We start from the raw sequence: 89,565 nt of genomic DNA on the forward strand, positions 1-89,565 counted from the left end.
GGCGAGCCGCCAGCAAATGCCGCCCGGCCATGACCACGACAGCCATGAAGCCTACGAGTGGCCGGGTGGCTTCATCCGGCACGGCGACGGCGAGGACTACGCGCGCCTCCGCACGGAGGAGCAACTGAGCGAACGCCGCCGGGCCAGGGGCCGCTCCAACCTGCGCGAACTGGCGCCGGGCCACACCTTCCGCCTCGCCGGCCACCCGCGCGACGACCAGAACCGGCAGTACCTGCTGCTCGGTGTCGGCTATCACCTGCAAGAGACCATCCAGGCCAGTGAAGGACAGAACGGCGCCGAGGGCTCCGTGCAGCGCTTCACCTTCGATGCCCAGCCCACGAGCTTCGCCTGGCGCCCGCGGCGCACGACACCCAAGCCGTGGACCGAGGGACCGCAGACCGCGAAGGTGGTCGGCCCGGCCGGCGAAGAAATCTGGACCGACCGATACGGCCGCATCAAGGTCCAGTTCCACTGGGACCGCATCGGCGAGGACAACGGGCACGCCAGCTGCTGGGTACGCGTGTCGACGGCCTGGGCGGGCTCGACCTTCGGCATGGCCGCGCTGCCACGCATCGGGCAGGAGGTCATCGTCGACTTCCTCAATGGCGATCCGGACTGCCCCATCGTCACCGGGCGTGTGCACAACGCCGACGAGATGCCGGCCTGGCAGCTGCCCGGCCAGAAGCACCTCACCGGCCTCCGCAGCCGCGAACTCGGCGGCGGGCGCAGCAACCATGTGGTGCTCGACGACTTTGCGGGGAAGATCCAGGCCCAGCTCAAGAGCGACCATCAAAGCTCCAGCCTGAGCCTGGGGCACATCGCGCGCATCGAGGACGTGGCAGGCCGCAAGGACGACCGGGGCCAGGGCTTCGAACTGCGCACCGATGGGCACGGCGCGGTGCGCGCCGCGAACGGCCTGCTGCTGAGCACCGAGGCCCGCGCGAACGCCCAGGCCCACGTCGCGGACATGCGCGAGACCACCGCCAGGCTCACCCAGGCACGTGATCTGCACGAAGGATTGAGTCAGGCTGCGCAGGAAGCCAAGGCGCACCAGACGGGCGACCAGGATGCAGTGACCAAGGCGCTCAAGGAACAGAACGACGACATCAGGGGCCAGGGCAGCGACCCGGCCCACGGCACCTTCCCCGAATTCCAGGAGCCGCACCTGACGCTGGCCAGCCCTGCGGGCATCCAGGCCACGGCCGCCGGCAGCACGCACATCGTGAGTGGCGAGCACACGGCCATCACCAGCGGCGCGCATGCCAGCATCGGCGCCGGCAAGAGCCTGCTGGTCAGTGCGAAGGAGGCCGTGCGCCTGTTCGCCCACAGGGCGGGCATGAAACTCACCGCCGGCAGTTCCGACATCGACATCAGGGCGCTGAAGGCCAGCGTCAATGTGCTGGCCAAGATGAACATCAAGCTGGAGGCCAACCGCATCACGATCACCGCCAGGGACGAGGTGCTGATCAACGGCGGCTCGAGCTATACGCGGTGGAACGCGAATGGCATCGAGCACGGCACGATGGGCATCTGGCGCGAGCACGCGGCAACGCACAGCCTGGTCGGGCCTGCCAGCCTGCCGGTCAAGCCGCACAGCGAATCGGACTGCAAGCTCAGGGAAAACGGCGCGGCCAACGAAGGCGCGGGCTCATTGGCACGTTGACCCGATGACGCTTCCCGACAACACACCTTCGGACCCGCGCTGCGTTGCGCTGGTCCGACAACTGCGATCGGCCTTCAACGCATCGGCTCGAGTGCTCGACGCTGCCGGAGGGCGCCCCTTGCGCGCCTATCTCGTGCTCGAGAACTGGCACGCCGGCGCATTGACCGGCGCCCTCGAAGAACACTACCCCGGCATGGCCGAGGAACGCGTGGCCGTGCCCGACCGCCACTTCAAGCACCGCGAAGAGGACGCGCCCTGCCTACTTCAGTTGCCGGAGCATTGGGCCGATTCGTCCCCGCACCCGGCGCTCGCACGCCTGGTCGCCAACGATCTGCCCGGATGGCTCGCGCAAGCCTGGGTGCAGGCCGAACAGCGCCAGATGCGGCAACCGCTGTGCGGCGTCCTCTTCAGCGAATTTATCGCCGTGGCCATTGCCGATCATTGGGCGGTGCTGGGCGATCAGCTGTCGCCTGCCGATGGCAGCGCGCGCCTCTTGCGCTATCAGGACCCGCGCGTGCTGCAGCGCGCATGGCCCGTGCTGTCCGACGCGCAGCGGCAACGGTGGCTCGGCCCCGTGCAGCGCTGGTGGACGCTGGAGCAGCCCTGGGGACCATGGTCCTTGGCCGACTTGGTGCAGCAGAACGTCCTGGCCACCTCTCGCGAGCCCGAGTGGTTCCAGGCATCCGCCAGGCCCGACGGCAACGCCGAAGTGCTGTCGTCGTCATCCGTCGGCCGCCTGGGTTTCGACCTGCCCCAATGGCAGGCTGCGCATTCCGCGCCGGCGGGCCATCGCGTTTGGGCGCGCCTTGCGGGCAATGGCGTGCCCGTCGACCGGCAACCCGACGGCGCCGCAATGAGCCGCCTGCTGGCCCAAGGCCAGAGCCTCGGCCTGAGCGACGACAACCTGGAAGATTTCGTCGACCTCACCTGGCGAGCACATCCGACCCAAGGCGCGAACCGAGAGGCCTTCTGGCAGTCGCCAAGCGAAGCCGCCCTGCTCGCCCGGATCCTGGACGCGTTGCGCCGCCGGCCGGACCTGCGTTTTGGCACCGCATACGCCGATGCGGTTTCTGCGACATAAGAAAAGAAAGAAAGCCCCGATGCCCTGCGCCACACCTTGCAAGAACTGCGACCGCAAGGGCCTGCCCATTCTGTTTGTCCGCTATGCGGCGGCTTACAGCGCGCAGACCAAAGGCATGAATGCCCTCAAGCAACTGCAACCCATGGGCCAATTGCAGGCCCAACCCGGAGGTGTCGCCATGCAGGCCGCGCTGTACAACGTACGCCTGCTGCGCGCAGGCTACTTGTATGTACGCATCGAGCGCAAAGGTCTCGCCCCCGAGTGGCAGGGCTACGTCGTGCACCCGCATGGCTACCTGGGTGAGTTTCCGGTGGCTCTGCCGCAGGCGGCAGAGTCTCACCCGGCATGCGAGATGGAGTTCCGTGGAGCCAACAGCTCGATGGTGTGGGTGAGCGATGCAAAGAACGTCACCAAGCTCGACTACATGTTCAATCCCGACCCGATCGACTACGAACACCTGAAGAAGGAGATCGAGCCGAACCTGGACAAGTACACACAAGGCTTCGACGTTGCGGGATGGGCAGGCGGTAACACGAGCCAAAAGGACACGCTGCAGCCCGGACAACTCAACGGGCAGGTGGTGGAGTTCAGCGCGCTGAGCACGCCATCCGTGCGCGACGCCATCGAGCCGCAGATGTATGGGCTGATGGGAAGCAATGCGCAGGAGCGCGGTTGGGGCGACTATGACGAACAGGTTGAGGTGCAAAGTCCAGGCTATGACGTGATGGGAAACGCTACCGGCGTCACGGAGATCAGCACCGACACGAGGAAGCGCATCGGTCCAAGCTATGACAAAGCCCATGGAGCTCGCCTGGAGCGTATGCGCACTTTCCTGTTGAAGAACAAGGGGGCGGTGGTGGCATGCGACGATGCCGTGGGCATTGCCCAGGAGCTTGGGCACTTGCAAACAGAAGCTCAAACGCCCTACAGCCATTGGCAGATCGAGCAAGCCGGCGGGTTTTCCAAGGGCGTGACCAAGGAATGGGTTCTTCAAACGGCAGTGAGCGCCAAGAGCCTGCGAGACCTCGTCAAGAAAGGCGCGTTTCAAACGATTGGCAGCGGCTACAAAGAATCCAAGAGCTTCCGTGCGCCGTTGCCCAACGATCCTCAGGCACGCGCCCTGGAGCTTGCTGCACGAAATGCCAGCAGAGAGCGAAACAGAGCGCAGCAGGAAACGACCGCCACTCAAAAAATAGACGCGCAATTCATGCGGCTGTTCGATGAATCGACGGCCAAAAGCTTTGTCGATACCGTTCACAAGCCAGCGCATGACAAGGTCCAAGCCTCGCGCTCCAAGCTCGGAGAGGATCAGGGCCGCTGGCTGGGCAGCTCATCTCTCTTCAATGTGATGGGTCGCTACAGTGGCAAGGACGCTCGCGTAGATCGCCCCGGTGGTGGAGCAAACCTGAGTCTTCAACTGGCCCAATGCCTGGCAGGCACCGAAAGCAATGACTGGGGCCGCAAGTGGCTGGAGCAGTTGGATCTCTGGGGTGATAACGCCCTCTCTCGCACGATGTGCTTCAACAACTTGGCGCACCTGGCGTCGCTCCGACCCGCGGTGGAAGAGGAAGGACAAGCCGGACAAACGACGGCGTTGCCAGCGCCGGACCCCAGCGTTCGATTGCTGGAAAGCCTGGCAGTCAAGCTCAAACTGCTCGCTGGGCGCGTCGGCCTTGGCGACAAGGCCCTTGCATTCATGAGTGAGTTTCCCGCCCTCGGAGAAAGCGGCAGGTTGCGCAAACTGGCGTGGCCCGCGCATGTCATGACACTGATGAGTGTGAAGATGGTCGCGGGCCTTTCCGCATTGCCTGTGACCCGCAAGGAAGCGCAGTTGGTCCGCTATATGGCGTTGACCGGCATCACCACGCTAGGGCGAACGGTGGAGAATGAAGCCGAGCGTTTGCAGTTGCGCGCCAATGACGTAAGGCGCGCACAGATGCTGGGGCGTGCCGAGAAGTTGACCAAGCTTTCCACTGCTCAGAAGGGCAAGGCCGGCGAAGCGGCGATGGATCGAGCGAAAGGTGCAGCGCCTGGTTCACGCGCAGCGATGCTGGCCGGTGTCTTTGACTTCGGAACCAGCTTGTTGAAGGGTGGACAACTTATCGTCAACCCTGATGGGCGCACCGCGGTGGAAATGGCGGGCAACGTCTTGCAAAGTATCGGCTCGATTGCAGACTGGCGCGCCAAAGCGTACGAAGAGACGATCTTCAAGGGCATCAAAGGCGCCAACGTATACAAGGAGAAGGTCTTGGAGATCGGTTTGGACACGTTGAATGTCGCGCAGCTGAGGAATCTGCAAAAAATGGCATTCAAGTTCTTGCTGCCCGCGGCGATGGTTTCTGTTTGGTTTGATGGGATAGATGCCGCGCAGTCGATACGGAGAGAGCAAGATGCATTGGCACTGGCGCAGATCACGAGTGTCTTCGGTACCATTTTTACAATTACTGGAACAGCAGTGATTGCGTTCGACATTTCCATTCTTGGAATCACTTCGGCAAGCCTTGGTGCTGTGCTGGGATTAGTCGGAGCGGTGCTTGTCGTTGCTTCTGTCGTTGCAATCGCAATCTTTAAGGAAGATGAGTGGATTAACTGGTTGACTGACTGTCCTCTGAACAAGAGTAAAAAGCCAATTCATGGTGATCTGAAAGAAACTTTGCAGAAATTGTCGAACGTGCGAGCTGAGCTGCAGCCAGCACATTAGGGAGTAGAGAATGTTCCCAAACGAACACGTCTATCAACGTGCGCGCAGGCGTTCGATTGCTGAGGGACGCAGGTGTGTGCAAGCCGACGGCAGCAAGAGATTGCTGATGGTCGATGAGTGTCTCGATTCCGTTGGCACAACAATACCAGGTCGATCCCTCTACGCGCAGAACGAAACCTATCTGGAGTTTTGCAATTCGGGGTGGGAGCAACAGTGGAAAGCCGGCATCGGTTCGTTTTTTGTCTTGCTGCCTTGTTTGCTGGTTTTTTGGGGGCTCTACGGGTTTGCAATACACCCGTTCATCACCGGAAACATGCTCTTCCTTTGGTTTGGAGCATTTGAAGCACGGTCAAATTTTGTCTGGTTCGGCTGGCTGCTGCTTTTCCCTTTATCCCTCGGCTGCTGCGTCCTGTTGTGGCTGTGGTTCGACATCATGGGTGCGCGTACGTGCTTCTTCACCTATGCACGAGGCCGCATTCGCTTCAATCGGGTGACGCGCAAGGTCTATCTGCTGAGGCCACGAGGTTGTGGTGGCAACGCCGTGTTCGACTGGAACCGCCTGCGCGCCATCATCGACATGGACGGCTATGACCTGCTGGCCAGAAAGAATGGTGCGCCCGGCAAGGCTGCTTACTACTCGCTCATCCTCTACCACCCACCGCTTGATGCAGCCGACCCGCTTGCCAAGGGCGAAGACGCCGTCTTCGTTGGCCCCACACTGCCCATGCAGCAGGAGGCGGCCCCCCTGTGGGAGTACATCCGCCGCTTTATGGAATACGGTCCTGGCCAGGAGGGCATTCCTGAGCGGATAGGGCAGGAGCACACGACCTACTGCGGCAAACCCAGTTCCAGTCAGTACAAGCTGGAGCAACGCCCAGGGGTGATGGAAACCGCTTATCACATGCTCAGTCAAGTCACCTGCTCGTGGCCGGCATTTCCAAAGGAATGGCAAAGCGATTCGGGCATCGGCGAACCTGAAGACAAGCCGGTGCAAACGGGCGCCGTGATGACGGCGCTCGTCCATCGAGCACAAGGCAAGCTGAGCAAGGCCGATGAGATCGAGTTCTTGCAGCGATGGGGAGCAGCCCAGACAGTGCAAGAAGCAAGGTCACAAAAAGCATAAATGAGTACGACGACCGGTAGCCGAACATCTGTTGGGGGCTTGCAGGGCTCTAGCTTTGCAGGCGAACTGCGATCAGTCTGAAGAATCCATGTTCGTTCGCGAAAACAGCTACCGACTGGCCCAGCGCCGCTCCTCCGAAAAAGGCCGCACTCACATCAACCTGGATGGGCAAAAGCGCTGGCCGACATATCGCACCGGCGCACGTGGCATCGAGATCCCGGGCCGGGCCGCCTATGCCCAGAACGACGCGTACCTGGAACTGTGCAATCCGGGATGGGATTTGCAGTGGCGTGCAGGTATGGGGAATCTTTACGTCATCTTGCCCGCCGCCGTATTGATCTGGATTTGGTATGAATTTGCAGTCCATCCTCTTGTCTTCAAGACGATCATCTTTTTCTGGCCGACCATGGCCTACGGGAGCGAGGACTGGCCCTATCTCGTCTTCGGTTGGCTCCTGCTTTTCCCTCTCGCTTTGGCTAGCGCCTTCATGATCTTCGCGTGGTTCCACTGCATGGGCATGCGAACCTGCTTCTTTACTTACGCGCGCGGGCGTATTCGCTTCAATCGGCTCACTCGCAAGGTGTACGTGCTGCGCCCCCGCTATTGCGGCGGCAACGTGGTGCTGGACTGGGAGCGCCTGGCGGCGCTGTTCGAACCGGAAGGCTCAAGCGCGGGCGCCAAGCAGACCATCAAGGCGCTGGCGCTACATCACCCGCCCTTCGACCCAACCGATCCGAACGCGAAAGGCGAAGACTGCATCTTCGTCGGCCCCGCCCTGCCGGGTCCACAAGAAGCAGCGTATCTGTGGGAGTACATCCGCCAGTACATGGAGGTCGGCCCTACGACCGATCACATTCCGGCCGACGCATCTTCTACCTACAAGGGCATTGCCCGTTACCTGCAGCCTGACTACACCACCTATTGCGGCAAACCCGACTCGCGCCAGTACGGGCTGGAACAAAAACCGGGCTTCATGGAGACGAGCTTCCACATGATGAGCCAGATCACCTGCTCTTGGCCAGCATTCCCGAAAGAGTGGCAAAGCGATTCGGGCATTGGCGAACCAGAGGACAAGCCGGTGCAAACGGGCGCCGTGATGACAGCGCTCGTCTATCGGGCCCAAGGCAAGCTGAGCAAGGCCGATGAGATCGAGTTCCTGCAGCGATGGGGAACGGCCGAGGCGGTACAGGAAGCAATGTCGCGCGAGAAGTGAGCAGACTGCGGGCGCGAGCGGCAAGCCATCGGCACGACTCGCCCCACGCTTGCCCGTCATATGCTGTAAGAGACGCTGCAGAAGCGCGCCAACGCGCGAGCTGAATTGCAATCGGTCCACTAGGAATTCCAGGATGTTCCCAAATGAGCATGTCTATCAGCGTGCGCGCCAACGCTCAATCGATGAGGGCCGCAGGTGCGTGCAGGCCGACGGTAGCAAGAGACTGTTGAAGCCCGTTGAGCGTGTCGAACGCAGTGGTGCGACCCTACCAGCAGGACGAAGCATCTATGCGCAGAACGAAACTTACCTAGAGTTGTGCAACTCAGGGTGGGAGCGGCAATGGAAAGCAGGCATCGGAACGGTATTTGTTCTGCTCCCGTGCCTGTTGATTTTCTGGGGGTTCTATGGCTTTTCACTTCATCCCATCGCTTTTGATCATGTGCTGCTGTTTTGGGGTGCCAGCGAAAATACGGCCACTTCAGCCGATCTATGGTTCGGCTGGCTGCTGCTTTTCCCCTTGTCCCTCGGCTGCTGCATCCTGTTGTGGCTGTGGTTCGACGTCATGGGCGTGCGCACGTGCTTCTTCACCTATGCACGAGGCCGCATTCGCTTCAATCGGGTGACGCGCAAGGTCTATCTGCTGAGGCCACGAGGTTGTGGTGGCAACGCCGTGTTCGACTGGGACCGCCTGCGCGCCATCGTCGACATGGACGGCTATGACCTGCTGGCCAGAAAGAATGGTGCGCCCGGCAAGGCTGCTTACTACTCGCTCATCCTCTACCACCCACCGCTTGATGCAGCCGACCCGCTTGCCAAGGGCGAAGACGCCATCTTCGTTGGCCCGACACTGCCCATGCAGCAGGACGCGGCCCCGCTATGGGAGTACATCCGCTGCTACATGGAATACGGTCCTGGCCAGGAAGGCATCCCCGAACGGATAGAGCAGCAACACACTACTTATTGCGGCAAGCCCAGTCCCAACCAGTACAGGCTGGAGCAACGTCCCGGGGTGATGGAAACCATGTATCACATGCTCAGTCAGGTGACCTGCTCGTGGCCGGCATTCCCGAAAGAGTGGCAAAGCGATTCGGGCATCGGTGAGCCCGAAGAAAAGCCCGTGCAAACGGGCGCTGTGATGACGGCGCTCGTCCATCGAGCACAAGGCAAGTTGAGCAAAGCCGATGAGATCGAGTTCCTGCAGCGATGGGGAACGGCCGAAGCGGTACAGGAAGCAATGCCAAACAGGAAGTGAAGCAACTGCGAGCAGTTGCACATAGGCACGTCCTCGGTGCGAATCACCCTCGCTTGCTCACCACATGCTCCCGCCGAAAGTTGCGCGGCGTACTCCCCACCCACTGACGAAAGCGCCGGTTGAAATACGCCTCGTCGGTAAACCCGCACTGGTGCGCAATCTCCCGCACCAGCAGCGAGGTGGAGGACAGCAATTCTTTCGCCCGCTCGATGCGCCGCTCGGTAACCAGGTCGGTGAATGTGCGATCGGTTTCCTTGCGCAGCAGGTTGGCGAGGTAGTTGGGCGAGAGAAACGCAGCGGCCGCGGCATCGGTCAGCGACAGTGGCTTGTCGAGGTTGTCGCGCACGTAGCGCACCACGCGTTGCAACGCGTCCCGCTGCGAGGTTTTCCCGTTGTGCTGCAGCGAAAGGCGCATCAGCGCCTGCTCCTGCCGCATGCAGGCCAGGGCGATGATCTGCTGCACGATGCCACGCATCGCGATCTTGGCACCGAAGCTGCGGCCCGCGTTCAGCGCGTGCAGCTCGTCGAGCCAGCCGCGCACGCGGGCGAAGTCGGCCTCGTCGAAGGCGAAGTCGACGTACTCCTGGAACAGGAAGGGCGCGAGATCGGGGTAGCGCGCGAGCGACACGTCGTCGAGGTCGAGCGCGTCGACCTCGAGTTCGGGCCACAGGAAGCGCTGGTCGAAGTTGACGATGCAGTACAGCGCATCGGGCGGATGCGGAATCACGTGCACCCGGTACGGCAGCACGAAGCTCAGGTGGCGCGGGCCGAAGGGGCGCACCTCGCCGCCGATGGCCTGCTGCGAGCTGCCCTCGATGCCGATCTGGATCTGGAAGTACGCGTGCCGGTGCGGCAGCGTGAGCTCGTTGCGCGCACCCTGGAAGCGGATGTCGAAGTCGAGGTGGTCGGCACGCTCGTGCATGCCGTAGGTGCGGACGGACGTGGGGGGAGGAGAGGTGCGCATCGGAGAACGGGCGGGTCGGCAGGCGTCTGCCCGCGAGGGTACGCCAACTCGCGGCCCGGAAGGCCGGCCCGGCTCGATGCGCGGGCCGTCCTCAAGCTCAGACGACCGCGACTTCCAGCGCGCCCACGCCCGCCACCGTGCCGCGCATGCGGTCGCCCCGCTGCACGGCGGCGACGCCGGCCGGGGTGCCCGTGAAGATCAGGTCTCCGGGCTGCAGCGTGAACAGTGTCGACAGGTAGGCGATGGTGTCGGGCACGTTCCAGATCATGTCGGCAAGGTCGCCGGCCTGGCGTTGCGTGCCGTTGACTTCGAGGCGGATCTCGCCCGTCGCGGGGTGGCCGGCCTTGGCCACGGGCACGAGTTCGCCGCAGGGCGCGGAGCCGTCGAAGGCCTTGCCGGTGTCCCAGGGGCGGCCCATTTTCTTGGCCTCGCCCTGCAGGTCGCGGCGGGTCATGTCGAGGCCGACGGCGTAGCCATACACATGGCCGAGTGCGGCCGAGGCGGCGATGTTCGACCCGCCGGTCTTGAGCGCGACCACGAGTTCGATCTCGTGGTGCACGTCGTTGGACAGCGGCGGATAGGTGAACTCGCCGCCGTCGGCCACGATGGCGCTGGCCGGCTTCATGAAAAAGAACGGCGGTTCGCGGTCGGGGTTGTGGCCCATCTCGCGGGCGTGCTCGGAGTAGTTGCGGCCCACGCAGAAGATGCGGTTGACCGGGAAGCGCGCGCGTTCGCCCTGGATGGGCAGCGAATGAACGGGCGCGGGGGGAATGGCGTAAAGAGTGTCGGTAGTCATTCGACGACTCTAGCCATCACCGCCCTGCGCCTTGGGGACGTATCTATGCGAGTCTTGGACTTAGCTACGGTTTCATCTCGGTTTTTTCCGGGGTGCGTGCACAGGCCACGGGGTGCTCCCCGCAGCGAAATAAAGGAGGAGGCCGCAGGCCGGGGGACATTCGCGGAGCAAGGTGCCCCGTCGGCGGGACCGCGCCCTGAACAGCTACTGCACGAATTGCTACCCAGCCGCACCGAACCCCGTATCGAAGGTCCCCCTCACGTCGAGCGGCTGCTTGATAAGCCCGACCTGCCGGTAAAAGTCCGCCGTGCCCTGCTGGTCGGCGATGACCTGCGCGTCGATGGCCACCCACTTCTGCTGGCGGCGTTCGAACTGCAGCTTCGCCGCCTCGGGCGGAATGCCGATGATGCGCGCCAGCGCGGCCGAGTAGGCGTCGACGTTGCGGTACGACCAGAGCTGCGCCTTCACCACGCGCTGCAGAAAGTCCTGCAGCACGGGCCGCTTCGACGCGATGGCGCTGTCGGTGGCCGCGAGATAGCTGAGCCCCGGCAGCAGGCCGCGCCCGCTGACGAGCACGCGCGCATGATGGCTGACCTCGGCCAATGCGGTGTACGGCTCCCACGTGGCCCAGGCGTCGACCGAGCCCTGCGTCAGTGCGAGCTTGGCGTCGGCGGGCGCGAGGAACCGGATGTTCACGTCCTCGGGCTTGAGGCCGGCCGAGGTGATGGCCTTCAGCGTGACGTAGTGGCCGATGGAGCCGCGGTTCGTCGCGATGCTCTTGCCCTTGAGGTCGGCGGCGGTCTTCAGCGGTGAGTCGGGCCGCACCAGCACGGCCGTGCCGTAGGAGTCGGAGCGGTTCGCGCCTATGGCCTTGACGCGCGTGCCCGCCGCCAGCGCGAAGATCAGCGGCGCGTCGCCGATGGGGCCCGAATCGACCGCAGCGGCATTGAGTGCTTCGGCCAACGGCGCCGCGGCCGGGAACTCCGACCACTGGATGTCGTAACCGAGGCCTTCGAGCCCGCCCGCCGCTTCGAGCAGCGCGCGCAGGCCGCCCTTCTGGTCGCCGGCCTTGAGCACCGGACGACCCTGTGCGGCAACCGCTCCCGGCAGAGCGACAGCGGCGGCAATCGATGCCCCCTGGACGAGAAACCGGCGGCGGGAACCGCGGGCAATGGATGTGCTGAAGTTCATGGCATTGCCCGTCGTCACAGCAGGAGTTCGGGCTCGGCTTCGAGCAGGCCTTCGTAAAGGCTGTCGAAGGAATGGATCGCACCTTCGGGCCCGCCGATCTGGCTGTGCGTGTGGCGCGCGGTTTCTTCGTCGATGGGCTGCGGCTTGCCGGCGGCTTCGGCGAGAAGTTGCGTGTGGCAGGCATTGTCGAGCGCGATGTACCACCACGCAGCGGCTTCCACCGTAGGCCCGGCCGTCAGGATGCCGTGGTTCCTGAGGATGGCCCCCTTGCGGTCGCCCAGCGCCTGGGCGATGCGGTCGCCCTCGCTGGTGTCGACCACCATGCCGGTGAAATCGTCGAACAGCGCCACGTCATCGTGGAACACGCAGCTGTCCTGCGTGAGGGTGTCGAGCTTGCGGCCCAGCGTGGACCAGGCCTTGCCGTAGGTCGAATGCGTGTGGGCAGCCGCAACGATCTTCGGGTTGTGCTCGTGGATCGCGGCGTGGATGGCAAAGGCGGCCTTGTTGAGCGGCCTGTCGCCAATGACGGTCTCGCCCTTCGAATTGACGAGCAGCAGGTCGGACACCTTGATGCGCGAGAAATGAACGCCGAGCGGGTTGACCCAGAAGTGGTCGCTCAGCTCGGGGTCGCGCGCGGTGATGTGGCCGGCCAGGCCCTGCGCAAAGCCGAAGCGCGCGAACAGGCGGAAGGCGCCGGCCAGGCGCTCCTGCCGATGGCGGCGCTCGGCCTGGACGGTGGGGCGCGCAGGGATGGGGTCGAACCAGTATTTCTGCTGCGGGTTCGGGTTGAGCTTCAGCGACGCGTGGCGGTCGATGGAAAGAACGGCACTCATGGGAGATTCCTTGGTGTTCGGTTTTGCTCCTTCCCCCAGAAGGGGAGAGAGAAAGAAGGGTCAGGCGGCCTTGCGGGCGGAAGCCGAGCGCTGCGCCACCAACTCCCGCGTGCGCGGAATCAGCTCGCGCCCATAGTCCAGCGCATCCTCCAGCGGATCGAAGCCGCGGATCAGGAAGGTCGTCACGCCCAGGTCGTAGTAGTCGAGCAGCGCATTAGCCACCTGCTCCGGCGTGCCGACCAGCGCGGTGCTGTTCGAGCGGCCGCCGATCTCCTGTGCCACTGCGGTCCATAGCCGCTTGTCGAGCCGCGAGCCTTTCTCGGCCGCGGCCAGCAGGCGCTTCGCGCCTTCGCTCTGCTGCGGACCGCCTCGGTTGTAGCCCTGCACCACGCGCAGGCGCTTGGTCTCCGCCAGGATGTTCTCCGCGCGCGCCCACGCGGCCTCTTCGGTCTGCGCCAGGATCGGACGGAACGACACCGAAAAGCGCACGCCGCGCCCATGCTTCGCCGCCTCGGCGCGCACGCGCGTGGTGAGCTCGCGCGCCTGGTCGAGCGACTCGCCCCACAGCGCGTACACGTCGGCGTACTTGCCCGCGACCGGAATCGCGGCCTCGGAAGCCCCGCCGAAATACACCGGCACATGCGGCTTGCCGCTGCGCGTCTGCACCGGCTTGACTTCGGAGAAGGCGTTCTGGAAGCGGTAGTGCGCGCCCTCGTGATCGAAGGGCTTGTCGGCCGTCCATACCTTGTGCAGCACCTCGAGGTATTCGTCGGTGCGGGCGTAGCGCTGGTCGTGATCGAGCCAGTCGCCGTCGCGGCGCTGTTCCTCGTCGGAGCCGCCCGAGATGTAGTGCACGCCAAGCCGGCCGCCGCTGAACTGGTCGAGCGAGGCAAACTGCCGCGCGGCCAGCGTGGGCGCGACGAAGCCGGGGCGGTGCGCGAGCATGAAGTGGATGCGCTCGGTGACCGAGGCGGCGTAAGCCACCGTGAGCGTGGCGTCGGGGCTGGTCGAGTGGTGCGGCACGAGCACGCGGTCGAAGTCGGCCGTTTCGTGGGCCTGCGCGAAGGCGCGCACGTAGTCGCGGTCGAGCGACGGTCCGTTGGCGGCGTGGATCTCCGAGACCTTCTGTCCCTGGATCATGCCGATGAATTCGACGCCGTCCTGGTGTTGCTGGCTCATGGTTCTTGTCCTCGTGAATGGAAAGTGGATGTCAGGCGGCGGGCAGGCGCAGCACGTTCTCGAAGCTGCGGTCCCACAGCGGTTTGACGTCGGCCGGACCGTCGAGCACGCCGATCTTCAGGAAGGTGTCGGCCACGTCCTGGTGGCTGCGCACGACCGCATCGCTGACGGGGCCGAGGCTGTACTCACCGCTGCGGCGGTTGAAGAGCTCGACGATGTCGCCCACGGGCACGCGCGTTTCGGCCGACTGCGCGCGGGCGTAGGCCAGGAAGTTGCCGTTGATCCACGCGAACGAGCGTTGCAGTCGCTGCAGCAGGTCGCCCAGCGCGGCACGGTGCAATGCATCGTCGAGCGCGCGCGGATTGGCGTAGATGGGGAAGTTGCCCGAGAGATACCCCACGCCGGTCTTGATGACCCGCGCGCCGTACTGCGTGCGTGCCAACTGGCCGTTGTAGCCATAGATGGCCCAGGCATCGAGGTCACCGCGCGCGAAGGCCGAGAGGCCGTCCGACGGCGTGAGACTCACGGCCTGGATGTCGCTGAACGACAGGCCCGCTTCGGCCAGTTGCCTGGCGAGGTAGTAGTGCGAAGTGGTGGCGCGCACGTAGCCTACGCGCTTGCCCTTGAAGTCGGCGATGCTGCGGATGGGTGCATCCTTGCGCGCCAGCGTGGCCTGGTTGTTCAGGTCTTCGTGCGTCACGGCCACCAGCTTCACGCTGGACTTCTGCCGCGCCGCGAACACCGGCGGAATCTCGCTGCCCGAGCCCAGGTCGAGTGCATCGCCGTTGATGGCCTCGATGTGCAGCACGCCGTTGTTGAGCTCGCGCCAATCGATCTTGTAGGGCGTGTCGGCCTGGCCCGAAGCGGTGAGCAGCGGCCGCCAGAGGCCCTTGTAGGTGCCCACGCGCAGCGTGACGCCCGACAGGTCGCGCGACGGCGACGCAGCCTGGGCCAGGCCCGCTGCTCCGGCGGTTGCAGCCGTGCCCCACGCGGCGGCGGCTTGCAGCAGGCGGCGCCGGTCGAAAAGGAAGTCTGTTTTCATCCACCGAACCGTAACCAGGCGGGCAGCGGAAGCGAACGCAGAAAAACGAGTTTGCATATGCGGGATGCGTCGTTTCCCGGCGGCAGGCGGCCCGCTAACGTCTGGGCACCATGAGTGCACTCCCCTTGCGCCGCGCGCCGGCCACGCCTGAAGAACCATCGCCTCCCCCACCCGCCACCGTCGATGCCGCGGTCCTGGCGCGGCTGTCGGCGCAGTTCGCCGCCACCGCGGCCGACCATGATCGCAGTGGCGCCTTTCCGCGCGAGAACTTCGCGGCGCTGCAGGCGCAGGGGCTCATCGGGCTCGTCGCCCCCGCCGAACACGGCGGCGGCGGCGCCACGCTGGCAACGGCACGGCGGGTGATCGCGGCCGTGGCGCGCGGCGAGCCAGCCACGGCGCTGATCCTCACGATGACCTATCTGCAGCACCACGCGCTGACGCGCACCGACAGCCGTTGGCCGCCGCAGCTGCGCGAACGCGTGGCGCGCGATGCGGTGGCGCACGGCGCGCTGATCAATGCGCTGCGGGTTGAGCCCGTACTGGGTTCGCCCGCCCGCGGCGGCTTGCCGGCCACGGTCGCGCGGCGCGAGGGCAGCGGCTGGAAAATCGATGGCCACAAGCTCTATACGACAGGCATCGAGGGCCTGAGCTGGCTCGCGGTGTGGGCCCGCACCGACGAGGCCACGCCGCGCACCGGCGTGTTCCTGGTGCCGCGCGAAGCACCCGGCGTGCGCGTGATTCCCAGCTGGGACCACCTGGGCCTGCGCGCCTCGGGCAGCCACGAGGTGGTGTTCGAGAACGTCGCCATCGGTCTCGACCATGCAGCAGACCTGCGCGCGCCGGCCGACTGGGCGCCTGACGCGGGCAGCCAGACCGACATCGACGCCCATGCCACGCAACAGGCATGGATGACGGTGCTGCTCGGCAGCCTCTACGACGCGGTAGCGACGGCCGCGCGCGACTGGCTGGTGGGCTTCCTGAACCAGCGCGCGCCCGGCAGCCTCGGCGCGCCGCTGGCGAGCCTGCCGCGCGTGCAGGAGCACGTGGGCGAAATCGAGGCGCTGCTGCGAACCAACCGCCTGCTGCTCGACGACGCGGCCGCCGCTGTCGATCATGGCCATCCACCGCCGGCCGCCGACAGCGGCCTGCTCAAGTACACGGTGACGGGCAACGCGGTCCGCGCGGTCGAACTGGCCCTGCAGCTCAGCGGCAACCACGGCCTCACGCGGCAGAACCCGCTGGAGCGGCACCACCGCGACGTGCTGTGCAGCCGCATCCACACGCCGCAGAACGACGCAATCCTGGTCGCGGCGGGCAAGCGTGCGCTGCTGTCGCCGGGAGTCGCCGCATGACGTCCCTGCCCTTCCCGAAAGCTTCGCGCCGCGATTGGTTCAAGCAAGGCGCCGCCCTCTCATTGGCTGCAGCCGGTTCGCTGCGCGCCCTCGCACAACCACAGACCACGCTGGTGCTCGGCGACCAGGCCGGCGGCCTGCGCTCGCTGTTCGAGGCCTCGCGCACGCTCGAAGGCGCACCCTTCGCCTACCGCTGGGCCAACTTCCAGGGCGCGGCGCCGCTGTTCGAGGCGCAGCGCAGCGCGGCGGTCGACACGGCCATGGCCGGCGACCTGCCCGTGCTGGCCGCGGCCGTCGGAAAGACGCCGCTGAAGATCGTCGCCACGCGCGTCGGCAAGGCCGACTCGCTGGGCATCGTGGTGCAGCCTGATTCGCCGCTGCGCAGCGTGGCCGACTTGCGCGGCAAGACGGTGATCGTCTCCTCGGCGCGCGGCAGCATCTCGCAGTACCAGCTGTACGGTGCGCTCGAAGAAGCCGGCGTGCCGCGCAGCGAGGTGACGGTGAAGTTCGTGCTGCCGACCGATGCGGCATCCGCCTTCGCGTCGAAGCAGATCGATGCGTGGGCCATCTTCGATCCGTACTACACGATCGCCTTGCAGCAGGGCGGGCGCATCCTGCGCGACGGGCGCGGCATCAATACCGCCCTGGGCTTCATCACCGCGAGCGAACATTCGCTGGCAGACCCCGCCCGGCGCGCGGCCATCGTGCAGTTTCTGGACCGGCTGGCCCGCGCGGGCGACTGGGCGCTGGCCAACCCCGAGGCCTACGCGCAGGCCTACAGCCAGCTCACGCGGCTTCCGATCGAGTCCGCTCGCATCATCACGGCGCGGGCGTCCGTGGCGGGCCGGCCGGTGAGCGAGGCGGACATCGTCGCGCTGCAGGCTGTGGCCGACCGCTCGGCGCGCGACGGCATCCTGCCGGTGCGCGTCGACGTTCGCGCGATCACGGACACCAGCGTCTGGAAGCGCACGGCGTGATCGCGCCGCTGCGCAAATTCGTCGGTGCCTTCGGCCGGCTGCTCGACAGCGCGCCCGACGAGCCCCGCATTCTTTCGGAAGGCGGCGCGCTGCTGCGCACGCTGGTGGCGCGCGACGACTGGCTGCCCGAGGCCTTTGCACAACCTGACCCGCTGCGCTACCAGCAATTCCTGCTGCACGCGGACAGCACCGAGCGCTTCTCGGTCGTGAGTTTCGTGTGGGGACCAGGGCAGGCCACGCCGGTGCACGACCACACGGTGTGGGGACTGATCGGCATGCTGCGCGGCGCGGAGTACAGCCAGGGCCATGTGCTCGACGCGCAGGGCCGTGCGCAGCCGCAAGGCGAAGCGGTGCGGCTCGATGCCGGTGACGTGGAAGCCGTGTCGCCCACCGTCGGCGACCTGCACCGCGTTCACAACGCGCATGCGGACCGCGTATCGATCAGCATCCACGTCTACGGCGCGAACATCGGCGCCGTGCGGCGGCATACTTACCCGGCGCAGGGCGGCCGCAAGCCCTTCGTCTCCGGATACTCCAATGCGCTGCTGCCCAACCTGTGGGACCGCTGCGCCGAACTCGGATCTTCTTCGACAACCGCATGACGACTGCCTCCTTTCCCACCCTTCCCTTCGCCGCCGTGCGCGCGCGGCTCATCGCACGCGAAGAAACCGCCCTGCTCGACGTGCGCGAGGAAGATCCGTTCGCACAGGAACACCCGCTGTGGGCTGCGAACCTGCCGCTCTCGCGCGTCGAGATAGAGGCCTGGCGGCGCATTCCGCGGCTCGACACGCTGATCGTGCTGTACGGCGAGCACGGCGGCGCCGACCTTGCCCCGCCGGCCGCGAACACGCTGGCCGCGCTGGGCTACACGAACGTGCACCTACTCGAAGGCGGCCTCGAAGGCTGGCGCAAGGCGGGCGGCGAGCTGTTTCGCGACGTGAACGTGCCGAGCAAGTCATTCGGCGAGCTGGTCGAGCACGAGCGGCACACGCCCTCGCTCTCTGCGCCCGAGGTGAAAGCGCTGGTCGATGCGAAGGCCAACGTGGTGGTGCTCGACGCGCGCCGCTTCGACGAATACCGGACGATGAGCATTCCCTCGGCCACCAGCGTGCCGGGCGCGGAGCTGGTGCTGCGCGTGCGCGAGCTGGCACCCGATCCGGCCACGCAGGTGATCGTGAATTGCGCGGGGCGCACACGCAGCATCATCGGCACGCAATCGCTGGTGAATGCGGGCATTCCGAACCCGGTAGCGGCGCTTCGCAATGGCACGATCGGATGGAAACTCGCGGGACAGGTGCTGGACCATGGCGCGAACCGGCAGGCGCCCGTTGCGGTGTCACCGGCGCATCGCGCGCAGGCGCAGGCCGATGCAAGGCGCGTGGCCGATCTGGCCGGTGTGCGCCGCATTGCACTCGACGCCCTGCAAACGCTCGAAGCGCCCGGACGCACCGTGTACCGCTTCGACGTGCGCACGCCTGAGGAATATGCGGCGGGCCACCTGCCCGGCTTTGCCAGCGCACCCGGCGGACAACTGGTGCAGGAAACGGATCACCAGGTGCCAGTGCGCGGCGCGCGCATCGTACTGGCGGACGACGATGGCGTGCGCGCTTCGATGAGCGCCTCATGGCTCGCGCAGATGGGGTGGGAGGCCTACGTGCTGGAAGTGGTGCCGACGGCTGCGGCGTTCATCGAAACAGCGGCACCGGCGAGCGCCTATCCAGCTGTCGCCGCTGCCGTGGGCGAGATCGCACCGAAGGAACTCGCGGTGTTGCTGCAGCAGCAAACCGGCACGGCGGTGATCGACGTGACCACCAGCGCGAACTACGTGAAGCGCCACATTCCGGGCGCCTGGTACGCGATCCGCGCACAACTCGCGCAGGCGCTCGACGCCGTCATTCCACCCGCCCAGCGCTACGTGCTAACCTGCGGCAGCAGCCTGCTCGCCCGCTATGCCGCAGCCGACCTGCGCGCCCTGCTCGACGCGCGCGGCGAGGGCGACGTCGAGGTGCGTGTGTTGGAGGGTGGCAACGCGGCCTGGTTCGCAGCAGGCCTCGAAGCGGAGACCGGCGAGACGCGCCTCGCGACCGCACGCACCGACCGCTACCGCCGCCCCTATGAGGGCACTGACGCCTCCGCCGAAGCGATGCAGGCCTACCTCGATTGGGAGTACGGCCTGGTCGCACAGCTGGGACGCGATGGCTCGCATCACTTCAACGTGATCTGACCCGCGAAAGAAAGCATTTTGAAAGGATTTCGACACGCCGGTGACACTGTGTCGCCAGGGTAAAGGCCGTCATCCGGCCAAGCGGCAAGGCGTTGGAGATTCATATCGACAACAACTCGTCCCAGGAGCTTTGCCATGAGATTTCCTGTTCTTGCCCTGTCCGCTGCCGCGCTGGCAGCCACCCTGACCGGCTGCGTGGTTGCGCCGGCTCAACCCGTGTATGCGGCGCCTCCGGGCGTGGCCTACGTCGCTCCGACGTACGTGTCGCCCGGCGTCGGGTTCACATGGGCCTACCACCCGCGCTACGGCTGGGGCTGGCGCCACCCGCAATACGGCTGGCACCGCGGATGGCGCTGAGCTGCGGCGGCTGACGCCGCTGCGCAGCCAGGCCAGCTAGCTCGGCTCGGCGCTCTTGAACAGCGCCGCGACCTTGCGCTTGGACTTGATGTTGCTGGAGATGCCGCGCGCGGGCGTGGCTGCCTTGGCGGCAGCTTCCCAGGCGGGCGTGGCGTCCGGCTCGCCGGGCTCGTAGGGCTTGTCGAAGAACGGATCGCGCGGCGCCGACGGCGCGCGGTGCGGGCGTCCACCGCCGCGGCGGGCTTCGGCTTCGCGGCGTTCGCGCGGCTGGTCGAGCACATCTCGTGCGTCGCCGGCTTCGCCTTCTTCGCGCCAGTGGCGGCGTCCGTCGTTGATGCGGCCGCGCGGGCGGTCTTCCTCGAATTCGACCGGCTCGAGTTCGATCTTCTTCTTGATCAGTTTCTCGATGTCGGCCACCAGGCGCGCATCGTTGCCACCGCTGGCAAAGCTCACGGCGAGGCCCGAAGCGCCGGCGCGGCCGGTGCGGCCGATGCGGTGCACATAGTCTTCGGCGTTGAACGGCACATCGAAGTTGAAGACCGCCGGCACGTCCTTGATGTCGAGGCCGCGCGCCGCGACGTCGGTGCACACCAGCAGATCGACTTCGCCGGCCTTGAACGCGGCGAGGGCCTTCAGGCGTTCGTCCTGGCTCTTGTCGCCGTGCAGTGCGGTGGTGCGCAGGCCATCGCGCTCCAGCGAGCGTGCGAGGCGCGCGCAGCCGAGCTTGCTGTTGACGAACACGAAGGCCTGCGTGATGCCGCGCTGCTTCACGATCTGCTTGAGCGCACGGCGCTTGTCGTCGTCGCCCACGCTGTAGAAATGCTGCTCGACGGTGGAAGCCGTTTCGTTCGGCCGAGCCACTTCGATGGTGACGGGGTTCTGCAGGTAGCTGCTGGCGAGCCGCTTGATTTCAGGCGAGAACGTCGCCGAGAACAGCAGTGTGGTGCGCTGCTTGGGCAGGTAGCTCAGGATGCGCTGCAGGTCGGGCAGGAAGCCGATGTCGAGCATGCGGTCGGCTTCGTCGAGCACGACGTATTCGACCTGGTTGAGCACCGCGTTCTTGGCTTCGATGTGATCGAGCAGCCGGCCCGGCGTGGCCACCAGCACTTCGACGCCCTTCTTCAGTTCCAGCGTCTGCGGCTTCATGTCGATGCCGCCGAACACGACCGTGCTGCGCAGGTTGGTGTACTTGGCGTACAGCTTGACCTGTTGCGCGACCTGGTCCGCCAGTTCGCGCGTGGGCAGCAGCACGAGGGCCCGGACCGGGTGCCGCGCCGGAGAGGTCGAGGCGTTTTCATGCTTGAGCATGCGCTGCAGCAGCGGGAGCGAAAACGCCGCCGTCTTGCCGGTGCCTGTCTGGGCGGCGCCCATCACATCCTGGCCCGAGAGCACGACCGGAATGGCCTGCTCCTGGATCGGTGTCATGGTCTCGTAGCCCATTTCGGCCACGGCGCGCGCCAGCGGTTCCGCCAGCATCAAATTGGAGAAGGAGCTTGTCATTGAGCCCGCTATTGTCGCATTGCCGCAAAAAACGGCAGTGACTTCGGCATGACAACGCCCGCGCCCATGGATTTGCTATTTATTCAATAGCAATCCAGCCAGCATCGACGGGCTATTCGGGGGCATGCAACTCAAAGGCTGCGTGCATTGAAAGTGTCGCAGGCCTTGATGTCGCCGCTTTGATAGCCCGAGCCGAACCATCGTTGGCGCTGCGCGCTCGATCCGTGGGTGAAGCTGTCGGGCACCACCGCACGGCCCGCGGAACGCTGCAAAGCGTCGTCGCCGATCTTCTGCGCAGCATTCATCGCGGCCTCGATGTCGCCCGGGTCGAGCCATTTCTTCGACTCCTGCGAATGGTGGGCCCACACGCCCGCGAAGCAGTCGGCCTGCAGCTCGACGCGCACGCTCATCGCGTTGTTCTGCGTCTGGCTGAGTCGGCCGCGCATGCCGTCGACCTTGGCGGTGATGCCGAGTTCGTCCTGCACGTGATGGCCGACCTCGTGCGCAATGACGTACGCCTGTGCGAACTCGCCCGGCGCGCCGAGCTGGTTCTTCAGCGTGTCGTAGAAGCCGAGGTCGATGTAGACCTTCTGGTCGCCCGGGCAGTAGAACGGCCCCATCGCCGACTGCCCCGTGCCGCAGGCCGTGGGCGTGGCATCGCGGAACAGCACGAGGCGCGGTGCGTGGTAGGTGCCGCCGTTCTGCCTGAATACGGCCGTCCACACGACCTCGGTGTTCTTGAGCACCGTCGAGACGAACGCCGCTTCGCGGTCGCCGGACGGCGGCTTGGGCGCGGGTCCCTGCTGTTGTTGCTGCACCTGGGCCGGACCGCCACCGCCGCTGAGCAGGCTCAGTACCGTGAGCGGGTTGATGCCGAAGACCCAGCCCGCGATCAGCGCGACCGCGATGGTCCCGATGCCGATGCTGCGCCCGCCGATGAAGCCGCCCCCACCGCCGCCACCTTCACCGCGGCGGTCTTCGACGTTGTCCGATTGTTCGTTGCCTTCCCATCTCATCGCAGTCTCCTTGCCGGCCATTGCAGGAGGATTTGCCGGCGTTCGCAGGATGGTACTTGTCCCGGCGCCCCCCAGGGTAACCGGCCGTCAGCGGCCGGCCGGCAATACGTCAGGTTTTTGGCAGAGTGACGCCGCGCTGGCCCTGGTACTTGCCGCCACGGTCCTTGTAGCTGGTCTCGCAGACCTCGTCGCTCTCGAAGAACAGCACCTGCGCGCAGCCCTCGCCCGCGTAGATCTTGGCGGGCAGCGGCGTGGTGTTGCTGAATTCGAGCGTCACGTAGCCTTCCCATTCGGGCTCGAACGGCGTGACGTTGACGATGATCCCGCAGCGCGCGTACGTGCTTTTGCCCAGGCAGATGGTCAGCACGTTGCGCGGGATGCGGAAGTACTCGACCGTGCGCGCCAGCGCGAAGCTGTTGGGCGGGATGATGCAGTAGTCGCCGTGCATGTCGACGAAGCTCTTCTCGTCGAAGTTCTTCGGGTCTACCACGGTGCTGTGGATGTTGGTGAAGACCTTGAATTCAGGCGCGCACCGGATGTCGTAGCCATAGCTCGAGGTGCCGTAGCTGATGATCTTGTGGCCTGCGGCCTCGCGCACCTGGCCGGGCTCGAAGGGCTCGATCATGCCGTTCTGCTCGGCCATGCGCCGGATCCATTTGTCGCTCTTAATAGACATTGAAAACACCCCAGTCTTCGCGCACTTCGTGTCGCTACGCCAACCCCTCAAGGGGCAACACCAGCGGCCCGGCAAAGCCGGTTCCGCGGTGTTCCTGGAAAAGGTTTCGCCGCGCTCGCTGGGTCGGCGATTGTGGCATGGGCGGGTTCGCCCTCTCAGGCCTCAGCCAGCCTGCGAAATCACCGTGCGCTCGACCAACCGGTCGTCGCCCAGCACGATCATCGCGAAGAGCATTTCTTCCAGCGTGTTCGCCAGCTTCGTCTTGCGCGCCAGCAGCGGCGTGGCCGCCGGATTGAGCACCAGGAAGTCGGCTTCGCAGCCCGGCTGCAGGTTGCCGACCACGCCGTCGAGCCTCAGCGCGCGCGCCGCGCCGCCGGTGTGGCGCCACCAGAGTTCCGAGGGCGCGATGCTCAGGCCGGCCTTGGTCTGGCCTTCACGGCCGACGTAGTAGGCCGCCATCATGGTGTGGAAGGGGCTGAAGCTGGTGCCGCCGCCCACGTCGCTGGCCAGGCCATAGGGATAGTCCACGCGGTCGGCCGCGCCGAAGTCGAAGAAGCCGCTGCCGAGGAACAGGTTGCTGGTCGGGCTCACGGCCGCGGCCGTCTTCGTCTCGCGCAGCAGCTCGCGGTCGGCCTCGTCGAGGTAGATGCAGTGCGCGTACACGGCGCGCTCGCGCATCAGGCCGAAGCCGGCGTACACGTCGAGGTAGGAACGCGCCTTCGGATACAGCTCGCGCACCCATTTCACTTCGTCGCGGTTCTCCGCCACGTGCGACTGAATCCAGGTGTCGGCGTACTTCGCGGCCAGTTCGCCCGCGCCGCGCAACTGGGCTTCGGTGCTCGCGGGCGCGAAGCGCGGCGTGATGGCATAGCCCAGGCGGTCGACGTTGTGCCACTTGCGGATCAGTGCCTCGGTATCGATCAGGCTCTGCTCGGTTTCGTCGCGCACGCCGTCGGGCGAGTTGCGGTCCTGCAGCACCTTGCCGGTGATCATGCGCAGGCCGCGGCGCTGGGCGCCTTCGAAGAAGGCGTCGACCGAGGCCACGTGCGAGGTCGCGAAGGTCAGCGAGGTGGTGACGCCGTTGCGCAGCAGTTCGTCGAAGAACACGTCGGCCACTTCGTTCGAATGCGCAGGGTCGGCGAATTTGCTTTCGGCCGGGAAGGTGTAGTTCTCGAGCCAGGGCAGCAACCCCGGCGAGGGCGAACCGATGATGTCGGTCTGCGGGAAGTGGATGTGCATGTCCACGAACCCCGGCGCGAGGATGCGCCCGGGCAGGTGGGTCGTGTGCGCGTCGGGATGGCGCGGCTCGACGGCGGCATGGCTGCCGGCATCGAGCACGCGCTGGCGGCCGGTGCCGTCGGGGGCGACGACCAGCAGCCCGTCTTCATCGAAAACGGGCTGGCCGGCGGCATCGAATCGCAGGAGGGAGGCGCGGTAGGCTTTTTTCATCGTGGGTAGGGAGGGTAATCCAGCCCCGCCGGCCCACGATTTCCACGCGCGTATGAGTGCTATATGCGGAATGCACTCAGCGCGCTGGCAGTGCACGCGACTGGATGTCGAAGGGCACGCCGGTCGGCACAGGCCCATCGCCGTCCTTGCGCTTGGTCAGCAGCGAATACTTCGACTCGATGAAATAGACGCGGTTGCCCCATACCGCACCGGACGACGGGTCGTTGAGCCCCGCCACCACCGTCTGCAAGCCGAGCCTTGCACCGTCGACGCGCGCCACGGTGACCTGGCCGCCATAGGGACCCTCGCCGAAGGCATTGCTTTCGAACAGCACGAGCCGGCCCGGCTTCCAGGCGCGGATCGCGTCGACGTTCTTCAGCACGCGCGGAGCTTCGATGCGCGTGACCTCTCCCGCATTGCCGTCGGCGCCCAGGCCGATGCGCAGCACGTAGGACGCCGCGGCCACGAGACTCACGTAGACATCGCGCCCGCCGTCGATGGCGATGCCATTCAGCCCCTTGTAGGGCCCCGGACCGGCCAGCGCCGGGTCTTCCTTCCAGACCGCGAGCGCGGCGGCGCCCGGCGCGAGCTTCAGCACGCGCGGGTGAAAGGAGTCGGTCACGTAGAGGTTGCCGCGCGCGTCCTGGGCGAGGTCGTTGCAGTAGCCGTTGTCGGGCATCGCATAGCTGGCACGCGGTGCGCCGGTGGCCAGGTCGTAGCGCTTGAGCGCGCTCGGCGTCTGCGGCACGGTGGTGAAGCCGCTGTTGCCCGAGCAGATCCACAGCGCCCGCTGCTTCGCATCGACCAGCACGCCCTGCCCGTTCGCAAGCCCGTTGGCGCCGGGCTTCACCAGCACTTCGGCCTTCGGGGCGACGCCCGGCTTCAGCCGCGCGACCGCGCCCTCGCGCCAGCTGCCGACGTAGAACGTACCGTCGGGGCCGATGGCGACGCTTTCCGGATACCAGTCGTCGGGCAGGGCCTGTACGGCGGGCGGGGCGGCCGAGGCCGTCGCCGCGACGTACGCGAGCAACGCCCCGAGCAGCAGTGCGCGCGCCCGCGTCATTGCCACACGCGATATACGCGTCCCGTCTGCGGCCCTTCGACACTGCGGATGTAGGCCTGCGCAGCCTTCGCCGCCGACACCGACTCGAACCCCGGAAAGAACGACCCGTACAGCGGCAGCGACTCGGCCAGCACCGTCGGGCTCACCACGTTGATGCGGATGCCGCGCGGCAGTTCGATGGCAGCGCCGCGCACGAAGCCTTCGACCGCCGAGTTGACCGCCGTGGCATTCGCGCCGTGGCGGATCGGCTCGTCCGCCACGATGCCCGTGGTCAGCGTGATCGAGCCGCCGTCGGTCAGCACATGCTGGCCAAGCAGCGCGAGCCGCACCTGGCCGAGCAGCTTGTCCTGCAGGCCGACGTTGAAGTCGGCCGGCCGCATCTCGTTCAGCGGCCCGAAGAACAGCCCGCCCGCCGCCGACACGATGGCATCGACCCGACCGACCGCCGCATACAGCGCCTCGACGCTCGCGTCGCTCGTGATGTCGACCTGGTGATCGCCACGCGTGCGGCCTGCGCGAATCACCTCGTGGTGGCGCTCGGCCAATGCCTGCGCCACCGCACTGCCGATGGCGCCTGTCGCGCCCACAACCAGAACTCTCATGAAAACCTCGCCGGATTGAATGAACAGGCGGCATTGTTTTGCGAACCATCAATTTGATAAATTGCCGTCCGGTTCGGTCATTCGAAACTTCAGGTTTTCAATATGGACAAACTGCGCGCCATGGAAGTCTTCGTTGCCACGGTGGATGCGGGCAGCTTCGCTGCGGCCGCGGAGGCGCTCGACCTGTCGGCCGTGATGGTCGGCAAGCACATCCGCGCGCTCGAAGAACAGCTCGGCGCGCGCCTGCTGGAGCGCACCACGCGCCGCCATTCGCTCACGGAAATCGGCGCCGCCTATCTCGAGCGCTGCCGCGACGTGCTCTCCAGCGTGCACATCGCCGACGGCGTGGCCGAGTCGCTGCGCGCCATGCCGCAGGGCGTGCTGCGCGTGACCGCGCCGGTGGCGTATGGCGCGCACCGGCTCACGCCCGTGATCGGCGAGTACATCGCCGCCTATCCGCAGGTGAAGGTGGAGCTGAGCCTCAACGACCGCGTGGTGGATCTCGCGGAGGAAGGCTTCGACTGTGGCATCCGCTCGGGCGCCGCGGTCGACGAACGGCTCATTGCAAGGCCGCTGGCGCTGTCGCGCATGTACGCGGTGGCCAGCCCCGAATGGGTCGCATGCCACGGGCAACCCAAGCACCCATCCGACCTGGAGGCCTTCCCGCTGCTGGGCTTCGCGACCTGGGGACCGGACCATGCATGGCGCTTCACGCGCAAGGGCAAGACGGTGCATGTGCCCGTGCGCGGCCCGCTCACCACCAACAACGGCCAGGCCCTGCTGGCCGCAGCCATGGCCGGCGTAGGCGTGATCGTGCAGGCCGACGCGCTGCTCGGGCCCGCCATCGCCTCGGGCCAGGTGGTGCGGCTGTTGCCCGGATGGGAACTGCCCACGCGGCAGGTGCACATCATGCGGCTGCCGGAAGCGCGGCCGAGTGCCAAGCTGCGGACCTTCGTGGACTTTGTGGTCGAGCGGCTGGGCTGAAGATCCGCGTTCTACTGATAAATGACGTCAGCGGTGACACCTGCGCCGCTTCGCCAGCGCATCAAGACCCTGTTGCGCCGAAGCTCCATCGCCGCGGGCAACGCCGTCGGCCCGCAAGCCCGTTAACGGGCCACCCGCCCCTGCACACCTTCGACCAACCAGTTCATCTTCAGGATCTGCTCGTCATTCAGCTGCACGCCCTTGGCGATCACGACGTGGCCCTCGTTGTCGCGCACGTCGGCGGCCAGCGCACGAAACGGCTGCAGCTTGCCGGCCGCGATGTCCTTCTGCCGCGCCAGCACTTCGTCCTGCACGGCCTTGGGCACCTTGGTGCCGAAGTCGCCGACGCGGATCATTCCTTCCCTCACGCCGCCCCAGAGGTTGCCGCTCTTCCAACTGCCTTCGAGCACGGCCTTCGCGCGCTGCGTGTAGTAGCCGCCCCACTGGTGCGTGACCGCGACGATCTGCGCGTCGGGCGCGATCTTGCGCATGTCGGAGTGATAGGCAACGGCCATCCTGCCGCGCTCCTGCGCCGCGGCCATCACGGCGGTGGAGCCGGTGTGGAAGGCCACCACGTCGGCGTTCCGGTCGAACAGCGCCATCGCGGCGTCGCGCTCCTTCGGCGGATCGAACCACTCGTTGAGCCACACCACGTGGACCTTCGCAGCCGGATTCACCGAGCGCATGCCGAGCGCGAAGGCGTTGATGCCCTGCAGCACCTCGGGAATCGGGAAGCCCGCGACGTAGCCGGCGATGTTGGTCTTCGTCATGCGGCCGGCCGCGATGCCCGCGAGGTAGCGGCCCTCGTAGTAGCGCGCATTGGCGGTCGCGACGTTGGGCGCGGTCTTGTAGCCGGTGATCGATTCGAACTTCACCTCGGGGAAGTCCTTCGCCACCTTCAGCGTCGGCTCCATGTAGCCGAAGCTCGGCGTGAAGATGAGCGTGTTGCCCTGTTGCGCGAGGTCGCGGATCACGCGCTCGGCGTCGGCGCCTTCGGCCACGTTCTCGACGTAGGTGGTCTGGACCTTGCCGCCCAGCGCCGCATCGACGGCCTTGCGGCCTTCCTCGTGCTGGCGCACCCAGCCGGCATCGGTGACGGGCGTGACGTAGACGAAGCCGATCTTCAGCGGCGCTTTGGGCGACTGCGTCTGCGAAAAGGCGGGAGAAAAGAAAAAACAGGCGGCAGCGCACGCCAGAACGGCGCGGCCAACGAGGTTTTTGTACATGGTGTTCCTCTACATGGCCCCGGAAAAGCACAACCCGCAGCCGGCCGGGACGCCCGGCTGCGGGGTTCGGATTTTAGTGCGGCCTTCGCGCGGCCGTTTTTCTACTCGAGCTGCACATGCTGGCGCACAGCCTCCAGCAACAGCGTGGCCAGCCGGCTCGCCGGGGCCTCGGAGTGGGCCTGCGCACGATAGAGCACGAGCGATATCTGCGGCAGCGCCGGCAGGGACAGCGTCGCGCGATCGATGGCGCGTACGTGCGAGGGCAGCCCGAAAGGCGTGCGCACCGTAAGACCCAGTCCGGCCGATGCGGCAGCCCACAGCGCCGCGAGGCTGGCACTGCCGAAAGCCCGGCGCCACGGCACGCCGGCGCGGTCGAGCGCGGTGATCACGATCTCGCGCAACGGGCACGGGGCGTCGAGCATGATCAGCGGCAGCGGCTCCTTGCTCCTGGCCTGGCGCGTACCGGCGCCGCGGCTCTCGCGCTCCGTCCACCAGGGTGCTTCGACCCTATCGGGCGTCTTCGGGCCGATCCACAACAACGGCAGGCGGGCGACGCGTTCGGCGTAGGGCGACAGGGGCTGGTCGCCCGCGTCCCACGCCAGTGCCAGGTCGAGCTGGCCGAGTTCGAGCCGCTCGCGCAGTTCGCCGCTGCGCGCCACGCAGGCCTCGATGCGCACCTTGGGATGTGCGCGCGCGAAGCGGCCAAGCACGGCGGGCAGCAGCGTCTCGCCGAAGTCTTCCTGCAGGCCCAGGCGCACCCAGCCCTGCAGGTCGGTGCCGCGCATGGCGGCGCCGGCTTCTTCATTCAGTTCGAGCATGCGGTGGGCATAGGTCAGCAGCGTCTCGCCTGCATCGGTGAGCTCCAACCCGCGGCCGGCCTTGCGGAACAGCACGGTGCCGGCCTGCGACTCCAGCTTCTTCAGCTGCGCGCTCACCGCCGAGGTCGAACGGCCCAGCCTGTCGGCCGCGCGCGCATAGCTGCCGAGCGCGATGCCGGTGGAGAAGGTGCGCAGCACGTCGAGATCGAACATCACCTGGCTCATGTCGGGTCCTTTTCTTATAGTCCTGATTTTTGGGACGATGGGCTCATTATTTTCTGATTTTCAAAACCTTTGCAGCGGCCGACACTGCCCTGCAACATGACCCCTTCACCCCACTCCTCTTCGTTTTCCCCACGCCACCGCTGGAAAGTGCTGGCTGCAGGCGTGGCCGCCAACGCGGCCTTTTCCGTGGCCTTCAGCGGCATTCCCATGACCGCCGTGCTGATGCGCACCGGCTACCAGCTCGACAACGCCACGCTCGGGCTGGTGCTGGGCCTCATGGGGCTGGGCATTGCCGTGAGCGAGCTGCCGTGGGGCCTGTTGACGGACCGCTGGGGCGACCGGCCCGTGCTGCTGACGGGCCTGGGCAGCACGGCCGTCGCGCTGGTGGCGATGGCGCTGTGGGCCGCGCCGGGCGCAGGGCACATTCCCGGCCTCGGCTGGCTCGGCGCCGGGCTGCTGCTGGTCGGCCTGCTGGGCGGCAGCGTCAACGGTGCCAGCGGCCGTGCGGTGATGACATGGTTCGACGCTGGCGAGCGCGGCCTCGCGATGAGCATCCGCCAGACGGCCGTGCCGATGGGCGGCGGCATCGGCGCGCTGGTGCTGCCCTTCGTCGCTCTGCACTTCGGCTTTGCCGCGCTCTACGGCCTGCTGGCCTTGCTGTGTGCGTTGAGCGCGGCCATGAGCTGGGCCTGGGTGCACGAGCCGCCTGTCGCGCCCCGTACCAAGGCCACGGCCGAAGCGCGTGCCGTGTCCAAGAGCGGCCCGCTGCGCGACGCTCGCGTGTGGCGCATCGTGCTGGGCATCGGCATTCTCTGCGCGCCGCAGTTCGCGGTGCTGTCCTTCGGCACTGTGTTCCTGCACGACTTCGGACATGCGGGCCTGGCGACGATCACCGCTACGATGGTCTTCACGCAGGTCGGTGCGATGGTGATGCGCGTGTGGAGCGGCCGCTGGACCGACCGCCGCCGCAACCGGCCGGCCTACCTGCGCGCCTGCGGCGCCCTCAGCGTGCTGCTGTTCGCTGCACTCGCGGTGCTGGTGATGGCCGCCGGTACACATGTCGCCGATTCATTGGCGCTGCGGATCGCGCTGGTCGTGCTGCTGGGTGTGAGCGGTGTCTGCGTGTCGGCATGGCACGGCGTGGCCTACACCGAGCTCGCCACGCTGGCCGGCGCATCCCGTGCCGGCACGGCGCTGGGCATGGCGAACACCAGCGTGTTCCTGGTGTGCTTCATCACGCCCTTCTCTATTCCCCACCTGCTGGCGCTGCAGGGCTGGCCGCTGGTGTGGCTCGCGGCCAGCGCCTGTGCGCTGGTGGCAATGCCACTGCTGGTGCCGCGGCCCGATACCGCAGCCACTGCCGATCAGAAGGTCGCGAAGACCGCGTTGAGCCGGTCGACGTAAGCGCGCTTTGCGGCCGCGTCGATGAAGCTGCCCTCGAAGCTGTTCGCCGCGAGTTGCCAGGCCTGCTGCGCGTTGAGCCCGGTGGCCGCGAAGGTCTGCGTGAAGTTCTGGTTCATGTAGCCGCCGAAGTAGGCTGGGTCGTCCGAGTTGACAGTGGCGACCAGGCCCGCATCGAGCAGCGCGCCCAGGTTGTGCTGCGACAGGTCGGGGAACACGCAGAGCTTGAGGTTCGACAGCGGGCACACGGTGAGCGGGATGCGGTCTTGTGCGAGCCGCTTCATCAGCGCCGGGTCTTTGGTGCTTTGCACGCCGTGGTCGACGCGCTCGACCTTGAGCACGTCGAGCGCACTCCACACGTACTCGGGCGGGCCTTCTTCGCCCGCGTGCGCGACGAGGTGAAAACCCAGTTCGCGGCAGCGCGCGAACACGCGCGCGAACTTTTCCGGTGGGTGGCCGACTTCACTCGAATCGAGCCCCACGCCGATGAACTTGTCCCGAAACGGCAGCGCCTGCTCCAGGGTCTCGAAAGCCTCTTCCTCGCTCAGGTGACGCAGGAAGCACAGGATGAGAGCCGCGCTCACGCCGAGCAACGGCTGCGCATCGACGCATGCGCGGTGCAGGCCGTTGACCACCGTTTCCATCGCCACGCCGCGCGCGGTGTGCGTCTGCGGGTCGAAGAACATCTCGGTGTGCACCACGTTGTCGGCCGCGGCGCGCTCCAGGTAGGCCCAGGCCATGTCGTAGAAGTCCTGCTCCTTGAGCAGCACGCTGGCGCCGGCGTAGTAGATGTCCAGGAAGCTCTGCAGGTTGGTGAAGGCGTAGGCACGGCGCAGTTCCTCGACGCTGGCGTACGGAATGGACACGCCGTTGCGCTGCGCGAGCGCGAAGATGAGTTCGGGTTCGAGCGAGCCCTCGATGTGCATGTGCAGCTCGGCCTTGGGCATGGCGCGCAGCAGCGCAGGCAGGCGCTCGGCGGCGATGCGGTCGAAGCTCTTGTCGTAGGTGGGGCGGAAATCGGTCATGGTGGGTGCGAACTGCTGCTGCGTTGTGATCCCGCACAGCATAAGGGCACCCACCTGCCGGCGCGATGTCTGAAACCGTATAGGTGTCAGTCGATGCTGCGCGCCGAACTGGTGAGCGAGCGCGCGCACAGCAGCAGCGTGGGCGCCAGCTTGCGCACCGCCTCCTCCAGCGTCCAGCGGCTGGTCGGCGCGACGATGTGCACCGAGGCCACCGGCCTCCCCTGTGCACCCAGCACGGGCGCGGCGATGGTCATGTCGCCGAGGAAAAGCTCCTCGGCATTGGTGGCGAAGCCCTGCTGCCGCGCCTGGCGCAGCTCTTCCAGGATCTCGTCCACGCCGGTGCGGGTGTGCATGGTGTGGGCCACGCGGTCGGAGGCTTCGATGAGCGCGCGCGCCTCGTCCTCGGGCAGCGCGCTGAGGAAGGCGCGCCCCGAAGCCGTGCAGTACATCGGAATGCGGCTGCCGATGGGCATGTGCACCGGCACGAACTGCGCGCTGACGAAGCGCGCCACGTAGACCATGTCCAGCCCGTCGGGCTCGGTGAGGCAGGAGGTTTCGGTCGTCACCTTGGTGAGTTCCGACAGGAAGGGGTTGGCCACGTCGATCAGCGAGTGCGCCGCGAGGTAGTTGAAGCCGATCTCCATGACCCTCGGCGTGAGCTGGTAGCGCCGCGTCTTCGGGTGCTTGCGCACATAGCCCAGCTTCTCGAGCGTGAAGACCATGCGCTGCGCCGAGCTCTTGGTGATGTCGGTGGCCTCGGCCACGTCGGCCAGCGTCATGGTGCGGCGCCGGGCGCTGAAGGCGCGCAGCACGGCCAGGCCCTTCTCCAGCGACTGATTGAAAAGCAGGCTCTGGCCGTCTTCGGGGGCTGTGTCGGGTGTGGCGTCCATGGCGGTGGAGTATAGCCACGTTCCTTCGAAATATCGAATATCGATATTTCAGACTCGACTAGTGGTTTTTATTTATTGTTTAGAGATTCAAAAGAATCGATTATTGGCATGCATGTTGCATCGCGGGTGCCGCGCATCTTTTCCTTCCCTGTCTCTCTTTTCTTTCTTCTTTCTTCAACTTCCCTTGCTTCGAGGAGTGCTTCCATGAATCGCATCGTTCGCCGCCTTCATCGCCTGGCCCTGGGTCTTTGCATCGCCGGCGCCGCCTCGCTGGCCGCCGCGCAGGGCGCCGCGCCCACCTACAACGTGGGTGCCACGGCCACCGGCGTGCCCTTCACCTTCCTGGACGTGAAGACCAACAGCATCCAGGGAATGATGGTCGACACCGTCACCGCCGTGGGCAAGGCCGGCGGCTTCGGCGTCAACGTGCAGCAGACGGTTTTCTCCGCGCTGATCCCCTCGCTCACCGCGCGCAAGATCGACATCGTCTCGGCCGCCATGCTGAAGACGCCGGCACGCCAGGAGGTGGTCGACTTCAGCGACCCGGTCTACTCGTACGGCGAAGGCCTGATCGTCAAGGCCGACGACGCCCGCGCATACGTCTCGCTCGACGAGCTCAAGGGCGAGGTGGTGGGCGCGCAGGTCGGCACGGTGTTCCTCGACATGCTGAACAAGAAGGGCATCTTCAAGGAAGTGCGCAGCTACGACTCGGTGGCCGACATGACGCGCGACCTCTCGCTCGGGCGCATCAAGGCGGGCCTCGGCGACCAGCCCATCATGGCCTACCAGATCCGCCAGAACACCTTCCCCGGCGTGAAGCTGGTCGACAGCTACAAGGCCGTGAACGTGGGCGACGTCTGCCTGGTGGTGCGCAAGGGCGACACCGAGACGCTGGCGCGCATCAACAAGGCGATCGCCGCCATCAAGGCAGATGGCACGCTCGCCAAGATCGTCCAGAAGTGGGGGATCTGATGCACACCCCCAGACTTCGCGCACTTCGTGTCGCTGCGCCACCCCCCTTGCAGGGGGCAACACCTGCGGCCCGGCAAAGCCGGCTCCGCGGTGCTCCCCGAATGGGCCTGCCTACGTCGGCCGGTCGATTCGACGGGCCGCGCACCGCGCGACAGGACTGATGCAGATGGCTGCTCCCTCCTTCCTCCAGCACGCGCAGGACTTCCTGCCGATCCTCCTGCAGGGTGCCGTGGTCACCGTGCAGGTGACGGTGCTCTCCTTCCTGCTGAGCAGCGTGCTCGGCCTCGGGCTCGCGCTGATGAAGCTCTCGCCGGTGCGCGCGCTCTCGTGGGCCGCCACGGTGATCGTCAACGTGATCCGCGGGCTGCCGATCATCGTGCAGCTCTTCTACATCTACTTCGTGCTGCCGGAGTTCGGTGTGCAGCTCACGGCCTTCCAGGCCGGCGTGATCGGGCTGGGCATCGCCTACTCGGCCTACCAGGCCGAGAACTTCCGCGCCGGCATCGAGGCGGTCGATCCGGGCCAGCGCGAAGCGGCGCAGGCCATGGGCATGCGCTCGGCGCTGATCATGCGGCGCGTGATATTGCCGCAGGCCTTTCGCATCGCGCTGCCGCCCTACGGCAACACGCTGGTGATGATGCTGAAGGACTCCTCGCTGGTCTCGACCATCACCGTGGCCGAGATGACGCGCGCGGGCCAGCTCATCGCCTCGTCGACCTTCCAGAACATGACGGTCTACACCCTGGTCGCCCTCCTCTACCTGCTGATGAGCCTGCCGCTGGTCTGGGGCCTGCGCCGGCTCGAGAAGCGCTTCGCCGCCGGGAGGAAGCAGCCATGATCCACGTCGAGGGACTCGAGAAGCGCTTCGGCGCGCACCGCGTGCTGCAGGGCGTGAGCCTGCACGTGGACAAGGGCGAGGTGGTGTGCCTGATCGGCCCGTCGGGCTCGGGCAAGTCGACCGTGCTTCGCTGCATCAACGCGCTGGAGTCGTACGAGGGCGGCGAGATCCGCGCCTTCGGCGAGCGCGTGGACCGCAACGCACCGAACATCCACCGGCTGCGCAGCCGCATGGGCATGGTGTTCCAGCGCTTCAACCTGTTCCCGCACCGCACCGTGCTGGAGAACGTGATGGAAGGCCCCGTCTACGTGCTGCGCCAGAACGCCGCGCAGGCGCGCGAGGAAGCGATGGCGCTGCTGGCCAAGGTCGGGCTGGCCGAGAAGGCACAGGCCTGGCCCGCGCAGCTCTCGGGCGGGCAGCAGCAGCGCGTGGCGATCGCCCGCGCGCTCGCGATGAAGCCCGAGGCCATGCTGTTCGACGAGCCGACCTCGGCGCTCGACCCCGAGCTGGTCGGCGACGTGCTCGGCGTGATGCGTGCGCTGGCCGACGAGGGCATGACGATGATCGTGGTCACGCACGAGATGGGCTTCGCCCGCGAGGTGGCCGACCGCGTGTGCTTCCTGCACAGCGGCAGCATCGTCGAGGAAGGCCCGTCCGCGCAGGTGCTGGGCGCGCCTCGCCATGCGCGCACGCAGGACTTCCTGCGGCGCGTGCTGCATCCTTCCGGTGCGGCCGGCTCTCCGGAGGTGCGTGCATGAGCGCAGCCAGTGCCATGCCGCCGTCGCTCTGGGCTGCAACAGCCCCCCCAGCTCCGCCGACGCCGCCGCTCGCCGGATCGCGCAAGGCCGACGTGCTGATCGTGGGCGGCGGCTTCACCGGCCTGTCTGCCGCGCTGCACCTGGCCGAGGCCGGCGTGCAGGTCTGCGTGCTCGAGGCACATGAGCCCGGCTGGGGTGCCTCGGGGCGCAACGGCGGGCAGGTGAACCCGACGCTCAAGCACGACCCCGACGAGCTCGTGCGGCTGTACGGCGCCGAGCGCGCCGAGCCGCTGATCGATGCGGTTTCGGGCTCGGCCGACCTGGTGTTCGACCTGATCGCGCGCCACGGCATCGACTGCCAGCCGGTGCGCAACGGCTGGCTGCAGGTTTCCTATTCGGAGAAGGACGTGGCCGGCCTGCATGCGCGCGCCGAACAATGGGCCAGGCGCGGCGTGAACACGCTGCCGCTCGACCGCGCGGCCGTCGCGGCACGGCTGGGCACCGATACCTTCGCCGGCGGCTGGCTCGACGGCCGCGCCGGCGGCATCCAGCCGCTGGCCTACACGCGCGGGCTGGTGCGCGCCGCGCAGGGCCTGGGCGTTGCCGTGCACGGCGGCATCGAGGTCACGGCGCTGGAGCGGCGCGGCTCGCACTGGCATGCGAGCACGTCGACGGGCGCCAGCGTCACCGCGGAGCAAGTCGTCATAGCGACCAACGGCTACACGGGCGCGCTATGGCCCGGGCTGAAGCGCACGGTGCTGGCGGCCAACAGCTTCATCGTGGCCACCGAGCCGCTGAAGGGCGCGGCGGCCGACGCGATCCTGCCGCGCGGCGAAACCGCCTCGACCTCGCAGCGCCTGCTGCTCTACTTCCGCAAGGACGCGCAGGGCCGCCTGCTGATGGGCGGGCGCGGCCATTTCGCCGACCCGGGCGGTCCCGCCGATTTCGCGCACCTGGAGCGCTCGCTGGAGCTACTGTTCCCGCAGCTCGGGCCGCTGCGCTACGAGTACCGCTGGGCCGGCCGAATCGCCGTCACGCGCGACTTCATGCCGCACGTGCACACGCCGGCGCCGGGCATGACGATCGCGCTGGGCTACAACGGCCGGGGCATCGCGCTGGCCACGAGCATGGGCAAGCACTTGGCTGCGCGGCTCGTGGATGCGGGCGCGGATTTTCCGTACCCGGTGACGCCGATCCAGCCGATCCCGCTGCATGGCCTGCAGCGCTTCTACGTGGCCGGGGGCGTGGCCTGGTACAGCCTGCTCGACCGGCTGGCCTGACGAGTCGCCCAGGTGCCCGGGATGTCTTGCCATGTCGCACGCCTGTGCGTCAAATGCCGGGCATCCTACTCACCTCTTCAGGAGACACATGCCGATCGACACCCTCGCCACCTGGCACCGGCTCGTCAAGGAACGCGATGTGGCGGGGCTCGATGCCCTGCTCGACGACGAGGCCGTCTTCCATTCGCCGGTGGTGCACACGCCCCAGGTGGGCAAACGCATCACGCAGAAGTACCTGGCGGCGGCATTCCAGGTGTTCTTCAACGAGAGCTTCCGCTATGTGCGCGAGCTCAGGTCAGAGCACGATGCGGTGCTCGAATTCGCGCTCGAGCTGGACGGCATCCAGATCAATGGCGTCGACATGATGAAGTGGAACGACGCAGGCAGGATCACCGAGTTCAAGGTGATGCTGCGCCCGCTGAAGGCCGTGAACCTGATCCACCAGAAGATGGCGGCGCAGCTCCAGCCCCCGCAATCCTGACAGCGCCAATGCGCCCGGCACGCCACGGCGTTCGAACCGGCGCGTCCCCTTCGCGAGACACCGCGGAACCGGCTCCGCCGGGCCGCAGGTGTCGCCCCCGGCGAGGGGGTTGGCGCAGCGACACGAAGTGCGCGTAGCCTGGGGGAGTATTTATTCAGCGACGACGTGCAGGCTGCCCTGCACGCTGTACGCCCGCACGCACATCCGGGTCAACTGCACGAGAAACCGAAACACGGCCGGCTCGCTCAGGCAATCCGGGGTGATCGCCATGATGTCCTTGCGGAACTCCATCAGCCCGTTGCCGGACATCGCCATCTCGGCGGAGGTGCCGTAGTAGTGCTTCCAGAAGTCCTGCAGCGGGCCGCGCTTCACCTCGTCGATCACCAGCGTATAGCCGCGCTCCCAGACCTCCTCGTCCATGGCCAGGCAATCGACGTTGGGGTCCTGCAGACGGGCGCCTGGGGGCACCAGGAACACGCGCCGCGTCGCTACCCGCTCAACGGCGGCTTGCTGTGGGCGCATTGCCTGACTCCGCAAGCTCGATTGAAGCGGCTGGCGAGGTGCAAGAATCGGTGAAGGTGTGTTCTGCAGCATGGCGTGTGCTTCTCATGATGGGTGTCCTCGAGGAAACCAGGAGGTGTGACAGCTGAAAATTCAAACCGCGAGCAGCCGCAGGCGGCTCGCGTTGGAATGGGCCAGGCTCTTTGGCGGGTCCCAGGTTCCATTGGCGTTCAATGTGGTGGTCAGCGCGTAGACGCCGGCCGGATACGGCAACTCGAGTGGGTTGTTGATCGCGCTGACGTCGATCACATCGCCTTCCTCGTAGTCGCCATAGGCGATGAAGTAGCGGGGGCGCGGCGAGAAGGCCAGGTTCTGGTTGGGGCGTGCCTGCGCCGCATACACCGTGCTGCCTCCCATGGTCACGCCCACGGCAGCCGCGGACCTGCCCGGGACGCTGGCCGACTCGGCGAGATAGAACCGCGACCGATCGGGTCCCGGGATCGGGTTCACGAACCGGTAGGCACGGTCGTAGTCGAGCGTGATCTTGTTGTTCAGGCCGGTCGCGTCGTAGGTTTCCGTGGCGGTGAACTGGGTGCCGGGCTGCAGTTCGCCAGTTTCAGCCCAGGAGAAGCCGGTGTCGACGCTCCACTGGAACTTGACGCGCGAACTCGGGCCCGGGTTCGAGAACTCGGCGAACCAGGCCAGCGACAGCGCATTCGGCGCCCATTGCGTCGGGTCGTTCTGGAACACCATGAAATAAGCCGAATGACTCGCATGGTTGTTGACCGTGACTGAATAGATCATCCCCATGGCAACTCTCTTCCGGAAGTGATGGATCAGGCGGTTGGTGCCGCAACGGCACCGAGCTGGACCTCACTCTAGGGATCGCGGGTGGAGAATGAAATTACAGGCGATTACACGCGCTGTGCGCCACCCTGGATCTCGAAGGGATAGTTGCCGAGGCGCACGTTCCCGCGCCGTCGCTCGACCAGCGGCGGCTCGGCCAGCCGGGGCGCCAATGCATTGAGGATCTGGTGCTTCGCCCTGAAGATCTGGATGTTCACGTACGAAGGCTCCACGCCCAGCATGCGCGAGAGTTCGTCCAGCCCGATCCAGCCCTGGCTCTGCGGCGCAACGCCTTTTTGCGCGTCCTGCTGCCGCACGCGGGCGAGCGTGACGAGGGTGTAGTGATGAATGCGTTCGCCGAGCGACACCGATTTGCCGTCCGCCACCAGGCTCAGGCTCGTGTGCTCCTCGTTCTGGCTGACATTGAAGTGCAGCGAAACCTCCGCCGAGGCCGGCGCCGAGGCTGCGATCGGGTTCTCGGAAGTGGACGCTAGGTCGTCGCCCAGCACGAACTCCCACGTGCTGCCCGAGGTGCGGACCACGGTGCCATCGCTGAGGTACTCGATGCCGCCGATGTGCTCGAGCATCCATTTGCCTTCGTGGAAATACACGTTCACTTCAGGCTGCTGCTCGTCCGGCAGCAGGTTTTCGCGGAGGTTCAGCACCACGGCGGCGCCGCGGCCCTCGTTCGGAAAAAGGCAGGTGGCCGGCGGCGCGAGGTCGTCCGCGATCCAGACCGTTTCATCGCCCACGCCCATGCGGACTTCGGCGCCCGCGGGCAAGACGGTCCAGCGGCCGCCCGGCAGGCGCTCGCCGTTCAACGTGGTGCCGTTGCGGCTCTGGTCGACGATCTCCCATGCGCGGCTGTTCCATCGGACAAGCGCATGGACCTGTGACACGTCCGGCGCCTTCAGCACCGTCTGGCATGCCGAGGCGCGGCGGCCGAAGGCATGCACGGGCCGCAGCATGGTGGCGCGCCCGTCGAGCTTGTTCCTGAAAATAGCCATCGGTGCATTCTCTCTCGCGAGGTCAGACGTAGAGCGCCTGTGGATTGAGGTCACCCTCGCTCATCGGAGTGTCGCGCCATCCCATGGCGACGGGCACCCTGTACAGGCGCGGGTTGCCCAGCTCCGGCCAGATGTGGCACAGGCCGGGCACGATCACCTTCACCGTGCACAGCGGGATGTCGGGGCGCGTGTGGTCGAGGACGATGGTCTCCAGGCCGAGGGCAGCGGCAATGCCGACGCAGCGCTTGATTTCTTCGGCGATATCCGTCTGCGCGGCCGGCGCCGGCACGGCGTCGCTCACCTTCGACGGCATGAGAAAGCCGGCGCGCTGCATTGCAAAGGTCTTGCCGGCCACGATCAGCTGGCTCATTTCCGTGAGCGCGCGTTCGCAGGCCAGCGCGCGGTCGGTGCTGCAGCCGAAGCCGATGGCCCACTCGCCCGTTTGCCCGTGCCGGCCGACGGCAACCGCCACCGGGATGCCGAAGTCATGGGTGATGTCGAGCACCCAGCGCTCCCACTCCGGGCCGCAGGTGCGCTCGATGCGCAGGCGGATTTCGGCGCACAGGCCACCGAGGTCGATGGCCGGCCTGCGGATTTCGCCGTACCACCAGATGGCTGCGGCATCGCGCTCCACCAGTTCGAGAAAGCCCTGCAGGATGGCTTCCTCGCGCGTGTTCCCGGCGGCGCATCCGTTCGATGTCCAGCCGACGTGGCACTGGCTTGGCACCGGCGCATTCGCGAAGCAGAAAGCCAGCGGGAGGTAGCAGCGGGCATCGGAAGTCAGCGACCAGGCGGGCGTCCACCATGCGGGCTGACCCGGGGCTGCGGACGAGTTCGCCACCGCGTGCGGTGGCTTCTCCGTGTCGAACCGCGCGCGTTGCCGATCGCTGAACAGCGCCAGCGCCTGCGGCTGGACGCAGCGCGCGTCAAGGTCGGCGGCGAGCGCGACGACCGAGGCCTCGTCGCCCTGGTAGAAGGCGGCGTGGCGTTCGACCGCCTCGCACAAAGCGCTGGCACGGGACTGCGCCATCGACATGCCTTTGCCGAGGCAGACCTGGGTCAGCGGGCCGGGCAGCGCGTCGCCGCCGGCCGGTGCAGTCCTGAAGATCTCGCTGCGATAGACCGTCAGCGCATCGTCGGATTCGGCGTTGAGCGGCCGCACCTGCGCGATCGCGCCGCACAGCGGACTGACGTGGCGCGCGAGCCGCTCCACCGTGGCCGAGGCAGGCACCGTGCGCCAGCCGCCATCGCGCCGGGCGGCGGGCAGGCCCGGCGCCAGCGCGATGCGTTCGCGTTGCCGCTGCGCCATGAGCCCCGGCGTTCCGCACTGCGGGCACTGGGGACGGCCGAAGACGAAATGCGGCTGCGGCGAATCCAGCGTGCGCACCTGCGCATCAGGGTGCGCGGCGAGCTGCCTGGCGATGGGGAGCAGTCGATCGAGGCGTTCGCCGACAAGCCCGTCGCCGGTGCGCACGGGCGGGCCGATCACCATGCCGCCGTGGCGGTCCTGCCACCAGGCGCGCGCCGGCCGGTTCCCGAGCCAGCGGTGCGCGAGGCAATGCCAGCAGGGGCCGGCCGGCTTCCCACGCGGCCTGAAGACCGGGCCGGCCATGGCCTGTTCGCCCGTCGGCTTGACCAGCAGCCATGGACGCCCCGAAGCGCGCTGCTGCGCATCGATCACGCCGAGCCGCGGGTCCAGGCAGTCGTCGCAGAACACGAGGGTGAGGCCAGCGCCGCCCGCCTCGGCGATCGCCAGCCCCCAGCGCCGTGCCGCGCCGTCGTTCACGGCCTGCGACAGCAGGACGAAATCGACGTGATCGGAGACGGCCGCACGCGCGGGTTCCACCGAGAAATCGGGCACGAGGTACGGCTCGCCGCCGTCCGTCGCGGCGGGTCGCACGAGCCCCTGGCGCGCCAATGCTTCGAGCGCATGCAGCATTTCCGCGAGCGGCGCGGCCGCGCCTTCGCTGCGGCAATAAGCCGCGAGGCTGACACGCTCGCGCAGCACGCGCTCGAGGGCCATGACGCCCGGCGAGCCGAGCACGAGCAGCTCGTTCTCGCTCAACAGCAGCAGGTTGTCCTTCAGCACGACCGGCGGCAGGTGCTTCTCGTGCCACCGGAAAACGTCGCCGAAGAAATCCGGTGCCGCGGCGCTACGCATCGTCTTGCGGGCCCAGCGCAAGGCGCACGACGGCATAGGGCCAGGCACCCGTCGCAGCCTGGAACGCCGCTTCGAACAGCCGATGCTGTTCGGAGAATTGCGCATAGATGTGGTCTTCGGACAGCACCCGCATCGACGGATGCAGACGCGCGATCTGCACGGCATCTTCGAAGCCCGACACCACCGGCAGCCGCATGCCGCCCACCGCCATGGGCTGGCGCGCGAGCACCGGGTGCACATGGTCGAGCACGACGGTGCACGGCGTCGCGCCGTGCTCGAAGCGCCCGGCCAACCGGCACAGCAGGGCCTCCAGCGGCGCCTGCGGCAGGTAGGGGCAGACGCCCTCCAGCATCGCGAGCACGGGCCGCTCGCCGGGCAGGCCGGCGGCGTCGAGCCACGCGTCGTCGAGGATCGAGCAGGCGAGGTCGGTCTCGCCTTCGCCGCGCGCCATGTGCTGCGCCCGCAGGCCGATGGCGTCCGGCAGGTCGATGTTCAGCCAGCGGGAACCTGCCGCCACGGCCGCCCCGAGCCGGCTGCGCCGCGTGCAAAGGCCCGCCCCCAGCGTGATGCACAGGCCCCCCGGATGGATTGCGAGGAATTCGGCCGCGAAACGGTCGAACAGTGCGGCGCGCAGGACCACGCTCCTGACGAATGCCGCGTCCATCGCATAGGCCGAGAGGTCGAAGGGAAGCGAGGCCGCGATGCGCTGCGCCTCGGGGTCGGAGAACGCCTGCGCATCGCCGCGCAGGCGGCTGGCCTCGGCGCGCGCGGCCAGTGTCAGCAGGAGCGTGGCCGTGGCGCCTTGCAGCGCGCCAGTGGCCAGCCCCCGGTCGACCGCGGACTCAGCAGGTGAAGGGATAGGGGTCGCCCGTGTTGTTGTACGAGGTGAGCGCGATCGCCCGCATGCCCTCTTCCACCGGCGCGTTCGGGTAGTTGAGGAGGAGGCCGTTCTTGATCGGCGAGCCGTCGGCATTCTCCAGGTTCCATTCGCCGCGCGCCGTGTCCCACGTGAAGGCGGAATTGGTCGTGAACAGGATCTTGAAATTGAACGGATTGTTGTAGCCCAGCCATTGGCTCAGCACCGGCGCCTTGTCGGTGTCGGGGTCGCGCGTCAGGTCGAAAAGGAACTCCGGCGATTGCCATGCGAGCGCGATCGCGCGCAGCACCAGGCCGCCAAACGCCAGCAGCGAACCTTCGCCGCCGCCGGGGATGCCAAGGCCCGTGGGCAGCGCGGCTTTCATCAGGCCGGCGGTGGACTCTTCGGGCGCCTCGAAGGCGACGGCGCCGCCCATGAAGTTCGGGAACACCTGGTAGTAGGCGGCCAGCGCCTCCGCGGCATGCGAAGAAGGCGCCTGCGGCAGCACGATGATGAAGGAATCGTCGGGGCCGACCCAGCCGGAAGTCAGCATCGGCTTCCATTCGGCGCGCATGTCCGGATCCGGATTCTGGAAGAGCCTGATGTCGACTTGCGGCCACATCGTCGGCAGGCCGAAGTCGCGGCGCAGCATGGGCTGGATGTCCTGCTGGTCGAGCAGTTCGCGGCGGTAGGCATCGTCCTGCCACGATCGGGCAACGCCTCGAAGATAGGCAAGGCGGAATTCGAGCAGCGGTTCGGCGCTTTGGCGTTGAGGGGTCATGGTCACTTCATCCTTGGTTCAAGAAACAAATGCATGCAGGGGCATGCGTGCAGACAACTCCGACCGCAGGCCGGCCAGCTCCTCCAGGCGTGCGGCCACGTCGCGGCCTTCAGGCGCCAGTGCCTGCAACGCCGCCAGGGCCTCGTACTCGGTCCTGTGCTTGGCCCCCTCGCGCGCTACTTCGGCGGCCTGCGCGAAGCAGGCGGCCACCGCCGCGCGCTCACCGCCGGCGGCCTGCAGGTAGCGGGCCTTCTGCAGATGGAGCTCGGACCTGTAGAGCCCTTCCTTGAGCTCGTCCGCCATGCGCAGGCACTCGTCGATGCGCTCGAGCGCTTCGCTCCAGCGCTGGTTGGCGGCCAGCGTGTCCGCGGCGAAGGCACGGTAGTAGGTCTGGCAATAGCGGCAGCCCATGCCCCACAGCGCCTGCACCCAGGCGTCGGCTTGCGCGATGCTGTCGACGTCGCCGGTGGCCCAGCAGCGGATGATTTCCGCATACCCCTGGAACGCCGGCAGGCCATAGCGCGCGGTGATGCCGAGCAGTTCGCCCGTGCTGACCAGCGCCCGCGCCTTGTCGTTGCGGGCCTGGTGGCCCAGGCTCTGGTACAGCAGGGCCATGCTCAGCGACGGAATGTGCGACATCTCCCGCGCCCACCGGACGGCATTCGCGGCGTCGGTGCGGGCGGCCGCGTCGTGGCCCGCGAACCAGCGCACCAGCGCGCGCCCCGTGGTGGCCCATACGCGGGTGTCGAAGCCGAAGTCGGCGGCATGGTGCGCGTGCGATTCGGGGCTGTAGCGCTCGATGGCGTCGGTCAGCGACTGCTCGCCGAGTTCGAACTGGCCATCGGAATAGTGCGCGAGCCCAAGATAAGTCTGTGCCGCCACGAACACGCCCTGGTCCTGCTGCTGCACGGCATGGTCGAGCAACCGCTGGCTCAGCCGCTGCACCTCGGCGCGGTTGCTCGCGACGTGGTGGAAGGTGATCAGCGTCCACAGGTGCTGCACCTGCTTCTCGCGGGGCACGCTGTCGTCGAGCAGTTCCTGCGACAGGGCGATGCGGTCCACCACCTGCGCATGCGCCCAGCCGTACTTGTTCATCATCGCCTGCGTGACGTAGCTGTTCACGTCGAGGCGCGCCTCGCGCTGCGCAGCGCCATCCAGGCGCGCCATCCAGCCGTCGATGTGCTGGGCGTAGGAAATGGTTTCGTCGTTCAGCGAGCGATGCTGGGTAATGCGCAGCTGCTGCACCGCCAGCGCCATGGCCTGCGCGTGCTCGCCGGCATCCGCCCAGTGCTGGGCCACGCTGCCCGGCTCGTCCGCCACGCGCTGCGGCTGGCTGTCCAGCAGCGTCTGCGCCACGTTGCGGTGCTGCTGCTGGCGCTGCGCGACGAGCATGCACTCGTAGGCGGTGTCGCGGATCAGCGCGTGGCGGAAGATGAAGGCGCCCGGCGGCCCGGCCGGCGCCACGAGCCCCGCGTCGAGCAGCACGGCCATGTCCTTGTCCATGGCTTCGGGGAGCTTGCCCGAACAGGCGCACAGCAGCTCGGCATCGAACTGCCGCCCGATGGTGGCAGCCAGCTGCAGCAGGCCCTTGACGGGGCCCAGCCGGTCGAAGCGGCTGACCAGCGAGTCGCGCAGCGTGACCGGAATGGCCGCTGGCTGCGCGGTGTCCTTGAAGACCCAGACGCCGTCCTTCTCCACCAGGTAGGCGTCGAGCAGCATGCGCGCCATTTCCTGGATGAACAGCGGCACGCCGTCGGTGCGCGCGACCACGTTGTCGATCACCTGCGGCGCGGCGATTCTCGGCGCCAGCGCCTGCCGGGCCAGTTCGGCCGCCTGCGCGTCTTCCAGACGGCGCACCTCGATGCACGCCGCCTGCAGTTCCGGCGGCTTCTCCCATTCCGGCCGCGCGGTCAACACCAGCAGCACGCGCCGCTGCGGCAGCTGCGCGACCAGCTGCTCGAGAAACTCGATGCTCGTGGGGTCGGCCCAATGTACGTCCTCGAGCAGGAGCAGCAGCGGCGCCGCCTCGGCCATGTGCAGCAGCCACTGCGCGATCGACTGCAGCAACAGCGCCTTCTGCATCGGGGGAGACATCTGGCTGGGCGCGCTGTCGCCCAGCGGCAGGGAAAGCCATGCGCAGAAGATCGGCAGCACCGCCTCGCCGTCGCAGCCGGCCGCATGCAGGGCCTCGCGCAACCGCTCCCGCCGGGCGTCTGGCGTGGCGGCGTCGGGCGCGGCGTCGAGCCGCTGGCGCAGCAGCGCCAGGAACGGCGTCAGCGCGTTGTTCTGGCTTTCGGGCTGGCACTGCGCACTGACGGTCTGCCAGCCTTCCTGCGCCACCTGCTCGCGCAGCATGTCGGCGAGACACGACTTGCCGATGCCGGGCTCGCCGCGAATCCACACCGCGCCGCCTTGGCCTTGCCGGGCCTGGGCCCACGCCGCGCGCAGCTGTTGCAGTTCCGGCTCGCGGCCAATGCACGCCTCGTGCAGTGCCTGTTCCGCCGACTCGTGCAGCATGGACGCCTGCCGCTTGCTGCTGAGGCAATAGGTCTGGATGCCGCCGGACTGCCCCGGCAGGGCCACGCTGCCGGCCTTGTCGAAGCGCGCATGGCGCCCCAGCAGCCGGTAACTGCTTTCGCTTGCCAGCAGCGTCCCGGTTTCGGCAACGCCCTCGAGCCGCACAGCGACATTGACAGCATGGCCCGACGGGATTTCTCCGGCGGCCACCACCGCCATGCCGGTGTGCATGCCCATGCGGATACCCAGATGAACGCCGTGCGCCTGCTCGATGGCGGCCGAGCGCTGGCGGCTCAACGCAATCAGCTCCAGCGCCGTCATGCCGGCCTGCCGCGCGTCGGTGTCGCTGGCATGCGGATAGCCGAACAGCACGATCATCCGGTCGCCCAGCGTGCCCGCCAGCAATCCGCCGCGCCGCGTGGCGGTCTCCGCGAACAGGGAGAGCTCGTTGCGCTGCAGCAGTTCCAGTTTTTCGATGTCCGAGGGCAAGGCATCGTCGGCGCCCTCGGCGTCGGCGTCCGGCCAGACCGAGACGCTGCAGCACAGCACCGTGAGCTGGCGCTTCTCGGAGAAGCCGCGCGTCGTCACCACGGTATGGGCCAGCGCCTCGTCCTGCGCCTGCTTGGCCGAGCGCAGCACGCCCACGAGGTCGTCCAGCCGCAGGCGCCCGAGTTCGGCCAGCAGCGTGGCCGCGGAATCGCAGCGGTCGGCGGCCTTCTTCCTCAATGCCTGCCGCAGCACGGACGCCACCGGATGGCTGGCGATTTCCGAGGGCAGCGGCACTTCCTGCGGGCTCAGTTGCTGATGAAGAATCTCCGCCGCCGATGCGCCGCGGATGGCGGGCACGCCGGTCAGACATTCGATGAACATCAGGCCCCAGGCATACAGATCGGACTTGACGCCGGGTGGCTCGCCGCGCAGCTGCTCGGGTGCGCTGTAGGCCGGCGTGCCCAGGGACTCTTCCGTCATCGTGAGCGTCAGGAATTCGGCGCCCCTGTTCGTGGGTATGACGGTGCTGATGCCGAAGTCCAGCACCTTCGCATGCGGGACAGCGCCGGTGAACGTGACCATCACGTTGTCCGGCTTCAGGTCGCGATGCACGATGCCCGCGGCATGCGCGCAGTCCAGCGCATCCAGCACTTCCGCCATGAGGTGGGCGGTTTCGGGGGCCGTCAAAGCGCCCTTGCGCCGGATCAGGCTGGTGAGCGTTTCTCCCGGCACGTACTCGAAGACGCCATAGACGCAGGCGCCCTGCTCGCCCTTGTCGAGCAGCTGAACGATGTGCGGATGGTGCAGCGCGGCGCAGAGCTTGGTCTCGCGGTGGAAACGCGCAACGCGCTGGCTGCCGACCTGCAGCTTGACGACCTTGATGGCGACCACGGTGCCCGTGCGCTGCTGCAGCGCACGATAGACGGTGCCGTAGCCGCCTGCGCCCAGTTCCTCCAGCAGGTCGTAGCCCGGAATCTCCAGCGATTCCGGCAATTGCGGTTGCAACGCTGTGTACGTGGGGTTGGTGGCGGCATCCTGCATTTCAGCCTCGTCGTGATGGAACGTTGATGGTCCTCCGGGACTTGCCTCGGCCGCGTTCCGCGCTGCGACGGTACGCAATAGTGACACTAATTGTTACTGTAGCGGACACAAGGACTTTTCAGGTAGGCAACACTCCAAAAAAAGAAAACCCGCAACAAGTGCGGGTTGTTAGAACTTTTCGGTGTATATGCTGCCGCCCGGCGCAGCCCGGGCTCCTTCGCGAACACCGCGGAACCGGCTTTGCCGGGCCGCTGGTGTTGCCCCCGGTAGGGGGAAGGCGTAGCGACACGAAGTACGCGCAGCCTGGGGCGAGCTTATTTCTTCTCGCCGCCCGGCACCTTGCCTTCGACGCCCTTGACGTAGAAGTTCACGCCCGAGAGGAACTTGTCGTCGGCCACCGCGTCCTTGGCGACCAGTTCCTTGCCGTCCTGGCCGAGGATCGGGCCCTTCCAGATCACGAAGCTGCCGTCCTTCAAGCCCTTCTTCACTGCCTCGACCTTGGCCTTGGTTTCGGCCGGCACGTCATCGGCGATCGACACGAGGTCGATGGCACCTTCCTTCACGCCCCACCAGCTCTGGCCGGTGGTCCACTTGCCGTCCAGGGCTTCCTGGGTGGCCTTGATGTAGTACGGGGCCCAGTTGATGGTGGCCGAGGCCAGGTGGGCCTTGGGACCGTAGGCGGTCATGTCGGAGTCCCAGCCGAAGGCGCGCTTGCCTTTCTCTTGCGCGGTCTTGAGCACGGCCGGCGAGTCGGTGTTCTGGAACAGCACGTCGGCGCCGCCGTTGATGAGGGCGGTGGCGGCTTCGGTTTCCTTGGGCGGGCTGAACCACTCGTTGACCCACACGACCTTGGTCGTGATCTTCGGGTTGACCGACTGCGCGCCCAGCGTGAAGCTGTTGATGTTGCGCAGCACTTCGGGGATCGGCACCGAACCGACCACGCCCAGCGTGTTGCTCTTGGTCATGGCGCCGGCGATCACGCCGGCCATGTACGCGCCCTCGTACGTGCGGCTGTCGTAGGTGCGCATGTTGTCGGAGGTCTTGTAGCCGGTGGCGTGCTCGAACTTCACGTCCTTGCTGTCTGCCGCGACCTTGAGCATCGGCTCCATGTAGCCGAAGGTGGTGCCGAAGATCAGCTTGTTGCCCTGGCTCACCATGTCGCGGAACACGCGCTCGGCGTCGGCGCCCTCGGGCACGCTTTCGACGAAGGTGGTCTTGATCTTGTCGCCGAATTCCTTTTCGAGCGCCTTGCGCGCGTTGTCGTGCGCGAAGGTCCAGCCGCCGTCGCCCACGGGTCCGACGTAGGCGAATGCGATGTTCAGCGGCGCTGCCGGAGCCGGTGCGGCAGCGGCGGGTGCCGGGGCCGGCGCGGGCGCTGGGGCCGGTGCTGCCGCTTCTTCTTTCTTGCCGCAGCCGATCAGGGCCGCCGAAGCGACCGCCGTGAGGGCGGCCAGCTTGAGCAGGGAGCGCTTGTTCAGATCATTCATTGTCGGAAATCCTCAAAAGGACAGGTTGGCGGAAAAACGAAACACGATTATGAGCCGGGGTAGAACGGTTTCCCGATGGAGGCCGGCATGTTGGCGCGGATGAATGCCGGGTTGCGCGAGATCAGCGCCAGCACCACGATGGGCGCGATGTACTGCAGCATGCTGAGGAACTGCGCCGGCACGTCGACGCCGCTGCTCTGCAGGTGAAAGCCCAGCATCGACACGCCGCCGAACAGGTAGGCGCCCAGCAGCACGCGCACCGGCCGCCAGGTGGCGAAGGTGGTGAGCGCCAGCGCGATCCAGCCGCGCCCTGCCACCATGCCCTCGACCCATAGCGGCGTGTACACGGTCGACAGATACGCGCCCGCCAGCCCGCACAACGCGCCGCCCGCGATCACCGCCATGAAGCGGATGCGCCGCACCGGGTAGCCCAGCGCATGCGCCGACTCGGGCGACTCGCCGACCGAGCGCAGCACCAGGCCGGCACGCGTGCGGTAGAGAAACCAGATCAGCGCGACGGTCAGCACCACCGCGAAGTACACCATCGGGTGGTGGCGGAACAGCGCCGGGCCGACGAGCGGGATGTCGCCCAGCACGGGGATGGCGTAGCTCACGCTCGCGGGCAGCTTGGCCTGCACGAAGTTGATGCCGGCAAAGGCCGAGAAGCCAACGCCGAACAGGCTGAGCGCGAGGCCGGTCGCGTACTGGTTGGTGTTGAGCCAGATCACCAGCACGCCGAAGAAGGCCGAGAGCAACGCCCCGGCCGCCATGCCGGCGAGGAAGCCGAGCCAGGGGTTGTGCGTGGTGACCACCGTCGCGAAGCCTGCGATGGCGGCGCAGAGCATCAGGCCCTCGGCGCCGAGGTTGACGACGCCGGCCTTCTCGTTGATCAACAGGCCCAGCGCCGCGATGGCGAGGACCGTTCCGGCGCTCAGGGTGGAGCCCAGGAGGAGTGCGTAACTGTCCATTCAATTGCTCCGGCGCGGGTTGCTTGTGTTCGAGGGCTGATGTTCGGGGCGCTGTCGCTCAGGGCGCGTGCACAGGACACCGGGTATTCCCCTGCGCGAATGTCCCCCGCCGGCGTGAGCGCCCCACGACACACGCGGCACTCGAATCGAAGCGAAGGCCTTCATTCAAAGTGCTCCTTCGTTCGGTCGCGCGACAGGCGCAGTGAGCGGTGTGCTCGCCTGCAGCGAACTCGTCGTCAAGCCCGCAGCCTTGACAGCCGCCTTGCGGCGAATGCGATAGGCAATGAGCGTGTCGCAGGCCAGCAGCGTGAAGAGCAAGAGCCCCTGGAACACGCCAGTCAACGACTTGGGCAAGCCGAGCCGCGACTGCGCCAGTTCGCCGCCGATGTAGAACATGCTCATCAGGAGGGCCGAGAAGATCATGCCCACCGGATGCAGCCGCCCGACGAAGGCCACGATGATCGCCGCGAAGCCATAGCCCGCCGGCACATAGGGCGTGAGCTGGCCGAGCGGCCCCGCCACTTCGAGCGCACCAGCGAGGCCGGCCGCGCCGCCCGAGGTCAGCAGCGCGATCCACACCGCGCGCCGCGCCGAGAAGCCCGCGTAGCGCGAGGCCGCCGGCGCCAGCCCGCCGACCTGCTGCGCAAAGCCCGCGCGCGTGCGGAACAGGAACACCCACAGCGCCCCCGCGCCCACCAGCGCGATGACCAGCCCGATGCTCACGCGCGAGCCCTTGAACAGGCGCGGGATCTGCGTGACCGCTTCGAAGGTCTTGGTCTGCGGGAAGTTGTAGCCGTTCGGATCCTTCCACGGCCCGTAGACCATGTAGCCCAGCAGCAGCGTCGCCACGTAGACCAGCATCAGGCTCACCAGGATCTCGTTGGCGTTGCACTTGTCGCGCAGGAACGCGACGATGCCCGCCCACACCATGCCGCCGAGGACGCCCGCGACCAGGATGGCGGCCACGATCCACTGCCCCGTGCTCTTGTCGGCCAGCAGCGCCACGCCACCGGCCGCAATGGCGCCGAACACGAACTGCCCTTCGGCGCCGATGTTCCACACGTTCGAACGGAAGCACACGGCCAGCCCCAGCGCAATGATCAGCAGCGGCGTGGCCTTGACCATCAGCTCGCCGATGGCATAGCCGCTCTTGATGGGTTCGTAGAAGAACACCAGCAGGCCCTTGACCGGGTCCTTGCCGAGCGCCGCGAACAGCGCCACGCCGATCAGCACGGTGATCGCCAGCGCCAATATCGGCGAGGCATAGCTCCAGAAGCGCGAAAGCTCCGGACGGGGTTCGAGCTTAAACATGGGCCGCCTCCTTCTTCCACAGGCCGCTCATCCATTCGCCGATCTGCGGCAGCGTCGCGGCCGCGCGGTCGATGGAGGGCGACAGCCGGCCCTTGGCGATCACGTGCAGCCGGTCGCAGATGTTGAACAGCTCGTCGAGCTCCTCGCTGATCACCAGCACCGCACAGCCGGCATCGCGCAGCGCGAGGATCTCGGCATGGATCAGCGCGGCCGCGCCCACGTCCACGCCCCAGGTCGGCTGCGAGACGATGAAGAGCTTCGGGTTGGCGTCGATCTCGCGCCCGACGATGAATTTCTGCAGGTTGCCGCCCGACAGCGACCGCGCCGCCGCGCGAGGGCCTCCTGCCTTGACCTTGAAGCGCTCGATGATGGCTTTCGCCTGCCGCTCGAGCGCGCCGGTGCGGATCCATCCGCCCCGGCCCACCGCATCGCCGCGCGTGAGCAGCAGGTTGTGCGCGAGCCCCAGCGTGGGCACCGCCCCGCGGCCCAGCCGTTCCTCGGGCACGAAGTGCAGGCCGAGCGCGCGCCGCGCGCGCGGGCGCAGCCGGCCGGCGGGCTGGTCGAACACCCGGACCATCGGCGCCTCGGCGCGCACGTCCTCGCCCGACAGCGTGTAGAGCAGCTCCTTCTGGCCGTTGCCGGAGACACCGGCGATGCCGACCACTTCACCCGCGCGAACCTCGAACGAAATGCCCTCGAGGTCCATGCCGAACTGGTCTTCGCGCGCCAGCGTCAGCCCCTGCACGCGCAGCGCCACCGCGCCCGCATGCACCGGCCGGTGCTGCAGCGGCGGCGGCTCGCTGCCGATCATCAGCCGCGACAGCGACTGGGTGCTTTCGTTCTGCGGATTGCACACACCCGTGACCTTGCCGCCGCGCAGCACGGTGCAGGCGCTGCACAGCTCCTGGATCTCGTGCAGCTTGTGGCTGATGTAGAGAATGCTGCAGCCCTCGGAGGCCAGCTTGTTCAGCACGTGGAAGAGCTTGACCACCGCCTGCGGCGTCAGCACCGAGGTCGGCTCGTCGAGGATCAGCAGCTTGGGGTTGGTGAGCAGCGCGCGGATGATTTCGACCCGCTGCATCTCGCCCACCGACAGCGTGTGCACCGGCCGCGCCGGGTCGATGTCGAGCCCGTATTCGCCCGCCTTGGCCGTGATGCTGCGCGCCACCTCGGCCAGTTGCAGCGACTTGTCGAGTCCCAGCCAGACGTTCTCGGCCACCGTGAGCGTATCGAACAGGCTGAAGTGCTGGAACACCATGCTGATGCCCAGCGCCCTCGCCTGTTGCGGGTTGCGCAGGTTCACGGCCTGGCCGTCGAACATGACGGTTCCTTCGTCGGGCTTGACCGAGCCGTAGATGATCTTCATCAGGGTCGATTTGCCGGCGCCGTTCTCGCCGAGCACGGCGTGGATCTCGCCGGGCTGCACGGCCAGGGAAATGTCGCTGTTGGCGACCACCGCGGGATATCGTTTGGTGATGTTCGCCAGTTGGAGTCTTGGGGTTGTCATGCCGGGTTTCGTGGATTTTTGTCTCGTCAACAGCAACAAAGCGGAAACAGCTATCAGTTTAATAACGTCCCCGCGACCATCGGCGCCCGACGGCGCTTTGCTCAGTTCAAGTCAGTGTCCGCCGATATAGGCGAACTTGAACAGGAACACGGCGGCGATGACCCAGACCATCGCATGCACTTCCCGTGCCCGGCCGGTGCAGAGCTTCAGCACGGCGTATGTGATGAAGCCGAAGGCCAGGCCGTTGGCGATGGAGTAGGTGAAGGGCATCGTGAGCGCGGTGACGGCGGCCGGGATCACCTCGGTCGTGTCTTCCCAGTCGAGCTCGACCAGGTCGCGCAGCATCAGGCAGCCCACGAAGAGCAGCGCCGGCGCGGTGGCGTAGGCCGGCACAGATCCCGCGAGCGGCGAGATCATCAGGCAGGCCAGGAACAGCAGCGCCACCACCACGGCCGTGAGGCCGGTGCGTCCGCCCGCCTGCACGCCCGCCGCGCTTTCCACATAGGCCGTGGTGCTCGAGGTACCGAGCAGCGAGCCCGCGAAGATCGCGCCGCTGTCGGCCAGCAGCGCCTTGTTCATGCGCTCCATCTTGCCCGGCACCAAGAGGCCGGCGCGCTTGGCCACGCCCATCAGCGTGCCGGTGGCGTCGAACATCTCGACCAGGAAGAACACCAGCACCACGTTCAGGATGCCGCCCTTGAGCGCACCCAGGATGTCCAGCTGCATGAAGGTGGGCGCGATGGACGGCGGCGCGTCGAACACGCCGTGGAACTTGTTGCCGCCGAAGAAGAACGAGAGCACCGTCACCGTGACGATCCCGATCAGGATCGCGCCGCGCACCTTGAGCTTGTCGAGCGCCACGATGATGAGGAAGCCCAGCGTGGCCAGGATCACCGGCGCCGAGTGCAGGTCGCCCAGCGTGACGAAGGTGGCCGGCGAAGCCGCGACGACGCCAGCGCTCTTCAATGCGATGAGCGCCAGGAACATGCCGATGCCCACCGTGATCGCCGTTCGCAGCGACTGCGGTATGCCCTGTATGAACAGCTCCCGCAACCCCGTGACCGTGACGATCAGGAACAGGCAGCCCGAGATGAACACCGCGCCCAGCGCAACCTGCCACGTGTAGCCCATGCCGAGCACCACCACGTAGGCGAAGTAGGCGTTCAGCCCCATGCCCGGCGCCATGGCGATCGGGTAGTTGGCGTACAGGCCCATGATCAGCGTGCCCAGCGCCGCAATGAGGCAGGTGGCCACGAAGACCGAGCCCTTCGGCATGCCCGCGTCGCCCAGGATCGAGGGGTTCACGAAGATGATGTAGGCCATCGTCAGGAAGGTGGTGAGCCCCGCGATGACTTCGGTGCGCACCGTGGTGTTGTGCGCGCTGAGCTTGAACACGCGTTCAAGCAGGCCCGGGCCGCTTGCACCGCTCACGGCCGCACGCGCACGCGCGGACTCGACATGTCCCGGCGTGCGGGGATCGGCGCCCTGCGGCGCCTGTTCGAACGTACTCATTTCGCTTGTCTCCAGCTGTTGTAGTGGCGGTTGCTTCATCGTTGCCCCGCTCACGACGCCGGCGCGAACGGGGATCTCTCAGGGATCGAAGGTTTCAGGCGCGGCGGGCAGGCGCGTTGCGGCGCCGGATACACCGGACAGGGCGGAAACCGTTGGACGCAGCGACGCCGCCACGTCCTTGATGCATTCGCGCAGCCAGCGCGCCGAGCTCGACGAATGGGTGCGTTCGTGCCAGAGCTGGTAGTACATGAGGCGCGGCAGCGCCACGGGGCAATCGAGAATCTTCAGCGGCAGCCGCGACGCGAATCGCTCGCAGTACTGGCGCCCGGTGGTCAACACCAGCAGGCTCGAGGCCACCATGTCCGGGATGAGGCTGAAGTGCGCGCAGCGCGCCGTGATGTTGCGCTGCCGCCCCAACTCGTCGAGCATCTGGTCGATGATGCCGCGCCCGCCCGGATGCATGGGCGTGGGCGCGATGTGCTCGGCCGCGAGCCAGGTCTCCAGGTCCCAGCCGCGGCGCACCGCCGGATGGTCCTTGTTGACCAGGGACACCACCTCGTCGCCGAAGAGCCGCGCCATGTGCAGGTCTTCCGGCGGCTTGAGCCAGTTGCCGATGACGAGGTCGACCTGGCCGAGCGCGAGGTGGCCGTGGTAGTCCGAGTCGGGTGTGAGCGCGTGGATCTCGATCTGGCACAGCGGTGCCTCGCGCTTCACGTGCGCCACCAGCATCGGCAGGAACAGCGGGTCCATGTAGTCGCTGGCCGCGATGCGGAAAGTGGTGGCCGCCGACTGCGGCTCGAAGCCGCGCGCGTCGGAGAACAGCATCTCGGCCGCACGCAGGATGCTGGCGGCCGGCTCGATCATGCGCAGCCCCGCATCGGTCGGCACCATGCCCGAGCCCGAGCGCACCAGCAGCGGGTCGCCCGACAGCTCGCGCAGGCGCTTCAGCGCGGCCGACACGGCCGGCTGGTACATGCCCAGCCGGATGGCGGCGCGCGAGACGCTGCGGTCGGTCAGCACGGTGTGAAGCACCCGGATCAGGTGGAGATCGATCTTGTCGAAAAGTGCCTGGTCACGCATGTGACGTCCCCCCAGTCTTCGCGCACTTCGTGTCGCTTCGCCAACCCCCTGCCGGGGGCAACACCAGCGGCCCGGCAAAGCCGGTTCCGCGGTGTTTCGCGAAGGGGATCAGGAGGTAGGGCATTGGGAGAACTTTGGACATGCGCCAAAGTCTACGAGTCACTATGCGGACTGGACAGCGGTAATGGCACGAAGGATCGACTCGCTCGTGGCCGGCGCCTTCAGCGGCGGATCGATGCGGTGGCCGCCCGCGGCAGACACCGCATCGCGGATCGCGAAGAACACCGAGAACGGCAGCAAGAGCGGCGGCTCGCCCACAGCCTTGCTGCGGTGGATCGAGTCCTCGAAGTTCTGGCCTTCGAACAGGCGCACGTTGAACACCGGCGGGCAGTCGTTGGCCGTCGGAATCTTGTAGGTGCTGGGCGCGTGCGTGGTGAGCATGCCGCTTTGCGGGTGCCACACCAGCTCCTCGGTGGTGAGCCAGCCCATGCCCTGGATGAAGGCGCCCTCGACCTGGCCGATGTCCACCGCCGGGTTCAGCGACTTGCCCGCGTCGTGCAGGATGTCGGCGCGCAATAACTTCCACTCGCCGGTGAGCGTGTCGACGATCACCTCGCTCACGGCGGCACCGTAGGCGTAGTAGTAGAACGGGCGGCCCTGCATCCTGTCCTTGTCCCAGCTCAGGCCGGGCGTGGCGTAGAAACCATCGGACCACAGCTGCTTGCGGTCGAGGTACGCCTCGCCCACCACGGTGCTGAAGGCCAGCGAGCGGCCATTGACCTCGACCTTGTCGTTCGCAAAGCGCACCTCGCCGGCCTTGCCGCCGTGGCGCTCGGCCGCGCATTCGGCAAGGCGCTCGCGGATCTGGCGCGCCGCGTCCTGCGCGGCCTTGCCGTTCAGGTCGGCGCCGGTCGATGCTGCCGTGGCCGAGGTGTTCGCCACCTTGGTGGTGTCGGTGGCGGTGACCCGCACGCGCTCGAAGCTCACGCCCAGCTCGTGCGCCACCACCTGCGCCACCTTGGTGTTCAGGCCCTGCCCCATCTCGGTGCCGCCGTGATTCACGAGGATCGAGCCGTCGGTGTACACGTGCACCAGCGCGCCGGCCTGGTTGAAGTGCTTCACGTTGAACGAGATGCCGAACTTCAGCGGCGCCAGCGCGAGGCCGCGCTTGAGCACCACGCTCGTCTTGTTGAAGGCCGCGATGTCTTCGCGCCGCGCGCGGTAGCCGCTGCTGGCTTCCAGCTCGGCCACGAGTTCATGGACGATGTTGTCGGTCACGGTCTGGCGGTACGGCGTGACGTTGTTGTCGGTCTTGCCGTAGAAGTTGACGCGCCGCACGTCGAGCGGGTCGCACTTCAGTTCGCGCGCCACCGAGTCCATGATGTTCTCGATGGCGATGGCGCCCTGCGGACCGCCGAAGCCGCGGAACGCCGTGTTGCTCTGCGTGTTGGTCTTGCCCGAGAAGCCGTGCATGGCCACGTTGGGCAGCCAATAGGCGTTGTCGAAGTGGCACAGCGCGCGCGTCATCACCGGACCCGACAGGTCGGCCGAGTGGCCGGCGCGCGAGACCATGGTGATCTCGGCGCCGAGGATGCGGCCCTCGTCGTCGTAGCCCACCTCGTACTCGTACCAGAAGCAGTGGCGCCGGCCGGTGATCATGAAGTCGTCGTCGCGATCGAGCCGCAGCTTGACCGGGCGCTGCAACTGGCGCGCCGCGATGGCCGCCACGCAGGCGAACAGCGCCGACTGAGACTCCTTGCCGCCGAAGCCGCCGCCCATGCGCCGGCATTCGACATGCACTTCGTTCGACTGCAGGTGCAGCGCATGCGCCACCAGGTGCTGCATTTCGCTCGGGTGCTGCGTCGAGCAGTGGATGTGCAGCGCGCCGCCTTCCTTCGGAATGGCATAGCTGATCTGGCCTTCCAGGTAGAACTGCTCCTGCCCGCCCACGTCGAGCGTGGCTTTGTGGCGATGCGGCGCCTTGGCGATGGCGGCGCGCACTGCGGCTTCGTCGCCCTCGTTGGCGCTGCCTCCGCTGCGCACGATGTGCATCGGCGGCACCACGTACTGGCCGCGCGCATGGGCGTCCTGCGGTGTGATCACCGGCGGCTGCGCGTCGATGGTCAGCGCGTCCTTGGCTTTCGCGGCGGCGCGGCGCGCTGCATCGCGCGTCTCGGCGATCACGGCGAATACGGGTTGTCCGAGGTAGCGGATCTCGCCGCCGTGGTTCACGGGCAGCAGGATCGGGTCGTCGTGAATGATCGAACCGCAGTCGTTGCTGCCGGGAATGTCGTCGGCCGTGAGCACCGCGACCACGCCGGGCATCGCACGGATCGCGTCGAGCGACAGCGCCGTGACGCGGCCGTTGGCGGCCGGCGACAGGCCCAGCGCGCAGTGCAGTGTGCCGGCGAGTTCGGGAATGTCGTCGATGTAGGTCGCTTCGCCGGCCACGTGCAGGTGGGCCGACTCGTGCGGCCGGCTGATGCCGACACGCGCGCCAAGATCGTGCGCGAGCGCTTCGGCACCGACGTCGATGCGCGCGGCGGTGTTGGCCAGGTAATCGGCAAAGGCCTCGGCGGGCTGCAGCAGGCGGGCGTCGATGGGCTTGTTCATGGTCAGACTCCTTCGGCGGCGGCCTTGGTGGCATGGGGCATCACGCTCCATACGCTGGTTTCTTCCAGCGACAGGGCGTCTTCGGCGCGGGTCTCGAGCCAGAGCCGCTGGATCAGGTTCTGCGCCACCTGCAGCCGATAGTCGGCCGAAGCGCGCATATCCGACAGCGGCTTGAAGTCCTGTGCCAGCGCGAGCTTGGCGGTGGCAACGCTGGCCTGCGTCCATGGCTTGCCGACCAGCGCCGCCTCCGCGTTCGCGGCGCGCTTGACGATGGCGGCCATGCCGCCGAAGGCCAGGCGCGCGGCCTTGACCGTGTCGCTGCCGGCTTCGAGTTCGATGGCGAAGCCCGCGCACAGCGCCGAGATGTCGCAATCGAAGCGCTTGCTGATCTTGTAGGCGCGCACCTGGCGGCGCAGCGCAGCGTGCGGAACGGCCAGCCCCTGGACGAACTCGCCCGGCTGCAGCTGGTTCTTCATGTAGTCGAGATAGAACTCGGACAGCGGCATGCGGCGCACCGCATCGCCACGGCGCAACTCGATCTGTGCATCAAGCGACATCAGCACCGGCGGCGAATCGCCGATGGGCGAGCCGTTGGCGACGTTGCCGCCCATGGTGCCGGCATGGCGGATCGGCGGCGAGGCGAAGCGCAGCCATACGTCGGAGAGGCTCGGCACGCGCTGGACCAGCGCGGCAAAGGCGGATTCGAGCGAGGCGCCGGCGCCGATGTAGAGCTCGTCCTTGCGGTCTTCGATGGTCTTCATTTCGGCCACGTCGCCCACGTAGATGATGTCGCCCAGGTCGCGGAACTGCTTGTTGACCCAGAGGCCGACGTCGGTCGAACCGGCCAGCAGTTGGGCGCGTGGCTTCTGCTCGCGCAGCGCGGCGAGCTGGGCCAGGGTCTTCGGCGCATGGAAGTGGTCGACGCGGGCGCCGAGCGGGGCGGCATAGTCAAGGCCGTCGTTCTGCAGCGCGGTGAGGGCCGCGACCACCGGTTTCGTGTCGAGCCGCACGGCCGGCAGGTCGAACATGCGCTGCCCGGCATCGAGGATCGGGCGGTAGCCGGTGCAGCGGCACAGGTTGCCCGAGAGTTCGTCGGCCAGCTGCTGGCGGGTGGGTTGCGTGCCTTCGGCCTGGTGGTGCTCGTAGGTGGACCACAGCGACATCACGAAGCCGGGCGTGCAGAAACCGCACTGGGAGCCGTGGCAGTCGACCAGCGCCTGCTGGACAGGGTGCAGCGTGTGCACGGCATGCTGCTTCTTTTCAGCGGCCTCCCGGGTCTTGCATTGGCTCTTCAGGTCCTCGACCGTGAACAGCGCCTTGCCATGCAGCGTGGGAAGAAACTGGATGCAGGCATTCACGGTCTGCAGGTTCAGCCCGTCGATGGTGCCTTCGGCATCGGGGTCGGTGGCGAGTTCGCCGATGACGACGGTGCAGGCGCCGCAGTCGCCCTCGTTGCAACCTTCCTTGGTGCCGGTGCAGCGGGCGTCCTCGCGCAGCCAGTCGAGCACGGAGCGGGTCGGGTGGACGCCGGTGACGTCGACGATCCTTCCGCGATGGAAGAAGCGGATCGGTTGAATCTGGCTGCTGGTGCTGCTGTCGGTGCTCATGCTTTTGGGCTCGTGGGAGACCCGTCGTGGGTCAGTCATGGACGTTAGCGGCTTGTCCGGGGTCTTGCATACGGGGGCGCCCATAACGCGTATGTGGGGGTCGGTATGCCACGTACGGGGAAACCCTTGCGCGCATGCTGCAATTCCCGGGCCACGCGAAGGCCCCGTCGGCCGTCAGCTGTGCGCGATGGCCACCCACGCCGTGGCGACCAGCGTGCAACCCGCCGCCGCGAGCAGGCCGCCGACCAGCCATTTGAGCGTGCGCGGCTGCAGCCTGTTCGGCAGCCGGTGGTGCAGCCGCGTCGCGCCGTAGACGACCGGCATCGCGCAGCCGGCCAGCAGCGCCGCGCGCCACGAGAAATGCCCCGTCGGCACCACGATGACGAGCCGCACCAGCGAGTTGAACGCGAACATCAGCAGCAGCGCGCGGCGCACCAGCTCGCGGTCCAGCGGCTGGCGGTACATGTGGAAGACGATCGGCGGCCCCGAGCTCGAGAACAGCCCGCCCAGGACGCCCGACAACCCGCCGACGACGGCGAAGCTCGCGCGGCCCGACACCGCCGGCAGCGGTCTGGCCTGCAGCACCAGCAGCACCGCGCAGCCCAGGATCGACACGCCCAGCAGCCCGCGCAGCCAGTCGACCGCGTCGCCGCTGAGCCAGTTCAGCAGCACGAGCCCGACAATCACGCCGACCGTACTGCCATTGAGCGCCGGCTTCATGAGCTGCCAGGGCACCACGCCGGGCCGCGCGCGGAAGTACGTCCATGCGTTGATCAGGCTCAGCACCGTGGCGGCGTTGGCCGTGTCGCTCACGCTGGCGACGTGGAACACCGACACCAGCCCGAGCAGGATCAGGCTGAATGCGAAGCCCGTGAGGTTCTGCGCATAGGTGGCGAGCGCGACGCAGGCCATGAAGACCAGCACCGGGCCGGCCTCGGAAAGAATCGCTTGCACGGGTCCGGTCTCAGCGCACCATGTCCCAGCCCATCATCAGGGCCGCGAATCCCATCAGGGCGGTGCCGCCCCAGCCGAGCCACCGGGTCCGGCGCCCGGAGGTGAACACGCCCATCACCTTCTCCCGCGTCACGAGAACCATCATGGCCGCCATGATCGGAACCGCGACCACCCCGTTGATGACCGCGCTCCAATAAAGCGCCTTCATGGGGTCGATGGGCGTGAAGTCCAGCGCCGTGCCGACCAGCGTGGCCACGGCGATGATCCCGTAGAACTCCTTGGCCTCCCGCCAGTGCCGCTCCAGTCCTTCTTCCCAGCCGAAGGCCTCGGCCACCGCATAAGCCGCGGAAGACGCGAGCACGGGCACGGCCAGCAGGCCGGTGGCGATGATGCCGCCGGCAAACAGCCAGAAGGCGAAATCGCCGGCCAGCGGGCGCAGCGCCTCGGCCGCCTGCGCCGCGGAGGTCACGTCGTGCACCCCGGCCGTGTACAGCACCGATGCGCCCACCACCATCACGAAGAAAGCGATGAGGTTGGAGAAGGTCATGCCCACCCAGGTGTCCAGGCGCACGCGCCGCAGGTCGTGCTGCACCTGCTCGTCCGTCCCGCGCCGCCCGCCCTTGAGCCGGAGCTCCTCGACTTCCTGCGACGCCTGCCAGAAGAACAGGTAGGGCGAGATCGTGGTGCCCAGGAGCGCCACGATCATCATCCAGTAGTCGCCGCTCCATTGCAGCCTGGGCACCACGAGGTCGTGCAGCACCCGCCCCCATTCCACCTGCACCGCGAGCACCGCAGCAACGTAGGCGAACAGCGTGAGCGTCAGCCACTTGAGGATATGGGCCAGCTTGCGGTAGGGCACGAATACCTGCAGCAGCACCGTCACCACGCCGAAGGCCAGCGCATGGAAATGCGCCCCGCCACCCACCACCAACTGCAGCGCCTCCCCCATCGCCGCAATGTCAGCCGCGATGTTGATGGTGTTCGCCACCACCAGCAGAAAAACCAGCGCGACCAGGAAGCTGCGCGGCATGTGCTCGCGCAGGTTGGCCGCCACGCCCTTGCCGGTCACGCGCCCGATGCGCGCCGACACCAGCTGGATCGCCACCATGAACGGCAGCGACAGGAACACCGTCCACAGCAGCCCGGTGCCGAACTGCGCGCCGGCCTGGGTGTAGGTCGCGATGCCCGACGGATCGTCGTCGGCCGCGCCGGTGACGACGCCCGGTCCGACGTGGCGCAGGAAGGAGGGAATGCGTTTTTTCATGTTCGCCCGATGGTGGCATGCCGAGCCTGACCAGTACATGAACCGCGCGCAGGCTCATGGCTTCTCATGACGCCTTCTCCGAGAACAGCGCCGTAATGACCTGCCGCAGCCAGCGGTTGCCCGGGTCGGCCTCGAAGCGCTTGCTCCAGTGCAGCGACACCGTGAAGTCGCGCAGCGGAAACGGCGGCTCGACGATGGCATGGCCGCCCTCCCCGGCAAAGCCGCGCGCGATGTTGCGCGGCATCACCACCGCCAGGTCGGTCGCGCGCACGATGGCCGGCAGCACCATGAAGTGCTCGGTCGTCAGCCGCACCCGGTCCTCGAGGTTCAGCAGTTGCAGGATGCGCAGGGTGTCGGCGTGTGTGCGCACGGCCACGTAGTCGAGCTCCTGCAGCGCATCGAGCAATGCCTGGCCGCTGCGCCGGCGCTTCAGGAAGGGATGGTCCTTGCGCAACAGCACGATGTAGCGGTCCTTCAGCAGCTGCGTGCGCTGCGTGTCCTTCACGCGGGGCAAAAAACCGAAGGCGAAGTCGACCTTGCCGCTGTCCAGCGCAGTGGTGATCTCGCCCGCCGCCAGCGGCATGGTCTCGACCCGCAGGCCCGGCGCCAGCTCGCGCAGCCGCGCCATCAGCGGCGGCAGGAAGCGCCCCTCGCCGATGTCGCTCATGTGGATTCGGAACAGCTTGCGGGAGGCCGCCGGGTCGAAGCGCTCGGGCTCGCTCAGCGCCTGCTGCAGGGTGGCCAGCGCCGACTGCACCGACACCGCCAGCCGCTCGGCGCGCGGCGTCGGCGCCACGCCGCCGGGGGTACGTGTGAAGAGTGCGTCGCCCAGCAGCAGGCGCAGCCGGGTCAGGCCGTGGCTGGCGGCCGGCTGCGTCAGGCCCAGGGCCTCGGCCGCGCGGCTCACGTTGCGGGTCCGGTAGACCGCATCGAAGAGCCGCAGCAGGTTGAGGTCCACCTCATCGATATGCACTGAATTCATATTGGATAGCTGGATTATTTTATTGAAGTATGGCGCCGCACCCACCACACTGCCGCGTTCCCCCTCAAGACCAGAACACGGCGAGACACGATGGAAGTTTCATTCAGCAAGGAAGTGGAAATGCTGCGCCTCGGCGCAGGCGACACCTTCCACGGCGAGGGCATCCTCGCGATCACCAAGGGCCTGCTGCAGTCGGGCGTGGCCTACGTCGGCGGCTACCAGGGGGCGCCGGTGTCGCACCTGCTCGACGTCATGGTCCAGGGCAAGGCCTACATGGACGAGCTCGGCGTGCACGTGGAGGCCTGTTCGAACGAGGCCTCGGCCGCCGCGATGCTCGGCGCGTCCATTCACTACCCGCTGCGCGGCGCGGTCACCTGGAAGTCGATAGTCGGCACCAACGTGGCGGCCGATGCGCTCTCCAACCTCTCTTCGCCGGGCGTCACGGGCGGCGTACTTGTCGTGGTGGGCGAGGACTACGGCGAAGGCGCCAGCGTGATCCAGGAGCGCACGCATGCCTATGCGCTCAAGTCGAGCATGTGCCTGCTCGACCCGCGGCCCGACCTCGGCGTGATGGTGCGCATGGTGGAAGAAGGCTTTCGCCTGTCCGAGAGCTCGAACATGCCCTGCCTGATGGAGCTGCGCATCCGCACCTGCCACGTGCGCGGCAGCTTCGAGTGCAAGGACAACATCGCGCCTGCCGTATCGACCCGCGCGCTGATGACCGAGCCCGCGGGCTTCGACTACATGCGGCTCGCGCACCCGCCCGTCACCTTCCGCCACGAGAAGCTCAAGGGCGACGAACGCATGCCGGCGGCGCGCCGCTACATCGTCGAGCACGGCCTCAACGAGCTGATGCCCGGCGGGCGCCACGCGGACCTCGGCATCGTGGTGCAGGGCGGCCTCTACAACGCGTTGATCCGCAGCCTGCAGCAGCAGGGACTGGCCGATGCCTTCGGCGAGACGGACATTCCGATCCTCGTGCTCAACGTGACCTATCCGCTGGTGCCGGAGCAGGTCGCCGACTTCTGCGTGGGCAAGCGCGCGGTGCTGGTGGTGGAGGAAGGCCAGCCCGAGTACATCGAGCAGGACATCGCCACGCTGCTGCGCCGGCGCGACATCCAGACGCCGCTGCACGGCAAGGACATGCTGCCGTCGGCGGGCGAGTACGGCGTCGAAGTGCTGTCGGGCGGCATCGGCGCCTTTGCCGCGAAGTACGTCGCGGCGAGCGAGGCCTTGTCTTCAGCGCAGGCCTGGCTGGCCGGCAATCGCGAACGCCGCGAAGCGGTGGCGCGGCAACTGGCCACACCGCTGCCCAACCGGCCGCCAAGCTTTTGCATCGGCTGCCCGGAGCGGCCCGTGTTCTCGGCCCTCAAGCTCGCGCAGCAGGAAACAGGGCCGGTGCACATCGCGGCCGACATCGGCTGCCATGCCTTCGGCACCTTCGAGCCCTTCTCGATGGGCCACTCGATCCTCGGCTACGGCATGAGCCTCGCGAGCCGTGCGGGCGTGGCGCCGATGATGAACCGCCGCACGCTCTCGATCATGGGCGACGGCGGCTTCTGGCACAACGGCCTGCTCACCGGCGTGCAGAGCGCGCTGTTCAACGGCGACGACGCGGTGCTGCTGATCTTCAAGAACGGCTACACCTCGGCCACCGGCACGCAGGACATCATCTCCACGCCCGACGACGAGACGAAAGAGCGCGCCGTCGACAAGCAGCAGAGCCTGGTCGACAAGAACCAGACCATCGAGGACACGCTCAAGGGCCTGGGCGTGAAATGGATGCGCACCGTCACCACCTACGACGTGGAGCGCATGCGCAAGACGCTCACCGAAGCGCTCACCAGCGACTTCAACGGCCTGAAGGTGGTGATCGCCGAGGGCGAATGCCAGCTCGAGCGCCAGCGCCGCATCAAGCCGTGGCTCGCCGGCCTGCTTCAGCGCGGCGAACGCGTGGTGCGCGTGAAGTACGGCGTCGACGAGGACGTGTGCAACGGCGACCACGCCTGCATCCGCCTGTCGGGCTGCCCGACGCTCACGCTCAAGGACAACCCCGATCCGCTCAAGGTCGACCCCGTGGCCACCGTGATCGACGGCTGCGTGGGCTGCGGGCTGTGCGGCGCGAATGCGCACGCGGCCACGCTGTGCCCGAGCTTCTACCGCGCCGAGGTGGTGCAGAACCCGAAGTGGCATGAACGCCTGCTGCACGGGTTGCGCGGCGCGGTCGTTCGCGCGCTTCAACCGGCATGAGGAGCGACGTCATGGAGAACAACCGCCCCATCACCCTGCTCGTCTGCGCCCTCGGCGGCGAAGGCGGCGGCGTGCTCACCGAATGGCTGGTCGACATCGCGCGCCACGCCGGCTACGCCGCGCAGAGCACGTCGATCCCCGGCGTTGCACAGCGCACCGGCGCCACCACCTACTACATCGAGGTGTTCCCCGTGCCGCTCGCGCAGCTCGGCGGCAGGCGCCCGGTGTTCAGCCTGAGCCCGGTGCCGGGCACGCTCGATGCGATCGTGTCGTCGGAGCTGCTCGAAACCGCGCGCCAGATCGGCAACGGCATGAGCGCGCCGCTGCGCACGCTGGTCATCAGTTCGTCGGCGCGCATCCTCACGACGGCCGAACGCATGGAGCCCGGCGACGGCCGCGCCGATGCGCAGCGCCTCGTCGACGTGGTAAAGGCATTCAGCCGCGAGCACCATGTGTTCGACATGAATGCCATCGCGCGCGACAGTGGCACGGTGGTCAGCGCGGTGATGCTCGGCGCCATCGCAGGCAGCGGGTTGTTCCCGTTCCCACGTGAAGCCTATGAACACGTGGTGCGCGGCGGCGATACCAGCGCACCCGGCAAGCTCGGCAAGATGGCGGCCGCCAGCCTGCGCGGCTTTGCGGCGGCTTTCGACGCGGTGAGTGCGCCGCGCGTGCAGGCCGCGTTCGTCAGCAGCGTGCTCGCCGGCGACACCAACGACGCGCCACCGCCGGCCAGCGCCCTGCCCGCCGACCTCGCAGGGCGCTTCCCGCCCGCCGTGCACGACATGCTCGCGCTCGGCCATGCCCGCGTGCTCGACTACCAGGACGCCGCCTACGCCGCGCTCTACGCCGACCGGCTGGCCCGCGTGCTCGACGCCGAGCGCGCCGCCGACCCGGCCGGCACGCAGGGCTTCGCCATCACCCGGGAGATGGCGCGCTGGCTCGCGCTGTGGATGGCCTTCGACGACATCGTGCGCGTGGCCGCACTCAAGGGCCGCGCGAGCCGCGCACAGCGGGTGCGGCAAGAGGTGCGGGCCGGCGACGACGACATCGTGAAGGTCTACGACCACTTCAAGCCCGGCGCCGCCGAGTTCGCGGCGCTGCTGCCTCCTTCGCTGTCACGCCGCGTGACAACCTGGGACCGGGGCCGGCAGGCGCGCGGCCTCGCGCCGTGGGCGCTGCCGCTGAAAGTGGGCAGCCATTCGGTGTTCGGCATGGCCTCGCTGCGGCTGCTGGCTTCGCTGCGCTGGCTGCGCCGCCGCGGCAGCCGCTTTGCCGAGGAGCAGGCATTGATCGAACGCTGGCTCGCCGCCGTGGAGGCGGGCACGCGCGAAGCGTGGGCCCTGGGCCACGAGCTGGCGCTGTGCGGGCGGCTCATCAAGGGTTACGGCAGCACCAACGAACGCGGCAAGGAGAACCTGCTGCACATGACGGACCACCTCGCCGCACAGTCCGGCATTGCGCCGGCCGAGCGAACGCGGGCCGTCGCCGCCGCGCGCACGGCCGCACTGGCCGACGACGCAGGCAAGGCACTCGATGCGGCGCTGGTTGAACACGGCGCGCCCGCCCGCCCCGTCAAGGCGCAGCCCATCCGCTGGATGAAGCGCAAGCCCATCGGCGGCGCCTGAGACAGCAAGAAGAAGGCACCTGCGATGGCACTGCTGCTCAATGTCGAGGACTACCGGCGCCGTGCCCGGCGCGTTCTGCCGCGCCTGGTGTTCGACTATGTCGACGGCGGCGCGGAAGACGAACGCTGCCTCCGGCGCAACCGCGATGCGCTGGAGGCATTGCCGCTGATCCCGGAGTGTCTGCGCGACACGAGCATGTTGGACATCGGCATCGAACTCTTCGGCAGCCGCTGGCGCGCCCCCTTCGCGGTCGCACCCATCGGGCTGGCCGGCATCGTGCGCCCGCATGCCGATGCGTTGCTGGCCCGCGCCGCACAGGCCGCGCGCGTGCCCTTCATCCTCTCGACGGCATCGAACACCCGCATCGAGGACGTTCGCACCGCCGCCCCCAATGCCACGCTGTGGATGCAGCTCTACGTGATGGGCGAGCGGGCCATCGCCGAGCGCATCGTGCACCGTGCGCGCGCCGCCGGCTTCGAGGCATTGGTGCTCACGGTGGACGTGCCCGTCGGCGGCCTGCGCGAACGCGACCTGCGCCACGGCTTCCGCGTGCCGATGCGGCTCACGCCCGGCACGGTGCTCGACATGGCGAGGCGCCCCGCATGGCTGCTGCGGCTCGCGCGCAGTGGCATGCCGCGGTTCGCCAACCTGCTGCCCGACGACGACGGCGCCCCCATCTCCCCGCAAGCCCAGGCCGCGCTGCTCTCGCGCACCATGGACCGCACGCTGACCTGGGAAAGCCTGGCGTGGCTGCGCCGGCTCTGGGACGGCCCGCTGCTCGTCAAGGGCCTGCTGGGCGCGGAAGACGCCCGGCGTGCCGTGCGGCACGGCGCGGACGGCATCGTGGTCTCGAACCACGGCGGACGCCAGCTCGACGCGGCACCGGCCAGCATCGCAGCGCTGCCCGCCATTGCCGATGCGGTCGGCGGCCGCATTCCCGTGCTCGTGGATGGCGGCATCCGGCGCGGCAGCGACGTCGCGAAGGCGCTCGCACTGGGCGCTCGCGCGGTCCTCCTTGGCCGTGCGCCGCTCTATGGACTGGCCTGCGACGGCGGGCAGGGCGCGCTGTCGGTGCTGCAGTTGCTGGCGCAGGAGACCGAACGCACGATGACGCTGCTCGGCGCGGCGCATCCGCGCGAACTCGGGCCGCGCCACGTCGACCAGCCCGTACCGCGTTCGCCCGACGCACAGAACGGCTTCGCGCAACAGCCTTCGGAAGGCACGCGCGGGAAACCCTCCATTTACCCCGCACGCGCGCCTGCCTAGGCTCGCCCCAGCTCGACGATTCACGCCATCCATAACGAAGGAGACCATGAAAGCCAATCGCCATTCCCGCCGCCGCGGCACGCGTCCGCAACGCATCGCCCGCATCCGCCCCCTCGCCCTGCTCGCAGCCTGCGCCGCGCTCGTCGCGGGCACGCCCGCCGTGCAGGCGCAAGACAAGCCGGTGCAGCTCAAGCTGTCGAGCTGGGTGCCCGCGCAACACCCGCTCAACCCCGCGCTACAGGCCTGGGCCGACGACATCAAGAAGGAATCGGGCGGCACCATCACCGCGATCCTGTTTCCGTCGGAACAGCTCGGCAAGGCCTTCGACCACTACGACATGGCGCGCGACGGCATCGCCGACTTCTCGTACGTGAACCCCGGCTACCAGCCCGGCCGCTTCCCGGTGATGGCGGGTGCGTCGCTGCCCTTCCTTTTCGCCAACGGCAAGGAAGGCTCTGCCGCCATCGACGCCTGGTACCGCAACTACGCGGCCAAGGAGATGAAGGACGTCAAGTACTGCTTCGCGTTCGTGCACGACCCCGGCACCTTCCACTCTCGCAAGAAGATCACCGTGCCCACCGACATCAAGGGCATGAAGGTGCGCCCGGCCACCAGCACCGTGGGCCAGCTCATCACCTCGCTGGGCGGCACCAACGTACAGGCCTCCGCGCCCGAATCGCGCGACATGCTGGAGCGCGGCGTGGCCGACGCCATCACCTTTCCGTGGGGCTCCATCGGCCTGTTCGGGATCGACAAGGTGGTGAAGTACCACATGGACGTGCCGCTGTACGTCACGCCCTTCGTGTGGGTGATGAACAAGGGCAAGTACGACGCCATGTCCACCGCGCAGAAGAAGGTGATCGACGGCCATTGCACCAGCGAATGGGCACAGAAGGTGGCCGGTCCGTGGGCGGACTTCGAGTTCGCGGGGCACGCCAAGATGGCCGCGCTGCCGGGCCACGAGATCTACAAGCTCACGCCTGAGCAGCTCGATGCATGGCGCAAGGCGGCCGCGCCGTCGGAAGCGCAATGGGCCGAGAGCGTGAAGAAGGTGGGTGAAGACCCGAAGGCCATCATGGACGCACTGAAGGCCAGCCTCGTCAAGTACAAATCGGCGCTCTGAGCGATGGCTACACGGTCCGCCAGCTACATGGACCGCGCGATCAGCACGATTGAGTGGCTTGCCGCCATCTTCGTGGGGATCGTCGCGCTCAACATCTTCGTGGCCGTGGTGCTGCGCAAGTTCTTCGACACCTCGATTCCCGATGCGTACGACTTCGGCCGCATGCTGCTGGGCATCCTGATCTTCTGGGGCATCGCAGCCACCAGCTACCGGGGCGGCCACATCACCGTCGACCTGGTGTGGACGGCGGCGAGCCCGCGCATGAAGCGCGTGATCGACGTGTTCGCCACGCTGGTACTGCTGTTCGTGGTGGCGGTGCAGACCATCATGCTGTTCGACAAGGTGCGCGGCACCTACGTCGACAACGTGCAGACCTACGACCTCAACATCCCGACCTGGCCCTTCTACGCCGTGGCCTGGACGGGCGACGTGTGCGCGGTGCTGCTGATCGCCATCCGCACCTACCGCCTGATCTTCCATCCGGAGCAGCTCGAAGAACTCCACGCTGAACAGAAAGCCGACGAATGAGCCCCGATGCAGTTGCAGTCCTGGGTTTCGTCGCCCTCTTTGTCCTGATGCTGTTGCGCGTGCCGGTCGGCATGGCGATGGGGCTGGTGGGTGTGGTCGGCTACAGCTACCTCGTCGGCCCCGGCCCCGCGCTGAAACTGGTCGGCCAGACCTCCATGCGCACCGTGACCGACTACACCTTCGGCGTGATCCCGATGTTCATGCTGATGGGCGCGCTGGTGTCGGTGTCGGGCGTGAGCCGCGAGCTCTTCAAGGCCGCGAACTCGATGATCGGCCACCTGCGCGGCGGGCTCGGCGTCGCCACCGTGGTGGCGTGCGGCGGCTTCGCGGCGATCTGCGGATCGTCGGTGGCCACGGCCGCCACGTTCTCGGCGGTGGCGTACCCGGAGATGCGGCGCTTCAACTATCCGCAGTCGTTCTCCACCGGCGTGATCGCCGCGGGCGGCACGCTGGGCGCGATCCTGCCGCCATCGACGGTGCTCGCGGTGTACGCCATCCTCACGCAGCAGGACATCGGCAAGCTCTTCATGGCGGGCATCGTGCCCGGCGTTCTCGCGATGGCGATGTACGTGATGACCATTGCCATCATCGTCAAGCTGCGGCCCGACTGGCTGCCCGGCGGCGAGGTCAAGCCGTGGCCGGAGCGCTTCAAGGACCTGAAGAACGTGTGGGCGCCGCTGGTGCTGTTCGTGTTCGTCATCGGCGGCCTGTATGGCGGCTTCTTCACGCCGACCGAGGCGGGCGGCGTGGGCGCGAGCGGCGCGTTCATCCTCGGGCTGGTGCGGCGCAAGCTCGACGGCCCGAAGATCCGCGAGGCGCTGCTCTCGGCCACGCGCACGGCGGCGGCGGTGTTCACGGTGCTGATCGGCGCGCTGCTGTTCGGCTACTTCCTCACCATCACGCAGAGCCCGCAGAAGCTCACCGAATTCCTCACCGGCCTGGGCATCGGCCGCTACGGCGTGCTCGCGCTCATCATGCTGATGTACCTGGTGCTCGGCTGCCTGATGGACGCGATGGCCATGATCATCCTGACCGTGCCCATCATCTATCCGGTGATCGTGCACCTGGGCTTCGACCCGATCTGGTTCGGCGTGATCATCGTGATGACGGTGGAGCTGGGGCTGATCCATCCGCCGGTGGGCATGAACGTGTTCGTCATCAAGAGCGTGGTGAAGGACGTGAGCTTCACCACCATCTTCAAGGGCGTGCTGCCGTTCATCGTGACCGACATCGTGCGGCTGGTGATCCTGATCGCGTTCCCCATCATTGCCCTGTGGCTGCCGACGAGAATGGGCTGATGAGCAACAGCGACAAAGAAATCGTCTACACCGTGCGCATCGAATTCGGCGACTGCGACCCGGCCGGCATCGTCTGGTTTCCCAACTTCTTCCGCTGGATCGATGCGGCCTCGCGGCATTTCTTTGCCGAATGCGGCGTGCCGCGCTGGGAAGAAGCGACGGGCACGCTCGGCGTGATCGGCACGCCGCTGGTCGACACGCACACGCGCTTCGTGAAGGCGGCGACCTACGGCGACACGCTGCGCATCGCAGTGCGCATCACCGAGTGGCGCGAGAAGAGCTTCGTGCAGACGTACCGGGCGACGCGCGGGGACGACCTGATCCTCGAATGCGAAGAGGTGCGGATCTTCGCTGCGAAGCGTGAGGGCGGCGGCATTCGCGCGGTGCAGATTCCGCCATCGATTCGCGCGCTCTGCGAATAGGTCGCGTCGCGAGAAGACCTTGCACCGCATCGTGGAACGCCGTCCCAAGGGTTGACTCGCCGCATGCCGCAGTGCAACAATCCGGAATCTTCATTTCGGAGCCCCGTGCGTGGACAGTGCCAGTTGGATCAGTGACAAGACGCGTGCCTCGGCAGGCGTGACACACCCGGCTCTCTAGCGCAGGCTCCCCCGCGCTGCGTTGCCGGTGTGCACACAGCGTGACTCTCTTGCCTTGCGGCAAGCGGCTCCCTCCTCCCGATTCCCGTCGTTCTCGTTACTGACTTTTTCAGTCAGCTTGCGTGCGTCCGTGCGCGAGGCCCTTCAACGCGAAGGAGCCTTGTCATGCGTCACTTTCATCTTTGTCGTCAGCCGCACGAACAGCGCGTTCGCTCGTCGGCGCAGGAGCCTGCACGCACCGTCGATGCTGCCGCAGCGCCGGCCGTCGATGCGGCGCTGGACCAGGCCGCCGCGTTGTGGACCACACGCCGCATCCGCAGCTTTCTCGTGCTCCAGCCGACCTGCACGCGCCGCCGCTGAGCCGCTCCACGCGCCCGTCCTTCCTCGACCTGCCAGCAATACAGGAGCACCCCATGGACCCAGCCTCTCGTTGGCGCCGTAGCGCGCCCCCTTCGCTTCGATCGATTGCAGCAATAACAACGCGGCCCGCCGCCGCGCTTCGCAAAGGGTTGCCCCTGGCTCGTTGAGGCCGGTGGTTCTCCCCCGGGCGGGCGGCGGCCGCCCCGAAGGAGAACCCCGTGAAAAACGTCCTGAAGTCTTTCTTCGAAAGCTTCCTGCGCAGCCGCCACATGCTGCATCACTTCGAGCGCTGGCAGACGCTGCTGGGCTCGAAGCCCGTCGGCACCGGCTCCGCCAGCATGCCGCCCGACATCGCCAGGGCGCTGAGCGCCGCTTCGCGCGCCGATGCGGGCGACATGCTCGCCAGGCTCGACAGCTCGCCTCGCGGCCTCAGCGAAGGCCATGCGCAAGTGCTGCGCAAGCGCCTGGGCAGCAACGAGGTGCGCCACGAGCAGCCGCTGCCCTGGTGGCAGCACCTGTGGCAGTGCTATCGCAACCCGTTCAACCTGCTGCTGACGGTGCTGGCGCTGGTCTCATACGTCACCGAGGACATGAAGGCCACGCTCGTGATCGGCAGCATGGTCGTGCTGTCGACGGTGCTGCGCTTCCTGCAGGAGTCGCGCTCCAACAAGGCGGCCGACCGGCTCAAGGCGATGGTGAGCAACACCTCGACCGTGCTGCGACCCGCGCCGGGCTACAAGGCGGGCGTGGCCGGCATCGAGGGCTTCGACGCCACGCACGCCGGCACGGTGCGCGTCGAGGTGCCGATGCGCGACCTGGTGCCGGGCGAAGTCATCGCGCTGTCGGCCGGCGACATGATCCCGGCCGACTGCCGCCTGCTCACCGCCAAGGACCTGTTCATCAGCCAGTCCGCGCTGACGGGCGAGGCCATGCCGGTCGAGAAATTCGTGGTCGACCGCGGCGACCAATCAGCGGGCGTGCTAGAGCGCGAGAACCTGCTCTTCATGGGCACCAACGTGATCAGCGGCACGGCCACCGCGCTGATCGTGCACACCGGCGACCGCACCTTCTTCGGTGCCCTCGCCCAGCGCGTGACGGCCACCGACCGCGGCACCAGCGCCTTCCAGGCAGGCATCAACCGCGTGAGCTGGGTGCTGATCCGCTTCATGCTGGTGATGGCACCGCTGGTGCTGGTGATCAACGGCGTGGCCAAGGGCGACTGGTGGGAGGCGGCGCTGTTCGCGCTGTCGATCGCGGTCGGCCTCACGCCCGAGATGCTGCCGATGATCGTGACGGCCACGCTGGCCAAGGGCGCGGTCGTGATGTCGCGCCAGAAGGTGATCGTGAAGCGGCTCGAGGCGATCCACAACTTCGGCGCGATGGACGTGCTGTGCACCGACAAGACCGGCACGCTGACGCAGGACCGCATCGTGCTCGAGCGCCACACCAACGCCTGGGGCGAGGAGTCGGACCATGTGCTGCAGCTGGCCTACCTGAACAGCTTTCACCAGACGGGGCTGAAGAACCTGCTCGACAAGGCCGTTCTGAGCCACGCCGAGATGCAGCTCGAGACGCGCCTGCAGACGGCCTGGCGCAAGATCGACGAAGTGCCCTTCGATTTCTCGCGCCGCCGCATGTCGGTGGTGGTGGCCAACGGCGGCAGCGAGCACCTGCTGATCTGCAAGGGCGCGCTGGAGGAGATCCTGTCGGTGTGCACCTCGGTCGAGCGCGGCGCCGAGGTGCTGGCGCTCGATGCCGAGGTGTTGGCGCGCATCCATCGCGTGGCGTCGGGGCTCAATGCACAGGGCCTGCGCGTGGTGGCAGTGGCCAGCCGTTCGCTGAAGGCCGAGGCACAGAAGCCGGCCTATGGCGTGGCCGACGAATCGGGGCTCACGCTGCTCGGCTACGTGGCCTTTCTCGATCCGCCGAAGGAATCGACCGCGCCGGCGCTGCGCGCATTGGCCGAGCATGGCGTGTCGGTGAAGGTGCTGACCGGCGACAACGAGCTGGTCACGCGCAAGGTCTGCGCCGACGTGGGACTGGAGGTCGGCCGCATGGTGCTCGGCCGCGAGATCGAAGAGCTGGACGACGCCCACCTGCGCACGCTGGTGGAACAGCACCAGGTGTTCGCCAAGCTCACGCCCGCGCACAAGGAGCGCATCGTGCACGCGCTGCATGCCAACGGGCACGTTGTCGGCTTCATGGGCGACGGCATCAACGACGCGCCCGCGCTGCGCGCCGCGGACATCGGCATCTCGGTGGACGGCGCGGTGGACGTGGCCAAGGAGTCGGCCGACATCATCCTGCTGGAGAAGAGCCTGATGGTGCTGGAGCAAGGCGTGGTGCAGGGGCGCCGCACTTTCGCGAACATGCTCAAGTACATCAAGCTCACGGCGAGCTCGAACTTCGGCAATGTGTTCTCGGTGCTGGTGGCGAGTGCGTTCCTTCCGTTCCTGCCGATGCTGCCGCTGCATCTGCTGGTGCAGAACCTGCTGTACGACGTGTCGCAGATCGCGATTCCGTTCGACAACGTGGACGATGAATTCCTGAAGGCACCGCAGCGCTGGAATCCGGCGGACCTGGGGCGCTTCATGGTGTTCTTCGGGCCGCTGAGCTCGGTGTTCGACATCCTCACGTTCACGGTGATGTGGTTCGTGTTCGCGGCCAACACGGTGGGCCACCAGACGCTCTTTCAGTCAGGCTGGTTCGTCGAAGGGCTGCTGTCGCAGACGCTGATCGTGCACCTGATCCGCACGCGCAAGATCCCGTTCCTGCAAAGCCGCGCGGCGTGGCCGCTGCTGATCATGGGCGCGGCGATCGCGGCCGTGGGCATCTGGCTGCCGATGGGGCCGCTGGCGCACTACTTCAAGCTGCAGGCGCTGCCGCTGATGTACTTCCCTTGGCTGGTCGCGATGCTGCTCGGGTATGCGCTGCTGACGCAGGGTGTGAAGGGGTGGTACGCGCGGCGGTATGGGTGGCAGTGATCTTTCCGCTGAGTGTTCGGGGCGTGAACACCCCCCGAACAGCAGCCTCCCGAACGCCCCGTGACATGCACATGACACCCGGCCCCCACAAACTGCACACCGAAATCACAACAAGAAAGGGATCCATCCAATGCAAGCCATCCAGAACATCAACTTGCACTCGCTGCTCGACACCTTCGTCAGCGTAGCGGCGGCCTTCATCCTCGGCTCGCTGATCGGCCTGGAGCGCCAGGTTCGGCAACGCACTGCAGGCTTGCGAACGAACACACTGGTGGCGGTAGGTGCTGCGGTATTCGTCGATCTGGCGAACCGGCTCGACGGCAGCGGCGGCGCAGTGCGCGTGGTGGCCTACGTGGTGTCGGGCATCGGCTTCCTGGGCGCGGGCGCGATCATGAAGGAAGGCGCCAACGTCACGGGGCTGAACACGGCGGCAACGCTGTGGGGGTCGGCCGCGGTGGGCGCCTGCGCGGGCGCGAACCTGCTCGGGGAAGCACTGATCGCGGCGCTGTTCGTGCTGGCGAGCAACACGCTGCTGCGGCCCGTGGTGAACCGCATCAACCGGCAGCCGATCAGCGAGGAAGCGAGCGAGGCAACGTACGTGGTGCGCGTGATCTGTTCACGCGCGGCACGGCCCGAGGTGATGGACCAGCTGCTGCTGTTGCTCGAAGCCGCGAACTATCCGGTGCGCGATGTCGACCAGCATCCGTTCGGGCCGGCCGACACCGAGATCGGTGCGACGCTCTATGCGACAGCGGTCGAGCCCGCGGAGCTCGACCGTGTCATTGAAGATCTCGAATCGCTCGACGGCGTGCAGCAAGCCTTCTGGAATGCCACCGCCGAGGAGTGAGCCGACTCAAACGCCGAGGATCGAAACAGCCTTGGTATTCAGATAAGCCTCGAGCGCTTCCGGGCCGCCTTCCGAACCGTAGCCCGAATCCTTCACGCCGCCGAACGGCATTTCCGGCGAAGGCGTGGCGGGCTGGTTGATCCACAGCATGCCGAGCTCGAGCTTCTGGCTCAGCAGGTGCGCGCTCTTGATCGACTTGGTGAAGGCATAGCCGGCCAGGCCGAACGGCAGGCGGTTGGCTTCGGCGATGGCCTCCTCGAGCGTGTCGAAGCCGCGGATGGCGGCAATGGGGCCGAAGGGCTCGTTGTTGAACACGTCGGCGTCCAGCGGCACGTCGGTCAGCACGGTGGGGGCGAAGAAGTTGCCCGTGTCGCCCACGCGTTCGCCGCCGGCCGCCACGGTGGCGCCCTTCTTGCGCGCGTCTTCCAGCACATGGGCCATTGCGGTGAGGCGACGCGCGTTGGCAAGCGGGCCGATGGTCGTGCCTTCGGCGAGGCCGTCGCCGAGCTTCAGGCCTTCGGTGTACTTGACCAGCGTGCGGGCGAATTCTTCGCGCAGGCTGTTGTGCACCAGGAAGCGGGTCGGCGAGATGCAGACCTGGCCCGCATTGCGGAACTTGGCGGCGCCCGCGGCCTTGACGGCCAGCGCAACGTCGGCATCTTCGGCCACGATCACCGGGGCGTGGCCGCCCAGTTCCATCGTGACGCGCTTCATGTGCGAACCGGCCAACGCGGCCAGTTGCTTGCCGACCGGGGTGGAGCCGGTGAACGTGACCTTGCGGATGATCGGGTGCGAGATCAGGTAGTTCGAGATCTCGGCGGGGTTGCCGAACACGAGGCCGACGGTGCCGGGCGGGATGCCGGCGTCGACAAAAGCCTGCAGCAGCGCGGCGGGCGATGCGGGGGTTTCTTCAGGCGCCTTCACCAGGAACGAGCAGCCGGTGGCCAGCGCGGCGCCGAGCTTGCGCACGATCTGGTTGATCGGGAAGTTCCACGGCGTGAATGCTGCGACGGGGCCGAGCGGCTCCTTCAGCACGAGCTGCTGCGCGGCCAGGTTGCGCGAGGGAACGATGCGGCCGTACACGCGGCGGCCTTCGTCGGCGAACCACTCGATGATGTCGGCGGCGGCCAGCGTCTCGCCCTTGGCTTCGGCCAGCGGCTTGCCCTGCTCTTGCGTCAGCAGCTTGGCGATGTCGCCGGCGCGTTCGCGGATCAGGCCCGCGGCGCGGCGCATCACGGCGGCCCGCTCGTTGGCGGGGGTGTTGCGCCACTTGTCGAAGCCGCGCTGGGCGGCGGCCAGGGCGCGGTCGAGGTCGGCGATGCTGGCGTGCGCCACCTTGCCGATGGCCTTGCCGGTAGCCGGGTTCACGACGTCCAGCGTCTTGCCGCCGACGGCGTCGACCCATTCGTTGTCGATCAGCAGGCGGGTGTCGGTGTAGGTGGCGGTCATGGCGAACTTTTCCTTCGGGACTGGATGATGAAAGGAGGAATGGGGAATCTGGATGTGCGACGCGGCACCCGCAAGGGTGCGCCGGCGACAACGGCAGCCACAGGCCGCCGGGGGGCATAGATTAACCCGAGTTCGCAAACCCCGCCCACCACCGGTCACGGGCCGGGCATGGGGCAGTCATGCGCGCCGAACATAATCCCCGCCAAACCAACACACAGAGGACCGAGGGAAATCCATGCACGCAGCGCTCAGCAACAACCTGTTCTTCATCAAGGAACACGTCGGCATCTTCAAGGCCGCCAACAACTACGACATCTTCGATCCGCACTCGCAGCAGAAGATTCTGGAATGCCGCGAGCCGAACCTCGGCTTTTTCAGCAAGCTGCTGCGCTTCACCGACTACAAGCGCTTCACGCCCTTCGACGTGGTCGTGTCCACGCCCGAGGGGCAGAAGGTGCTGTCGGTCAAGCGCGGCGTGTCCATCTTCCTGTCGAAGGTGCAGGTGCTCGACGGCAACGACCGGGTCGTCGGCTCGTTCAAGCAGAAGCTCTTCTCCATCGGCGGCAAGTTCGATGTGCTCGACGCACAGGAGCGGATCGCCTGCACGCTCAGGGGCAAGTGGACCAGCTGGGATTTCCGCTTCGTGCAGGACAGCACCGAGTTCGCTGCCGTGTCCAAGAAGTGGGCCGGGCTGGGCAAGGAACTGTTCACCACCGCCGACAACTACATGCTGTCGATCGATCCGGGCGTGCCGGCCAACGACGCCCGCCGCCTGCTGATCGTGGCGGCGGTGATGTGCATCGACATGGTCCTCAAGGAGTGAGGCGCTTCCTGCCTACAGCACCAGCAGGGCGCGGAAGTCGTTGACGTTGGTGTGCGTCGGGCCCGTCACGAACAGGTCGCCGATGGCGTCGAAGTAGCCGTACGCGTCGTTGCGGTCGAGGTGGTCCGACAGCTTCTTGCCAGCGGCCGTGGCGCGCGCCAGCGTGTCGGGCGTTACGAAGGCGCCGGCGTTGTCTTCCACGCCGTCGATGCCGTCGGTATCGGCGGCCAGCGCCCACACCTGCGCTTGGCCCATGAGCGCGCCAGCCAGGCCCATGCAGAACTCGCCGGCCCGGCCGCCGCGGCCCTTGGCCTGGCCGGGCTGGCGCGGGCGGATCGTGACTGTCGTCTCGCCGCCGGAAAGGATGACGCAGGGCCGCGCGAACGGCTCGCCGCGGTGTGCGACGGCGCGGGCCAGCGCGGCATGCACCTTGCCGACTTCGCGCGACTCGCCTTCCATTTCGTCGCTGAGGATGTGCGCCGCGATACCGGCCTCGCGCGCCGCCCTGGCCGCCGCTTCGAGCGACTGCTGCGGCGTTGCGATCATGTGGGTTGCGTGGCCCCGGAACACGGCATCGTCAGGCTTGGGCGTTTCGAGTTCGCCGCTTTCGAGCCGGGCGCGCACCGGCGCAGGCACCTCGATGCCGTAGCGGTCGAGGATCGCGAGCGCGTCGGCGCAGGTGCTCGCATCGGGCACGGTTGGGCCGCTCGCGATGACGGCCGCGTCATCGCCGGGCACGTCGCTGATCGTCAGTGTCACCACGCGGGCCGGCGCGCATGCGGCCGCCAGCCGGCCGCCCTTGATGCGCGACAGGTGCTTGCGCACGCAGTTCATCTCGCCGATGCCCGCGCCGCTTTCGAGCAGTTGCTTGTTGATGCGCTGCTTGTCGGCCAGCGTCAGGCCCTCGGCCGGCAGCACCAGCAGTGACGAGCCGCCGCCCGAGATCAGGCACAGCACGAGGTCGTCGGCCGTCAGGCCCTGCGTCAGCGCGAGGATGCGTTCGGCGGCCTGCTGGCCGGCCGCGTCGGGCACGGGGTGCGCGGCCTCGACGATCTCGATGCGCTGCGGCACGCCTTCGGGCCGCGGCGGAATGTGGTCGTAGCGCGTGACGACGAGCCCCGACAGCGGCGCATCGGCCGGCCACAGGGCTTCGAGCGCCTGCACCATCGAGCCGCCGGCCTTGCCGGCGCCCAGCACCAGCGTGCGGCCCTTGGGCGGGGGCGGCAGGTGGGCCCCCAAGGTGGAAAGCGGCAGTGCACGGTCCACCGCCACGCGGTAGATGTGTTCGAGGAAGGCGCGCGGGGCCTCGCGCGGATCGGGGGCGGGGCCGAAGGATGGATTCGATGCGGTCATGGCTTTGCTTGTCTCCAACCGGCGATTGTGCGGGGCACGGCGCCCCGCACTCTTGATCCCGGTCTAGTTTGTCTTGGCGCCAGCCTGGAACCAGCGGCTGACGAGGGCCCGCTCTTCGTCGGTGATGCCCGTGGCGTTGTTCATAGGCATGATCTTCGTGACCACCACCTGCTGGTAGATCGCCTGCGCATTCGCGGCCACCTGTTCGGGCGAATCGACGCGCACGTTCTTCATCTGCGTGGCCGCGCCGTGGCACATGTAGCAGCGCTGCTCGAGCACCTTCTGCACGTCCTTGAACGGCACCGCGGGCGCGGCGGCAGCCACGGCGGGCGCGGCCGCGGGTTCGGGCTTCATCCAGACGATGGTCAGGCCCAGCACCACGATGCCGATCAGCGCGTAGGGCAGCGGGTTGCCCGCGTTGCCCAGCTTGAAGCGGTGGCGCACCACGAAGAACTGCCGGATCGCCGCGCCGCCGAGCATGATCAGCAGCAGCACGATCCAGTTGTACTTGTGCGTGTAGGTGAAGCTGTAGTGGTTGCTCAGCATCGCGAACAGCACCGGCAGCGTGAAGTAGGTGTTGTGCACGCTGCGCTGCTTGCCGCGCTGGCCGTGCACCGGGTCAACCGGGCGGCCTTCGCGCAGGGCCTGCACGTTCTTGCGCTGGCCGGGGATGATCCAGAAGAACACGTTGCCGCTCATGGTCGTGGCCATCATGGCGCCCACCAGCAGGAAGGCCGCGCGGCCCGCGAACCACTGGCAGGCCAGCCAGGTCGCGAAAACGATGAAGAGCGCGATCAGCACGCCGACAATGGTGTCGCCGTTCTTGCGCCGGCCAAAGACTTGGCAGATGCCGTCGTAGACCATCCAGAACACGACGAAGAAGGCCAGCGCCACGCCGATGGCGGCGCCGGGCTGCCAGTCCATCTTCGATTTGTCGATCAGGTAGGTGCTCGCATTCCACAGGTACGACATGGTGAAGAGCGAGAAACCCGTGATCCAGGTCGAATAGCTCTCCCAGTACGACCAGTGCAGGTGGTCCGGCAGCTTCTTCGGCGCCAGCGCGTACTTCTGCATGTTGTAGAAGCCGCCGCCGTGCACGGCCCATTGCTCGCCGCCCACGCCCTTGTCGAGCGATTCCTGGTCTTGCGGTTTCTCGAGGCTGTTGTCCAGCATCACGAAGTAGAAGGAGGCGCCGATCCAGGCGATGGCGGTGATGACGTGGACCCAGCGCAGCAGCAGGTTGGCCCAGTCGAGGTAGTAGCTTTCCATGTGCTCTCTCTCAGCCCTTTCGGCGCGTGGAGACGCCGCCAAAGGGTTTCAGCCTGCTCACCACCGCGGGCGCTGTAAGCAGAGAAAGTGCCGCGAACGCAGGCGCCATGAAATGGGCCTCGCTCCGCTGCGGCTTGTTGTGGACCGAAAGTGTATACAGTTTTGACACGAGGCGGGTTGGTTTTTTGAGCGTCGCCGCCGGGGAAAACCCTGTTCAGCCCAGCGATTGCAACAACTGTGCCGCCACCGCGACGGCAATCACCTCGGGCTCCTTGCCGGTGATGCCGGGCACGCCGATGGGGCAGGTGATGCGCGCCAGTTCGTCGGCCGTGAAGCCACGCGCCTCGAGCCGGTGGCTGAAGGTGGCCCACTTGGTCTTGCTGCCGATCAGGCCGATGTACGGCAGGTCGTTGCGCTCGCGCAGGCGCTTGAGGCAGGCGATGACGATGTCGAGGTCTTCGGCATGGCTGAAGCTCATGATCAGCACGCGGCTGCCCGGCGCGAGCGCGGCCACGGCGTCCTGCACGGGCTCGGAATGCTCGGTGTCGATCTGTGCCGGCAGCTCTTCGGGGAACACGCCGTCGCGGCTGTCGATCCAGCGCACCGCGAACGGCAGCGCGGCCAGCAGGCGCGCCAGCGCGGCGCCCACGTGGCCGCCGCCGAACAGCGCCACGGGCTTGAGTTGCGCGACCAGTTCGCGCTGCAGCCTCGGCGCATCGGCCGCCGTGATGCGCTGGTACGACAGGAACATCACGCCACCGCAGCACTGCCCCAGGCTGGGCCCGAGCGGATAGCGCTGGATGCCGTCGAAGGGGGCGCGCATGCCGGCCAGCAGTTCGCGCGCTTCCTTCGTGGCCTGGAATTCGAGTTGCCCGCCGCCGATGGTGGCCGTGAGCGCATCGGCCCACACCGCCATCCAGGTGCCGGCCTCGCGCGGCGCCGAGCCCTGCGTCGACTCGACGCGCACCAGCACCGCGTCTTCGCGGGCAAGACGGGCCAGCAGCTGATCGACCATGCCGTTCATTTCCGACACCTTCGGTTGCGGGGTTGCACGAGACTCACGGTATAAACCTGCGATGAACCGTCAGCTTACGCCGCGCCACCTTGCCCTGGTGGCATCCGTCATTTCCGCACTCTGGCTCGCCGGCTGCGCAGGCCCCGGGGCCGTGCCCGGCCAATTGAGCGAGGCCAAGACCGAACGGAGTGCGGCGGGCGCCGCGCCGCGCACCTCGAATGCGGCCACCGCGCGCGAGTACCGCCGCGATGCGGCACGCCACATCTACGACGCCAACAAGTCCCGCGTCTACAGCGGCCAGCTGCCGCCCATGCTCTACGCCATCGGCACACTGCAGGTCAACCTCGATGCCGGCGGCAAGGTGGTGTCGCTGCATTGGATGCGCGCGCCCAAGCATGCACCCGAGGTCATCGCCGAGATCGAGCGCATGGTGCTGAAGGCCGCGCCCTTCCCCGCCGCCCCCCGCCTCGGCGCGGTCACCTGGACCGACACCTGGCTGTGGGACAAGAGCGGGCGCTTCCAGCTCGACACCCTGACTGAAGGCCAACAGCAAGGGGACTGAAGACACACCCGGAGGCATTTGCGCGGGGGCCGCCGCGCACGGCCGCCCGAAGCGGCCGGCCCGCCCCCGGTAGGGGGTTGGCGAAGCGACACGAAGTGCGCGAAGCCTGGGGGCGAGCATCAAGACCCGCGGTAGGTCGAGTAGCTCCACGGGCTCACCAGCAGCGGCACGTGGTAGTGCTGGTCGGTGTGCGCCACGCCGAAGTCCAGCGACACCCTGTTCAGGAAATTCGGCTCGGGCAGCTTCACGCCGCGGGCCTTGAAGTAGCCCGCAACGTCGAACACCAGCCGGTAGGTGCCGGCCTTCAGCGAGTTGTTGTCGTAGAGCGGCCCGTCGCTGCGGCCGTCCGAATTCAGCGTGAAGCGCTTCACCAGCGTGGCGGCGTCGCCGTCGGTGGTGTACAGCGCCACCTCCATGCCGGCCGCCGGGCCGCCGTGCATCGTGTCCAGTACGTGAGTGCTCAGGCCCATGGGGCGCTCCTTCGAATGTCGAATCGGGTGCGGGAAATTCCGGTGGACAAAAGTGTATACAGTTACCGGCTTTGGGTCTATCATGAAAAACATGGAGTCCTCCACCACCCGTTCGATCGTCGATGCCCTCACGAAGGCCATCGTCGAGCACCGGCTTCAGCCCGGCACCAAGCTGGCTGAGCAGAAGCTGGCCGATCATTTCGGCGTGTCGCGCACGCTGGTGCGCCAGGCGCTGTTCCAGCTGTCTCAGAACAAGCTCATCCGCCTCGAACCCGCGCGCGGCGCCTTCGTGGCCGCGCCCGCGGTCGACGAGGCCAGGCAAGTGTTCGCTGTGCGCCGCATGCTCGAGGCCGAGATGACGCGCGAGTTCGTGCGCACCGTCACGCCGGCCAAGATCAAGGCGCTGAAGGAACACGTCGCGCTCGAAAAGTCCGCCGTGTCGGGCGAGGACATCTCGGGCCGCACCGAGCTGCTCGGCGACTTCCACGTGCGCATGGCCGAGCTCATGGGCAACCAGGTGCTGGCGCAGATCCTCGGCGAACTCATCTCTCGCTGTGCCCTCATCACGCTGATGTACCAGAGCGCCAGCGCTGCCGAGCACTCCAACGACGAGCACGCCGACATCGTGAAGGCGCTGGCCGCGCGCGACGAGGAACGCGCCGTGCGCCTCATGACCGAACACCTGGAGCACGTCGAGGCCAACCTCACGTTCGACCGCAAGGTCCCCACCAACGACATCTCGCTCGCCCTGGCCTGAACATCCATGACCGTCTACGACACCACCCTGCCCTACCCGCGCGACCTCGTCGGCTACGGCCGCAACCCGCCGCACGCCCAGTGGCCGGGCGGCGCGCGCATCGCGGTGCAGTTCGTCCTCAACTACGAAGAGGGCGGCGAGAACGCCACGCTGCACGGCGACGCGGGCTCCGAGCAGTTCCTCTCCGAGATGTTCAACCCGGCGAGCTTTCCCGACCGGCACATCAGCATGGAAGGCATCTACGAATACGGCTCGCGCGCCGGCGTGTGGCGCATCCTGCGCGAGTTCGAGAAGCGCGGCCTGCCGCTGACCGTGTTCGGCGTGGGCATGGCGCTGGAGCGCTACCCCGAGCTCACGGCTGCGTTCAAGGAACTCGGCCACGAGATCGCCTGCCACGGCTGGCGCTGGATTCATTACCAGAACCTCGACGAAGCCACCGAGCGCGAGCACATGCGCCTGGGCATGGAAGCCATCGAGAAGCTCACCGGCGAGCGGGCGCTTGGCTGGTACACCGGCCGCGACAGCCCGCGCACGCGCCGCCTCGTGGCCGACTACGGCGGCTTCGAATACGACAGCGACTACTACGGCGACGATCTGCCCTTCTGGATGAAGGTGCAGAAGACCGACGGCAGCGTGGTGCCCCAGCTCATCGTGCCCTACACGCTCGACTGCAACGACATGCGCTTCGCGCTGCCGCAGGGCTACTCGCACGCCGATCCGTTCTTCCAGTACATGAAAGACAGCTTCGATGCGCTCTATGCCGAGGGCGACCCGAATGGCGACAACAGCCCGAAGATGATGAGCATCGGCATGCACTGCCGGCTGCTCGGGCGGCCCGGCCGCATCACGGCACTGCAGCGCTTTCTCGATCACATCGCCAAGCACGACAAGGTGTGGGTCTGCCGCCGCGTCGACATCGCGCGCCACTGGAAGCAGGCGCATCCTTTCGAAGCCGGAGCCGCATCATGAGCCTCACCATCGCCCAACTCAACGCCGCGGCGCCGGCCGAAGCCGTCGCACTGCTCGACGGCATCTACGAGCACTCGCCCTGGATCGCGCAGCGCGCGCTCGCCGCGCGCCCCTTCCGCTCGCTCGCACACCTGAAGCATTCGATGGTGCAGGCGCTGGCCGCGTCGTCGGCCGACGAGCAGATCGGCCTCATCCGCGCCCACCCCGAGCTCGCTGGCAAGGCCATGGTCAGCAAGACGCTGACGGCCGAATCGACCAACGAGCAGAGCAAGGCCGGCCTGACCGGCTGCACGCCCGAGGAGTTCGCGAAGATCCAGCAGCTCAACGCCGACTACAACGCGAAGTTCGGCTTTCCGTTCATCCTCGCGGTGCGCGGCCCGCGCGGCACGGGGCTGGCCAAGCGCGAGATCATCGACACCTTCGAGCGCCGGCTGTACAACCACCCTGGGTTCGAACTCGGCGAGGCGCTGCGCAACATACACCGCATCGCCGAGATCCGCCTGGACGACAAGTTCGCCGCCGACGTCACGCTCGGCAACGACGTGTGGGACTGGCAGGAGCAGCTCTCGGTGCACACCGACCCGGGCTACGCCGAGAAGGGCCAGCTCACCGTCACCTACCTGACGGATGCGCACCGTGCCTGCGCCGCGCAGATCTCCACGTGGATGCGCGAGTGCGGCTTCGACTCGGTGGACATCGATGCGGTCGGCAACGTGGTGGGTCGCTATGAAGGCAGCACGCCCGACGCGAAGACGCTGCTCACCGGTTCGCACTACGACACCGTGCGCAACGGCGGCAAGTACGACGGCCGCCTCGGCATCTTCGTGCCCATGGCCTGCGTGCGCGAACTCAAGCGGCAAGGCAGGCGCCTGCCCTTCGCCTTCGAGGTGGTGGGCTTCGCGGAAGAAGAAGGCCAGCGCTACAAGGCGACCTTCCTGGGCTCGGGCGCGCTCATCGGCCATTTCGACCCGCGCTGGCTCGACCAGAAGGATGCCGACGGCATCACCATGCGCGAGGCCATGCAGCACGCGGGCCTGAAGCAGGAAGACATTCCGAAGATCCAGCGCGACCCGGCCCGCTACCTCGGCTTCGTCGAAGTGCACATCGAGCAGGGCCCGGTGCTGACCGAGCTCGACCTGCCGCTGGGCATCGTCACCTCCATCAACGGCAGCGTGCGCTACGTGGGCGAGGTCATCGGCATGGCCAGCCACGCCGGCACCACGCCGATGGACCGCCGCCGCGACGCGGCCGCCGCGGTAGCCGAACTGATCCTCTACACCGAGCAGCGCGCCGCGAAGGACGGGGACTCGGTCGGCACCGTTGGCATGCTCGAAGTGCCCAGCGGCTCGATCAACGTGGTGCCGGGGCGCTGCAAGTTCAGCCTCGACCTGCGCGCGCCCAACAATGCGCAGCGCGACGCGCTGGCCAACGACGTGGTCAACGCACTGAAGGACATCTGCGAGCGCCGCGGCGTTCGCTACGAGCTCGAGGAGACGATGCGCGCCGCTGCCGCGCCCAGCGCACCCGCCTGGCAGCAGCGCTGGGAGAAAGCCGTGGACGCCCTCGGCATTCCGCTCTTCCGCATGCCCAGCGGCGCCGGCCACGACGCGATGAAGTTGCACGAGGTGATGCCGCAGGCCATGCTCTTCGTGCGCGGCATCAACTCGGGCATCAGCCACAACCCGCTCGAATCGAGCACCAACGACGATATTCAATTGGCGGTGCAAGCATTCCAGCTCCTGCTGGACAACCTCGCCACCGAGCAAGCCCACTGACCGACCACAGAAGAACAACCATGACCGACTACGCCAAACTCGACGCCTGGATCGACGCCCATTTCGACGAGGAAGTGCAGTTCCTGCAGCAACTGGTGCGCGTGCCCACCGACACGCCGCCCGGCAACAACGCGCCGCACGCCGAACGCACCGCCGAACTGCTGAAGGACTTCGGCCTCGACGCCGAGAAGCACGCCGTGCCCGCGCAGGATGTGAAGGAGTACGGCCTCGAATCGATCACCAACCTGATCGTGCGCCGCAAGTACGGCAGCGAAGGCCGTACCGTCGCGCTGAATGCCCACGGCGACGTGGTGCCGCCCGGCGAAGGCTGGACGCACGACCCGTACGGCGGCGAGATCGCCGACGGCAGCCTCTACGGCCGCGCCGCCGCGGTCAGCAAGAGCGACTTCGCGAGCTTCACCTTCGCGCTGCGCGCGCTCGAAGCGGTAGCAAAACCGGCCAAGGGCAGCGTCGAGCTGCACTTCACCTACGACGAAGAATTCGGCGGCATCCTCGGCCCGGGCTGGCTGCTCAAGAACGGCCTGACCAAGCCCGACCTGATGATCGCGGCCGGCTTCAGCTACGAAGTGGTCACCGCGCACAACGGCTGCCTGCAGATGGAAGTGACGGTGCACGGCAAGATGGCCCATGCCGCCATTCCGACCACCGGCGTCGATGCGCTGCAGGGCGCCACGAAGATCCTCAACGCGCTCTATGCGCAGAACATGCTCTACCAGCAGGTGACGTCGAAGGTCGAGGGCATCACGCACCCGTACCTCAACGTCGGCCGCATCGAGGGCGGCACCAACACCAACGTGGTTCCGGGCAAGGTGGTGTTCAAGCTCGACCGCCGCATGATCCCCGAGGAGAACCCGGTCGAGGTCGAAGCCACGATCCGCAAGGTGATCGCCGATGCCGCCGCCGAAAGCGCGGGCATCACGGTCGAGATCAAGCGCCTGCTGCTCGCCAACTCGATGCAGCCGCTGGCCGGCAACAAGCCGCTGGTCGATGCCATCCAGAAGCACGGCGGCGAGCTGTTCGGCGAGCCGATCAAGGCCATGGGCACGCCGCTGTACACCGACGTGCGCCTGTACGTCGAAGCCGGCATTCCTGGCGTGATCTACGGCGCCGGCCCGCGCACCGTGCTCGAGTCGCATGCCAAGCGCAGCGACGAGCGCGTGGTGCTCGAAGACCTGCGCCGCGCCACCAAGGTGATCGCGCGCACGCTCTGCGACCTGCTGGCCTGATCCGGCTCAGGCGCCCTTGGCGTGCGCCGGCAGCGCCCGCGAAGCCGCCCACGCCATCAGTTCGGACAGCGGCGCGGGCCGCGCCAGGTGGTAGCCCTGCACCAGCTTGCAGCCCAGCGCGCGCAGTGCCTCGAGCTCGTCCTGCGTTTCGACGCCTTCGGCCACGACCTGGATGTTCAGCGAACGGCCGAGCTGGACGATGGCATCCACCAGCACCACGTTGCCCGGTGAGGACGACAGGCCGAGCGTGAAGCTGCGGTCGATCTTCACCTGCCGCACGTGCTCGCTGCGCAGCGACGCCAGCGACGAATAGCCCACGCCGAAGTCGTCGACCACGATCGCCACGCCCGCGGCCGACAGCGTGCTCAACCGGCCGCGCGTGGCATGGGTGTCGAGCGCCACCTCTTCCGTGATCTCGATCTGCAGCCGGCGCGGCGCGATGCCGCGCTCCTTCAGCATGCCCAGCACGATGTCGTCGACCGCGAGCTGCGCCATCTCGCGTGGCGAGACGTTGATGGCGACCGGCGCTGCGGCCAGGCTGGAGCCCGCGGCCTCGAGCTGGCGCATGGCCAGGCAGGCCTCGTCGACCAGGTGCCGCAGCAGCGGCTCCGCCACGCCGGTGCTCGCGGCCGCGTAGATCACTTCCTCGGGAGCGATCTGGCCGTGGCGCGGGTGGTTCCAGCGCATCAGCGCCTCGAGGCTGTGGACCTCGCAGCCGTCGCTGTTCATGATCGGCTGGAACCACACGCCGATATCGCGCGCCTCGATAGCGCGCAGCAGGTCGCGCTCCACGTCCCGCCGCGTGGCCAGCCGCTGGTTGAGCGCCTTGTCGAAGAGCTGGCAGCGGTTGCGCCCGAGGCGCTTGGCCTCGTTGAGCGCCTCGTCGGCAAAACTGATCATGTCGGCGATCTCGGCCTCGCCCGACACCGAGATGCCGATGCTCACGCCCAGGTGACCGCCGTAGTGCGCCGTGGCGAAGGAAACCGAACGGATCAGCCCCTGCGCGATGGCCGTGGGCGCCTGCCGCTCGCCCCACAGGCTGTAGAGCAGCGCGAATTCGTCGCCGCCCCAGCGCCCGAGGACCGCCTGCATGTCTGCGGTTTCCCGCTGCAGCCAGCGGGCCACGTCCTGCAGCACGCGGTCGCCGGCCTTGTGGCCGAAGGCGTCGTTCACCGCCTTGAAGCCGTCGAGGTCGAGCAGCAGCAGGCCGTGCTGGCGGCCATCGGTCGTGGCGATGCGCAGCGTCGCGGCCTCGGTGAAGCCCTCACGGTTGAACAGGCCGGTAAGCGAATCGTGCGAGGCCCGGAAGGCCAGTTGCTGCGTTGCATCCAGCGAGAGCGCGTGCGCCAGCCGCAGCTGGGCGGCCATGGCGGTGGCTTCGTTGCGGATGCGGCTGCCTTCGCGGAAGGCCTTGTCGCTGTGCAGCGCGCCGCGCCCCAGCGCCCCGAGGTACAGCAGCACGAGCGCCGCCAGGCACAGGTTGTCGAAGCCGCCCGCATACGCCAGGCAGCCCGCCACCGACAGCAGCGCCGGCGTGATGAAGCCGATGGGCACGAGCGCATAGGCGATGCCATAGGTGACCGCCCCGGCGCAGATGCCGCACACCACCGTCAGGTAGAACACCGCCTGCGGCGAGGAGTAGCCGTCGCACAGCAGCGGAATAAGCGCCCACACACAGCCCGACACCGCGGCCAGGCCGGCTGTCAACCGCAGGTGCCATTCGACCGGGCGGGCGATCGGCGATGTGGCGACGCTGCTGTCGGGCGTGGTGCCCGGCGACGGTGCGAACGGCCAGCGGCAGATGTAGCGGCGCAGTCCGTTCACCATGAGGGACAGCAGCAGCCAGCACAGCCCTTCGAACGCCCGGCCGGCGTTGACGGCGATCAGCGCCGCCGCGCAGCTCAGCACCACGTTGATCGGAATGGCCCGCAGCACGCTGCGGCGTATCGCCACGAGCTGGTCGGTGCGCACCGTGCGGGACAGCACCAGGTCGTCGACGGAAGCAGTGAGCTCGGGAGAAGGCGCGCGGGGAATCATGAAAGGAGCACAGTTTAGGGCGCGGGCCACGCCGGCGCGCCGACTGGTGCGCGGTAACAACGAACTTTCGTTCGACTTTCACCCGGATGTCATGGCCCCATCCCAGACTCGCGGCTTTCGCAGAGACGCGCACTCCAGGTGCGCGTCGCTTTTTTCAAGCCCGCCATGTCCACCTTCCCGACTGCTCTCCCAACCACCCTGCCCTTCCGCCGCAGCCTGTTCTCCACGCTCGCCATCGGCACGCTCGCGCTTGCCGGTTGCGGCGGCGGAGGCGGCTCCAGCGCCCGGGCGGCACGGACGGGCGCTGGACCGTCGGCGAC

At 67.4% G+C, this 89,565-nt stretch carries 75 protein-coding genes; 34 read left to right on the plus strand and 41 right to left on the minus strand.

All coding sequences use genetic code 11. The annotated features are described in order from the left end of the window. The 6 genes from ACCD11_RS15715 to ACCD11_RS15740 all read left to right on the plus strand — a co-directional run. A partial coding sequence (locus ACCD11_RS15715) for a type VI secretion system Vgr family protein (protein WP_413314577.1) occupies positions 1–1,663 on the plus strand: 1,663 nt, incomplete at its 5' end. 4 nt (positions 1,664–1,667) lie between these two features. After that, entirely contained in the window at positions 1,668–2,744 is a 1,077-nt protein-coding gene (locus ACCD11_RS15720) for a DUF4123 domain-containing protein (protein ID WP_413314579.1), read from the plus strand. A gap of 19 nt (positions 2,745–2,763) precedes the next feature. Beyond that, positions 2,764–5,445 (plus strand): T6SS effector BTH_I2691 family protein, encoded by a 2,682-nt coding sequence (locus ACCD11_RS15725; protein WP_413314581.1) that lies wholly within the window; start codon positions 2,764–2,766, stop codon positions 5,443–5,445. 10 nt (positions 5,446–5,455) lie between these two features. Beyond that, positions 5,456–6,568 (plus strand): hypothetical protein, encoded by a 1,113-nt coding sequence (locus tag ACCD11_RS15730; protein ID WP_413314583.1) that lies wholly within the window; start codon positions 5,456–5,458, stop codon positions 6,566–6,568. A gap of 88 nt (positions 6,569–6,656) precedes the next feature. Continuing rightward, entirely contained in the window at positions 6,657–7,781 is a 1,125-nt protein-coding gene (locus tag ACCD11_RS15735; protein ID WP_413314584.1) for a hypothetical protein, read from the plus strand. A 133-nt stretch (positions 7,782–7,914) separates the two neighbouring features. After that, on the plus strand, positions 7,915–9,033 hold the full coding sequence (locus ACCD11_RS15740) for a hypothetical protein (RefSeq protein WP_413314585.1): 1,119 nt from the start codon (positions 7,915–7,917) through the stop codon (positions 9,031–9,033). Positions 9,034–9,076: 43 nt separating this feature from the next. On the opposite strand, the gene ACCD11_RS15745 is transcribed toward ACCD11_RS15740, so the two are convergent. The 6 genes from ACCD11_RS15745 to ACCD11_RS15770 all read right to left on the minus strand — a co-directional run bounded on the left by ACCD11_RS15745 (position 9,077) and on the right by ACCD11_RS15770 (position 15,038). Then, on the minus strand, positions 9,077–9,997 hold the full coding sequence (locus ACCD11_RS15745; RefSeq protein ID WP_007837300.1) for a helix-turn-helix transcriptional regulator: 921 nt from the start codon (positions 9,995–9,997) through the stop codon (positions 9,077–9,079). 97 nt (positions 9,998–10,094) lie between these two features. Beyond that, positions 10,095–10,793 (minus strand): fumarylacetoacetate hydrolase family protein, encoded by a 699-nt coding sequence (locus ACCD11_RS15750; RefSeq protein WP_413314586.1) that lies wholly within the window; start codon positions 10,791–10,793, stop codon positions 10,095–10,097. 219 nt (positions 10,794–11,012) lie between these two features. Beyond that, complete coding sequence (locus tag ACCD11_RS15755) at positions 11,013–11,984, minus strand: ABC transporter substrate-binding protein (RefSeq protein WP_413314587.1); 972 nt, start codon at positions 11,982–11,984, stop codon at positions 11,013–11,015. Positions 11,985–11,998: 14 nt separating this feature from the next. Continuing rightward, positions 11,999–12,817 (minus strand): class II aldolase/adducin family protein, encoded by an 819-nt coding sequence (locus ACCD11_RS15760; RefSeq protein WP_413314588.1) that lies wholly within the window; start codon positions 12,815–12,817, stop codon positions 11,999–12,001. A gap of 60 nt (positions 12,818–12,877) precedes the next feature. After that, entirely contained in the window at positions 12,878–13,996 is a 1,119-nt protein-coding gene (locus tag ACCD11_RS15765; protein WP_413314589.1) for an LLM class flavin-dependent oxidoreductase, read from the minus strand. A 31-nt stretch (positions 13,997–14,027) separates the two neighbouring features. Next, complete coding sequence (locus ACCD11_RS15770; protein WP_413314590.1) at positions 14,028–15,038, minus strand: ABC transporter substrate-binding protein; 1,011 nt, start codon at positions 15,036–15,038, stop codon at positions 14,028–14,030. A gap of 110 nt (positions 15,039–15,148) precedes the next feature. Between ACCD11_RS15770 and ACCD11_RS15775 the strand changes: the two genes are divergently transcribed. The 5 genes from ACCD11_RS15775 to ACCD11_RS15795 all read left to right on the plus strand — a co-directional run bounded on the left by ACCD11_RS15775 (position 15,149) and on the right by ACCD11_RS15795 (position 19,948). After that, entirely contained in the window at positions 15,149–16,390 is a 1,242-nt protein-coding gene (locus tag ACCD11_RS15775) for an acyl-CoA dehydrogenase family protein (protein ID WP_413314592.1), read from the plus strand. Further along, entirely contained in the window at positions 16,387–17,367 is a 981-nt protein-coding gene (locus tag ACCD11_RS15780; RefSeq protein ID WP_413314594.1) for an ABC transporter substrate-binding protein, read from the plus strand. Before ACCD11_RS15775 ends, ACCD11_RS15780 begins: the two co-directional genes overlap by 4 nt. Continuing rightward, the gene (locus tag ACCD11_RS15785) at positions 17,364–17,969 is read left to right on the plus strand and encodes a cysteine dioxygenase (RefSeq protein WP_413314596.1); all 606 of its coding nucleotides are present in this window, start codon (positions 17,364–17,366) and stop codon (positions 17,967–17,969) included. The genes ACCD11_RS15780 and ACCD11_RS15785 overlap by 4 nt, the downstream gene beginning before the upstream one ends. Next, positions 17,966–19,591, plus strand: a complete 1,626-nt coding sequence (locus ACCD11_RS15790) for a rhodanese-related sulfurtransferase (protein WP_413314598.1) — start codon at positions 17,966–17,968, stop codon at positions 19,589–19,591. The genes ACCD11_RS15785 and ACCD11_RS15790 overlap by 4 nt, the downstream gene beginning before the upstream one ends. Positions 19,592–19,726: 135 nt before the next feature. Next, positions 19,727–19,948: a hypothetical protein gene (locus tag ACCD11_RS15795; protein ID WP_007837319.1), complete on the plus strand. Its 222-nt coding sequence runs from the start codon at positions 19,727–19,729 to the stop codon at positions 19,946–19,948. A 36-nt stretch (positions 19,949–19,984) separates the two neighbouring features. Here the strand turns inward: ACCD11_RS15795 and ACCD11_RS15800 are convergent, their stop codons facing one another. The 6 genes from ACCD11_RS15800 to ACCD11_RS15825 all read right to left on the minus strand — a co-directional run bounded on the left by ACCD11_RS15800 (position 19,985) and on the right by ACCD11_RS15825 (position 26,254). After that, positions 19,985–21,448, minus strand: coding sequence for a DEAD/DEAH box helicase (locus ACCD11_RS15800; RefSeq protein ID WP_007837321.1), 1,464 nt, complete (start codon positions 21,446–21,448; stop codon positions 19,985–19,987). A gap of 131 nt (positions 21,449–21,579) precedes the next feature. Continuing rightward, on the minus strand, positions 21,580–22,464 hold the full coding sequence (locus tag ACCD11_RS15805) for a neutral zinc metallopeptidase (RefSeq protein WP_007837323.1): 885 nt from the start codon (positions 22,462–22,464) through the stop codon (positions 21,580–21,582). Positions 22,465–22,573: 109 nt separating this feature from the next. After that, positions 22,574–23,140 carry a dCTP deaminase gene (gene dcd / locus ACCD11_RS15810; RefSeq protein ID WP_015866656.1) on the minus strand — a complete coding sequence of 189 codons (567 nt, stop codon included), beginning with the start codon at positions 23,138–23,140 and terminating at the stop codon, positions 22,574–22,576. 162 nt (positions 23,141–23,302) lie between these two features. Further along, the gene (gene guaD, locus ACCD11_RS15815) at positions 23,303–24,589 is read right to left on the minus strand and encodes a guanine deaminase (protein ID WP_413314599.1); all 1,287 of its coding nucleotides are present in this window, start codon (positions 24,587–24,589) and stop codon (positions 23,303–23,305) included. A 76-nt stretch (positions 24,590–24,665) separates the two neighbouring features. Continuing rightward, entirely contained in the window at positions 24,666–25,652 is a 987-nt protein-coding gene (locus tag ACCD11_RS15820; RefSeq protein WP_413314600.1) for a hypothetical protein, read from the minus strand. Next, positions 25,649–26,254: a short chain dehydrogenase gene (locus tag ACCD11_RS15825; protein ID WP_413314601.1), complete on the minus strand. Its 606-nt coding sequence runs from the start codon at positions 26,252–26,254 to the stop codon at positions 25,649–25,651. The genes ACCD11_RS15820 and ACCD11_RS15825 overlap by 4 nt, the downstream gene beginning before the upstream one ends. 102 nt (positions 26,255–26,356) lie before the next feature. On the opposite strand from ACCD11_RS15825, the gene ACCD11_RS15830 reads away from it, so the two are divergent. Further along, on the plus strand, positions 26,357–27,238 hold the full coding sequence (locus ACCD11_RS15830; protein WP_413314602.1) for a LysR family transcriptional regulator: 882 nt from the start codon (positions 26,357–26,359) through the stop codon (positions 27,236–27,238). 122 nt (positions 27,239–27,360) lie between these two features. Here ACCD11_RS15830 and ACCD11_RS15835 read toward each other — a convergent pair whose 3' ends face one another. Together ACCD11_RS15835 and ACCD11_RS15840 are read right to left on the minus strand one after the other, a co-directional pair. After that, positions 27,361–28,464: a BMP family ABC transporter substrate-binding protein gene (locus tag ACCD11_RS15835; RefSeq protein ID WP_413314603.1), complete on the minus strand. Its 1,104-nt coding sequence runs from the start codon at positions 28,462–28,464 to the stop codon at positions 27,361–27,363. A 101-nt stretch (positions 28,465–28,565) separates the two neighbouring features. Continuing rightward, on the minus strand, positions 28,566–29,507 hold the full coding sequence (locus ACCD11_RS15840) for a LysR substrate-binding domain-containing protein (RefSeq protein ID WP_007832790.1): 942 nt from the start codon (positions 29,505–29,507) through the stop codon (positions 28,566–28,568). A gap of 96 nt (positions 29,508–29,603) precedes the next feature. Here ACCD11_RS15840 and ACCD11_RS15845 point away from each other — a divergent pair, with 96 nt between their 5' ends. Then, positions 29,604–30,911, plus strand: coding sequence for an MFS transporter (locus ACCD11_RS15845; protein ID WP_413314604.1), 1,308 nt, complete (start codon positions 29,604–29,606; stop codon positions 30,909–30,911). On the opposite strand, the gene ACCD11_RS15850 is transcribed toward ACCD11_RS15845, so the two are convergent. The 3 genes from ACCD11_RS15850 to ACCD11_RS15860 form a co-directional block, all read right to left on the minus strand. Then, a complete protein-coding gene (locus ACCD11_RS15850; RefSeq protein WP_157632187.1) occupies positions 30,872–31,933 on the minus strand; it encodes an adenosine deaminase in 1,062 nt (353 codons plus the stop codon). The genes ACCD11_RS15845 and ACCD11_RS15850 overlap by 40 nt on opposite strands. 86 nt (positions 31,934–32,019) lie before the next feature. Continuing rightward, positions 32,020–32,823, minus strand: a complete 804-nt coding sequence (locus ACCD11_RS15855) for an IclR family transcriptional regulator (protein WP_413314605.1) — start codon at positions 32,821–32,823, stop codon at positions 32,020–32,022. 68 nt (positions 32,824–32,891) lie between these two features. Then, on the minus strand, positions 32,892–33,029 hold the full coding sequence (locus ACCD11_RS15860) for a hypothetical protein (protein WP_413314606.1): 138 nt from the start codon (positions 33,027–33,029) through the stop codon (positions 32,892–32,894). Between ACCD11_RS15860 and ACCD11_RS15865 the strand changes: the two genes are divergently transcribed. The 5 genes from ACCD11_RS15865 to ACCD11_RS15885 all read left to right on the plus strand — a co-directional run bounded on the left by ACCD11_RS15865 (position 33,028) and on the right by ACCD11_RS15885 (position 37,152). Beyond that, entirely contained in the window at positions 33,028–33,795 is a 768-nt protein-coding gene (locus tag ACCD11_RS15865; protein ID WP_007832784.1) for an ABC transporter substrate-binding protein, read from the plus strand. The two genes, ACCD11_RS15860 and ACCD11_RS15865, sit on opposite strands and share 2 nt — an antisense overlap. A gap of 166 nt (positions 33,796–33,961) precedes the next feature. After that, on the plus strand, positions 33,962–34,633 hold the full coding sequence (ehuD, locus tag ACCD11_RS15870) for an ectoine/hydroxyectoine ABC transporter permease subunit EhuD (RefSeq protein ID WP_413314607.1): 672 nt from the start codon (positions 33,962–33,964) through the stop codon (positions 34,631–34,633). Continuing rightward, a complete protein-coding gene (locus tag ACCD11_RS15875) occupies positions 34,630–35,391 on the plus strand; it encodes an amino acid ABC transporter ATP-binding protein (protein ID WP_301508715.1) in 762 nt (253 codons plus the stop codon). The genes ehuD and ACCD11_RS15875 overlap by 4 nt, the downstream gene beginning before the upstream one ends. Beyond that, positions 35,388–36,671 (plus strand): NAD(P)/FAD-dependent oxidoreductase, encoded by a 1,284-nt coding sequence (locus tag ACCD11_RS15880; protein WP_413314608.1) that lies wholly within the window; start codon positions 35,388–35,390, stop codon positions 36,669–36,671. The genes ACCD11_RS15875 and ACCD11_RS15880 overlap by 4 nt, the downstream gene beginning before the upstream one ends. 88 nt (positions 36,672–36,759) lie before the next feature. Then, positions 36,760–37,152, plus strand: coding sequence for a nuclear transport factor 2 family protein (locus ACCD11_RS15885; protein WP_007832776.1), 393 nt, complete (start codon positions 36,760–36,762; stop codon positions 37,150–37,152). Between the two features lie 150 nt (positions 37,153–37,302). On the opposite strand, the gene ACCD11_RS15890 is transcribed toward ACCD11_RS15885, so the two are convergent. The 18 genes from ACCD11_RS15890 to ACCD11_RS15975 all read right to left on the minus strand — a co-directional run bounded on the left by ACCD11_RS15890 (position 37,303) and on the right by ACCD11_RS15975 (position 62,636). After that, positions 37,303–37,674 (minus strand): hypothetical protein, encoded by a 372-nt coding sequence (locus ACCD11_RS15890; RefSeq protein ID WP_007832770.1) that lies wholly within the window; start codon positions 37,672–37,674, stop codon positions 37,303–37,305. Positions 37,675–37,806: 132 nt separating this feature from the next. Continuing rightward, positions 37,807–38,463: a hypothetical protein gene (locus ACCD11_RS15895; protein ID WP_007832767.1), complete on the minus strand. Its 657-nt coding sequence runs from the start codon at positions 38,461–38,463 to the stop codon at positions 37,807–37,809. Between the two features lie 104 nt (positions 38,464–38,567). Further along, positions 38,568–39,506: an FHA domain-containing protein gene (locus ACCD11_RS15900; protein ID WP_413314609.1), complete on the minus strand. Its 939-nt coding sequence runs from the start codon at positions 39,504–39,506 to the stop codon at positions 38,568–38,570. Positions 39,507–39,528: 22 nt separating this feature from the next. Then, on the minus strand, positions 39,529–41,667 hold the full coding sequence (locus ACCD11_RS15905) for a TOMM precursor leader peptide-binding protein (protein ID WP_413314610.1): 2,139 nt from the start codon (positions 41,665–41,667) through the stop codon (positions 39,529–39,531). Next, positions 41,660–42,490: a class I SAM-dependent methyltransferase gene (locus ACCD11_RS15910; RefSeq protein WP_413314638.1), complete on the minus strand. Its 831-nt coding sequence runs from the start codon at positions 42,488–42,490 to the stop codon at positions 41,660–41,662. The genes ACCD11_RS15905 and ACCD11_RS15910 overlap by 8 nt, the downstream gene beginning before the upstream one ends. A gap of 19 nt (positions 42,491–42,509) precedes the next feature. Further along, positions 42,510–43,304 carry a BMA_0021/BMA_0022 family TOMM bacteriocin gene (locus tag ACCD11_RS15915; protein ID WP_413314611.1) on the minus strand — a complete coding sequence of 265 codons (795 nt, stop codon included), beginning with the start codon at positions 43,302–43,304 and terminating at the stop codon, positions 42,510–42,512. A gap of 18 nt (positions 43,305–43,322) precedes the next feature. Further along, positions 43,323–47,351, minus strand: a complete 4,029-nt coding sequence (locus ACCD11_RS15920) for a TOMM system kinase/cyclase fusion protein (RefSeq protein ID WP_413314612.1) — start codon at positions 47,349–47,351, stop codon at positions 43,323–43,325. Positions 47,352–47,665: 314 nt separating this feature from the next. Then, positions 47,666–48,838, minus strand: a complete 1,173-nt coding sequence (locus tag ACCD11_RS15925) for a BMP family ABC transporter substrate-binding protein (protein WP_007839101.1) — start codon at positions 48,836–48,838, stop codon at positions 47,666–47,668. 47 nt (positions 48,839–48,885) lie between these two features. Next, on the minus strand, positions 48,886–49,806 hold the full coding sequence (locus ACCD11_RS15930; RefSeq protein ID WP_413314613.1) for an ABC transporter permease: 921 nt from the start codon (positions 49,804–49,806) through the stop codon (positions 48,886–48,888). Between the two features lie 165 nt (positions 49,807–49,971). After that, positions 49,972–51,117, minus strand: coding sequence for an ABC transporter permease (locus ACCD11_RS15935; protein WP_413314614.1), 1,146 nt, complete (start codon positions 51,115–51,117; stop codon positions 49,972–49,974). Further along, positions 51,110–52,624 carry an ABC transporter ATP-binding protein gene (locus tag ACCD11_RS15940; RefSeq protein WP_007838605.1) on the minus strand — a complete coding sequence of 505 codons (1,515 nt, stop codon included), beginning with the start codon at positions 52,622–52,624 and terminating at the stop codon, positions 51,110–51,112. The genes ACCD11_RS15935 and ACCD11_RS15940 overlap by 8 nt, the downstream gene beginning before the upstream one ends. 111 nt (positions 52,625–52,735) lie before the next feature. Then, positions 52,736–54,136: an NCS2 family permease gene (locus ACCD11_RS15945; RefSeq protein WP_007838606.1), complete on the minus strand. Its 1,401-nt coding sequence runs from the start codon at positions 54,134–54,136 to the stop codon at positions 52,736–52,738. A 78-nt stretch (positions 54,137–54,214) separates the two neighbouring features. Beyond that, positions 54,215–55,216, minus strand: a complete 1,002-nt coding sequence (locus tag ACCD11_RS15950; RefSeq protein ID WP_007838608.1) for a LysR family transcriptional regulator — start codon at positions 55,214–55,216, stop codon at positions 54,215–54,217. A gap of 162 nt (positions 55,217–55,378) precedes the next feature. Continuing rightward, a complete protein-coding gene (xdhB, locus tag ACCD11_RS15955; protein WP_413314615.1) occupies positions 55,379–57,829 on the minus strand; it encodes a xanthine dehydrogenase molybdopterin binding subunit in 2,451 nt (816 codons plus the stop codon). A gap of 2 nt (positions 57,830–57,831) precedes the next feature. After that, positions 57,832–59,436: a xanthine dehydrogenase small subunit gene (gene xdhA, locus ACCD11_RS15960; RefSeq protein ID WP_413314616.1), complete on the minus strand. Its 1,605-nt coding sequence runs from the start codon at positions 59,434–59,436 to the stop codon at positions 57,832–57,834. 174 nt (positions 59,437–59,610) lie between these two features. After that, positions 59,611–60,390, minus strand: coding sequence for a sulfite exporter TauE/SafE family protein (locus ACCD11_RS15965; RefSeq protein WP_081502620.1), 780 nt, complete (start codon positions 60,388–60,390; stop codon positions 59,611–59,613). 10 nt (positions 60,391–60,400) lie between these two features. Further along, a complete protein-coding gene (locus ACCD11_RS15970; protein WP_413314618.1) occupies positions 60,401–61,654 on the minus strand; it encodes an Nramp family divalent metal transporter in 1,254 nt (417 codons plus the stop codon). A gap of 64 nt (positions 61,655–61,718) precedes the next feature. After that, positions 61,719–62,636, minus strand: a complete 918-nt coding sequence (locus ACCD11_RS15975; protein ID WP_007830581.1) for a LysR family transcriptional regulator — start codon at positions 62,634–62,636, stop codon at positions 61,719–61,721. A 90-nt stretch (positions 62,637–62,726) separates the two neighbouring features. On the opposite strand from ACCD11_RS15975, the gene ACCD11_RS15980 reads away from it, so the two are divergent. The 10 genes from ACCD11_RS15980 (at position 62,727) to ACCD11_RS16025 (ending at position 75,519) form a co-directional block, all read left to right on the plus strand. Further along, on the plus strand, positions 62,727–64,886 hold the full coding sequence (locus ACCD11_RS15980; protein WP_413314619.1) for a thiamine pyrophosphate-dependent enzyme: 2,160 nt from the start codon (positions 62,727–62,729) through the stop codon (positions 64,884–64,886). Positions 64,887–64,897: 11 nt separating this feature from the next. Further along, complete coding sequence (locus ACCD11_RS15985; RefSeq protein WP_413314620.1) at positions 64,898–66,514, plus strand: indolepyruvate oxidoreductase subunit beta family protein; 1,617 nt, start codon at positions 64,898–64,900, stop codon at positions 66,512–66,514. A gap of 24 nt (positions 66,515–66,538) precedes the next feature. Further along, positions 66,539–67,780 (plus strand): alpha-hydroxy acid oxidase, encoded by a 1,242-nt coding sequence (locus tag ACCD11_RS15990; protein ID WP_413314622.1) that lies wholly within the window; start codon positions 66,539–66,541, stop codon positions 67,778–67,780. A 46-nt stretch (positions 67,781–67,826) separates the two neighbouring features. Continuing rightward, positions 67,827–68,903, plus strand: coding sequence for a TRAP transporter substrate-binding protein (locus ACCD11_RS15995; protein WP_413314624.1), 1,077 nt, complete (start codon positions 67,827–67,829; stop codon positions 68,901–68,903). Between the two features lie 3 nt (positions 68,904–68,906). Next, positions 68,907–69,431: a TRAP transporter small permease gene (locus ACCD11_RS16000; RefSeq protein WP_237726055.1), complete on the plus strand. Its 525-nt coding sequence runs from the start codon at positions 68,907–68,909 to the stop codon at positions 69,429–69,431. After that, positions 69,428–70,729, plus strand: a complete 1,302-nt coding sequence (locus ACCD11_RS16005; protein WP_007830589.1) for a TRAP transporter large permease — start codon at positions 69,428–69,430, stop codon at positions 70,727–70,729. The genes ACCD11_RS16000 and ACCD11_RS16005 overlap by 4 nt, the downstream gene beginning before the upstream one ends. After that, positions 70,729–71,151 carry an acyl-CoA thioesterase gene (locus ACCD11_RS16010; RefSeq protein WP_056589539.1) on the plus strand — a complete coding sequence of 141 codons (423 nt, stop codon included), beginning with the start codon at positions 70,729–70,731 and terminating at the stop codon, positions 71,149–71,151. Before ACCD11_RS16005 ends, ACCD11_RS16010 begins: the two co-directional genes overlap by 1 nt. Positions 71,152–71,493: 342 nt before the next feature. Beyond that, the gene (locus ACCD11_RS16015) at positions 71,494–71,688 is read left to right on the plus strand and encodes a hypothetical protein (protein ID WP_007830596.1); all 195 of its coding nucleotides are present in this window, start codon (positions 71,494–71,496) and stop codon (positions 71,686–71,688) included. Positions 71,689–71,906: 218 nt separating this feature from the next. After that, on the plus strand, positions 71,907–74,672 hold the full coding sequence (mgtA, locus tag ACCD11_RS16020) for a magnesium-translocating P-type ATPase (protein WP_413314627.1): 2,766 nt from the start codon (positions 71,907–71,909) through the stop codon (positions 74,670–74,672). 130 nt (positions 74,673–74,802) lie between these two features. After that, complete coding sequence (locus tag ACCD11_RS16025; protein ID WP_007830598.1) at positions 74,803–75,519, plus strand: MgtC/SapB family protein; 717 nt, start codon at positions 74,803–74,805, stop codon at positions 75,517–75,519. A gap of 6 nt (positions 75,520–75,525) precedes the next feature. Here ACCD11_RS16025 and ACCD11_RS16030 read toward each other — a convergent pair whose 3' ends face one another. Next, positions 75,526–76,968, minus strand: a complete 1,443-nt coding sequence (locus ACCD11_RS16030; protein ID WP_413314628.1) for an NAD-dependent succinate-semialdehyde dehydrogenase — start codon at positions 76,966–76,968, stop codon at positions 75,526–75,528. 235 nt (positions 76,969–77,203) lie between these two features. Here ACCD11_RS16030 and ACCD11_RS16035 point away from each other — a divergent pair, with 235 nt between their 5' ends. Further along, the gene (locus tag ACCD11_RS16035) at positions 77,204–77,791 is read left to right on the plus strand and encodes a phospholipid scramblase-related protein (protein WP_007830600.1); all 588 of its coding nucleotides are present in this window, start codon (positions 77,204–77,206) and stop codon (positions 77,789–77,791) included. A gap of 12 nt (positions 77,792–77,803) precedes the next feature. Here the strand turns inward: ACCD11_RS16035 and ACCD11_RS16040 are convergent, their stop codons facing one another. The 3 genes from ACCD11_RS16040 to xdhC form a co-directional block, all read right to left on the minus strand. Further along, a complete protein-coding gene (locus tag ACCD11_RS16040; RefSeq protein WP_413314629.1) occupies positions 77,804–79,144 on the minus strand; it encodes a glycerate kinase in 1,341 nt (446 codons plus the stop codon). A gap of 63 nt (positions 79,145–79,207) precedes the next feature. Next, a complete protein-coding gene (locus tag ACCD11_RS16045) occupies positions 79,208–80,413 on the minus strand; it encodes a urate hydroxylase PuuD (protein ID WP_007830605.1) in 1,206 nt (401 codons plus the stop codon). Positions 80,414–80,627: 214 nt separating this feature from the next. Further along, the gene (gene xdhC, locus ACCD11_RS16050) at positions 80,628–81,437 is read right to left on the minus strand and encodes a xanthine dehydrogenase accessory protein XdhC (protein ID WP_007830607.1); all 810 of its coding nucleotides are present in this window, start codon (positions 81,435–81,437) and stop codon (positions 80,628–80,630) included. A 52-nt stretch (positions 81,438–81,489) separates the two neighbouring features. On the opposite strand from xdhC, the gene ACCD11_RS16055 reads away from it, so the two are divergent. Continuing rightward, on the plus strand, positions 81,490–81,990 hold the full coding sequence (locus ACCD11_RS16055; RefSeq protein WP_413314631.1) for a hypothetical protein: 501 nt from the start codon (positions 81,490–81,492) through the stop codon (positions 81,988–81,990). Positions 81,991–82,109: 119 nt separating this feature from the next. Here the strand turns inward: ACCD11_RS16055 and uraH are convergent, their stop codons facing one another. Further along, positions 82,110–82,460, minus strand: coding sequence for a hydroxyisourate hydrolase (gene uraH, locus ACCD11_RS16060; RefSeq protein WP_413314632.1), 351 nt, complete (start codon positions 82,458–82,460; stop codon positions 82,110–82,112). A gap of 82 nt (positions 82,461–82,542) precedes the next feature. Between uraH and ACCD11_RS16065 the strand changes: the two genes are divergently transcribed. The 4 genes from ACCD11_RS16065 to ACCD11_RS16080 are packed head-to-tail and all read left to right on the plus strand — an operon-like array spanning position 82,543 to position 87,208. Then, a complete protein-coding gene (locus tag ACCD11_RS16065; RefSeq protein WP_007838350.1) occupies positions 82,543–83,217 on the plus strand; it encodes a GntR family transcriptional regulator in 675 nt (224 codons plus the stop codon). A gap of 6 nt (positions 83,218–83,223) precedes the next feature. Next, positions 83,224–84,186: an allantoinase PuuE gene (gene puuE / locus ACCD11_RS16070; RefSeq protein ID WP_413314634.1), complete on the plus strand. Its 963-nt coding sequence runs from the start codon at positions 83,224–83,226 to the stop codon at positions 84,184–84,186. Beyond that, positions 84,183–85,961 (plus strand): 2-oxo-4-hydroxy-4-carboxy-5-ureidoimidazoline decarboxylase, encoded by a 1,779-nt coding sequence (uraD, locus tag ACCD11_RS16075; protein ID WP_413314635.1) that lies wholly within the window; start codon positions 84,183–84,185, stop codon positions 85,959–85,961. Before puuE ends, uraD begins: the two co-directional genes overlap by 4 nt. A 20-nt stretch (positions 85,962–85,981) precedes the next feature. Next, a complete protein-coding gene (locus ACCD11_RS16080) occupies positions 85,982–87,208 on the plus strand; it encodes a M20 family metallopeptidase (protein WP_413314636.1) in 1,227 nt (408 codons plus the stop codon). A 6-nt stretch (positions 87,209–87,214) separates the two neighbouring features. On the opposite strand, the gene ACCD11_RS16085 is transcribed toward ACCD11_RS16080, so the two are convergent. After that, entirely contained in the window at positions 87,215–89,245 is a 2,031-nt protein-coding gene (locus tag ACCD11_RS16085) for a putative bifunctional diguanylate cyclase/phosphodiesterase (protein ID WP_413314637.1), read from the minus strand. Between the last annotated feature and the right edge of the window lie 320 nt (positions 89,246–89,565).

Origin of the sequence: Variovorax sp. Varisp36 (assembly GCF_047304235.1) — a bacterium.
GTDB lineage: Bacteria > Pseudomonadota > Gammaproteobacteria > Burkholderiales > Burkholderiaceae_C > Variovorax.

Bases quoted from the DNA above. Each gene is read 5' to 3' on its own strand.
- ACCD11_RS15970 (WP_413314618.1), bottom strand. From the start codon at position 61,654: ATGAAAAAACGCATTCCCTCCTTCCTGCGCCACGTCGGACCGGGCGTC.
- ACCD11_RS15940 (WP_007838605.1), bottom strand. From the start codon at position 52,624: ATGACAACCCCAAGACTCCAACTGGCGAACATCACCAAACGATATCCC.
- ACCD11_RS15890 (WP_007832770.1), bottom strand. From the start codon at position 37,674: ATGCGCCCACAGCAAGCCGCCGTTGAGCGGGTAGCGACGCGGCGCGTG.
- ACCD11_RS16010 (WP_056589539.1), top strand. From the start codon at position 70,729: ATGAGCAACAGCGACAAAGAAATCGTCTACACCGTGCGCATCGAATTC.
- ACCD11_RS15845 (WP_413314604.1), top strand. From the start codon at position 29,604: ATGACCCCTTCACCCCACTCCTCTTCGTTTTCCCCACGCCACCGCTGG.
- ACCD11_RS15790 (WP_413314598.1), top strand. From the start codon at position 17,966: ATGACGACTGCCTCCTTTCCCACCCTTCCCTTCGCCGCCGTGCGCGCG.
- ACCD11_RS15985 (WP_413314620.1), top strand. From the start codon at position 64,898: ATGGAGAACAACCGCCCCATCACCCTGCTCGTCTGCGCCCTCGGCGGC.
- ACCD11_RS15935 (WP_413314614.1), bottom strand. From the start codon at position 51,117: ATGTTTAAGCTCGAACCCCGTCCGGAGCTTTCGCGCTTCTGGAGCTAT.
- ACCD11_RS15915 (WP_413314611.1), bottom strand. From the start codon at position 43,304: ATGACCCCTCAACGCCAAAGCGCCGAACCGCTGCTCGAATTCCGCCTT.
- xdhB (WP_413314615.1), bottom strand. From the start codon at position 57,829: ATGAACAAGCCCATCGACGCCCGCCTGCTGCAGCCCGCCGAGGCCTTT.
- ACCD11_RS15780 (WP_413314594.1), top strand. From the start codon at position 16,387: ATGACGTCCCTGCCCTTCCCGAAAGCTTCGCGCCGCGATTGGTTCAAG.
- ACCD11_RS15875 (WP_301508715.1), top strand. From the start codon at position 34,630: ATGATCCACGTCGAGGGACTCGAGAAGCGCTTCGGCGCGCACCGCGTG.
- ACCD11_RS15850 (WP_157632187.1), bottom strand. From the start codon at position 31,933: ATGACCGATTTCCGCCCCACCTACGACAAGAGCTTCGACCGCATCGCC.
- ACCD11_RS15975 (WP_007830581.1), bottom strand. From the start codon at position 62,636: ATGAATTCAGTGCATATCGATGAGGTGGACCTCAACCTGCTGCGGCTC.
- ACCD11_RS15930 (WP_413314613.1), bottom strand. From the start codon at position 49,806: ATGGACAGTTACGCACTCCTCCTGGGCTCCACCCTGAGCGCCGGAACG.
- ACCD11_RS15775 (WP_413314592.1), top strand. From the start codon at position 15,149: ATGAGTGCACTCCCCTTGCGCCGCGCGCCGGCCACGCCTGAAGAACCA.
- uraH (WP_413314632.1), bottom strand. From the start codon at position 82,460: ATGGGCCTGAGCACTCACGTACTGGACACGATGCACGGCGGCCCGGCG.
- ACCD11_RS15880 (WP_413314608.1), top strand. From the start codon at position 35,388: ATGAGCGCAGCCAGTGCCATGCCGCCGTCGCTCTGGGCTGCAACAGCC.
- ACCD11_RS15855 (WP_413314605.1), bottom strand. From the start codon at position 32,823: ATGGACGCCACACCCGACACAGCCCCCGAAGACGGCCAGAGCCTGCTT.
- ACCD11_RS16025 (WP_007830598.1), top strand. From the start codon at position 74,803: ATGCAAGCCATCCAGAACATCAACTTGCACTCGCTGCTCGACACCTTC.
- ACCD11_RS15725 (WP_413314581.1), top strand. From the start codon at position 2,764: ATGCCCTGCGCCACACCTTGCAAGAACTGCGACCGCAAGGGCCTGCCC.
- ACCD11_RS15770 (WP_413314590.1), bottom strand. From the start codon at position 15,038: ATGAAAACAGACTTCCTTTTCGACCGGCGCCGCCTGCTGCAAGCCGCC.
- guaD (WP_413314599.1), bottom strand. From the start codon at position 24,589: ATGAAAAAAGCCTACCGCGCCTCCCTCCTGCGATTCGATGCCGCCGGC.
- ACCD11_RS15730 (WP_413314583.1), top strand. From the start codon at position 5,456: ATGTTCCCAAACGAACACGTCTATCAACGTGCGCGCAGGCGTTCGATT.
- ACCD11_RS15755 (WP_413314587.1), bottom strand. From the start codon at position 11,984: ATGAACTTCAGCACATCCATTGCCCGCGGTTCCCGCCGCCGGTTTCTC.
- ACCD11_RS16000 (WP_237726055.1), top strand. From the start codon at position 68,907: ATGGCTACACGGTCCGCCAGCTACATGGACCGCGCGATCAGCACGATT.
- ACCD11_RS15835 (WP_413314603.1), bottom strand. From the start codon at position 28,464: ATGTACAAAAACCTCGTTGGCCGCGCCGTTCTGGCGTGCGCTGCCGCC.
- ACCD11_RS15735 (WP_413314584.1), top strand. From the start codon at position 6,657: ATGTTCGTTCGCGAAAACAGCTACCGACTGGCCCAGCGCCGCTCCTCC.
- ACCD11_RS15990 (WP_413314622.1), top strand. From the start codon at position 66,539: ATGGCACTGCTGCTCAATGTCGAGGACTACCGGCGCCGTGCCCGGCGC.
- ACCD11_RS16030 (WP_413314628.1), bottom strand. From the start codon at position 76,968: ATGACCGCCACCTACACCGACACCCGCCTGCTGATCGACAACGAATGG.
- ACCD11_RS15805 (WP_007837323.1), bottom strand. From the start codon at position 22,464: ATGAGATGGGAAGGCAACGAACAATCGGACAACGTCGAAGACCGCCGC.
- dcd (WP_015866656.1), bottom strand. From the start codon at position 23,140: ATGTCTATTAAGAGCGACAAATGGATCCGGCGCATGGCCGAGCAGAAC.
- ACCD11_RS15795 (WP_007837319.1), top strand. From the start codon at position 19,727: ATGAGATTTCCTGTTCTTGCCCTGTCCGCTGCCGCGCTGGCAGCCACC.
- ACCD11_RS15760 (WP_413314588.1), bottom strand. From the start codon at position 12,817: ATGAGTGCCGTTCTTTCCATCGACCGCCACGCGTCGCTGAAGCTCAAC.
- ACCD11_RS15820 (WP_413314600.1), bottom strand. From the start codon at position 25,652: ATGACGCGGGCGCGCGCACTGCTGCTCGGGGCGTTGCTCGCGTACGTC.
- ACCD11_RS15945 (WP_007838606.1), bottom strand. From the start codon at position 54,136: ATGAGTACGTTCGAACAGGCGCCGCAGGGCGCCGATCCCCGCACGCCG.
- ACCD11_RS15925 (WP_007839101.1), bottom strand. From the start codon at position 48,838: ATGAATGATCTGAACAAGCGCTCCCTGCTCAAGCTGGCCGCCCTCACG.
- ACCD11_RS15825 (WP_413314601.1), bottom strand. From the start codon at position 26,254: ATGAGAGTTCTGGTTGTGGGCGCGACAGGCGCCATCGGCAGTGCGGTG.
- ACCD11_RS15750 (WP_413314586.1), bottom strand. From the start codon at position 10,793: ATGACTACCGACACTCTTTACGCCATTCCCCCCGCGCCCGTTCATTCG.
- ACCD11_RS15905 (WP_413314610.1), bottom strand. From the start codon at position 41,667: ATGCGTAGCGCCGCGGCACCGGATTTCTTCGGCGACGTTTTCCGGTGG.
- puuE (WP_413314634.1), top strand. From the start codon at position 83,224: ATGACCGTCTACGACACCACCCTGCCCTACCCGCGCGACCTCGTCGGC.
- ACCD11_RS15920 (WP_413314612.1), bottom strand. From the start codon at position 47,351: ATGCAGGATGCCGCCACCAACCCCACGTACACAGCGTTGCAACCGCAA.
- ACCD11_RS16065 (WP_007838350.1), top strand. From the start codon at position 82,543: ATGAAAAACATGGAGTCCTCCACCACCCGTTCGATCGTCGATGCCCTC.
- ACCD11_RS15950 (WP_007838608.1), bottom strand. From the start codon at position 55,216: ATGCGTGACCAGGCACTTTTCGACAAGATCGATCTCCACCTGATCCGG.
- ACCD11_RS15995 (WP_413314624.1), top strand. From the start codon at position 67,827: ATGAAAGCCAATCGCCATTCCCGCCGCCGCGGCACGCGTCCGCAACGC.
- ACCD11_RS15830 (WP_413314602.1), top strand. From the start codon at position 26,357: ATGGACAAACTGCGCGCCATGGAAGTCTTCGTTGCCACGGTGGATGCG.
- ACCD11_RS15885 (WP_007832776.1), top strand. From the start codon at position 36,760: ATGCCGATCGACACCCTCGCCACCTGGCACCGGCTCGTCAAGGAACGC.
- ACCD11_RS15860 (WP_413314606.1), bottom strand. From the start codon at position 33,029: ATGGAAGCACTCCTCGAAGCAAGGGAAGTTGAAGAAAGAAGAAAGAAA.
- ACCD11_RS15720 (WP_413314579.1), top strand. From the start codon at position 1,668: ATGACGCTTCCCGACAACACACCTTCGGACCCGCGCTGCGTTGCGCTG.
- ACCD11_RS16055 (WP_413314631.1), top strand. From the start codon at position 81,490: ATGAACCGTCAGCTTACGCCGCGCCACCTTGCCCTGGTGGCATCCGTC.
- ACCD11_RS15895 (WP_007832767.1), bottom strand. From the start codon at position 38,463: ATGGGGATGATCTATTCAGTCACGGTCAACAACCATGCGAGTCATTCG.
- uraD (WP_413314635.1), top strand. From the start codon at position 84,183: ATGAGCCTCACCATCGCCCAACTCAACGCCGCGGCGCCGGCCGAAGCC.
- ACCD11_RS15765 (WP_413314589.1), bottom strand. From the start codon at position 13,996: ATGAGCCAGCAACACCAGGACGGCGTCGAATTCATCGGCATGATCCAG.
- ACCD11_RS16005 (WP_007830589.1), top strand. From the start codon at position 69,428: ATGAGCCCCGATGCAGTTGCAGTCCTGGGTTTCGTCGCCCTCTTTGTC.
- ACCD11_RS15900 (WP_413314609.1), bottom strand. From the start codon at position 39,506: ATGGCTATTTTCAGGAACAAGCTCGACGGGCGCGCCACCATGCTGCGG.
- xdhA (WP_413314616.1), bottom strand. From the start codon at position 59,436: ATGAGCACCGACAGCAGCACCAGCAGCCAGATTCAACCGATCCGCTTC.
- ACCD11_RS15800 (WP_007837321.1), bottom strand. From the start codon at position 21,448: ATGACAAGCTCCTTCTCCAATTTGATGCTGGCGGAACCGCTGGCGCGC.
- xdhC (WP_007830607.1), bottom strand. From the start codon at position 81,437: ATGAACGGCATGGTCGATCAGCTGCTGGCCCGTCTTGCCCGCGAAGAC.
- ACCD11_RS16045 (WP_007830605.1), bottom strand. From the start codon at position 80,413: ATGGAAAGCTACTACCTCGACTGGGCCAACCTGCTGCTGCGCTGGGTC.
- ACCD11_RS16035 (WP_007830600.1), top strand. From the start codon at position 77,204: ATGCACGCAGCGCTCAGCAACAACCTGTTCTTCATCAAGGAACACGTC.
- ACCD11_RS15740 (WP_413314585.1), top strand. From the start codon at position 7,915: ATGTTCCCAAATGAGCATGTCTATCAGCGTGCGCGCCAACGCTCAATC.
- ACCD11_RS15980 (WP_413314619.1), top strand. From the start codon at position 62,727: ATGGAAGTTTCATTCAGCAAGGAAGTGGAAATGCTGCGCCTCGGCGCA.
- ehuD (WP_413314607.1), top strand. From the start codon at position 33,962: ATGGCTGCTCCCTCCTTCCTCCAGCACGCGCAGGACTTCCTGCCGATC.
- ACCD11_RS16040 (WP_413314629.1), bottom strand. From the start codon at position 79,144: ATGACCGCATCGAATCCATCCTTCGGCCCCGCCCCCGATCCGCGCGAG.
- ACCD11_RS16085 (WP_413314637.1), bottom strand. From the start codon at position 89,245: ATGATTCCCCGCGCGCCTTCTCCCGAGCTCACTGCTTCCGTCGACGAC.
- ACCD11_RS15865 (WP_007832784.1), top strand. From the start codon at position 33,028: ATGAATCGCATCGTTCGCCGCCTTCATCGCCTGGCCCTGGGTCTTTGC.
- ACCD11_RS15840 (WP_007832790.1), bottom strand. From the start codon at position 29,507: ATGAGCCAGGTGATGTTCGATCTCGACGTGCTGCGCACCTTCTCCACC.
- ACCD11_RS16015 (WP_007830596.1), top strand. From the start codon at position 71,494: ATGCGTCACTTTCATCTTTGTCGTCAGCCGCACGAACAGCGCGTTCGC.
- ACCD11_RS16080 (WP_413314636.1), top strand. From the start codon at position 85,982: ATGACCGACTACGCCAAACTCGACGCCTGGATCGACGCCCATTTCGAC.
- ACCD11_RS15745 (WP_007837300.1), bottom strand. From the start codon at position 9,997: ATGCGCACCTCTCCTCCCCCCACGTCCGTCCGCACCTACGGCATGCAC.